The sequence below is a fragment of the Agrobacterium tumefaciens genome (genome assembly GCF_013337285.1).
In the GTDB taxonomy this organism is placed as follows: Bacteria; Pseudomonadota; Alphaproteobacteria; order Rhizobiales; family Rhizobiaceae; genus Agrobacterium; species Agrobacterium burrii.
On sequence record NZ_SUPW01000003.1, the window covers coordinates 1 to 115,343 of the forward strand.

Genomic DNA, 115,343 nt, shown 5'->3' on the forward strand with positions numbered 1-115,343 from the left:
CGGGCGGGGGGGGGCTGGCGCCGCGCCGGAAGGCGATGGATCACTTCGCCTGTTTCAACGCTTCCTCAAGGTCCGTCTTTGCACGGGCCATTGCCTCATCAACGGTGCTTTCACCGACGATGGCCTGCGTAATGCGCTGGACGGAGATGTTGAACATGGCACGATTATTCTTGTAACCCTGGTAGGCATAGGCAATCGGGCTAAGGCTCGGGATCTGGTCGAGCCAGGCGTTCATGGCCTTCTGCGTCGCAGGCGTTGCACCGGTATAGGTCACGCCCTTGTCAGCCACGGACTTGTTGGCCGGAACGTTACGGGTGCGAACGGTGAAGTCGAGATAGTTCTCGTCCTGAGCCATGAAGTTCAGGATATCGGCAACGATCTTCGGGTTTTTGGACTGCTTGAAACCGACGATGCCGGTTCCTCCGGGCATGCCGGTGCAGGCTGCGCCACCGCAGGGCTGCGGCACGACTTCCCAGTCAAACGCATCGCCCACCTGGCTGTCGAAACGCGCGGTCTGCCAGCTGCCGGAGTAATAATAGACCAGCTGGCCGTTGATGAATTCCTGCGCGGCGTCGCGGTAGGTATTGCCGCCCTGACCGGCCCAGACGTCACGCGCCATGGTGCCGTCCTTGTTCCACTCCACGAACTTCTTCACGAACGTCGTGAACCCTTCGTCGACGAGGATCGGCTTGCCGTCAGCATCGAAAATCTTCGCGCCATAGGAAATGGCCGGACCAGCGATGCGGTGGCCGGAACGGTCGATCGCCATCGGGTAAGGCGTACCGGTTGCCTTGGCAACGGCATTTGCCGCCTTCGCCCAGTCATCCATCGTCGCATCCTTGCCGGGAACGGCAACATTTGCCTGGTCGAACAGGGTGCGGTTGATGAAGGCGCCGGTGATGGTGAGCTGCGTGTGCATGCCGTAGATGCCCTTGTCGTCGGGGCCGCTGCGGTACCATTTCAGCACGTTGGAGAAGTTGTCTTCCCAATATTTCGCGTCCACATAGGGCGTCAGATCGAGATAATAGCGGTTGAGGCCACCAAGATCGGTCACCGTTGCGAAATCCGGGCCACTGCCGCCGGCGAGCTGCACGGGCAGGCCTTCCAGCAGTGCCTTGTAGGGCACGACATCGGTGACGATCTTCACATCAGGATGCTGCTTTTCGTAACGCGCGAGAATATCTTTGAGGATTTCGCAGCCGTTACCGTCATAAGCGCAGGTGAAGCGCACTTCCTCGGCTGCCTGAGCGGCACCGGCAAAAGACGCCGCACCCAAGGCGAGCGCCAATGCCATGCTGTATTTTCTGGTCATCTGGTTTCCTCCCGTTAGATGATTATGCGTTGGCAGATGCGCGCGGCGCCCAGCCCTTGATCCATTCGCCTTCAGCGGCGTCGGACAGACGCACCGGCTTTCCTTCCCGAACCGACCGGTAGATGGCCGTCACGAGTTCGATGGACTGCAAGCCGTCATGGACCGTCACTTCCTTGCCGCCGCGTCCTTCCATCGCGTCGGCAATGGCTTCGACAAAACCGGCAAAGCCGTTTTGGCCATCAGCCACCGTTGCCAGAACGGCGTCGATCTGGTCCTGCGTCGTCGGCGCGCGGGCGATGAAACGCCAGGTGTCTTCCGCCGGACGATAGGGCAAGGTACCGCTTTCCGCCGTGAAGCCTTCAAAGCAGAAGCGGAGACGCGACGTGTCTTCCGCAGCACCGAGCGTGACCGAGCTGGTTGCCAGCGCGCCGCTTTTCATGCGGAAGCTGAGTGCGGCGCAATCTTCGGTTTCGATGGTGTTGACGCGCGTATCGGCCATCGCGAAAACTTCATCGACCGGGCCGAGAACGTGGCAGAGAAGATCATGGGCATGGATGGCATGGCCAAGGATCGCTCCGCCGCATTCACCCTTCCAGGTGCCGCGCCAGGGAATGTCATAATAGCTGGCGCCACGATTCCAATGGACTTCCGAGCTTGCGACAAAGGCCTTGCCGGCAAGACCGGCATCGATCAGCGCGCGCATCTGGCGCATTGCCTGCCCGAAACGGTACTGGAAGACCGGAAACACACCGCGACCGGTCTTCTTGACGGAATCGATCAACGCATTGGCCTCCTCGAGAGAGCGGACCAGCGGCTTTTCGCAGACAACATCCTTGCCCGCCGCATGCGCCTTCAGCGTCACCGGAAAATGCAGGTGCGGCGGCAGGCAGACGTCGATGAGCTGGATGCTCCCATCGGCCAGAACCTCATCGAGGTCGGTGGTCAGACGAATGGAGGTATCATCGCCGGCGACAGAACGGGCGCGCTCCAGATCGAGATCGCAGATTGCCTTGACGACGAAGCGCTTGGGCAGCGCCCGATAACCGCTCAGATGCTGGGCGCCGATGCCGGCGCCGATGATGGCAACACCGATCATTTCGAGGCTCCCTCAGCCTTGGCCTGTGCCTGAAGCGAGAGGTCGCAGACCTTGAAGACGTGTTCCTGCGTCATTGCCGTTTCCGTACGGTTGCGGATATCGTCGCAGATGCGGGCGAAATAGGGCAGACCGGCACCGGAAGCATCGATGTATTCGCAGCGGTCGCCGTTGACGAGAACGAGGCGGTCCGTGCCTTCGGTGTTGCCGACATCCACATATTTACGCAGTTCGATGTAACCTTCCGTGCCGAGGATGGTCAGGCGACCGTCACCCCAGGTCGGCAGCGCATCCGGCGTGTACCAGTCGACGCGAATGTAACCGTGGCCCTTGTCGCCGCGCAGCACAACTTCGCCGAAATCCTGCAGGCCGGGATCATGTGGGTTTGCGTAATTGGCAACAGTCGCAGACACGATCTCAACCTCGGTCGAACCGGTGAAGAACATGAACTGGTCGATCTGGTGGCTGGCGATATCGGTGAGGATGCCGCCGTAAGCTTCGCGCTCGAAGAACCATGTCGGACGGATCTGGCGGTTCAGGCGGTGCGGGCCAAGGCCGACGGTCTGGATGACGCGGCCGATGGCGCCCTGCGCAACGAGTTCGGCAGCCTTGGTCACGCTCGGCACTTCAAAACGCTCCGAGAAATCAACGGTCCAGATGCGCTTGGTTTTTGCCACCGTCTGGCGAAGACGATCAAGCTGCTCGAATGTGGTGCAGCCCGGCTTGTCCGACATGACATCCTTGCCGGCTTCCATGGCGGCGATCGCCAGATCGGCACGCTTGGACGGAATGTCGGCGATGACGACGAGATCGATGCTGCCATCAGCCAGCAGTGCCTCTTTCGATGTTGCGCGCGGCACATCCGGGAAGCGCTTTACAAAGCCTTCCACGACATCGGGCTCGCCTTCCGTCCACCAGCCGCCAAATTCTGCGCCGGCGTCCAGCAGATTCTGGGCCATGCCGAAAATATGCCGATGCTCAATTCCGAGAGCGACGAACTTGATTGCTTTAGTCATCCTGCAGTTCCACTTCCTTGCCGGTGTCGGCCGAGTTGATGATCGCGTCGATCAATCTGTGAGACAAAAGAGCCGCTTCGCCGGTGACGACCGGCGGGCGTCCTGAAGAGATGGCGTCTACGAAATCTTCGAAGACGCCCTGATGCCATTCATGCGTGAAAGCCATGGGGTCAGCGCCGCCACCCGTGCCGGAGGCCGCACCACCAAAGGTCTCCTGCCGGCCATCGCGCCTGTCGACATGCAACAGACCCGAGGCGATCCGCAGGCTGGCATTTTCGAAATGCAGGAGGATCGATTCCGCAGCGCCGGGAAAACTCGCGGTGCTTGCGACGAGCGAGCCGACGGCGCCATTCCTAAAGCGCAGACCAGCAGAAACGTAATCTTCGGTTTCCATACGGTGGAAACGCGTCGTTGCAGCCATGGCCTGAACACGGGCGACCGGCCCCGTCAGGCTCAACGCCAGATCGATCGTATGGATTGCCTGGGAGATCAGAACGCCGCCGCCATCGCGCGCCCGCGTACCACGGCCCGGTTCGTCATAATAGGATTGCGCGCGCCACCACGGCACGGAAATTTCGCAAAGACCCAGCGCCCCAAGCGCCCCGCCATCAACAAGCTCACGGGCTTTTTGCGACGCAGCCCGCATGCGGTGCTGGAAGATGATGCCGAGTATAACACCTGCCTCGCGACACAGGGCGACGAGACCGTCGGCCTCCTGCGTATTCCGAGCGACGGGCTTCTCCATCAGGATGTGCTTGCCCGCCTTCGCCAGTTTTCCGACGATATCGATGCGGGCATTGGGCGGCGTTGCGATGATGGCGAAATCGACATCCGCATCGCGCGCCGCTTCCTCGACCGAGGAATAAACGGCGACATCATATCCGGTGTGCTTCGACGCTTCGGCGGCCAGCGCCTTGGCGCGGCCGGAGCCACCATCGACTATGCCTTTCAGGTGAATTTTTTCAGGGCTTGCTGCACAGGCAAGCACATGCGTCTTCGCCACCATTCCGGCACCAACAATGACGCAGGTCTTGATATTTTGCATTTCGGGAGCCTCCTTCCCACGCCCCAACCATTTGCATACCGGTATGCCGGTTGTCAACACACTTGTGTTCCGGTATACCGGTTATGAAAACACTGGAGGGTATATGCCGAAAATTCCCGTAACAGGCGTGCCGACAATGGAACGGCTGGACCTTAACCGCCCGGTCGTAGACCAGATATATTCCGCTCTGAAATCGGCTATCCTTTCCCGGGAGCTTTATCCCGGCCAGGCGGTTTCGGAAAACGAGATCGGGCAATCCTTCAGTTCCAGCCGGACGCCGGTGCGCGAGGCGCTCAGCCGCCTGCGGGATGATGGCCTGATCGTCACGCTGCCAAGCCGCGGAACCTATGTTTCGCGGCTATCGGACAAGAACATTCGCAGCGCGCAGTTCATTCGCGAAGCGCTTGAGGTTGCAGCGGTTTGCCGGCTTTGCCAAATCGGCCTAACGGCGGAAGCCGAACAGGAGATCGAACATGCCCTGAATGGCCAGCGGGCAGCCATGCGCCATGGAGACAGAAAAGCTTTCCGCATCCATGACGACCAGTTCCACAGCGCGCTTGCCGCCGCAACGGGGCTGGAAAGGCTGGAATCACTACTGATCCGCGAAAAAGCTGGACTGGATCGCCTGCGCGCACTCGCCATCACCGACGAGGCGCATATGGCAGGCCTGCTTTCCGAACATGAGGCGGTGTATGACGCGATCAGGGCGGGAGACGAAGCCCGCGCGACGGATAATTTGCGAAAGCATCTGAGACGAGTCCTCGGCATTCTCTCGCAGGTTTTCGAGAACCATCAGGACTATTTCGAATAATTATGCGGCATCCCCTTTCAACGGTTCGAGCATCATGAATACAGCAAACCCCGGACAAGCGCTTGACATCTCGCAGGCGAAACTTCTGTGCGACACGATGAGCACGCTGGCCGAATCCCCTGTGTGGGACGAGCGGCGACAGGTGCTTTTCTGGTGCGATATTCTCGGCAAGACGGTGCGGTCCGCAGCGCTTGAGCCCGGCCTCTATCGCGAATGGTCGTTTCCCCACACGGTCTCAAGCCTCGGGCTTTGCCAGAACGGCGACCTTATCATAGCCTGCGGCATGGATATCATCATCCTCGATCCCGACAGCGGCAAAACGCGTCTCCTCCATTCCATTCCCGCACCCGAAGGCATCCCCTGCCGGCTGAACGACGGGCGGATTGGCCCCGACGGCGCGTTCTGGGTGGGAACCATGCACAATGTGCCGCTTTCGGAGATGGAGCCACGTGGCGAACTCTGGCGGATCACTGAAGCGAACGCCGAGCGTATGCAGGCCGGGCTGACATGCCCGAACGGCCTCGCCTTTTCCTCGGACGGTTCCATCATGTGGCAGAGCGATTCCATCCAGAAATGGATACGCCGGCGAACATTCGACCGCGCCAACGGCAGGTTCGATGAGGGCGTGCTGGTAGCCGAGATGACGCAAGAAACGGGAAGACCAGATGGCGGCTGTCTCGATAGTAGAGGCAACTATTACAGCGCGGGCGTTTCTGCCGGCCTGCTCAACGTTTTCACGCCCGATGGCAAGCTGGCGGATGTGATCACAGCCCCTGTGCCGCATCCCACCATGCCCTGCTTTGGGGGATCTGATTTCAGTATTCTATTCCTGACATCACACCGCCACAACATGTCCGAGGACAGGCTGAACAAAGCACCTCTCTCGGGCGGCGTCTGGGTAATCCCGACGCAGACGAAAGGCTTCCCCGGCTTCCGTTTTGGCGACATCGATTAAAGCCCGGAGGCCCGGCTCGTAGTTCTATTCCTCCCGGAAGGCACGGCTGATCTGATCCGTCAGCGGTTTGGCGATATAGGATAACGCTGTGCGCTCGCTGGTCTGGATAAAAGCCTCTGCCGGCATGCCCGGCACGAGCGGCGCATTGTTCAGCTTTTCCCGCTCTGTGACCGGCACGAAAATCCGCGCCAGATAATAGGAAAGGCCGGTGCGCTGATCGGTGGTGATATCCGCTGCGATGCGACTGATATGGCCTTCCAGCTCAGGCGTGACGCGCTGGTTGAAGGCGGTCATGCGCAGCATGGCCTTTTGCCCCACCTGCAACTGGTCGATATCTTTCGGCACGATCTGCACCTCCAGCGCCAGCTCGTCTCCGTCGGGCACGATCAGCATGATGGGGTCTGCCGGCGTTACCACCCCGCCGACGGTATGCACGGCCATTTCATGCACCATGCCGGATTGCGGCGCGATGATATCGATGCGTTTCAACTCATCTTCGGCGGCGACCTTGCGCTCGACAAATTCGCCCATCTGGGCCTGTATCTCACGCAGCTCTCGCCCGACTTCGGTGCGCAATTCCTGATCGATCTGCAGGATTTGCAACTTCGTTTCGGTGATGCGGCCCGCCGTCTGCGCCTGATAGGCAATTTTTTCGCCGCGCTCGCCGCCGAAGGTCGCGGCCTGCGTCTGCAGGCTGTTCAGCCGCTGCACGGACACGACGCCCTGTTCCCGCAGGGATTTCTGCGAGGTGATTTCAGCCTGTAAAACCGCAAGGCCGTTATCATAGGCGACTTCCTGCGCCTTCAGACCTTCGATTTCATGCTCGAACTGGGTGATCCGTTCGGAAAGCTGCGCTTTTCGGCCCTCACGATAGGACTTGCGGAACTCGAAAAGCTTGGTTTCGCTGCGCATGGAGGAAGCGACATCGGGATCGTCCCTGCGTGCCACCAGAGACTGCGGAAAGACGAGTTCCGGCATATCGTCCCGCTCGGCTTCCAGCCGCGCCATGCGCGCATTCAGCTCATCCAGCCGTTTGGTGACGATGGCGAGATTGGCGCGGGTCTGAGTCGCATCGAGACGCATGACGACATCGCCGGCCTTCACCCTGTCGCCCTCATTCACCAGAATTTCTCCGACGACGCCGCCGCTCGGGTGCTGCACTTTCTTGCTGTAGGAATCCACCACGAGATGACCGGAGGCGACGACGGCACCGGCAAGATTGGTCGTCGCAGCCCAGCCGCCGACACCGGCCAGCAGCGCGACGCTCGCAGCAAGGCCGGCGAGCAGATGTGTGCGGATGGAGCGCGACACATGGCTGCGCTGATCAGTGTTTGACATCCGCATCGCCTTCTTGGTTGTTCTCTTCCCGGGCATTTTCCAACGCAACTGGCTGAGATTGGGTATTGGCCACGACACGCAACGGCGAGACCGTCTGGGCGGATGCGGTGTATCCCTTGGGAGCCTGCCCTTTGGGAGCTTGCCCCTGGGGAACGCGCAGCACCTTGGAGAGCACCTCATCGCGCGGGCCGAAAACCTTCATCCGCCCCTCTTCCATCATCAGAATAAAATCGACGACGCCGATGGCGCTCGGCCGGTGGGCGACAACGACGGCGATGCCCTTGCGCGCCTTGACCGACGCAATCGCCTTGACCACGGCGGCTTCGCCTTCCGCATCGAGATTGGCGTTCGGCTCGTCCAGCACCACGATGAAGGGATCGCCGTAAAGCGCGCGGGCAAGGCCGATGCGCTGGCGCTGACCGGCCGAAAGGGCAGAGCCCGCCTCGCCGATATCGCTGTCATAGCCCTTTTCGAAACGCAGGATCAGTTCATGCGCACCGGCAGCTTTTGCCGCGGCAATGATGACTTCGGGATCGGGATTATCCTCGAAACGGGAGATATTTTCACCGATCGTGCCGTCGAACAGTTCCACACCCTGCGGCAGATAGCCGATGTGGCGGCCGAGTGCGGCGCGATCCCATTGGTCGAAGCTCGCTCCATCCAGCCGCACCTTGCCGGCCGCCGGCATCCAGGCGCCGGTGAGAATACGCGACAGGGTGGATTTGCCGGAGCCGGACGGGCCGATGACGCCAAGCGCGTTTCCGGCGGTGACGACAAAGCCAAGTCCCGTAACGGTCGGCTTTCTCTCGCCCGGCGGAACAACGGTGGCGTTCTCGACCCGCAGTTCTTTTTCAGGTTTCGGCAGCGCCATGGCCGTGGCACTGGCCGGCATCTGCGCGAAGAGTTCCCTCAGCCGCGCCCAGCTCTGCCGGGCGGCCACGAAGGACTTCCAGTTGGAAATGGCAAGATCGACGGGCGCCAATGCCCGGCCCATCATGATCGAACTGGCGATCATCACGCCGCCCGACGCCTCCTGGTTGATGACGAGCCACGCGCCAACCGCGAGAATGGCCGATTGCAGCACGACCCGCAGGGATTTCGCGATATTGCCAAGACCGCCGGCCACATCGCCCGCCTTGCGATTGGCGGCGAGATAGGCCTCGTTGGAGTTTTGCCAGCGTTTACCGAGCCGGCCGGAAAGCCCCATGGCCTGCACGACCTCGGCATTGCGGCGCGACGCCTCCAGCTGCCGATTGCGGGCCATGTTTTCGACCATCGTGTCGCGGATCGGCTTTTGCGAAAAGATATTGGTCAGGATCGTCAGCGATATAAGCAGAATGGCGCCGGCAAGAGCCGTCACGCCGATCCAGAAATGAAACAGAAAACATATGCCAAGATAAAGCGGCATCCACGGCAGATCGAAAAAGGCTGTTGGACCCGTCCCGGAGAGGAAGCCGCGCACATTGTCGAGATCGCGCAGCGGCTGTAACCCGTCGCCCGGCATGCGGTTGACGAGCGGCAGGCGCACGACGGCATCATGCACCCTGCCGGAATGGCGCATGTCGAAATCTTCGCCGATGCGGATCAGAACCCGGGCGCGGATGATATCGAGCAGGCACTGGAAACCGTAAAGGCCAAGCGCCAGAAGCGCCAGCCCGACCAGTGTCGGCAGGCTGCCGCTGGCCAGCACCCGGTCATAGACCTGCAGCATGAAGAGCGGCGAGGTGAGCGCCAGTATATTGACCACGCCGCTGACGAGCGCGACACCGAGAAACGTGCTTTTAAGGGGCGAAACAACCGCCGCAGTGAGGGACTGCGGCGGTGTCTGCTGGTGGTTTTGAAAGCCCACAGCCTGTTTTTCCTTTACGCGGCAAGCGCCGATGCGCTGGCGAAAATGAAGTCCGATGCGTCGAGTACGCTGGAATCTACACCAACGAGTGTGATAGTGTCGCCACCAAAGAGATTTTCAATGACAGCGTGTCCATTTGCATTGTTGCTGATGATGACGTCGTCAATGCTGCCAGCACCCCAGGCGGAGACGTCCAGTTTGTCCGCACCATCCTGATAACCGTAGGTTCCAGTGGGACCTGCCTGCACCACATCATTGCCGCCAGAGAATACGAAAGTATCCGCGCCCGCAAAACCGGTCAGGGTGTTGGAGGATGCTGTGTCCTCAATCACTGTGCCGGTGGCCGCGAAATAATCATAGAAACCGGCCAGCGAGCCGAAGCGGGCGAGCTGGTAAACGGCGAGATCGAGCAGATCGCGCGCGCCGGCAAGCGAGTAGGCGCTATCGGGATCGATCAGCAGTTCCTGCTGGCTGACGGCGATGCCGCTGGTGGACTGGCTGTAGCCGGTGCCGAGAACGATGCTGTCGACCGAACCCGTCAGGTTGCCCTGGGAGTACTGCAGAGCGCCGCTCATGACGATGCCCTTGCCGCCGTTGCTGCCGTCGCCCCATGCCTCATAGGTGGTGTTCGGGTCGATGGTGGTGGTGGCGAGAGAGCTGGTCTGAGCGTCGTAGAACGCACCATAGGTCGAACCGAAACCGCTCGTCCAACCGTTGAGGTAACCGATCAGGTCGGAGGAAGACTGCGTCAGTTGAATTGTGGTAGCCATAGGTGTACTCCTTTACTGGCCAATATAGATACCTTCGTCCTGTGACGAAGGCGTTTCATCTCCGGGACGGGCTGCAACCCAGCCCGGAGAATTGCTTTCGCGCCTCAGAACTTCACGTTCATCGTCGCGATAAAGGTACGGCCAGGCGCGGTGTAAGCGCTTGTTGCCGGAATATATTTGCGGTCCGTCAGGTTGTTGACGGCGAAACGAAGCGTCGCCTTGTCATTGAAAGCGTAGGACCCATAGATATCTACCGTCGTGTAGGGATCGGTCACCTCACGCAGATTGCCCTCCGTATCGAGCGTGCGCGACTGTGTCGGTGTGACGTGGTTCAACCGTGCGCCGAGAGAGAATTTTTCTTCAAAGAAACGCATACCGCCATCGAGCGTGAGCTTAACTTTTGGGGCCACATCGCCGGGCCAGGCAACGATCTCGCCGCTCGTTGTTGTGGTGCCGTTGGAAAAAACCTGCGTTTTGTCGGGCCAGTCTGTTTTCAGCAACGTTGCAGAACCGCCGAGCCAGAAGCTTCGCGCATCATAATTGCCCTCAAATTCAAGCCCGCGCATATAGGTCGTGCCGTCGAGATTGACGAAGCTGGTATAGGTGCGGTCCGCAACCTGATCAGTGACGAGATAACCGAGCGCGATGTAATCTTTCACCTCGCGGCGAAAGGCGGCCATTTTGATGCGCACGGAATCATGGTCCAGCAACACACCATCCAAACTGATATTCGCGCCAATTTCATAGGTCGTTGCCTTTTCCGCCCGCAAGGATTGATTGGGGGCATATTCATAACCCACCGAATCCCCCGGTCGCGCACCGGCGAAGAAGGCTTCGAGAATAGTGGGCGGACGGAAACTCTGTGAATAGCTGAGATAAGGCCGGAACCAGTCGGTCGGCTTGAATTCTACCGTCGCCGAAGGCAGCCAAGCGCTATCTGTGCGGTCTATTTCGACATCGTAAGAGGGGTACTCGGTATCATAGGTCGTACCAAAATAGGTGGTGCCGGCATCGTGCCACCGACCATTGATGATTTCGCCTCTGGTATTGGGCCAGACATTGTTCAAAGTGTTACAGAAATTTGCCTGCTGGGTCGGCGTGAAGACGCGACCGGCATATGCACCTGTGGTGCAGCTCGTATAAATTCGGTCATAGGTCGTCTGTACATATTGCGAAGCGTAGGCGAGATAATTGTCCCCCGTCCCCACTATACGGTTTAACCCCTTTTCAATCACGGTCTGGTTATAATAGGTGGTCGTTCCTTTCAGGCGCGACCAGTCATACCGAACACCCCCGCGTATCGTGACCCAATCGGCAGGCTGGAGTTCTCCGTTGAAGAACAGGCTGGCCACGTCGCGTCGTCCAGCGGGGCTGAACGCCGTATAGCTGCTCTCCCATGTCGGATTGAGCGCGATTTTGGAACTGGTGGCAACTGATGTCGCTATATCCCGGAAGGCTTCAGCCCCGTAAGTAAGGCTCAGCGCGCCAACTTTCGTATCGAAACGACTGGTATTCTCCACGCTGCCGCCGAAACTGCGCAGGCCCATATCAAGGTTCGTTTCAACTGCATATCCGGGACGCGCCGACCGCAGCTCATGCGTCATGTTATCGTTCAGCCACAGCGACGACTTGAAATCGATGAGTTCGCTTTCGGGGTCCCAGTCCAGCTTGGCCACGATGCTGTCGTTTCGCACGCTTTCCCGGTCAACCTGTTCGGCCGCGCCCTGCACGAAATCATTCTGCTGATGCATCCACGACAATGATGTCTGCACATCTCCGAAATCGCCTTCTCCCTTGAAGAAGGTCGACCAGCCATCCCGGCCGAGCAGATCTTTTATTGTCAGTGCGGTGCTTCGGGCCTCGCCTTTCGTCCCGATCTTGTATTCGTCCATGATCGTGCGGCTGTAACCTGCGACGAAAGAAAGCGGGCCATCCGGCTCTCGAACGGCAGCCAGAACCGAGCCCTGAAAATCATAGCCGTTGGTGCCCCGGGAAATATTGACCTCGCCACCCTTGTTCGCACCTTCGGGGATCAGATCGGCGGCGCGAATGGTGCGGAACTCGACCTTGCCACCCAGAGAACCGGCATTACCGGAGGTGGCGTTGGTCATTTTCTCGACCTCAACCGCGCGGATAAAGGCCGTGTCCACATAGGCCTGGCCATTATTGGCGGAATAAATCGAGGCGCCGCCGGTGCTGAAACCACGCTGTGCATTCTGCCGCGCACCATCGATGGAGACGACCACGCGGCCGCTTTCCTGCAAACCGCGCACATTGGGCGAGACCGTCGGGAAACTGCCATTGCCTTCCCCGGCATAAACACCGGACACGCGGTTGAAAACATCGCGGGTGTTGCGCACGCCGGCGGATTGGATCGCCTCACGGCTGACAACGCTGATACTGGCAGGGGTTTCATAAACCCAGTCCGGCGTTCCCTGATAACCGGTGCCGGCAATGGAATTGCGCCCTGTTTTACCAGTGACGGTGATTGCTTCCAGAACAGTCGTGCCTTCGGCCCCGGAAAGATCGGCGGCCGCCTGCCCCGTGCCGATGACAACCGTTCTGCCGTTTCCAGCAATGCGGAAATTGACGCCCGTGCCGGCCAGCAGCCGTGACAGGGCCTCCCGCACCGTGAAACTGCCGGCAACGGCATTGGTGCGCACATTGCCGGCAGATGGCGTGGCAAGCGTGACCTGAAGGCCGGATTGCCGCCCGAAAGCGCCGACGACGGACGATAGCGACTGGGCGGGAATATTGAATGGCCGCGTTGCGCCCTGCTCACCACCGGCGCGCTGGCTGTTTGCGGCATTCGGTCCGGTCTGTGCAAAAACCACCGTCGAGACTGAAACGACAAGCGCCGTTGTCGCCAGCAGCACGGCCCTGCGCGTCTGCCCTCCCGCTTTTTTCCCGTGGCCCGTCATACGTATCTGGAGGCGCATACTAGTTTTGTCTTCCTGTCTTTCACTCCGGACATATCTTGACCGGATTACTCAACAAAAAGACGATTGCCTCGGCAATTTTTTTCAGGCTTTCGGAAGAAATTTTATAAATTACTGAAAATAAACATGATTTTTGTTTCAGAAGATTTCAGAAGCGAGTGATGATGCGGGCGCTGTCGCCAATCGCGTGAACTTTGCCCCTATAGGGCTCCACCAATGCTTCCAGCGCGCGGTCCGGGTCGCGTAGATCATAAAAACCCGTCACCCGCTGCCCGGCAAGCGTCTTGTCGGCCATTGTCAGCCATGCCGGATGGTAACGCTGGATCTGCTCCACCACAGAACCGATCGTCGCATCCACCACGTAAAGCTCGCCGTTGCGCCAACCGCCAATATCCTCGACGGAAACATTTTCTTTCCGGATCGCACCGGAGGCATCGACAATCAGCATCTCGCCCGGCACGAGCCGCGTTGGCGGTGCGTTGCGGAAGGAGGCTTCCACGGAACCATGGGCAAGCGCGACTTGCGTTACGCCATCCGTGAGGTCGACGTCGAAAGCCGTGCCCAGCACCTGAACGGTGACGTTTTTCGCCTCCACGGCGAAGGGGCGCGTGGCGTCCGGCACGACATCGAAGAAAGCTTCGCCCTTCAGCATTTTCACAGTGCGGCGACCATTGGTGAAATCCGTGGAAAGCGCGCTCGCCGCCGCAAGCTGTACCCTGCTGCCATCATCGAGAATTATCGTGCGGCTTTCAGCGGTGCTGGTCTGATAATCGGCCTTGATACGGACGAGAGACGCCGGGACGAACAGCACGGCAAGACAGAGAGCCGCCGCCCCCATCGCCGCACCGGCATAATGCCGCCCAGACCAACGTCGCCTCGATACCGGTTTCGCAGTCTTTTCCGGCAGGCGCGGCGCATCTTCCCAGAGGTTCTTGAATTCCGGCTCTACCAGACCGAGGTTACGCCACGTCTTGCAGGTCCGCTCCCAGGCAAGACGGTTTGCCGGAGACAAAGCCAGCCATCGGTCGAATTCAGCCTTCAGCCGCGGTTCCACTGCGCCTGCCTGGAGGCGGAGCAGCCATTCGGCCGCTTCTTCCGCCTTCCCGTTCGGTAGTTCTATTTTATTATCTGGATCAATGGTCATTGAACCCGGCCAGTTCCTGTGGGCAGGCGGAGGAGCCGCCTCGTCTTCCGCGTTGTTATAAAGACGTTTGAGAGAGAGATTTTTTTCACGGGATGTGGCAAGCAGGACAATTTTACTTCATTTCTTTGGTAATCGCGGCAATGCTGCCTTTGATCAGACGGTGAGCGCTGGCCACGGACACCCCGAGGTGACGCGCGATCTCTTCCATATTGTAACCACCGAATCTGTGCATTTCCAATGCTACGCGTGCCTGAACCGGCAGGGAGGCCAAAATAGTCTGCATCTGCCGGACTTCATCGCAGAACAGCGCATGTTCCTCCGGCGTACCCTGATCCTGCGGCACACCCCAGAATGGCGTGTCATCCGGCCGCTCCCGCAGGTCCTGCCGGCTGCGCCGGCGAGTATCAAGGGCAAGGTTGCGAACAATGCGGAAGAGGTAGGATTTGAGATTGGAGGGGTTGCCGGAGGCTTCCGGAACAAATTTCAGGAAGGCCTCCTGAACAACGTCTTCCGCGTCCGCCCGGGACCCCAGAATGAGGGTGGCGTATTTGATCAGGTCGACCCTATGCGCGACGTAAGCGTTATAACGCTTGTCATCTTCCCGTATGCCCATGTCTCAACCGAGAGAAATTTCAAGGATCAACGAAACTGCAAGCCGCTGATTGGCAGCGCAGATTTCCGATAAAAATCTCTAGCATCCAAACCGTCAGCCGAACAGATATTTCATGACTATTGTCATCAAGAATTTGTGCGGCCCCCGGCAGATGCGGCCTGTTTCTGCAGCCTTTAGATAGCTCCGTCGACGATAACCATCGGCCGACCCTGCGAACAGGGCTCGATGCGGGCATCGATGCGATAGATATCGCGCAGCATATCCGAGGTTATCACCGCTTCGGTACTGCCGCTCACCACCATCTCACCACGCGCGATCACCATCGTATTTTCGCAATAACGCAGCGCATGGTTGAGGTCGTGCAGGGCGATCAGCACGATCATGCCGGTCTTCTGGGCCAGTTCGGTCACGAAGCCCAGAACTTCGATCTGCCGGTGAAGATCGAGCGCCGATGTCGGCTCGTCCATCAGCAAGACTTCCGGCTTGCGCGCCAGCGCCTGCGCCAGTGACACCAGCTGCCGCTGGCCGCCGGACAATTCGCCGAGGCCGCGGAAGGCAAGATCGTGGATTTTCAGCGCCTTGAGAATGGCATCGATCTCAAACAGCTCATCATCCTGAACCCGCCAGCTATGGCCGTCCTGCTTGGCGGAAAGAAGCACGGATTCGTAGACCGTCAGCACGGCATTGGCACCGGTATCCTGCGGCATGTAGCAGATGGCGCGGTTGCCGCGCGCCGTATCGGAGAGTTCCACCAGACCGGGACCGGAGATCAGGCTGGCAATGCGCTTGAACAGCGTGGATTTGCCTGCGGCATTGGGGCCGATCACCGCCGTCACGCTGCCGCTTTCCAGCGTATCGATGCCGACTTTGGACAGAACAGTGGTGCGGCCATAGGCGGCACCGACATCCTTCAGTGCGAGCGCTACCATGCACGCCTCCTGTTACCGAAAATAAGCACGAAAAAGAACGGTACGCCGACCAGCGCCGTGATGACCCCGATCGGCAGAATGGCGCCGGGGATGAGGACCTTGCTGATGACCGAGGTCGTCGACAGAAGCAGCGCGCCGCAGATGACCGAGCCGGGCAGGAAGAAGCGCTGATCTTCACCGACCAGCATGCGGGCGATATGCGGACCGACAAGCCCGACAAAACCGATGGTGCCGACAAAAGAAACCGGAATGGCCGCCAGCAGGCTGACCGTCAGCATGGTTTGCAACCGCAGCCGGCGGACATTGATACCCATGCTGGCCGCCTTGTCATCGCCGAGCCGCAGCGCCGTCAGCGCCCAGGCGTTGCGCATGAACATCGGCACGGTGACGACGAGGATGGCGGCGGTCACATAGACCTTTTCCCATGTTGCCTTCGTCAGGCTGCCCATGGTCCAGAAAACGACGGCGGCGAGCGCCTGTTCGGAGGCCAGATATTCCAGCAGCGACAGGGCCGCATTGAAGGTGAAGACCAGCGCGATGCCGAGAAGCACGATGGTTTCGACCGTCACACCGCGCAGCGTCGAGGCGAAATGGATGAACAGCGCCGCAACCATGGCCATGATGAAGGCATTGATCGGCACCATGTAATGCACGGCAGCCGGAAAGATCGCCACGCCGCCGACAAGTGCCAGCGCCGCGCCAAAACTTGCGGCGGCCGAAATGCCGAGCGTGAAGGGGCTGGCGAGCGGGTTGGACAGAATGGTCTGCATCTGCGCGCCCGCAACCGACAGCGATGCACCGACGGTGACCGCCATCAGCGCAATCGGCATACGGATATCCCAGATCACCACCCGCAGCTGGTTTGCAGCAGCGGCCGGATCGGCAATGGTCGCCAGAACCTGGGAGATGGTATAGCGCGCCGGGCCGAGCGCCATGTCCGCGGCCATGCTGAAACACAGGGCAATGAAAAGCCCGACAAGAATAATGATCCTGCGCGCGGCAAGGGCGCGATATTGATCGCGCCCACTGACGCCAACGGCGCTTTCATTCAGCGAACTCATTGGTTGAAACCTTTTTCGAGCGAGGCGAAATAGCCCGGCTTGTAGGTGACAGGCAGGAATTTCCGATGAAATTCCTCAAAATTCTTTTCCGGATCGAGATCAGCGAAAAGGTCTGGATGGAACCACTTGGCAAATTGCTGGATGGGGAAAAACTCGTAAGGCGCACCGTAGAACTGGTGCCAGACGGCATGGACGCTGCCCTCCTTAACGGCCTTCAGTTCCGGAAACGGCGTGCGCTTCATCAGATTGGTCAGCCGCTCGCGCGAAAGCGCCATGTCGGCACCGCGTCCGACGGGAACGAACTGGTTGATGTCGGATTCCGCCGCCCAGTTGGAGCCGGTGACGATGACGTGCTCCGGATCGGCAACGACCAGCTGTTCGGGATTGAGATCGCCGAAGGTCGTGGTGATGATGCCGTCGGCAATATTACGGCCGCCGGCGAGATCGACCATCGCGCCGAAATTGACCGGACCGAAGGTGCGGCAGCAATTGTTCTCGCCGGAAATGCCGGGCGCACGCTCGATGAAGACATTCGGGCGCTTGAGGTCTTTAACGCTGGCGAGCCGGTCCGTCACACGGGCGATTTCGGCACGGCGATAGGCGATGAATTCCCTGGCGCGCTCTTCAGCGCCGAACATTTTTCCGAGGATTTCGATCGAGGCTTCGCTGTTCTTCTCGGGATCGATGCGGAAATCGAGATAGACGATCTTGATGCCGGCAGCGGCGGCCTTCTCTTCGAAGCCGCTTTCCCTGGCGGATTTTTCCGCTTCCAGATTGAGGGTTATCACGTCTGGCAACAGGGTGATGGCCGTCTCGAGGCTGAAATCGCCCTGCGGCACATAACCGAAGCGCGGCAGTTTTTCGATCTGCGGAAAACGCTCGACATAGGCGGCGTAGCTGTCGGGGTCTTTCTTGAGCAGATCGTCGCGCCAGCCGACAATGGTGTCGAAGGTCTGGTCGCCCTTGAGCGCCGCGATGACATGGACCTGGCGGGCTTCGCCAACGATGACACGCTTGGCCGGCAGGTCCAGCTCGACCTTGCGACCGGTAACATCGGTGATCTCGCCTGCATGGGCTGTCATGGCGAGAAGAGAGAAGGCCAGCACCGCAAGATGCCTCAGAGCATTGAGCCGCATGAGAAGTCCTCATTGAGTTCCAAAAGAAAATGATGAAACCGCATCACTGCGGCCTCATCCATCGAACGGACGGCGCTCCTCTTCACCGTCCCTGTCTTATTTCGCGTCCTTCAGCGACACGAAGTAGCCGGGCTTGTAATCAAGCGGCAGGAAGCGGGCATGCAGTTCCTTGAAGGTCGCCTCGGGATCGAGATCCTTGAAGAGATCAGGATGCAGCCACTTGGCGATTTCCTGAATGGCCACGAACTGGTAGGGATTGTTGTAGAACTGGTGCCAGATGGCATGGACATTGCCGTCCTTCACCGCCTGCACGCCGGTAAAGGCCGGGCGCTTGGTGAGGTTTTCCAGCTTGCGATGCGCTTCCTTGACATCAGCACCATAACCGACGCCGACCCAGTTGCCGCCTGGAACGTAACCATTCCAGTTGCCGCCGGTGATGATGATCTGCTCCGGGTTGGAGGCGATGATCTGTTCCGGATTGACGGTGCCGAAGGTGCCGGGAATGATATCCTTGGCCATGTTGATGCCGCCGGCAAGCTCGACCATCTTGCCGAAATTCTCGTTGCCGAAGGACATGCAGCAATCGTCGGAGTAACCGCCGGCGCGCTCGACGAACACCACCGGCTTCTTCGGATTGGCCTTTTCAAGCGTATCGGTGACCTTGGCGATGGAGTCGGCACGGAGCTTGATGAAGTCCTCGGCGATCTTTTCCTTGCCCGTCAGCTTGCCCATCAGGCGCATGCTCGGCTCGGTGTTTTCCATCGGCTTTTCGCGGAAGTCGACATAAACAAGGGGAATGCCGACCTTGGCGAGCTTTTCGATGTAGCCGGCCTCTTCGGTCGCCGTCTTGGCGTCGATATTCATCAGGATCACGTCCGGCTTCAGCGCAACGGCCTGCTCGACGTCGAAAGTGCCGTCCTTCATACCGCCGAAGGTCGGCAGCTTGGCAATCTCAGGATATTTGGCAAGATAGGCGTCATAGGTTTCCGGATCGGCCTTGGCCAGGTCATCGCGCCAACCGACGACGTGCTGGAAAGGGTTCTCCTTGTCGAGCGCCGCCAGGAAATAAATCTGCCGGCCTTCGCCGAGAATGACGTGCGAAACGGGAACATTGACTTCGACATCCCGACCGGTCACATCCTTGACGGTGACCTTTTCGGCCAATGCCGGCCAGGCGGCGGATACGAGAAGGCCAAGGGCAAGTGCCGCAGATTTGGCTGAGATGCGCATCGGATATTGCTCTCCAGTGTTGACTGGCGCGGCTGTATTATTTTCTGACTATACTAGTCAAGATTTATGTTTTAGAGCCATTCTTAACTAACCGGCACATGAGTTGAACCCGATGATCGACACAATCCAGTATGGCAAGAACGACAGCCTGCGAGATGAAATCAAAGCCTATTGGTCCGGCCGCGCCGCGACCTTCGATCTCTCCCCCGGACACGAGATTTTTTCCGAAGATGAGCGTAAAGCCTGGCATGCGCTGCTTTTGAAGCATCTGGGACAGGGAGAGGGCCGCAAGGCGCTCGATCTCGCCAGCGGAACCGGCGTCATCTCCCATCTGATGGACGATCTCGGTTTTCAGGTCACCGGCATGGACTGGTCGGAAACCATGCTGGCGCTTGCCCGCGAAAAAGCCAAAACCCGCGGCCGCAACATCCGCTTTTTTGTCGGCGATGCCGAAAATACCATGGAGCCGGATGAAAGCGCCGATGTCATCATCACGCGCCATCTCGTCTGGACACTGGTGGACCCACAGGCGAGCTTTGCCGAATGGTTCCGCGTGCTGAAACCGGGTGGACGGCTGCTGATTGTCGACGGCGATTTCGTCAATACCGGCTGGCGCGAAAAACTCGTCAAGAAACTGGCCGCAGGTCTGGAAGGCATCGGCCTCGTGAAACCGGACCAGCCGCACAAGCCGGCGGATCCGGGCAATGCTTTCAACAGCATTCTTTCACGGGTCTATTTTTCCAGCGGCGCGCGGGCCGGTGATGTCGCGGCGCTGTTGCGCGCCACTGGTTTCGAACCCGTTGCGGTCGATCAGGATCTTCAGGCCATCCATCGCGCCCAGTCGAAAAACTTCAGCCTGCTGAAGGGCATTCTGCGTGGCCTGCAGCACCGTTATGCGGTCTGCGCCGTGAAGCCGGATATGTCCGCGAAAGACTGAGGACGGCCAGAGCCGTCTCATTTTTCGGCCTGCTCAAAGAGATCGTCCAGCCGGGGCTTGGCGCGTCCGGGCACGTCGACCGTCCTGTAGCTCTGCGGCAAGGTCGCCTCCCCCACCTTGATCAGCATGACCATACCCATGCCGTAATGCGGCGAGCATTTGATACCGTAAAAGCCCGGCCTGTCGAAAGCAGTCTCGAATTCGTCGTTGATCCGGCTCTTGAAACCCTCGGCACCATCAGGAATCATGCCGTCGATGGTCGCGGCATTGTGGCTCTTATGGGTGGGTACGAAGCGCACGCGGTCGCCGGGGGCAATCTCCAGAAAATCGGGCTCGAACACCATCGGGCCTTTTTCGCCCCGGTTCAGCATTTTCACCTCGAAGGTTTCGGCCATGGCCTGCAAGGGAAGACCCGTGGCCAGCACCAAGATAATTCCAGCCAGAGCGCTACGCGGCTGCAAGCCAAGGCGAAGCTTTTTCGATCTCGTCATCGTACCAGTGCTTTCTTTGTCTGATCGGCCGCTCCATGCGCCGGCAGAAAACGAATATGGGAAAAGCCGCCCTCATCCGTGGTGACGACGGACTGCACCCCGAAAACATCGGCGATCGTCGCCGATGTGAGAACCTCGCGCGGTGGACCGGCCGCGATCATCTGGCCGCAATGCATGATGGCGACGCGGTCGCAAAACATCGCGGCGTGATTGAGATCATGCAACGCCGCCACAACCGTCAGCCCCTGCCGCCGCACCAGATCGAGCAGGCCGATCTGGTGGCCGATATCGAGATGGTTGGTCGGCTCATCCAGCAGCAGGATATGCGGCTGTTGTGCCAAGGCGCGGGCGATATGCAGGCGCTGTCGTTCGCCGCCGGAAAGATGGTGCCAGTATCGTTCCGCCTTGTCCGCCATATCGACATTGTCGAGCGCGGCATCAACGATGGCATCGTCACTGGCCGACCAGGCGGAGAGCGGGCCGAGATAGGGCGTGCGCCCCAGTTCCACGGCTTGTCGGGCGGTGATGCGCTCGGTGGTTTCCGCCTGCTGTTCCACAAAGGCCAGCCGGCGCGCCAGTTCACGCCGCCCGAAGGAGGCAAGCGGCTCCTCACCAAGGGTGACATGGCCTCGGCGCGGCTTGCGGATGCCGGCCAGCATCGAAAGCAGCGTGCTTTTGCCGGAACCGTTCGGGCCGATAATGCCCAGAAACTCCCCGGACCCGACATCGAGCGAAACGCCGCTGACAATATCGACATTGCCGGCGTGGAAATGCAGGTCGTGGGCGGATAATTTCATGAACGCCCCCTTTTCTGCCCGAGGATGAAGGCGAAAGCCGGCGCGCCGACGAGCGCGGTAATCACGCCGATCGGCAGCACCTGACCGGGAATGACGATGCGCGAGAGAATATCGGCGACGATCATGAACACCGCGCCGGTCAGCGCCGTTACCGGCAGCAGCAACCCGTGGCGAACGCCGACGAAAATACGGGCCGCATGGGGAATGACGAGACCGACGAAGCCGATGGAGCCGACCAGCGACACCATGACCGCCGTCATGATCGCCGAAACCGAAATGAGCACCGCATAGGTCCGGCGCACCGGAATGCCAAGCGAGGCGGCAGCCTGACCGCCGAAGGCAAAGGCATCCAGCGCGCGGGAATACCAGAGGCACACCGCAAGACCGGCAATACAGACCGGCAGAGCCAGCCAGACATCCGGCCAGCGCACACCGGAAAGATTGCCCAGAAGCCAGAACATGATACCGCGCGCCTGTTCGGCATTGGCGGATTTGGTGACGATGAACGAGGTCATGGCATTGAATAGCTGTGAACCGGCCACCCCCGCCAGAATGATGGCGCTGTTGCCGTGTCCCGCCCGCACCGCCAGCAGGCTGACCAGCGAGAACGCCACGAAAGCTCCGATCAACGCGCCGGCCGGCATGGTCAGGAACCCTGCGCCAAAACCCAGGAGCGCCACGGCCACCGCGCCGGTGGAAGCGCCTGCGGAAATGCCGAGAATATAGGGATCGGCAAGCGGGTTGCGCAGAAGCGATTGCAGCACTGCACCGGCAAGCGCCAGCGAAGCACCGCAACAGGCGGCGACAACGGCGCGGCTGAGACGGTAACTCCAGACGATGCCTTCATCCAGCGGCTCCAGCGGGTAACCCGCATGGAAGACGCGGTTGGCAATGGTTTTCGCCACCACATCGAACGGAATAGCGGTCTCGCCGATCGCCGCTCCGGCCATCAGCGCGACGAGCAGCAGGGCGATTGCGGCAAAAGCCAGCCCCGCCCTGCCGAGATTGACGGAAAGACCGTTCACTTGGCGAGGCCGGCAGCCGAGATCGCTTCGGCCAGCGTTTCAATGCCTTCGATCGTGCGGATGGTCGGGTTCATCGCCTGCGCATCCATGTCAAAGACATGACCTTGCGTGACGGCGGGCATGATGCTGGCCACGGGATCGGTTGCGAGGAACTTGTGCTTGACCGCCACGTCATCGGCGGGGAAACGACGACGGTCCATCTTGCCGGCGACGATGACAGACGGGTTGGCCTTGGCGATGGTTTCCCAGCCGACGGTCGGCCATTCCTCATCGCTTTCGATGATATTGGTCAGCCCCAGCGCCGACATGATGTAACCAGGCGCGCCATGGCGGCCCGCTACATAGGGGTCGATATCCAGTTCGGCACTGGAGAACCAGAAGACGGCCGAAAGCTTGCCATTCGCCGAGGCTATCTTGGCGCGGGCGGCTTCCTCGCGCTTCTTCAGGTCGGCAACGACCTCTTCACCGCGATCCTGCACGTTGAAGATCTTGGCGAGATCGCGGACTTCCTGATAGATCAGATCCATGGTGAAACCGGTCTTGCGCACGCCGTCACCGCCGCCGGAATTGTCCTTGCCGACGCAATCGGCAGGTGAGGTATAGACGGGAATACCCAGCTCGGCGAATTGCGCCGGCGTACCGACAACACCTTCCGGGCCGATCTGCCACTGGAACTGCGTCGTCACCAGATCCGGCCTCTTGCCGACGACGGCCTCGAAACTCGGATCATTGTCGGCCAGCCGCTCCACCCTGGCATTGGCTTCTTCGTAACCCTTCAGAACCGGGCCGATCCACAGCGCGGTGCCTACCACCCTGTCTGCAACGCCGAGAAGATAGAGCACCTCGGTCGTGCTCTGGCCGACGGATACGGTGCGGGCGGGCGCCTGTTTGAAGGTGATGTCCTGACCGCAGCTGTTGATCGTCAGGGGATAGACCGTTTCGGCAGCATGGGCGGAAGCGACAGGCAAAACCGCAAGCGCAGCGGCCAGAAAGCCGGCATAGGCCGGCAGGCGTCCAGAAATAAACATGTGTTCTCCAGTCGAAATTAAATCGCTTGTTCCAGAGCAGCAGGCGTTAGAACGCGCAGCAACAGCGGAACGTCTTGTACGGAGAACAACGACGGGACGCAAACCAAATGTTATGAAATAACATTACAATTTCCTCCTCCGGGCTTCCCCGCCCGTAACGATGGTTCATATTTTGACGGCAGGTCTCCTGGCTCACGAATTTACGCCGCTCATCTGCCTTCCCGCATTTTAGAGAATGCAGTGGCATGACGCCTTTGAAGCGTCACGAGGATGAACGGCAATCCGCTTACAGTTGCGGGGGCAGCCACGGCATTGGGCGATCATCATCACCCGCACCATGTTCCCTATTAATCCCTTCGCCTTTCGGCTGCAGGAACCGTCGCTTTCTCACATACGGCGCAAGAAGCGGGGCGTCAATTGCGATAGTGCCGCAGCTCAGCACAAAGACGGGCCTGCCAACGCGAAAATTTGTCCCGCACCAAAACCGGCCGGTTGCGGCGCGTTTTTCGACATGGTGGTGAGTGTTTCGATCTCCACCAGCCCGGATTGCGCCAGAAAATCGGTGAGAAGACCGCTGTCGCGCACGGCGTCGAGCCGGACAAGTTGCCCCTCCAGATCGGCAAAATGCCGCCTGACCAGCGCGATCGCATCCGCCTCGTCACCCGCAACGACCGGGCCGACAATATGGCCCCGCCCCGCCGCACGGCGCAGTGCAAAGGCGACAAGACGGTCCGCCTCGAACAGGCCGTAACCGGCATTCTCCCGCAGCAGACGTTGCAGGACGCCCCGGCGCGAAACGCCGAAAGCTGCCTGATCCAGATCCTCCACGGCGGAAATTTGATCTTCCGAAAGCGGCTCGATCCGCTGTTTTCTGCCGAGCTGTGGCGTCTCGGTGGCGCAATGCGCCTTGCCCCGCAGGAGATGCACCTTTTCCGTATCTCCGGCAAAACCCAGCGAGGAAAAAAGTCGCCGCGACACCTCCGTTGCATTCAACCGCAAGGCGGCGGCAGGATACTTTGCCGAAAGCTGTCGCACAAGCCAGGGTGCGACGCCCTGACCCTGCAGACGGGGAGAAACGATGACCATGCCAAGCGTCGCGAAATTCGGATCATAGGGAAAAAGCATGGCGGTTGCGACGACGCGGTCGATCTCGTCCAGTGCGGCAAGGCCGACGCCGCATTGCCTCAGGAAACACCATTCATTGGCGTGATAACGCCATCCGACAGCCATGGACAAGGCATGCAGATGATCGGCCTCCACATCGGCGATATCCACGGTCCGCAATTCGAAACTATCGACTTTGAGCAGCTCCATAGCAAACGGCTCTCATTCCCCCCGGCGCGGAACCTTGGAGTCCCGGCAGCCCAGCCCATGACATCCGAAGATAACCAGCCTCGCCAGCACGAATTTTCTGAAAGCACTGGAAGGACACAACAATCTACCGAAATCATCGGCATTTCAGCAGATAAACGCCGCCGGCCACTCTAAGCTTCTGCGATGAATAATCCGGCCAGCATAAACGGCCGGCCAGTGGGGAAGACCTGTGGGGAAGACCATGAACGCAATCGAAATCCTTGAGCGTCTCGTCGCCTTCCCGTCCATCGTCGGAACCGCCAATGGCGATATTGCCGGATGGATTGCGGATTATCTGGAAAGCCACGGCGCGAAAGTCTCGCTATTGCCGGGACCGGAGGGCGACCGCGCCAATCTCTTCGCCAGTTTTGGTCCAGCCGATCGCGCCGGTTATATCCTCTCCGGCCACATGGATGTCGTGCCGGCCGGTGAACCGGAATGGAGCTCCGATCCGTTTACGCTCAGAACCGAAGGCGACCGGCTATACGGACGCGGCACCACCGACATGAAAGGTTTTCTCGCCACGGTTCTCGCCGCAGCACCGGCATTTTCGCGCATGGCGCTGAAACGACCGATACATATCGCCTTTTCCTATGACGAAGAAGCGGGCTGTCGCGGCGTTCCCCATCTCATCGCCAGATTGCCGGAGTTGTGCGCCCCGCCGGCGGGCGTGATCATCGGCGAGCCAAGCAATATGCGCGCCGTTCGCGCCCACAAGGGCAAGGCCGCGGCGCGCATCACGCTGCGTGGTCGGTCAGGCCACTCGTCGCGTCCAGATCAGGGGGTGAACGCCATTCACCTGATGACCGGCATCATGGTGAAAGCAGTCGAAACCGCTGATGTGCTGACGCGGGGACCGTTCGAAGCGACCTTCGAACCGCCCTACTCCTCCTTGCAGATCGGCACGGTCAAAGGCGGGCAGGCAATCAACATCATCCCCGATCATTGCGCCATCGAACTGGAAGCGCGGGCAATTTCGGGCGTCTCCCCGCTCGCCCTGCTGGAGCCGGTACGAAGCGCCGTCGAAGCGCTCGCCGCAAAGGGCGTCGATATCGAATGGACACCGATGAGCGCTTACCCCGCGCTGTCGCTTCCAGCCGATGCACCGCTCGCCCTGCTTCTGGAGGAACTGACCGGCACCCCCAACCTCGCAGCCGTCAGCTACGGCACGGAGGCCGGGCTTTTTCAGGCGGCGGGCATAGATGCCATCATCTGCGGCCCGGGCGATATCGGCCGCGCTCACAAACCGGACGAGTTCATTACGGCGGCTGAGCTTTCAGCCTGCCAGTCGATGCTGGAAACGCTCGGCCACCGCTGCGCGGTTTAAAACTTCGGGACATATGGATTTCAGATGACCTTTCTCTTCAATTCCGACGCAAAACGCGGTGAAATCTTCCGGCAGGCCCTGGTCACAGAGTTTCCCAATCTGCCGTTTTCGATGGATGTTTCGAGCGTCGATCCCGATGCGGTGCGTTATCTCATCACCTGGACGGTGCCTGACGACATCGCCCGATATCGCAATCTCGAAGTGCTCTTTTCGATCGGCGCGGGTGTCGATCAGTTTCACATCGAGGCCATCCCGGACACGGTAAAGGTCGTGCGCATGGTGGATGAGGGCATTATCCGCATGATGCAGGAATATGTCTGCCTCGGCGTGCTTGCCCTTCATCGCAACCTGCCGGTCTATTTGAAACAGCAGCGCCAGCAATTGTGGAAAGCCCTGCCCCAGCGTCAGGCGGAAGAGTGCCGGGTGGGCATTCTCGGCCTCGGCATGCTGGGTGTTGCAGCACTGGAGCGGCTGAAACCTTTCGGTTTTCCACTGTCCGGCTGGAGCCGCTCGCCGCGCAAGATCGATGGCGTCACCTGTCATCATGGCGATGAGGGATTGGGCACCATCCTCTCCACCAGCGATATTCTGGTCTGCCTGCTGCCGCTGACCGATGAGACGACCGGACTTCTGAATGCCGAGCGTCTGAATTCGCTCCCCGAAGGCGCGGCTCTGGTTCACGCCGGGCGCGGCAGGCAGCTCGACCATGACGCCCTCATCGACACGCTGGATAGCGGCAGGCTTTCAGGCGCCGTGATCGACGTCACCGATCCCGAACCCCTGCCGGAAGGCCACCGTTTCTGGACGCATCCGAAAATTCTGCTGACGCCGCATATTGCCAGCGTCACCCAACCCCATTCCGCCGCCCGCACCGTCGTTGATAACATCAAACGATACGAAACCGGTCTCGAACCGCTCGGCCTCGTCGACCGCAGCCGCGGATATTGATCAGCCACCCATCTCTGAAAGGAAAATCTATGCCGCTTCTCAAGCCCATCGACACCAATCCCGATTTCGAGCCGAAGGCCTCCAAGGCCTTGCCGGAACGCCTCATCGCCGGCGATCCCTCGTTCAAGACCTGGGCGTTGGACGAAGCCCGCGACGGCACCGTAAAAACCGGCATCTGGGAAGCGACCCCGGGCGAAAGCCGCTCGATCAAGGGCGAAACCTTCGAGTTCTGCCATATTCTGGCCGGCGTCATCGAAATCACGCCTGATGGCGGCGAACCGCAGCGTTATACGGCAGGCGACAGCTTCGTCATGAAGCCGGGTTTCGTCGGCGTCTGGAAGACCATCGAGACGGTGCGCAAGATTTACGTCACAGTGAACGGATGAGGTGAAACCCGGCATTTTCGAAATCGGTCGCGGTCGCGGAAACCGCAAAAACACCACAGGCAGCGCATCGCCGAAGATTGCGCTGTCTGCCGGTGACAAAACGGGATTTTCGTTCACCGTCCCCGCCGCAGTCGGTCGATCTCACTTGCCGGCAGGGAGTAGTTTTAAGGGCATATCCACAGAGGATTTCCCATGACGCTCAGCTTCGATCCAGACAGCCTATCCCTGCCGATCGGCCACTTCATCGGCGACCGGCTGATCCCGGCTGCAAACGGCATCGACATGCACCGCCCTTCGGACGGCATGGAATATGCCGGCTGCCCCAAGGCGGATGCGGCGCTGGTGGATGAAGCGGTGCAAACCGCCAAGGCCGCACTGAAAAGCAGCAACTGGGGCGGCGTACGTCCACGTGAACGCACCAAGGTGCTGCAACGCTGGGCCGATCTGATCGAAGCTGAAGCTGAGACGCTGGCGAAAATCGAGGCGCTATCCTCGACGCGTCCCGTGGGCCACCTGATTGCCGGCGATATCGCCGTCACCGCCGAGCAAATCCGCTTCTTTGCCGAGTTTGCGGACAAGGAAGGCGGCGATCTGGTGCCGACCGACGACACAAGTCTCGGCATGATCATGACCGAGCCCTATGGCGTCGTCGGCGCCATCACGCCTTGGAATTATCCGGTGTCCATGGCCGGCTGGAAGCTTGGTCCGGCTCTCGCTGCCGGCAATGCCGTGGTGCTGAAACCGTCCGAAATGACGCCATTCTCCTGCGTTTTCATGGCGCAACTGGCCATCAAGGCCGGATTGCCGGCAGGTCTCATCAACATCGTTTTGGGTGATGGCGCGGTGACGGGCAACGCGATTACCGGACACCCCGACATTTCGAAAGTCAGCTTCACCGGCTCCACCGCCGCAGGCAGCGCCATCATGGCCAATGTCGCCCGCACCGGCATCAAACCGATGACGCTGGAACTTGGCGGCAAAAGCCCGCAGCTGGTTTTTGCCGATGCGGATATCGAAAAGGCGGCGGCAGCGATTGCCGGCAATATTCTCTCCAATGCCGGGCAGGCCTGTGTGGCCGGTTCGCGCATCATCGTCGAGGAAAGTGCGGCCGAGGCACTTTCGGCGGCGATCATCGCCCGCATGAAGGCCGTCAAGCCCGGCCCGACATGGGACGAGGCGACGCAATATTCGCCGATCATTTCCGACGTCCAGCGCAAGCGCATCGACAGCATCGTGCAGGCCGCCGTCGCCCATGGCGGCGAATGCCTGACGGGCGGTGCGAACATGGACGGCCCCGGCTATTTCTACCAGCCGACGCTGATCGCCAATGTCGACCAGACCTCGCCTGCCGTGACAGAAGAAATCTTCGGGCCAGTGCTGACGCTGCAAACCTTCCGCACGGAAGAAGAGGCACTGGCGCTTGCCGATCATCCGACCTACGGTCTGGCGGCGGGTCTTTTCAGCCGGGATATTTCGCGTGTCCTGCGCCTGTCGCGCGCAATTCAGGCCGGAACGATCTGGGTCAACCGTTATGGCCGCTCGCGCGACCACATCTTGCCGACCGGCGGTTACAAACGCTCCGGCATCGGCAAGGATCTCGGGCGGGAGGCCTATCTCGCCAACCGCAAGAGCAAAAGCGTCCTGATTGGACTGTAAACGAGGGAAACGTCTTGAAAACGCATCGTATCGCACTCATTCCCGGAGACGGCATCGGCAAAAGCGTGACCGACGCCGCGTGGCAGGTGCTCAACGCCGCCGCCAAGACCGCCGGTTTTGCGCTCGAAGGCACCGAATTCCCCTGGTCCTGCGCCTTCTACAAGGAAACCGGCGCGATGATGCCCAAGGACGGCATCGAGACCCTGCGCGGTTTCGACGCCATTCTGCTGGGCGCTGTCGGCTGGCCGGCGCAGGTGCCGGATTCGGTGTCGCTGCACGGCCTGCTGCTGCCGATCCGCAAGGCCTTCGTGCAATATGCCAATATCCGCCCGCACCGGCTGCTGCCCGGCGTGCAGGGACCACTGAAAGCCGGTGGCTTCGACATTCTCTGCATCCGTGAAAATACCGAGGGTGAATATTCCGGTGCCGGCGGGCGCGTGCATCAGGGCACGGACGACGAAGTAGCCGTCGAAACCTCGATCTTCACCCGCAAGGGCGTGGAGCGCATTTTGCGCTTCGGTTTCGAGCAGGCACAGAAACGTCGCGGCAAACTCGCCTCCGTCACCAAGTCCAACGCCCAGAAATACTCCATGGTGTTCTGGGACGAGGTGACGCAAAAGCTCGCAGCGGAATATCCTGATGTCGAGGTTTCGAGCTACCATATCGACGCCATGGCGGCACGCATGGTGATGGCCCCGGAAAGCCTCGATGTCGTGGTCGCCTCTAACCTGTTCGGCGATATTCTGACCGATCTGGGTGCCGCCATTCAGGGCGGCCTCGGTTTTGCCGCCTCCGCCAATATCAATCCGGACCGCAGCGCGCCCTCGATGTTCGAGCCGGTGCATGGTTCGGCCCCCGATATCGCCCATCTCGGTATCGCCAACCCGATTGCCGCAATCTGGTCCGGCGCTATGATGCTCGATCATCTCGGCGAACATGACGCAGCCGCGAAGATCATGGCGGCGCTCGAAAAGGCGACCGGCAAAGGCATCGGCACCGTGCCGGGCAAGGACAAGACGGACGCCATTACTGCCGCAGTTCTCGCGGCGCTCGACTGATTTCGGAGACAGATGATGCAGGGTTTGAAGGACAAGGACCTCTTTCGCCAGACAGGCTTGATCGGCGGCGCATGGAAAGCGGCGGCATCGGGCAAGGTGGTCGACGTGATCGACCCGGCGACACAGGCGGTGATCGGCACGGTGCCTGACATGGGCGGCGCGGAAACCCGCGCGGCGATCGAAGCCGCCAACGCCGCTTTCGGGCCGTGGAAGAAAAAGACCCACGCGGAGCGCGCAGCGCTTCTCGAAAAGTGGTTCGCGCTGATGATCGAGCATGTCGACGATCTCGGCCTGATCCTGACCATCGAACAGGGCAAGCCGCTGGACGAGGCGAAGGGCGAAATCCGCTATGGCGCGTCCTTCGTCAAATGGTTTGCCGAAGAGGCCCGACGCATCAGCGGCGGCACCATCCCTTCGCCGACGCCGGATCGCCGCATCGTGGTGCTGAAGGAACCGGTCGGCGTCTGCGGCATCATCACGCCATGGAACTTCCCGAATGCGATGATCACCCGCAAGGTTGCACCTGCCCTTGCCGCCGGCTGCACCGTCGTCATCAAGCCTTCGGAATTCACGCCCTATTCAGCCTTGGCGCTTGGCGTGCTTGCCGAACGGGCCGGCATTCCCACAGGTGTCATCAACATCGTCACCGGCATGCCGACGGAGATCGGCAACGAAATCATGGCCAACGAGACGGTGCGGAAAATTTCCTTCACCGGCTCCACCCGCGTCGGCTCGCTTTTGATGCGTGGTGCGGCCGATAGCGTCAAAAGGCTGTCGCTGGAACTTGGCGGCAACGCGCCTTTCATCGTGTTCGACGATGCCGATCTGGATTTGGCCATTGAAGGCGCGCTGGTTTCGAAATTCCGCAATGGCGGCCAGACCTGCGTCTGCGCCAACCGGATTCTGGTTCAGTCAGGCGTTTACGATGCCTTCGCGAAGAAACTAGCGGATCGCGTCGATGCCATGCGGGTCGGTCCCGGAACGGAGCCGGGCGTTGCCATCGGTCCGATGATCAACGAGCCTGCCATCGCCAAAATCCGCGCCCATATCGACGACGCGATCTCCAAGGGCGCGAAGATCATCACCAAGCCGCATAATCTGCCGGAAGGCCCGCAATATACCGCCCCCGTGGTACTGACAGGCGCTACGACGGCGATGCGGCTGGCAAGCGAAGAGACCTTCGGCCCCGTCGCGCCGCTCTTCCGCTTCGAGACCGAAGAGGAAGCCCTCGCCATCGCCAACGGAACGCCCTTCGGCCTTGCCGCCTATTTCTACACGGAGAGCCTCAAACGCGCCTGGCGTGTGGGCGAAGCGCTGGAATTCGGCATGGTCGGCCTCAACACCGGCGCGATCTCCACCGAAGTCGCCCCCTTCGGCGGTGTCAAGCAATCCGGCCTCGGCCGGGAAGGCGCACAGGCCGGCATCGAGGAATATCTGGAAATAAAGACGTTCCACATCGGCGGGCTTGCCTGAGCCCCACTTCTTTCTCCCCGCCTAAAGGGCCGCTCTGCGGCCCTTCTTTTTGCGCCGGCGCAAGAAAAAAACGGCGCGGTGGCCGCCCTCTCCTCCGTCGTCCTCGGGCTTGACCCGAGGATCCATTCTTCGTGCAGCCGTGGATGCTCGGATCAAGTCCGAGGATAACGTCGAGTGTGGGGGAGATCGCCTCTCGGCACGCGATGATGCGCTCTACTGAAACTTATCCAGCATCTTGTAATAAAGCCCCACCACCGGCAGGAACCACGGCTTGCCGAAATGGCCCGGCACCGCCGGCCAGTCCAGCCCCTTCAGGGGATTATTATCCGGTCGCCCCAGAATGGCATCCGCCATAATCATGCCGAGATGGGTGGAGAGCTGCGCGCCGTGGCCGGAATAGCCCATGGCGTACCATACCCCGTCATGAAAACCGGCGCGTGGATAACGGTCCTTGGTCATGTCGACCAGACCGCCCCAGCAATAATCGATCGGCACATGTGACAGCTGCGGGAAGATGCGGTGCAGACTTTCCGTCAGGATCGCGCCGCTCTTGGCATCCGAGCGCTGATCCGATGTCGCGGAAAAGCGGGCGCGGCCGCCGAAGATCAGCCGGTTATCCGGCGCCAGCCGGAAATAATTGCCGATATTCATGGAGTTGACATAGGTGCGGTTGCCCGGAACCGATGCCTTGACCTCGGCATCCGTGAGCGGCCGCGTGGCGATGATGAAGCTGCCGACCGCGATGATGCGGCGGCGGAAATAGCTGAAGCCGGAGGGTGTGTAGGCCCCGGTCGCCACCAGAACGTTGTCGGCCGTCACTTTGCCGCGTGTCGTTTCCAGCGTGTGGGTCTTGCCGTTCTGAATGTGCTTCGTCACCGCCGCATTTTCGAAAATCACCGCACCATGTCGGCTGGCAGCCTCAGCAAGGCCTGCCACATAGCGGCCCATATGCATCATGGCACTCTTCTTCGACAGCATGCCGCCATAAAAGGGCGAGCCGATTTCCGCCTTGAGATCGGCGGCGGACAGAAGCGCCGTATCGGGATCGACCTCGGCATGCAGCGCCTCGAAATTCTTGGCCAGACCTTCGAAATGCTGCGGCTTGGAGGCAAGTTTCAGTTTGCCCGAACGGCGAAAGTTGCAATCGATGCCTTCCTCGGCAATCAGGGCTTCCAGCGTATCGACTGAATCATCCAGCGCCTTGTAGAGAGCGATGGCGCGCTCCTTGCCCAGTTCCGCCTTGGCGGAAAGATAGGAATGGGCAAGGCCATTGTTGAGATGCCCGCCATTGCGGCCGGAAGCGCCCCAGCCGACGCGTTGCCCTTCCAGAACGACGACGCGCGCACCGGCCTTGGCCAGTTGGCGCGCAGCACCCAGACCCGTGAAGCCGCCACCGATGACGGCCACATCATAGTGGCCCTCGACAGGACCCTGCGCCGCCCCCGCAAACAGGGGCGCGGTATCGTGCCAATAGGAGACGAGCTTCATGATCCAGTCCTTCCTTACAGTCCGACGACGCCCGCGAGACCGGAGATGTCGGCGATCTCGACGTAACCGTAATAGGGGTTGGCCGGCTCGTGGCCTCTGTTAACCCAGACCTTGTTCTTGATGCCGAGATCATGGGCCGACATCAGGTCGTAACGGAACGAGGAAGAAACGTGCAGCATATCTTCCGGGCCGCAGCCGAGCATGTCGAACATATATTCGAAAGCCTGGAAGCGCGGCTTGTAGGCCTGCGCCTGCTCGGCCGTGTAGACCGCATGGAAGGGCGCACCGAGCTTTTCGACATTCGACATGATCTGCGAATTCATGGCGTTGGACAGGATGACCAGCGGAATTTCCTTCGCCACCTTGGCGAGACCCGCCGGCACATCCGCATGCGGACCCCAGGTCGGAACGCGCTCGTAAACGAAGGTCGCGTCCTCATCCTTGAACGCAACGCCGTTGCGCTTGCAGCTGCGCGACAGGGAATTGTGGACGACCTGCGCATAGGGCTTCCAGTCGCCCATGATCTCATCCAGACGGTAGGCCGAAAAATTCTTGATGAACTGCTGCATCTGCGCTTCGTCGAGACGATCACTGTAAAGATCGCGGGCGGCCTCGGCCATCTGGAAATTGATCAGCGTGCCGTAGCAATCGAAGGAAATGTATTTCGGGCGGAAGATGGTCATGTCGTGGTCATCCTTGCTTGGAGATCGGCCGTGCCGGAATGATTGATCATAGAAAGCCTTTGCCCGGTCGGCGCACCGCAATTGCCATCAGTGGAAGCAGATTGTTGCGTATGCAGCCGCCAGTTTGGCAGAGAGTTGCGTTGGCATATCTCCTGACCTCCCGTGCGCCCCTGCCCCGGCATCGAAAGCGAATAACACGCGGCATAAGATGCGGCAGCGGGTAAAAGCAACAGTGAAACATATCGAACCTTGCCATTCGTCGGGACAATGTTCTTTTACCCCCGGTCTATCAATAAATGAGCAGAATAAACGGAGTTGGGCCATGCAAGCCAGCCTGATCAATATCCAGAATTTCGAGCCTCAACATCTCGATGCCGCCGTCGAACTTTCCCGCCAGGCCGGCTGGCCACACCGCCGGGAAGACTGGGCGCTGGTCCTTTCCTTAAGCAAAGGCTTTGTCGCGCTGGAAAACGGTCGCGTCGTCGGCACTGCGATGGCGACGCTTCTTGGCGACACCTGCGCCAGCGTCAATATGGTGATCGTCGACGAGACCATGCGCGGCCGTGGCCTCGGACGCCAGTTGATGAATGCAGCCCTCGACGCCGCTGAAAATCGCGAATGCCGCCTGACCGCCACCGCCGATGGTCTTCCGCTTTACGAGAAGCTGGGATTTGCCGCCTGCGGCGAGGTGCTCCAGCATCAGGGAATTCCGGTTGCGACCGATAAGCCAGCCGGTGTGGCGTGGGCGGAGACCATTGTTCCGGCCGAACTCGCCACCCTTGATGCGCAGGCTTTCGGCGCAGACCGCACGGCACTCTTTACGCAACTTGCCGACAGGGCGCGGTTCGCGGTCGTGAAAGAACAAGGCGTCATCACGGGTTTCGTGGGCCTGCGCGCCTTCGGTCGCGGCGAGGTCATCGGCCCGGTTGTGGCGGAAAATGCTGAAATCGCCCGGGATCTGATCGCTTTCGTGCTTTCCGAGCGCCCCGGCGCATTCCTGCGTGTGGACACCACAGCGGATACCGGTCTCGGCCCCTGGCTTGCCGAACAGGGTCTTGGTCATGTCGGCGGTGGCATCGCCATGCGCCGGGCCAAAGCCGAAATCCCTGCCGACAAAAAACTGAAAACATTCGCATTGACCAGCCAGGCACTGGGCTAAATCTGGAGAGACCTATGTTAAGCAATTCACTGATCGAACTAGACCGAGCCCATCTGGTGCACCCCGTCTCTTCCTTCCGCGGCCATGAAAAGCTCGGTGTGCGCGTGCTGAAATCGGCAAAGGGCGCCACCATCACCGATATGACCGGCCATCAGCTGATCGATGGTTTTGCCGGTCTCTGGTGCGTCAATGCCGGTTACGGGCATGACAGCATCGTCGAGGCGGCGGCAAAGCAGATGCGCGAACTGCCCTATGCCACCGCCTATTTCGACATTGGCAGCGAACCGGCCATCCGGCTCGCCTCCGAGCTTGCCGACCGTGCGCCCGGCGATCTCAACCACGTCTATTTCACGCTTGGCGGTTCGGACGCGGTGGACAGCACCATCCGCTTCATTCGTTATTACTGGCATGCAAAGGGTGAGCCGCAACGTGACCAGTTCATTTCCATTGAACAGGGTTATCACGGCTCCACCACGGCCGGTTCGGGCCTCACCGCCCTGCCCGCTTTTCATGCCGGTTTTGGCGTGCCTTACGACTGGCAGCATAAAATCCCGTCGCATTATGCCTACCGTAACCCGGTCGGCAGCGACCCGGCCGCCATCATCGCTTCCTCCCTGCAAATTCTGAAGGACAAGATCGAGACTATTGGACCGGATCGGGTTGCAGCCTTTTATGCCGAACCCATTCAGGGCTCGGGCGGTGTTCTGGTGCCGCCACCGGGCTGGATCAAGGCAATGCGCGAACTCTGCCGCTCCTATGGCATCCTGTTCGTCGCTGACGAAGTCATCACCGCCTTTGGCCGCACCGGACCGCTGTTTGCCTGTGCCGACGAGGATATCGTGCCGGACTTCATCACTGCCGCAAAGGGTCTGACATCGGGTTATGTTCCAATGGGCGCGGTCTTCATGGCCGATCATGTTTATGATACAATTGCCGACTTCGCAGGCGATGCGGCCGTCGGGCACGGCTATACCTATTCCGCCCACCCCGTCAGCGCCGCCGTCGGGCTGGAAGTGCTGAAACTCTACGAGGGCGGGCTGCTGGAAAATGGTCGCCGCGCCGGGGCGCGATTGATGGCCGGGCTGGAGAGCCTTCGAGCCCACCCGCTGGTTGGCGATGTGCGCGGTCGCGGCATGCTCGCCGCCGTCGAGCTTGTGACCGACAAGGACAAGAAAACCCCGCTGCCGGCAGCGGCGGCCCCTGCACGCAAGGTTTTCGACCGCGCCTGGGAAAACGGGCTTGTCGTGCGCGCCTTCGCAAACGGCATACTGGGCTACGCACCGCCGCTTTGCTGCACCGATAGCGAGATCGACGCCATTGTCGAGCGGACACTGAAAACCCTCGACCAGACGCTCGAAGACCCCGCCGTGCGGGCAGCGATGGCCTGAAGCGGCAACCCGGCTGTGTCACGACACCTTCTCTAAATGTCGCGACGCACCGCATATTCGCAATATTCTGCCGAAGAGCCGATCCATTTCGGCGAATACGGCGTGCGGGAAGTGCCAAACTATCCTTAGAAAAAGCACGAAACGCCATGAAAACCGGCGTTTTCAAAAATGGGAACGGGACAAGGATCCCGTCCGGGAACAAAATAAAATGCCGCAGTCTCCCCCAAGAGGACGAGGCGGCAGAGCGGAGACCGACATTGCCCAAAAACCTGAACGACTTCAAATATATGAGCTTCGACGTGGTGGGAACTCTCATCGATTTCGAAGGCGGCATGAAATCGACCCTGATGCAGATCGGTGCTGAAAACGGCGTCGAGGTCGACGGTGAAAAAGCGCTGGGCCTTTACCGCGCGGCGCGTTACTCCGATGCGACCGACCTGTTTCCGGATGACCTCGTCCGAGTGTATCTCATCATCGCTCCGGAACTGGGCTTGCCGGCCGAACGCGCGCTTGGCGAGCGGCTGCGCGATGCTGCCAAGAACTGGAAGGGTTTCGAAGACAGCCGTGCCGCCATGGCGCAGCTTGCAAAGACCCATCGCCTCATTGCCATGACCAATGCCCAGCGCTGGGCCTTCGAATATTTCGCCAGCGAACTCGGCAACCCATTTCATGCCGCTTTCACCGCCGATGATACCGGCACGGAAAAGCCGGACCCGGCATTTTTCGAGAAGGTTTTCGCCTTCGTCGAGAGTGAAGGGGCATCAAAGGACGACATTCTGCATGTCGCGCAAAGCCAGTACCACGATATCGGCATTTCCCGGAAACTCGGGATGACCAATTGCTGGATCGAGCGGCGTCACGCCCAGCAGGGATATGGCGGCACGATCGAGCCGGAAAACTTTACCCAACCGGACTATCACTTCACCTCCATGGCCGGCCTTGCCGAGGCCGTGAAACAAACCGGCGGCTGAACCGCCTTTGCCAAGGGCGTGGCGCGAACTGGGACGCGACATGCCGGACATTTCTGCAGACGCATTTTAACAAATCATACAAAAGGGGAAGACCATGAGTGACAGGATTACAAACTGGACCCGCTCCGACGATGCCGCCGTTGAACAGGCCATCCGTCGCGGCGCGACGCGGCGAGAACTGCTTCACATGATGCTGGCGGGCGGCGTCGCCCTTTCCGCCGGTTCGGCCATTCTCGGCCGCGCCTCGCAGGCCGTGGCGGCCACCCCCGTTTCAGGCGGTACGCTGAAAGCCGCCGGCTGGTCCTCCTCCACGGCCGATACGCTCGACCCTGCAAAAGCCTCGCTTTCCACGGACTATGTCCGCTGCTGCGCCCTATATAACCGGCTGAGCTTCCTCGATGCTTCCGGCACGCCGCAGATGGAACTGGCCGAATCCATCGAAACGAAGGACGCCAAGACCTGGACCGTGAAGCTGCGTTCCGGCGTCACCTTCCATGACGGCAAGGCGCTGACCGCAGACGATGTGGTTTACTCGCTGAAGCGCCACCTCGATCCGGCCGTTGGCTCCAAGGTCGCCAAGATCGCCGCCCAGATGACCGGCTTCAAGGCTCTCGACAAAAGCACCGTCGAGATCACACTGGCAAATGCGAATGCCGACCTGCCGGCCATTCTGGCCCTGCACCATTTCATGATCGTTGCCGACGGCACCACGGATTTCTCCAAGGGCAACGGCACCGGCGCCTTCAAGCTCGAGACGTTCGAGCCGGGTGTGCGCTCGATCATGGCCAAGAACGCCAATTACTGGAAGTCCGGCGGGCCGCACATCGACAGTTTCGAATTCATGGCGATTTCCGACGACAATGCCCGCGTCAACGCCCTTATTTCCGGCGATATCCAGCTTGCAGCAGCCATCAACCCACGTGCGCTGCGCCTGCTCGACAAGCAGGAAGGCGTCGTGCTGTCCAAGACGACCTCCGGCAACTATACCAACCTCAACATGCGGCTGGATCAGTCGCCGGGCAACAATGCCGATTTCGTCGCCGGCATGAAGTCGATCGTCAATCGTGAGCAGATCGTCAAGGCGGCGCTGCGCGGCCTTGGCGAAGTCGGCAACGACCAGCCGGTGCCGCCGATGAACCCCTATCACAATCCGGACCTGAAGCCGAAAGCCTTCGACCCGGATAAGGCGAAATTCCACTTCGAAAAGGCAGGTCTCATCGGCCAGTCCATTCCGGTCATCGCATCGGATGCGGCAGCCTCTTCTGTCGATATGGCGATGATTATCCAGGCCTCCGCCGCCGAAATCGGCGTCAAGCTGGATGTGCAGCGCGTTCCCTCGGATGGTTACTGGAGCAATTACTGGCTGAAGGCGCCGGTTCACTTCGGCAACATCAATCCGCGCCCGACGCCGGACATCCTGTTCTCGCTGCTTTACGCCTCCGACGCGCCGTGGAACGAAAGCCAGTACAAGTCGCCGAAGTTCGACAAGATGATGCTCGAAGCACGCGGCATGCTCGACCTCGAAAAGCGCAAGCAGATCTACTTCGAACTGGAAACGATGATCGCCGACGAAGCCGGCACCATCATTCCCGCCTATATTTCGAATGTCGATGCCATCTCCTCAAAGCTCAAGGGCCTGGAAGCCAATCCGCTCGGCGGCATGATGGGTTACGCCTTTGCGGAATACGTATGGCTCGAAGCCTGATAGACCATGGGCCGGGCGCGCAAATGCGTCCGGCAACCTTTCCGCCAGCGCGGAAAGCCTCTTTGTCGGTCGCAGGAGCATGTCAATGAACAGCCGGATATTGTCCCTTATCGCCAGGCGGCTGGTCGTCATGCTGACGACCCTGCTTATCGTGTCATTTCTCGTCTTTTCCGCCACCAGCCTGCTGCCCGGTGATACGGCGACGATCCTGCTTGGCCAGGCGGCGACGCCGGAGGCCGTGGCCGGCCTGCGCACCGCCATGCATCTCGACGACCCGGCGCTTTTGCGGTTCGTTCGCTGGCTCTTCGGCCTTCTGCACGGCGAACTCGGCACATCCTATGCCAACAACATGGCGATCGCTGATCTAATCGGCCCGCGTTTCGTCAACTCCATGAAGCTTGCCGGCATCACCACCGTCATCGCCGTGCCGCTGGCGCTGACGCTAGGCATCAGCTCCGCCATGCTGCGCGGAACGCTTTACGACCGCGTCGTCACGGTGCTGACCATCGGCGTCATCTCCGTGCCGGAATTCATGATCGCGACGCTCGCCGTCTTGGTTTTCGCCGTTTATCTGAAGTGGTTGCCAGCCCTGTCGCTGGTTAGCGAGGTTCATACCCTGTTCGATGTGCTGCGCGTTTACGCGATGCCGGTCATCACCCTCACCTTTGTCGTGTCGGCACAGATGATCCGCATGAGCCGCGCCGCAGTGATCGAGACGCTCGATACGCCCTATGTCGAAATGGCGCTGTTAAAGGGCGCGCCGCGCATGCGCATCGTGTTGCGCCACGCGCTTCCCAATGCGCTCGGCCCCATCGTCAATGCCGTGGCCCTGTCGCTCTCCTATCTCGTCGGCGGTGTTATCATCGTTGAAACCATCTTCAACTATCCCGGCATCGCCAAGCTGATGGTCGATGGCGTCGCGACCCGCGACCTGCCGCTGATCCAGAGCTGCGCGATGATTTTCTGCGTGGGTTATCTCCTCCTCATCACCACGGCTGACATCATCGCCATCATGTCCAATCCGAGGCTGCGCTGATGACCGATCATATCAAAACAACGTCGGGGACCTCGCGTTTGGGTTACAAGATCAACGCAGTCGGCGTTTTCGGCTTTCTCGTTATTTTTCTCTGGGCGATGGTGGCGATCTTCGCGCCCTATCTCATTCCCCATCCGGTTGGTGAAATCGTCGACTTCGATTATTTCGGCCCCATGACCTCCGATCTCTGGCTCGGTTCCGATTATCTCGGCCGCGACGTGTTTTCCCGCATTCTCATGGGCGCACGTTTCACCGTCGGCATCTCGCTTGCCGCAGTCACGATCGCCTGCGTGTCCGGTGTCGTTCTCGGCATGTGTGCCGCCGTGGTCGGCGGCTGGTTTGATGCGGCCCTCAGCCGCTTTCTCGATGCGGTAAACTCCATTCCGAGCAAGCTTTTCGGGCTTGTGGTCGTCGCCGCCGTCGGTTCCTCCATCCCCGTACTCATTGCCACCCTGTCGGTCATCTATACGCCGGGGGCCTATCGTTTCGCCCGGGCGCTCGCCGTCAACGTCAACACCATGGATTTCGTCACCGTCGCCCGCGTGCGCGGCGAAAGCCTGTTCTACCTCGTCGGCTCGGAAATCCTGCCGAACATCATCCGCCCCGTACTCGCCGATCTCGGCGTGCGTTTCGTATTCATCGTGTTGCTTCTGTCGGGCCTCTCCTTCCTCGGCCTCGGCTTGCAGCCGCCGAATGCCGACTGGGGTGCGCTGGTGCGTGAAAACATCGGCGGCCTGCCCTTTGCCGCGCCGGCCGTGATCTTCCCGTCGCTGGCGATTGCCAGCCTGACGATCAGCGTCAATCTGCTGATCGACAATCTGCCGCAGAAAATCCGCGACAGGAGCGAATAATGACCAATCTCGTTGAAATCCGCGGACTGAAAGTCGAGGCCACCACCGATTCTGGCCGCCGCATCGACATCATCAAGGGCGTCGATATCGATATCGCCCAGGGCGAAATCGTTGCACTGATCGGCGAAAGCGGCTCCGGCAAGACCACCATCGCGCTAACCCTGATGGGATATGCCCGGCCGGGCTGCCGCATTTCCGGCGGCAGCGTCACCGTGGCAGGCCGCGACATGGTGCAGCTTTCCGAAGCCGAGCGCGCCAAAGTGCGCGGCACGAAAATATCCTATGTGCCGCAGAGTGCGGCCGCCGCATTCAACCCGGCGCAGAAAATCATTGATCAGGTCATCGAAGTCACCCGCATCCACCACCTTATGCCGCCTCAGGAGGCGCGTAAAAAAGCGGTTGAGCTTTTCAAGGCATTGTCACTGCCCAATCCGGAAACCATCGGCGAGCGATACCCGCATCAGGTTTCCGGCGGCCAGCTGCAGCGCCTCTCCGCCGCCATGGCGCTGATCGGCAATCCTCAACTGGTAATCTTCGACGAACCGACGACCGCACTTGACGTGACGACACAGATCGAGGTTCTGCGTGCCTTCAAATCGGCGATGCGCAAGGGCGGCATCGGCGGCGTCTATGTTTCGCACGACCTTGCCGTCGTTGCCCAGATCGCCGACCGGATCGTCGTGCTGAAAGGCGGCGAGGTTCAGGAAACCGGCACGACCAAGGATATTCTGGAGAACGCCCAACATCCCTATACCCGCGAATTGTTGACCGCTTTTAACGACAAGGTGCGCGTCGTGACACCGCTCAGGCAAAGTGAGGCGACACCGCTCCTTAATATTGATCAGCTGATCGCCGGTTATGGCACGAAAGGCGACGACCGGATGCCGCTGGTGCGTGCGGTGGATTCCGTCAGCCTTGCGGTCTATCCCGGCCGCAATCTCGGCATCATCGGCGAATCCGGCTGCGGAAAATCGACGCTGGCGCGCGCCATTGCCGGCATTCTGCCCGCCGCGAGCGGTCACGTCGTCTTCGAGGGGCATGAACTCAACGTCGATGCCCGGCGTCGGACCAGCGACCAGCTGCGCCGCATGCAGATCGTGTTCCAATATGCCGATACCGCGCTCAATCCGGCAAAACCCATCGAAGATATTCTCGGCCGGCCGCTGACCTTTTATCACGGCATGAAAGGCAAGGCCCGCGATGCGCGGATCGACCAGCTGCTCGATATGGTGAAGCTACCGCGCTCGGTCCGCCACCGCCATCCCTCCGGCCTTTCCGGAGGGCAGAAGCAGCGCGTCAATTTCGCCCGCGCGCTTGCGGCCGAACCATCACTCATCATCTGCGATGAAATCACCTCGGCGCTCGATACGGTCGTCGCAGCCGCGATCATAGATCTGCTCGGAGAATTGCAGCGGGAGCTTGGCCTTTCTTACATCTTCATCAGCCACGATCTTTCGGTGGTTGAAACAATCTGCGACGAAATCGTCGTGATGTATGGCGGCCAGAAAGTGGAGCATCTGGAAACCGAAGCAATCAAATCGCCCACCCATCCCTATTCGAAGCTGCTGTTCTCCTCAGTGCCGAAACTTGACCCGACATGGCTCGACAATCTTCAGCAGGATGCGGAGTTGGTACGGGCGTTCTCCAAGAGGTGAGCCATTGCATCGAAGTTCAGGGCGAAGAGTATAAATATTCCTGCGTCATCCTTGGGCTTGTCCCAAGGATCTAAACACGTCAATAAAATCAATTGGTTGCAGATCCTCTGGACAAGCCCGAGGATGATGTCGAGTGTGAGGCGACCTGCCTCAGCACCTTGGCAACCTTGCCAAAAATGTTCCCGTACCTCAAAGCGGAAACAGGCTGGTCAGCGGCATATGCGATTTGGTGATCGGCGATTTCAGCACCACGAAGCTGAAATATTTATCGATGCCGACATCCATATCCGTCAGCCGCTCCATGATCGACTGATATTCAACGATGCCTGACGTGACGAATTTCAGCAGGTAATCGTAACCACCGGAAACGAGGTGGCATTCCACCACCTGATCGATCTTTTCGACAACGCCGAGAAAGCGGGCAAAATCGATCTGACGATGGTTCTTGAGGGTGATTTCGGTGAAGACGGTCAGTGTCTGGCCAAGCTTGTTGATGTTGATTTGCGCCGAATAACCTTCAATATAACCTTCGGACTGGAGCTTCTTCACCCGCATCAGACAGGGGCTTGGCGAAAGATTGACAAGCTCCGCCAGTTCCACATTGGTGATGCGACCGTTTTTCTGCAGTTCGTAGAGAATCTTGATATCGATCCGGTCAAGTTTCATCACGTGCGGAACCCCTTTTTTGTTTTTGAGCGAGCGGCATAAAATTCTGACGCTGCAGTGGAAATCTTATCACATGCGCGAGCCCTGTCGATGTAAGCATGTTTTTTTGATGCAGCATAAAGAGTTGCAGACACAGCCCCGAACAGCAGGAGATTCCGGCAAACTGCTCAGTCTGGCAGCGCTTGCACGCCAGCCAAGGTAAATTAGGATGAATATAAGGAGTTCGCCCCATGCCCGCCCCGCTGCAACAGATCACGACATCGCCGGAGCTGCCGAAAGCCGCGGACGCCGTCATTATCGGCGGTGGCGTCGTTGGGGTGTTCGCAGCCTACTACCTTGCCCGTCGCGGCCTGAAAGTGGCCCTGGTGGAAAAAGGCCTTGTTGGCGCGGAGCAATCCAGCCGCAACTGGGGCTGGTGCCGGCAGCAGAACCGCGATGCGCGCGAATTGCCGATTTCGACCCAGAGCCTTGCTCTCTGGGAACAATTTGCCACGGAAAGCGGCGAAGACACCGGCTTTCGCCGCTGCGGATTGTTTTACCTGAGCGACAACGAGGCGGAACTTTCCGGCTGGGCGCGCTGGCGCGACTTTGCCCTCACCGCCGGCGTGACGACGCATATGCTGAGCGCCGATGAGGCAAGTGAGCGGGGGCGCGCCACGGGCAAACGCTGGAAGGGCGGCGTCTTCTCACCCACCGATGGCACGGCCGATCCGTCCATGGCAGCACCCGCCGTGGCGCGCGCCATCATCAAGCTGGGCGGCACGGTGCATCAGAATTGCGCCGCGCGCGGGCTTGAGACGGAAGGCGGCAGGGTCAGCGCCGTCGTCACCGAAAAAGGCACGATCCGCACCAAAACCGCCATCATGTCCGGCGGGGCCTGGGCGTCTTCCTTTTGCCGTCAGCTGGGCATTCGTTTCCCGCAGGCTTCCGTCCGTTCCTCCATCCTCTCGGTCACGCCGGGTGCGGAAGGCCTGCCGGACGCGTTGCATACGAAGGCCGTTTCCCTGACACGCCGGAACAACGGCGGTTACACCCTCGCCATCAGCGGCCTTGGCCGCGTCGATCCGACGGCGCAGCAGATGCGGTTCGCGCGTGAATTCGTGCCGATGTTCCTCAAGCGCTGGCGCAGCCTGCGGCCGGGTGGGCTGGAAGGCGTTCGCGGCGGCCACGAAACGTTGAAGCGCTGGCGGCTCGATGCGCCGACGCCGATGGAGCGGGTTCGCATTCTCGATCCGAAACCCAATGCCGCGGCCATCCGGGAGACCCACAAAAGGGCGATCGAACTCCTGCCCGCACTTGGTAAAACCCAAATTTCCGCCGCCTGGGCCGGGTTCATCGACAGCACGCCGGATGGTGTGCCGGCGATTGGCGAAACCAGCGAGTTGCCCGGTTTCATTCTCGCCGCAGGTTTCAGCGGTCATGGTTTCGGCATCGGGCCGGGCGCCGGTCATCTGATCGCCGATATCGTCACGGGTTCAAGCCCGATCGTCGATCCCGCCCCTTATCACCCCAGCCGGTTCCTTGGTTCGTCATGGGGCAAGGTTGCGGATTTCTGAAGCCATAACAGCAAAACAATATCCGCAGGCGAACCTGCGGATATTGCCGTCCGCCGCTTTTTTTTGACCAGTCAGCTCTTTGGCAGTCCGGGGGGATTGGTGCGCGATTCCGGCAGGGCTTCTTCCGCAAGCTGCCAGCGATCGAGAATTTTCGCGTAAGCTCCACTTTTGATCAGATCATTGGTGGCAAGCGTCAGTGCATCCGCCAGTCCAGAACCCTTGCGGGTGGTAATGGCGACATCGGAGCGCTCCGGCCAGCCGGCCGAGAGGGTTCCCACCCGCTTGATGGTCTTGTCGCGCGCGGCAATGAAAACCAGCTGCGCATGCGGCTGGACGATCACATCCGCCCGGCCGGCGGAAAGCGCGACAAGCCGCGTCGCCTCGTCATCGTAGTATTGCAATTCAAGCGGCTTCAAACCGGCGGCGACATTCTCGTCGCTCCATTTCAGCAGAATACGCTCCTGATTGGTGCCGGCACCGACGATGATCCTCAGACCGGCGGCATCCTTCGGCTCGGCGATGGAGGTTATGCCGCTGTCGGACTTGACGAAGAAGCCGTGCAGGCCCTGACGGTAGGTGGAGAAATCGAACTTTTCCTTGCGCTGTTCGGTAACGCCGACATTAGAAATGACGGCGTCATATTTGCCTGAGGCAAGGCCGAGCGGCCAGTCGGCCCAGGCCACGGCCACCAGTTCCAGTTCAAGGCCGAGACTATCGGCAACGGCAAGCGCGTATTCCGGGTCTGCGCCCACGACGGTCTTCGCATCGGTCGCATAGGTCGCCAATGGTGGCCCGCCGGGAGAAACGGCAACGGTGAGTTTGCCCGGCGTGACGAATTTGAAATCTTTCGGTACGGCGGCGATGGCACCGGGGTCTTTTTCAGCCCTGATACGGCCGGGCTGATCCGGTGACAGATCGAAGACATCGGTTGCGAAGGCCGGGGCGAAACCGGAGATAGAGAGAAAGACGCCGAGCATGGCTGTGGCGAAACGAGAGGTGAAACTCATCATGATTTCCCGAGAAAGGATTGCGGGACGGAGGTAGCGCGGGCGGGAGGATGCCCGCGCCACCGGCTGAGTGATGTCCCACCTTCGACTCAGCTTTTAGGAACTCAGTTTTTCACGCTCAGCTCTTGGGCAGGCCGGGCGGATTGGTGCGGGATTCGGTGATGGCTTCCGAGCCGAGATTCCAGCGAGCGAGAACCTTGCCGTAATTGCCGTTCTTGATCTGGGCATTCAGCGCAGCGGTGACGGCCTCGGCAATGCCGGCATCCTTTTTGGAAGCGAAGGCAATTTCCGCCGCTTCCGGCCAGCCGCCCGAGAAGGTGCCGACGAGCTTGGTCTTTTTCTGGCTTGCCGCCTGAAAGGCCGAGGTGGCATTGGGGCCGAGATAGGCATCCGCACGACCGGATTGCAGGGCGACGTCAAGCACGGCCTGATCGTCGTAATATTGCACTTCGGTGTCGGCCAGTCCCTTCGCCTTGTTATCCTTGATCCATTTCAACAGAATCTGTTCCTGATTGGTGGCTGCGCCGACGATCACCTTCAGCCCGGCGACATCTTCAGGCTTGCCGATTGATGTGACCTTGCTGTTGCTGCCCACATAAAAGCCGAGCAGATCGTTGCGATAGCTGGAGAAATCGAATTTTTCCTTGCGCGCTTCCGTCACCGTGATGTTGGATGCGACGGCATCGTATTTGCCGGAAGCAAGGCCGAGCGGCCAGTCGGCCCAGGCAATCGGAACAAGCTGCAGTTCAAGTCCAAGGCTGTCGGCAATCAGCTGGGCGATATCCGGCTCCACGCCAATCGGCGTTTTCGTGTCGCTCGCATAATCGACCAGTGGCAGGCGGAAGGGCACGGTCGCAACCGTCAGCTTCCCGTCGGCAATGAATTTATGACCCGCCGGCAGGAGCTTGATTGCCTCCTCAACCTTTTCGGCGCGCACCCGGCCCTTCTGTTCGGGTGACAGGTCGACCTCCTGCGCATGCGCGGCCGGAATGAGCGCGGTGGTGGCGGTGAAAAGACCACCGGCGAGCAGGGACAATAATTTCGATGAAAAAGCCATGTGAGTGTTGCCTTTGTTGTGATTAGAGGACTTTTGCGAGGAATTCGGCCGTGCGCGGATGTTCGGGTTTGTTGAACACCTTTTCCGGTGTGCCCGTTTCCACGATGCGGCCCTGTTCCATGAAGACGACCCTGTCGGAGACTTCGCGGGCAAAACCGATTTCATGGGTGACGATGATGAGTGTGACGCCGGAGCGGGAGAGCTCCTTGATGACGTCAAGCACTTCGTTGACCAGTTCAGGGTCGAGCGCCGATGTCGGCTCATCGAACAGCAACACCTTGGGCCGCAGGGCGAGTGCCCGGGCAATCGCCACACGTTGCTGCTGGCCGCCGGAAAGCTGGCGCGGGTAGGCATTGGCCTTTTCGGCAAGGCCGACACGGGCCAGAAGATCGCGCGCCTCGGCCTGCGCCTGCTCTTTCGAGATGCCGCGAACCGCGACCGGCGCTTCGATGATGTTTTCAAGCGCGGTGAGATGCGGAAACAGGTTGAAGCTCTGGAACACCATGCCCACTTCGACGCGGCGCTTGAGGATTTCCCGCTCCTTCAGCTCATAAAGCGTATCGCCGTGCTGGCGATAACCGACCAGCTCGCCGTCTATGGCGATAAAGCCGTCATCGACGCGCTCCAGATGGTTGATGGAGCGCAGCAGGGTGGATTTGCCCGAGCCGGATTGGCCAAGAATGGTGGTGACGCTGCCTGCCGGAATGGAAAGGGAGACATCATCCAGCACCTTGAGTGTGCCGAAAGACTTGGAAACCCCGTGGATATTCACCGAACCTCCACGATTTCCGATGCGGAAACCTCCTGCACGCGCAGATACCGAAGCTTCTCGCTTTGCAGGCACTGTCACCACGGCCGCCGGCTCCGCCGCTGCCCGGCGTGGCAGGAAGGTGCGGTAGACGGTAGCGAAAAGCGAAGGGGGCGGATTGCGGAGCGCACCACGGGAAAAATGCCGTTCGATATGATGCTGAGCGATCGATAGCGCCGTCAGGATCACCAGATACCAGACGGTTGCGACCATGAGCAGCGGGATCACTTCCAGATTGCGGCGATAGATGATCTGAATGGTGTAGAACAATTCCGGCAGCGCCAGAATATAGACCTGCGACGTTCCCTTTGCGAGGCCGATGATGTCGTTGAAGGCCGTTGGCAGGATAGAGCGCATGGCCTGCGGCAGAACGATACGGGAGGCCTGCCGCCGGCGTGGAAGGCCGAGCGCGGCGGCGGCTTCCAGCTGCCCCTGATCGACCGAGAGAATGCCGCCACGGACGATTTCCGATGCAAAGGCCGCCTGATTGAGAGTGAGGCCCAGCACAGCGGCCGCAAATGGCGTCATCAGCTGCGTCGTATTCCAGCTGAAAAAGTTGATGCCGGTATAGGGCACGCCGATCGTCACCGTTTCATAGAGATAACCGAGATTGTTGAGGATCAGCAGAAGCACGATCAGCGGGATCGACCGGAAAATCCAGATATAGGTCCAGGAAACGGCAACCAGCAGCGGCGAGCGCGACACACGGGCAAGTGCCAGCAGCGTTCCGAGAACAAAACCAAACAGCGCGCCCAGCGCCGTCAACAGCAATGTCCGGCCAAGGCCAACGAGCACCGGCTCGGCGAAGAACCATTCGGCAAAGACGTCCCAACCCCAGCGCGGATTGCCGAAAACGGAATGCAGCACGGCGGCGATGATGAGAACGGAGAAAACCGTGCCCACCGTTCGCAAGGGATAACGGGCCGGAACGATGCGAAAATGCGAATAACCGCCCTTCACCGCTTCACCCTTCTGCTCGCTGACCGCAACATGCGGAAAATCAGAGGCTATCGTCATAGGAAAAAGCCTTTCACAGATGGGCTGAGGAGGGTTGAGGGCTGGTGTGCGCTATCGCCGCGCGTTCCCCGGCCGGAGGGAGAACGGCGTTGGAGAGCCATTTTTCGAATGGCAGCGACCGGATCGTCTCCGGATCGGCCGCCGTGTCGAAGAGGGCGCGATAACCGTTGGTGAGGTAAAGACCGACGGCTTCCGGCTGGCGGAACCCCGTCGTCAGATAGACGCGGGTATAACCCTGCCGGATCGCCTGCTGCTCCAGCTCCCGAAGCACGATTTTTGCAAGCCCCTGCCGACGATGGGTCGAATGGGTCCAGACCCGCTTGAACTCGGCGGTCTCCTCGTCGTAGCGCATGAAGGCGCCACCGGCGATTGCCTTGCCGTCGCGCAGCAGCAGCAGGAAATTGCCCAAAGGGGGGCTGAAGGCTTCCGGCGGATATTTGTTCAGTTCCGCTCTGGCCCCTTCCGCATTGAAAAAAGTGCCGTAACGGCTGTCATATTCAAACAGCAACTCCTCCAGAAGCGGCGTTGCCAGCGGATCATTGACGGATGTGTAGAGAAAACTATCGCTCATGTCGTTGTTCCTCAGGTTACGGGCAATCAGGAGAGGTATGCTTCAGCCAGGCGCACCCAGAAGCGTGCCGCAGGCGCGATGATCGCATCGTTGAAATCATAGTGAGGGCTGTGCAGCGGCGCGCTGTCGCCATTGCCGACGAACAGGTAAGAGCCGGGCCGCTCCAGCAGCATGAAGGCGAAATCCTCGCTCGCCGTGCGTGGCTGAAAGCCTTCCGCTACCTGTCCGGCGGGAAAATGCTGTCTGGCGACATCGCGGGCAAAAATCGTCTGCGCGGCATGATTGATGACAGGCGGAAAACCGCGGGAATAGGCGACTTCCGCCTTGGCGCCAAAACTTTCCGCCTGCGCTTTGGCGAGCGCCGGAAGCCGTTCCTCGAGCCTGTCGCGCACGGCGGGTGAAAAAGCCCGGGCGGTGATCTGCAATTCCACACTCTCGGGAATGACGTTGGAGGCGGTTCCGCCATGGATGGAACCGACGGTCAGCACCGCCATTTCGCGCGGATCGACGTTGCGGGAAACGATGCTCTGCAGGGCGGTGATGAAGCTTGCCGAAGCCAGAACCGGATCGACCGTCTCATGCGGCGCCGCCCCGTGGCCGCCCTTGCCGACGATCCGCACCTGCGCCTTGTCGACGGAGGCCATGGCAGGGCCTTCGACGAAACCGAACTGTCCGGTTTCCACACCCGGCCAATTGTGCAGGCCGAAGACCGCATCGACGGGAAACCGCTCGAACAGCCGGTCCTTTATCATCGCCCTCGCACCCGCGCCGATTTCCTCGGCGGGCTGGAAAATCAGCGTCAGGGTACCGGAAAAATTTGAGGTTTCAGCAAGATAACGGGCGGCAGCAAGCAGGATCGTTGTGTGACCATCATGACCGCAGGCATGCATGACGCCCGGCGCTTCGCTGGCATAGGCAAGGCCGGTCTCTTCATGAATTGGCAGCGCATCAATATCGGCGCGGATGCCGAGACGTTTTTCACCATGACCCCGTTTCAGGGTGGCAACGACACCGTGACCGCCGACACCCTCCGTTACCTCATATCCGAACGACAGCAGATAACGGGCGATGAGCGCCGCCGTGCGGTTTTCCTTGAGCGACAGCTCCGGATGTCGGTGGAGATCATGCCGGATGGCGATGCTCTCCTCGATGAAGGCAAGGATTCCCCGTTCGGCGTCGTCCTGCGGACGCGCGCCGTCAATGCGGATATTCATGGTTCTGTCTCCTGCACGGCTTTTTGCCCGCCGTGTCTTGTAATCTGCGCGGGCGGCGGCCCTGCCGCCCGGCCGCAGCCTTATGCGATGGCCTTGTCCGAGCCGCTTTCGCCGCTGGAATAGACGCTTTCCCGGAAAGGCAGGCCGAGATGATGGCGAAGCGTTGCCCCTTCCAGATGCGGATCGAAATAACCGCGCCGCTGCAGCACCGGAATGACAAGGCGGATGAAATCATCCAGCCCTTCGGCAATTACGGGGAAGCCCAGAATGAAGCCGTCGGCCGCATCATTTTCCACCCAGCGGATGATTTCATCCGCCACCTTGTCCGGTGTACCGATGAAGCCTTCGCGTGGGGTTGCAGCCTCCAGGGCCGCTTCCCGCAGCGTCTGGTTCTTTTCCTTTGCCCGCCGCTTGATACGGTCGGTCGTTGAACGGAAGCTGTTCTTGCCGATATCACCGAGTTCGGGGAATGGTTCATCCAGCGGATAGGCGCTGAAATCATGGTGGTCGAAAAAGCGGCCGAGATAGGCAAGCGCGTCCTCGATGGTGATGAGGTTGCGGATGACGTCATATTTCGCCTCCGCCTCCTCCTGCGTCTCGCCGACGATCGGGCCGATACCGGGGAAAATCTTCACGTCGCTGGCGGATCTGCCCTGTGCAACGGCGCTCTGCTTTACACGTTTGAGGAAGGTCTGGTTTTCTTCCAGCGAAGCGGAATTGGTGAAGACGGCATCGGCATGTTTGCCCGCAAGGCCGATGCCCGCATCGGAGGAGCCGGCCTGAAACACCACCGGCTGCCCCTGTGGCGAACGCTGGATGTTCAGCGGGCCTTCCACCTGGAAGAACCGTCCCTTGTGACCTAGCGTATGGAGTTTGTCGCGCTCGAAGAACTGTCCGCTCTCCCGGTCGCGCACAAAGGCGTCATCGTCCCAGCTATCCCACAGGCCCTTGATGACTTCGAGATATTCATCGGCGATTTCGTAGCGCAACGCATGTTCCGGATGATTGCGGCTGTAATTCCTGGCCGTGCCTTCAAGCGGCGTCGTCACGGCATTCCATCCCGCACGGCCGCCGCTCAACAGATCGAGCGAGGCGAACTGGCGGGCGATCGTGAAAGGGTCGCTATAAGACGTCGAAACAGTACCCGCGAGACCGATCTTCGAGGTGACGGAGGCAAGCGCCGAAAGAATGGTCAACGGCTCGAAACGGTTGAGGAAATGCGGGATCGACTTGTCGTTGATGTAAAGCCCATCCGCCACGAAGGCGAAGGCGATACCGGCGGCTTCCGCCTTCAGCGCCGTCTTCCTGAAGAAGTCGAAATTGACGCTGGCATCGACCGGGCTTTTGGGATGCCGCCAGGCATTCATATGCCCACCCGGACCCTGAAGCATGATGCCGAAACGGATTTTCTTTCTCGTCATGTCATTTCTCCTGAGGACAAGATCACGCCGCCCGGGAAAGGCGATGCGTGGCCAAGAGTTCAATCGAGGCAAGCCGCTGATCGGCCCCCACATGCGGCGGTTCGATGATGAATTCCTCAATGCCGTGCTCTTCGGAAAGAACACGCAACGCCCGGTGAATATCTTCCGGCGCGCCATGGAGGACGTTGGGCTTGCGCTCTTCGATGCGATAATTGCTGTCACCGGACTGGCGAGCGAACTCTTCCGCCTGCTCGCGCCGGCCGAGATTGAACGCCCTGCCATCGCTCAGAAATACCCGGTAGATGCGCTGTCCCTCCACCTGCCTTGCGGCATGGTCGGGGTCGCTAGCGGCAAAAGCCGACAGGGCAAGGACCGGAGCTTTGCCGCCGCTTTCCTCGCGGAATGCTGAAAGGCTGCGGCGAAGAACCTCCGGATCACCATTGAGGTGGCCGGCAAAGACGAAGTTCCAACCCTTTGAGGCCGCCAGCATTGCGCTTTCCGGGCTGGCGCCGAGCAGAAACCTCTCCGCGGCGACCGGCGGCGCCGGCGTTGCCTGCAATCCGGCCTGCGCGTGGTCCTGCGGAGCGACACCGGACAAGAATGTGGTGAGTTCTCCGAATGCCGTTTCGAAATCCGGCTTTCGCGCCGGGTCATAAGCCTGTTGCAGGGCTGAGGTGGCCAGCGGCAACCCACCCGGCGTCTTGCCAACACCAAGATCGACCCGGCCAGGCGCAAGCGCCGATAGCACGTTGAAGACTTCGGCAACCTTATAGGGGCTGTAATGCTGCAGCATGACGCCGCCTGAACCGACGCGGATGCGGGATGTCTTCGCCAGAATCCACGCCACCAGCGCCTCGGGCGCGGAACCGGCAAGCTCCGGCGAATTGTGATGCTCGGCCACCCAGAACCGGCGGTAACCCAGATCTTCGGCGCGTCTGGCGAGATTGATCGTGTCGCGGAATGCGCCTGCCGCATCCTCACCCGCAGAAACGGGACTCTTATCCAGCAAACTGAGAGTATACATCATCACCTCGCACGTCTTTTGATGCATACTTTGTCTACTGATTTTATATTCTAATAAAGAACGTTCGTTCCACGTTGCGACGCGATCAGAGAAAATATTATTTTCCGTCACGATTCTGGAAGCCGGACTTGGCAAAAATATCCGCAGCACCGGAGATGCGGCGTCTAAAAGGCGGAAAGCAGGCGGTTTTCAAGGCCATATCCGGAGGAAACGGCTTGCGCAGGAATTCGCTAAAAACTACTTAGTAAGTTAGGAATAATATGGCCGGCGTTGCGGAATGTGCCGGCCCTCTTTGCGGATCAGGCGATGTTGACCAAAAAAGGCAAATACGGATTAAAGGCTCTGGTCGATCTGGCGCGATTGCCCCAGGGAGAGACCGCCTTCGTGACCGAGATTGCCACGCGCAACAATATTCCGAAGAAATTTCTGGACACCATTCTTCTGGAGCTGCGCAACAGCGGTATCCTGCGCTCAAAGAAGGGACCGAATGGCGGTTATTCGCTGTCGAAAATGCCATCCGAAATCATGATCGGCCAGGTTATCCGCACGCTGGACGGGCCTTTGGCCCCCATCCGCTGTGCCAGCCGCACCGCCTTTGAAGCCTGCGACGACTGTGACGATCCCGAGACCTGTCAGGTCAGGGTTTCGATGACGGACGTGCGCGACGCCATCGCAACCATTCTGGACAATATGACGCTCGCACAATTCGTCGCGAAGGACGGACAGGACGCGCTTTCCATTCCTGCCGGCAAATAGGCTTCGCTTATTGCCGGCGCAGATCATCCTCCAGAGATGCAATCAGCCCGGGCTCACTTAGGCCATCGATAAGGCCGAGACGCGCCATCAGGATTTCAAGCGTGATGGCGTTGTTCCTGACCGAACGAAAGGTAACGTTTTCCGAGCCCACCTGCGCCGCATCGATATTTGCCGCCAGGCTGGAGATTTGTGCTTTCAAGAGTTCAGTGGCGAGAAAAACCTCGCCGATGACGGGACGCGCCGCGCCCTCGTCTGCCAATCGGTCAATCAGCAGCGTCGAAAGTTCGCGCTGTTTTTCACCCAGCGCCACCGCGGCTTTCAACAGGGTGGCGACGGAGGCGGCGAGATTTCCTGCGCCCTGCGCAAGAAATGTAACCTGATCGGCGCGCAACAGGCCATCCCATGATGTGTCAGGCCGATTGCGCAAAACCACGAGCAGGCTTTTTCCCGCCGCATTAACAGCCGGAACGACAATCCAGTCCGCATCGGTCGAGACAGAGCGCACCACATCATCGGGAAGCCGCAGGGCGAAATCGTCGTCATTCGTTAAGACCGCGTGCTCCGCACTGGCATCGGTGGAAGCAAGAGCGAAGGTTTCACCAAGATCGAGACGGGCAAAGAGGGCCTTGCGTTGCTCTTCGCCGCCGGCATTCCGGATGAATTCAAGCGCAGTGAAATGTTCGACCAGATCACGCGCCGCCTCCGCATCCGCGGCAGCAATAATCGAAAGCGCCTGCGCGAGAATATCGTTGGTTATGTCCGCTCCACCCAGTTCGTTCGGAACGGAGAGGGCAAGAAGGCCGGAGCGGGCGATCCGCGCGTGAATCTGCCCGCTATTTTCGAAGGGACATTTCCCGGCAATTGCCCGGGCGACGGTCAGCACATCGCCATCCGCGCCGAGACGTGGAGGAACGAAACGAATTCTTTCGCCGAGCGGCGTGACAGATCCCATGCTCAACTCCCTCAAAAAATAACCCGTTGAATGCGTTCACTCAGTCCAGCGAATGATAACGCCCGTTCTGATAGACCAGCGAATGTCCGGAGCCGATGCGGATCGCCTCCACCTTGCCGATGATGATGACGTGGCTGTGCCGCTCGATTGCCTCTTCAATGGTGCAATCGATAGCGGCAACGGCGTCCTCAAGGATGGGTGCGCCGCTTGCAAGCCGGGTCCATTCCGCACCGCGATAACGGTCCGCACCCTTCAGGCCGCCAATGCCGGCAAACTGGTTGGCGATGAACTGGTGGTTCGCGCCGATGATATTGACGGCGAGGTGACCGAAACGCTGCACCACCGGCCATGTGGACGACGACCGGTTGAGCGCCACCAGAATTCTCGGCGGATCAACCGACAGGGCGGTGGCCGAGGTGACGGTCGCACCGGTGCGTGCCTCGCCTTCTCCGGCGGTGATGACGCTGACGCCGCCGCCGAGCGTTCTCAGCGCCGCCTTGAGGCTATCAGCATCCGCAGCCTTACCCGAGACCGGATCGCGAAGATTGATGAATTGTTGATCCTTGGCCGCATATTGCAGTGTCATCGATCGCTCCTGAAAACAGCTGAATTGTCCAATAGCTAGCAGCGGCGGCAGGGGATTAAATAGACATCGTTTTCCATAATATTTATATTCTATGGAAATAATGTTCTATCTGTCCGACCCTTTCTTACTCAATCCGGCTGGCAAGAAACCGGACAAAAAAGAGGGTAGCCAATTCCCCCGGCTATATAAGAAATTTCGTTCCAATTTTTCCGAAGAGGAGAGTGTTTGTCTCCCTCCGCGAGACTTGCCACACCGGCAGCCTGTAACCTCAAAAAACCGGGTACAGGCTGAGCATGGCGAAGTTCATTTCGCAGATTTCTTCCCGTTCAAGCTCGAGATCGCTTTTTCCCTGCCTGATACGCCCGGAATGATCCAGCGGATGAAGAGTAACCTGCTCATCTGCCTGAGGCCGACGCCGGGTCAGACCGAAAAGATCGAAAGTAAACGCATGAAATCCCTGCGGCATGTGCGCCTCCTTTGCTCAACATCCACTATCCTCCGGCGACGATCCAAAATCGTCAATATTTTCCATCAAATTACTATTCTATAATTACCCGGCGGCCTGCAAAGGCGGACTACGGTTGCCCGAATGCGGAAAATTCCATTTCGCAGGCCAGAATCGGCAGGATTTCAGCGCATGAGCGTCACGGCCAGGCAAACCGGCGTTTAAGGATGAGACCTGCAAAAGCGCCAAGACAACAAAAAAGGAAGAATACCCAACCCGACACCGCACCCGCATGAATGCCCGACAGCAGCACGCCGATGGTGCAGCCAAGCGCTGTCATGCCACCCCAGCCCATCAGCACACCTCCGGCAAACCGGGTCATCAGCCCACCAGTAGACGGCCAGGATGGCTGGAATTTTCCCGCCGAAAGCGCGGCTGCGAAGCTCGCAAAGATCAGCCCCAGCACAAAGACGCCGTTAGGCGACAGGATCGTGGTTTTTACCGCGCTGATGCAGCCCCGTACCGTATCGAGGCCCGCAAGCGTTTCCGGCACCCATGCCGCGGATGCACCAGCCGTTCTGACGATGCTGCCGAGTTCGGCGGTTACCCCAAGCGGCGCAACGCGGAAATAGGAAAAGGCGCTGATAGCTGCAACCAGAACCCCGGTGACGACGGGCGGCCAGCGTTCAACAAAAACGCTTCGCAGGGCCTGATGCAGCCGGTTTTCCGATGCACACAATGAAACAGGCGCTTCCCTGTCGAAAAAGAGAACAATGAAGATCAGCCCGGCCAGAACAAAGCCGGCAAGCAGCAGCGCCAGGCCATATCCAAGATGGTGCGGCAGCCAGATCGGCGGGTCGCTGAAAACGCTGAGCGTATAAAGGAAATTCCAGCTGAGGAGCGCCAGCAGAAAACCGAGCGCTGCACCGACAATGGCAAGAACGGAACCAAAGGCTCCCTCCCCCAGCCGGTAAAAGTGTCCCGACAGGCAGGAGCCGGAAAGCGCAGCGCCAACACCGAAAACCGTCGACGCCAACGCCAGGACCCAGCCGACCGGGCCGATATGCGCGTTGGGCGGCAGGCGGCCGGGCTGCGGAACCGGCATCCACGCGATGGTGATGATCTGATAAAATACCACGCCCGCAAGAAGTGCGACAAGGATTGCAAGAACGCCATCCGAGCGCCTGTTGTCGACGAAATCGCGAAAATTGCAGAGAAAACAGAACCGTCCGCGCTGCATCACAATGCCGAAAGCAACGCCGGCCAGAAGTGAAAATGCAAGCTGCCTGCCATTTTCAAGCGCCCCCAGCTGATGAGCCGCAACAGCCAACGTGCATAAAATGGCAAAGGCCGTGAGGCGGCGAAGGGTGAAACGCATGTGGGACCGGACATGTCAGGAGAAACGCCAGTACACCGCTGGCGCACTGGCTTCAAAGAGGAGGGAGCGGCGGCTTATTTGCCTGTCCAGACCGTGCCGGTTGGATTGCTGATGGGAACGCCGACCGCATTTCCATATTCGGTCCAGGAGCCGTCATAGTTGCGGACGTCGTAACCGAGTATCTTCTTCAATGCGAACCAGGTGTGGCTGGAGCGCTCGCCGATACGGCAATAGGTGATGACCGGGGCGGAGCCGTCGATGCCCTTTTCGGCATAGATCGCCTTGATCTCATCTGCGGATTTGAAGGTCCCGTCCTTGTTGACGATGGTGCCCCACGGCACGTTGACAGCGCCGGGAATATGGCCCGCGCGAACCGAAAGCTCCTTGACGCCATCAGGCGCGAAAATTTTGCCCGAATATTCATCCGCCGAGCGGATATCGACGAGCTTGATATTGTGTTTGCCTTCGGCCACCGCAACGACATCCACGAACCGCGCCCGCACCGACGTATCCGGCTCGCCGAGCTTCAGCTTCGTTTCAGCCGTTGCCGGTGCCGATGTATCGAAAGGCAGGCCCTGCGCTTCCCAGAGCTTACGGCCGCCATCCAGCAGCTTCACCCGGTCGCCGAGACCATAGGTTTCGAAAATCCATGCGCCCCAGGCGGCGAACCAGTTGTTGTTGTCGCCATATAAAACGATTGTCGTATCGTCGTCCACACCGGCCTTCTGCAGCAGGGACTGGAAATTCTCACGCGCGGCGATGTCGCGCTTTTCCTTGTCAACGAGATCGGTGTGCCAGTTGAGGTTCACTGCACCGGGAATATGCCCGCGCTCATAAACACCGGTATCGACGCTGACCTCAAACACCCGGACATTCGGATTATCGAGATTTTCCTTCAGCCAGTCGGCCGTTACCAGCGCTTCCGAAGCCCCCGCCGCAGACAGCGATACCGCCGACAACAACAATCCGCCGAGAGCCGACGTTACAAGCTTTATTCTGGACATTTCCTTACCCCTTCCTGATTTGATGACCGATGAAAGGTGACAACAAAACCATTCGGAGCGAAGAAACACTTTTCCATATTTTCTGTAGAAAATAAATACAGCCTCTCAAAAACAATCAAAAGGTGAAATTCAAAATTTAATGCGGATAATTCGGCATTAAAGCTCCCAAAGGTTGTAGTATGCCGCAAATGGGGACCGACCGCCGGAGGCGAATACATTGACGAATGAAAACGCTACAAACCGCCGGCATCACCCTGAACCAGCGCACCGTGCAAGGCCGACAATCCGCGCTTCCTCGATCGAGTAGCCGTCCCTTCAGAACCGGCTGCCGACTTCAAGCGTGCGAAAAGAGCATATCCTTCCGGCCAACGTCCGAACCCGGCGGCGATGTTGATATGCCCGACGGAACCGAGATTGACGAGATCGCTTCCCCAATCGGCGGCAGTGCGGGCCAGTTCTTCCGGGTTCATATAGGGGTCGTTCGTGCTGCCCACGACGAGGCTGGGGAAAGCAAGTGGCGCCTGCGGAAAAGCGCCGAAGCGAACGATGCAGGGATGCATCGCCTCGACTTTGTCGAGATGGGCGGGCGCCACCAGAAGCGCGCCCTTGATTTTGGCAGCCACTGGTCGCGACGCCATATTCGCCACCAGCAGGCAACCAAGGCTGTGGGCGACGATATAGGCGCTTTCCGTTGAAGCGAGCGACGCTTCCAGACGATCGAGCCAATCTTCAAGAACCGGGCAATCCCAATTTTCCTGATCGACCAGTTGCGCCTGCGGATCATCGAACAGCCAATGCCGCTGCCAATGCCCCTCATCCGAACCGTTGAGACCGGAGACAATCAAGGTGGTACACATGCCTACTCCATTTTTTGCGGGCGGTGTGTGCCAAGCATGCTGAATTTTCCGATTTTAATCGACTATTGCCTTGCTCACCTTCGCTTGCCTCGAGAAAAATTGATCTAGGCAGTGCTGAAAGAGCAGAAAATGCTTTTATAACGGGGGTTCTGGAACCAATCCTATAGAAACATTGTCTAAAATTTTTTCGATAGAAAATATGTGCAATATGAGGGATCGATGCGGAAAGCTTTTCCTCTGCCACACCCCAAAAGAAACGCCGCTGCTTGGCCGGGCCGCCGCCGGTTTGCCATTCTCGCAGGATCGGAGGCTTTCGCCTCCTGAACCTAAAAATGGTAAGGCCGCACCTCGGCCAGCCCATTTCACCGCGACATAAACGAAAATTCAGGCGGATAATGTGAGCAGCAAGAGCGAATTTCTCTGGTACATCCCCAATGACGTCAAAGCCGGCCACCGGGGCGATGTCGTCAGCGACAAGCATAACAGCCTCGATACATTGACCAGCCACGCGAAGGCGCTGGAAAACCATGGCTGGAAAGGCGCACTGCTCGGCACCGGCTGGGGCCGGCCGGATACGTTTACGGTGGCGGCCGCACTTGCGGCGCGCACCAGCACGTTCGAGCCGCTGATCGCCATCCGCCCCGGCTACTGGAAGCCGGCCAATCTCGCCTCGGCCGCCGCCACGCTCGATCAGCTTTCCGGCGGCCGGGTGCGGATCAACGTCGTCTCCGGTCGCGACGAGCTTGCAGCCTATGGCGACGAAGAAGGCGATCAGGCGCACCGTTATGCGCGCACGAAAGAATTCATGCGGCTGGTGCGGCGGCTCTGGACCGAAGAAAACGTCACTTTCGACGGCGAGCATTTCCGGGTGAAGAATTCCACCGTTTCGCCGCGCATCACCGAGCGCGCTGCCCGGCCACATCCGAGGCTCTATTTCGGCGGTGCCTCCGAGGCCGCCGAACAGGTGGCCGCAACCGAGGCCGATGTGCAGCTGTTCTGGGGCGAACCGCTTGCCGGCGTGCGCGAACGGATCGAACGGCTGAGGCACTTGAGTGATAAGCTTGGCCGCGATCTGCCGCCGCTGCAATTCGGCCTGCGGATCACCACGCTGGTGCGCGAAACGACAGCCGAGGCTTGGCGCGATGCGGAAGCGAAGGTTGCCGAGATGGCCGCCAACAATGGCGTGCGCTGGAACGACCACCTGCAAGGGGTGGCAGTCGGCCAGCGCCGCCTGCTGGATTTGCATCAGCGGGGTGATGTGCTTGATGATAATCTCTACACCGCACCCGGCAAATTCGGCGGCGGCGGGGCCGCAACCACATGGCTGGTGGGTTCGGCGGAAGATGTGGCCGCGTCGTTGCGCAAATACCGCGCGCTCGGCATCACCCATTTCGTGCTGTCCGACACGCCCTATCTTCAGGAGATCGAACGGCAGGGCGACATGCTGTTGCCGCTATTCCGGGACTGACAAAATGGGCGGCCTCGTCCGGCAAGGCCGCCCATCTCCTCGCCGTTCAACCGCTCACGGACTTGATGATCTGTCGGCCGAGAATCGTGCGGATCATATGGCTTTGCGGCGCATGCGCTCTGGCCGTGATGGCATCGCGGTGATGACGCTCGAGATTATAGTCCCGGCGCAGACCGCGATTGCCGCCGAGTTCCAGCGCTAGATCCGTCACCGCCACTGCATTGTCGATCACCACATGCCGAACGGCCAGCGCATCCGTTCCCACCTTTTCACCCGCATCGATATCGCGCGCGACGGAAAGAAGCAGACGCCTGTTTGCCGCCAGCAGAACTTCGATCTGACCGAGACCTTCCTGAATGCGGGGAATGGAGGACAACGGCGCGCCGAGGCTGGCGGGAACATGGCCCGTCAGATGGCGCAACAGTGCGTCACGCGCCGAAAGCGCAACACCATGATAGACGGACGCCAGAAGCACGAAGAAATTATAACCATCCACCTCGTCGCGCCGTAGCGGCTCGTTCGCCGGCTGTTCGGCGACGAGATCGGCAAGCGGCACCTTCACCTCCTCCAGCACCAGATCGTGGCTTGCGGTGGCATACATGCCGGTCGCTTCCCATGCCTTTTCCTGGGCGATGCCGGGCGCATCGATGGGAACCAGAAGCTGGATCAGGCGCGGCACCTCCTCTGTCGTCACGGCCAGCACGATTGCCCATTTAAGGCCCGGCAAGCCAGTGACGAAGCTCTTGCGGCCGTTCACCACCCAGAACTCGCCCTCGATCCGCGCCGTCGTTTCCGGCAGGCCGCCATGTGCCGGCGAACCGATACCCGGCTCGGCCTGCGCATTGTTCAAGAGCGCCAGCTCCCTGCTATTGGCGGCCAGCACCTTCGCGGCCAGAGCCGCCGGCCACTTGCCACGCCGGACTGCGGCATGAACGCTGTAATGCATGGCGAGAATGAGGGCGGTGGAGGGATCACCCTTGGCAATGGCCGCGATCACGGCATGCGCTGTTTCCATGCCCTCCCCCCAGCCGCCGTCTTTTTCAGCGGTGACGAGGCCGAGCAGGCCCGATTTGAACAGCGCCTCGAAATTTCCGGCGGCGAATTCGCCGCTTTTGTCGTGATCCGCTGCGGTCCGGCTGAAATCTTCGGCCAGCGCGGTTGCGATGGCGACGGGACTGGAAGGCTGCACCGGCGGAACGGCGGAGAGTGCGACGCTCATGCAACCGCCCTTTCACTTGCCGTGACGAAACGGTCGTCAATCCACCCGCCGAGATCGAAGTCGTTTTCAAGGAAACCCCATTGGTGCAGGAAATCCTTGTAATGGCCGACAGCACCAACAAGGTCCGCATCGAGACCGAGGCCAAGATGGCGGTGAACATCAGGCCCGTTGGCGGCAAGAACCTGTTCTTCCGTCGCGCCCGCCTCACGCGCGATGAACCGGCGGGTTTCTTCCGGATGCTGCTCCGCCCAGAGCGAGGCTCTGGCAATGGCACCAACCAGCCGCTCCACCAGATCGGGGCGCTCATCGGCAAGCCGTCCGTCAACCGTCAGCACACGGGGTGAACCGGAATTGATGCGTATCTTCGGATCGGGGTGAAAACCGAACTCCGCCACCTGCACCGCACCCACAAGATTCGCAGCGGCGATGCCGGCGGTTCCCTTGACGAAAATCGCATCGACCTCGCCACGCAACAGCGCGATGATCTCCTCGCCGAAGGATTGCCGACGCTTCAGGCCGAAAAGCGATGGCCCCTCCTGCGAGGCCAGCACCGAATCCTTGATGACGATATCCGTCAGCTGGATATCCTCGACCTTCAGCCCTTCCAGCGAAAGCGCCGAGGTGATGCCCTTCAGCGCCGTTGCCCGCATGAAATCGACGATGCCTTCCGGCCGGCGCGGCACGCCGAAACGGCGGCCGACGAGATCGGCAAGCAAGCGGATACCGGTTTCCGGCAGGGTGATGATCGCCTGAAACTCATCCGTCCAGGTAATGCCGATAAGACGCGTATTACGCCCTTCGGAACGGGCGCGGATGGGCGGCACATTGCCGCCGTGGCGGAAGGACCATTCCAGCGTGTGGTTGAAATGGCTTTGCCGCACGGAACGATCCGGCGAATCGATGATGGATTTCAGCGCGATGCCGACCTCCTCGAAGGTCTGCCCGAGATAACCGAGCTGCGCCGCCAGCCCGACTGGCGTGGGCACCGGGCAGCGTGTGTACCAGATTTCAGAAAGTGTCGTGCTCATGGCTTTGGCCTCGATGAAAGGGAAAAGTCCCGGCCCCCTGCAAAGCGGGCCGGGGCTGGCGAGACGATCAGGATGCGGCGATATGCGCGAAGGCGAGGCTTCCCGCCACCCCTTCGGCACCGATGGTGTGATCGGCGATGCGCTTGTTGTAGATGGTGATTTCAGGGGCGGCGACGATGTCGATGGCAGGCACATCCTCGACGAGGATCTGCTGGATTTCCTTCCATTGCGCGACGCGCTTGTCGGGATCGATCTCGATGGCGGCGGCTTCGAGAAGCGCATCGACCTTGGGGTTGCTGTAGGCCGCACCATTGGAGAATGGCACGCCCTTCTTGAAGTTCTTCGACCAATAAAGCCGCTGCACGCCGACGGTCGGGTCGAAGAGATTGCTCATGCCCTCATAGGCAAAATCGAAATCGCGATCCGTGTAGATGCGCTTGGTATAGGTGGCGAAATCCTGGGTGCGCACCGTCACGTCAACACCGACCTTGGCCAGCGCCTGACGAATATAGTCAGCACCGCGCGGATAGGCCTCGGTACTCGGCACATAATCGAGATTGAGCTTGAAACGGATGCCATCCGCACCGCGCTTGTATCCGGCCTCATCCAGCAGCGCTTCCGCCGTCTTCAGGTCGATCGGATATGTCTTCAGATCGTTGACATACCATTTCGCAAGCTTCGGATTGATCGGCCCTGTTATCGTCGCGCCATAACCGAAATTGACCGTGTTGAAGATGATATTGCGGTCAATCACATGCGCGAAGGCGCGGCGCACCCGCACGTCCTTGAAGACGTCCTTTTCAAGGTTGAATTCCACGCGGCTGATGGAGTTGGTATATTGATAACCGTTCGTCTCGAAGCCGAGGCTCGGCAGCTCCTTCAGGCGGTCGAGATCGCTATAGGCGACCGGCGTGCTGGGGGCGAGATCGATCTCTCCGGTTTCGATGGCAATCGCCCGGGCAGAAGCATCCGGAATGAAGCGAACAATCAGCTTGTCGAGATAGGGGCGCGGCGCATCCCAATAATCGGCATTGCGCTCAAAAACGATATGGCTGCCGCGCACCCACTCTTTGAACTTGAACGGGCCGGTGCCGATGGGGGCGAGATTGACCGGGTTTTCGGTGACTTTCGTACCCTCGTAGAGATGTTTGGGCACGATGGGCGTTTCAGCTGCGGCAAGCGCCGTTATCAGGTAAGGTGCAGGCTTGGAAAGAACCAGAACCGCCGTCAACTCATCCGGCGTCTCGACGCTGGTGAGGTTCAGGAAGGTATTGCGGCCGCGCGGATGCACTTCCTTGATGGTGGAGATGGAAAACGCCACATCGGCGGATGTGAACGGCTTGCCGTCATGCCACGTCACACCGGGCCGCAGATTGAAGGTGTACCGCAGGCCATCTGAGCTCACATCCCAGGATTTGGCCAGAAGCGGCTTGGGATTGAGGTCGAAATCATAGGTCAGCAGCCCTTCGGTGACCTTGGGCGATATATAGACGGAATTATAGGCCGTGTGCGCAATGGTCGTCAGCACCGGCGGTTCCGACGCGATCAGCAGGGTGGCCGTGCCGCCGCTTGTCGGCTCCGCCGCGAAAAGCTTCAGCCCCGGCAATGACACGACGCCGAGCGCCACGGACGCCAGCAGAAACCCACGCCGCGTCGTCTGGTTGAAAACAGTCATGCGATACCCTCTCCTTGATATTGCCGGCAAAAACCGGTGAAACTGAATGGCCACGTTTTGAAAGAAGTTTGTTTCATGACTAAGAGCGATATTGGCATGAAACACCAACAACGCTTTTAATTAGGAATTTTCTTTTTTATAACGTGTTATTTTCCGTTAATTTCAGAAAATAATTCTATTACTCTTTGACAAATTCCATAAAATTAGTCAACTAATACTCATGCCTTAGAGAGGCTGATTTATGTTTTGCAAGATTGTGGACTGGAGCCGATGTCGAATTCGAAGAGGATTTTATCCCAGGCAAAGCGGGTAGCCATTCAGGCCATTCCGACGGTGCTGGGCATCGTCATCCTGAACTTCTTCCTGCTGCAACTGGCGCCGGGTGATGCGGCGGATGTGCTGGCGGCGGAAGCGGGTTCGGCAACCGTCGAGACCATGGCCGAAATGCGCTCGCGCTTCGGACTGGACCTGCCGATCGTGCATCAGCTCATGAACTATCTCGGCAATCTGGCCCAGTTCAGCCTCGGATTTTCGCCGCGTTATGGCATGCCGGTCGCCGATCTCATCGGCCAGCGCCTGCCCGGCACGCTGGCCCTGATGGGAGCAGCACTTGCCATTGCGATTTTCGTCGGCGTGTTCCTGGGCTCGATCATGGCGCTTTTTTCCGGCAAGCTGCCGGACCGGATCATTTCCATCGGCTCGCTGATCTTTTATTCCGTGCCGGGTTTCTGGATCGGCCTGATGCTCATCCTCACCTTTTCGGTCAAGCTCGGCTGGCTGCCCTCAGGCGGTGACAGCACCATCGGCAGCAGCCTCACCGGTTTCGCCGCCTTTCTCGACAGGCTGCGCTATATCGTTCTGCCCGCCCTTTCGCTGGCGCTTTATTTTCTGGCGATCTATGCCCGCCTTACCCGTGCGGCGATGCTGGAGGTAAAATCCCAGGACTATGTGCGCACGGCGCGCGCCAAGGGCGTTTCGCCGCTCCGGCTCACCACACGCCATATTCTGCGCAATGCGCTCATCCCCATCACGACAATGGCCGGCATGCATATTGGCGGCCTGCTGGGCGGCGCGGTCGTGGTCGAGACCGTGTTCAGCTGGCCCGGCCTTGGCCGCCTCGCTTTCGAGGCCGTTATGGCGCGTGATTTCAGTGTGCTGCTCGGCATCCTGCTTCTTTCTTCCCTCGTCGTCATCATCGTCAATGCAGCCGTGGACCTGTTGCAGGCATGGCTCGATCCCCGCATCGGAGAAAGCCGATGAATTCCTCCCCCATCACTGCGGTTCTCGACACGGCCGAACTCGACGCTGAAGAGACCAATCCAAAACCGAAAAAGCCCGAGGAAAAGCTCTGGCCCTATATTCATGCGCCGGATGCGCTTTCCGCCCGCTCTGTCTCCGTGCCCCGGCGTGGCCTACGGCGGGAACTGAAAATCTTCCTGACCAACCCCAACGCCATCGTCGGGCTGCTGTTTCTCGCCACCGTCCTCATCGCCGCTCTCACAGCCCCGCTGATCTATCCCGGCGACCCGCTTGAAATGGTCGCCCGTCCCTTCCTCTGGCCCGGCCAGAACCCGGCCTATCCGCTCGGCACCGATAGCATGGGCCGGGATGTTCTGGCTGGCATCGTGCACGGCGCACGTATCTCGCTGACTGTCGGTGTCGTGGCGACGCTGATCGGCCTGACCATCGGCATCTCGGTCGGCGCTTTTGCCGGTTATTTCGGCGGCATCATCGATGATATCCTCGTCAAGCTGATCGAAATCTTCCAGACCTTGCCGAATTTCGTGCTGCTGGTCGTGCTCGTCGCCATCGCCCAGCCCTCGGTCACCACGGTCACATCGGCCATCGGCATCATCACCTGGCCGCTCGTCGCCCGCCTCACCCGCGCCGAATTCCGCGCCATCCGCGAGAAGGACTATGTGCTGGCGGCTCGAAGCCTCGGTTATGGCCATGCGCGGATCGTCTTTCAGGAAATTCTGCCCAATGCGCTGCCGCCGATCATCGTCACCTCCTCCGTCATGGTGGCAGGCGCGATCCTCATGGAAGCAGCACTGTCCTTCATGGGGTTGGGCGACCCCAACCGTGTTTCCTGGGGGTCGATGATCGGTTCGGGCCGCGATGTCATCCGCACCGCCTGGTATCTGACCGCCCTTCCCGGCCTTGCCATCGTCTTCACCGTCATTTCGCTGAACCTCATCAGCGATGGCCTCAACGATGCGCTCAACCCGCGTTTTTCGGAGGAACGCCGATGAGCAAACTGATCGAAGTCCACGATCTCTCCGTCAGCTTCGGCGCGGCCCAGCCGGTCAAGGGCGTCAGCTTTGACGTACAATCCGGTGAAATGCTGGCCATCGTCGGCGAAAGCGGTTCGGGAAAATCGCTGACCGCACTCGGCCTTATCGGCCTGCTTCCCTCCCACGCCAAGATCGGCGGCCGGGTTCTGCTTGAAGGGCGCGATCTCCTGCCGCTGTCCGAACGGCAATGGCGCGGCATTCGCGGCCGGGATATCGGCATGATCTTTCAGGAACCGATGACCTCGCTGAACCCCGTCCTGACCATTGGCGAACAGATCATCGAAGTGCTGCGCATCCATGAAAAAATCGACCGGCGTCAGGCCCGCAAACGCGCCATCGAGCTTTTGGACCTCGTCAATATTCCCGATGCCGGCCGCCGTGTGGATGACTATCCGCACCAGCTTTCCGGCGGCATGCGCCAGCGCGTCATGATCGCTATCGGCGTCGCCTGCAATCCGAAACTCCTGATCGCCGACGAAGCGACGACCGCGCTCGACGTGACGATACAGGCGCAGATCCTGCAACTGCTCGACAATCTGCGCCGCGATCTCAACATGGCCGTCATTCTCATCACCCACGATCTCGGCATCGTGGCGCAATGGGCGGACCGGGTGATGGTCATGTATGCTGGCCGCAAGGTGGAAGAGGGTCTGCCGGAACCGGTCTTCTCCAACCCGTACCACCCCTATACGCGCGGCCTGCTCGCCGCCTCCCCGCGCGCCGAAGACGGCCAGCATTATCGTGACGGGCCGCTCATCGAAATACCCGGATCCATCGTTTCCGCCACTGGGGAACGTGGCTGCGCCTTCCGGCCGCGCTGTCCGAGCGCCCGTGGTTTCTGCGGGCAATTCGTGCCGCCGCTGCGGCCGATTTCGGAAGGCCGCTACGCCGCCTGCCCCTTCGTATTCCCGACATCACAGGAGGTATCCGATGACGCTCTTGTCAGTGCATAGCCTCTCCACCCATTACACGGGCGGACGCGGCACCGTGCGCGCCGTCGATGACGTGTCGCTCGACATCGAGGCCGGCGAGACGGTGGCGCTGGTGGGTGAATCCGGCTGCGGCAAATCCTCGCTCGGCAAGTCGCTGATGCGGCTGGTCGAGCCGTCGTCCGGCAGGATCACCTTCAAAGGCGCGGATGTGACGGCAATGTCGTCATCACAGTTGCGCGGCATCCGCCGCCGCATCCAGATGATCTTTCAGGATCCCTTCGCCTCGCTCAATCCGCGTCACACGGTTCGCACCATCCTCACCGCGCCGCTGAAAGTGCATGGCATCGGCGACAGGGCGCAGCAGCGCGAGATCGTCGAGGCCATCATCGCACAGGTGGGTCTGCCGCCTGACGCACTCGACCGTTATCCGCATGAATTTTCCGGCGGCCAGCGCCAGCGCATCGGCATTGCCCGCGCACTGGTTCTGGAGCCGGAACTGGTAGTCTGCGACGAGCCAGTCTCGGCGCTCGATCTTTCCATACAGGCGCAAATCCTCAACCTTCTGGTGGAGATGAAGAAGCGGCTGTCGCTCTCCTATCTGTTCGTGTCCCATGACCTCTCGGTCGTGCGCTATTTTTCCGACCGGGTGCTGGTCATGTATCTCGGCAAGATCGTGGAAAGCGCGCCGACCGCGGAACTCTGGGCCTCGCCAAAACATCCCTATACCCGTGCGCTGCTCGCCGCCGTTCCGGACCCCGCCCGCCGCAAGCAGGCCGCACCCATTTCCGGTGACCTGCCAAGCCCGCACGATCCGCCATCCGGCTGCCGGTTTCACACCCGCTGCCCGCTCGCCACCGATCTCTGTCGCGAAAAAGCGCCGGATTACACCCTTTTCGGCAAGAACCACGCCGTGGCCTGCCACCATGCCCAATAAACTTAAAGGAGCAACCATAATGGTCGACTATCGCTATCTCGGACGCAGCGCGCTGAAAGTTTCACCGCTGAGCCTCGGCACCATGATGTTCGGAGGCCCGACACCGGATGACGTGGCCTTCCGCATCATCGACAAGGCGCGCGAACAGGGCATCAACTTCATCGATACCGCCGACGTCTATCACGACGGTAAGTCGGAAGAAGTCGTCGGTCGCGGCATCAAGGCCACGCGCGATCATTGGGTTCTGGCGACGAAATTCGTCAATTCCCATACCAAGGGTCCCAATCTCGGCGGGCATTCGCGCAAATGGGTGATCGAGACCGTCGAGAATTCGCTGCGCCGTCTCAACACCGATTATATCGATATCCTCTATTTCCACCGCGCCGTCTTCGATGCGCCGCTGGAAGAGCCGTTGCGCGCCATTGCCGATCTCATCCGTGCCGGCAAGCTGCGTTATTTCGGCGTTTCGAACTTCCGTGGCTGGCGCATTGCCGAAATTGCGCATCTGGCCGACCAGCTCGGCATCGACCGACCGGTTGCCAGCCAGCCGCTCTACAACATCGTCAACCGCACGGCGGAAGCCGAGCAGCTGCCGGCGGCCAATCACTATGGCCTTGGCGTCGTATCCTACTCCCCGCTGGCGCGCGGTGTGCTGACCGGCAAATACCAGCCGGGCGAACAGCCGGGCGCCGACACGCGCGTCGGGCGTGGCGACAAGCGCGTTCTGGAAACAGAATGGCGTCCGGAATCTATTGAAATTGCCCAGAAGGTTGCGGCGCACGCCGCATCGAAGGGCGTTTCGGCAGCAGATTTCGCGCTCGCCTGGGTGCTGAACAACAAGTTCGTCACCGCCGCCATCACCGGCCCGCGCACTGAAGAGCACTGGAACGGCTATATCCGCGCCCTCGATGTGAAAATCGATGCCGAAGATGAAGCACTGGTCGACAGCCTTGTGACGACAGGCCATCCCTCGACACCCGGCTTCAACGATCCGAGCCATCCCGTCGAAGGCCGCGTGCCGCGTAATCTCGAGGCCGCACACCGCCCGGCGCTTAAGCCCCGCGCGGTCGCCTGATCGTCCAGACGAATATGCTTGCGGCGCAATTGTGTCGCAGGCCCTCACATCCGCTCACGGGAAAACCGCAATGTCCAATCTGAAACCACAGACAACCACCACCGACAATTCCGGCGTGCCGAGCCGTGACGAGATTCTGGCCCGGGCTAAGGACATTGCGGCTATCGCGGCCAGGGATGCCGCCCGCCGCGAGCGCCAGCGTGACCTGCCCTTCGACATCTTCGCCCTTGTTAAAGAGGCGAAGATCGGCACGCTGCGTGTCCCCGAAGCCAAGGGCGGACCGGGCGGCTCGATTGCCGATTATATTGAAGTGCTGATGATCCTCGGGGAAGCCGACAGCAATATTCCGCACGCACTTCGCAGCCATTTCAACTTCACCGAAAATCTCGCGCTGGCACCCATCGAGCTGGAGGACCGGCGGCATCTCGAACAGGTCCTCGCCGGCAAACTTTTCGCGGGCGCCAGCACCGAACAAGGCACCAAACGCCCCGGCGAAATCACCACGCGGCTGAGTGCGGATGGCGACCGCTACCGGCTGAACGGCCGCAAATGGTATGCGACCGGCACCGCCTTTGCCGATTTCGGCACCTTCAGCGCCATTGGCGATGACGAGCAGCCGATCGGCGTGCTCATTCCGCTTGATCGTGCCGGCATCACCATTCTCGATGACTGGGACAGCATGGGCCAGCGGATGACCGCAAGCGGCGGCGTGCTGCTTGAGAATGTCGAGGTGCTGCCGCATGAGCTGACGACCCGCAAGCTCGGCACCCAGATCGGCCGCCACAGCTCGGCCATGCGGCAACTGCATCTCGCCGCATCTGCCGCCGGCGCGGTTCAGGGGGCGCTCAACGACGGTGTGGAGTATGTTCTGCGCCAAGCGCGCACCACGCTTCACAGCGCTGCGGAAACCGCCAATCAAGACCCCTTCGTGCAGAAGACGCTCGGCGAAATCAGCGCCGGCGCTTTCGCCGTCAAGACACTCATCCGCGAAGCGGCCAGAACGCTGGACCGAACGGCTGTCGCCTTTGCGAATGGTGATGAAGAGGCGATAGAAGCGGCCTTGCTGGAAGGTTCGCTCGCCACCGCCCGCACCCAGATCATTGCCTCGCAGCTTTCTTTGACGGTCGCCACCAATCTCTACGAACTTGGCGGCGGCTCGGCGACATCGAGCGATCGGAATTTCGACCGCCACTGGCGCAACATCCGCACCGTCTACAATCACAATCCGCTGGCCCATAAGGCGCGGGTGATCGGCGACTATTACCTCAACGGCACCACGACCCACCTCAGGGAAGGCCGGGTGTTCTGACCATGCGGAAGATGGCAGGCGGCACAGGAGGAGCAGTAATGAGAACGGAGTTTATCGCTCCCGCCGGGAGCCGGGCGGCTTTTCGCCTGCCGACACTTTCCCGGCTGCCGCCGCTGACGGCGCTGCGCGCCTTCGTTGTTGCCGCCCGCCATGCCAGCTTTTCGCGGGCAGCGGAGGAACTGCATGTCTCGACCGCCGCCATCGGCCAGCAGGTCCGAATTCTCGAAACCCATCTCGGTCAGCCGCTTTTCAGCCGCCAGCGCGGCGAATTGCTGCTGACCGATGCCGGCAGCGCGCTTTATCCCGGCCTTGCCGATGCTTTCGAGACGATGATCGGCAGTCTTTCCGACCTGATGGTTTCGAACGCCCGGCCGCAGCTGAAGATTCTGGCGGAAGGTTGTTTTGCCGCCCGCTGGCTGGCGCCACGGCTGGGCAACATCGCATCTGCGCTTGCTGATATGGACCTTTCGATCTTATCCCTTGAGGGCGACACCATCGACCTCACTCATTTCGACGCCGATTGCGCCATTATCGCCACCCATGCGCACATCCCCGGTTTCATTCACGAGCCGCTTTTCAGCGACACCGTCAGCGCCGTCTGTACGCCTGATTTCGCCAGCCGCCACCGGCTTTGCGGCGAGCCTGACCGGCTGCGCGATCTCTCCTTTGCGATGTTGCGCGGCAATGGCGCGGACGCCGCTTTCGAATGGGCAAACTGGCTTCGCGCCTGCCGCATTCCGTTCAGGCTTTCAGCCACCGGCCCCCGTTTTTCACGCCAGACCGCGCTGATCGAAGCGATCTTATCTGGCCACGGCATCGGCCTTGCGCGCCACTCCCTGATTTCGGAAGAGCTGAAAAGCGGCCGCGTGATTGCACCTTTCGGCGCACCGCAGCCGACGGCCAGCCGTTATCACCTGCTGACCAGCCCCGACAGGCGGCGGCTGCCGGAGGTCGCATCTCTACTCGCTTTGTTGCGCGAGGATATACTCTCCCTAGAGACCGCCGCCTGAACACGCCCGTCCCACCTCAGGCGCGTTCCCTTTGCAACTCTTTGGCCGCGTATATATTTTCGGGCCGTGGCAGACCATAATGGTCGCGCAGCGTATCGCCCTCATAATCCTCGCGGAACAGGCCTCGCTGTTTCAAGATCGGCACCACCTCATCCACGAAAATATCGAACCCGCCAGTCAGCCATGGCGGCATGATGTTGAAGCCGTCGGCAGCACCCTGCCGGAACCAGGTCTCGATCCAGTCCGCCACCTGTTGCGGCGTTCCGGAAATCACCTTGTGGCCGCGCCCGCCGGCAAGCCGGTGCAGCAATTGCCGGATCGTAGGGTTTTCCCGGTCGATGACATCGAGAACCAGTTGATGACGGCTGCTATCCGCCTGCGCCCGCGTGGCTTCCACAGCCTCCTGCGGCAAGGGCTGATCGAGATCGGCCGATGAGAGGTCTATGCCGGTGATGCGCTGCAATTGCCCGAGCGAAAAGGCAGGCTGGATGAGATCGTTAAAGGAGGCCTCGAGTTTTCGTGCCTCCTCTTCGGTGGAGGCGATGAAGGGGCTGATACCCGGCAGGATTTTCACATGGGCGGGATTGCGCCCCGTGGCCGCCACGCGACGCTTGATATCGGAATAAAAAGACCGCGCACTCTCCAGAGTCTGATGCGCGGTAAAGATCGCCTCGGCATATTGGGCAGCAAAACCACGCCCCTCCTCCGAGGAGCCGGCCTGCACATAGACAGGCCTGCCCTGCGGTGAGCGCGGCAGGTTGAGAGCGCCCCGCACCCGGTAAAACTCACCTTCGTGATTGGCAGGATGAATGTGGTCGGTATCGGCGAAAAGCCCGCTCTCCTTGTCGGCGACGATGGCGTCGTCTTCCCAGCTGTCCCAGAGCTTCGTCACCACATCGACGAACTCGATGGCCTGCCGGTAACGGTCGGCATGGGGCGGATGCTGTTGCAGATTGAAGTTGCCGGCCGCCGCATCGGCCGAGGTCGTGACGATGTTCCAGCCCACCCGGCCACCGCTGATATGATCGACCGAGGCGAACAGCCGGGCGAGATTGTAAGGCTCGTAATAGGTGGTAGAGGCCGTGGCGATGAAGCCGATCTTTTCGGTGACGGCGGCAAGGGCCGCCAGCATGGTGATCGGCTCCAGCCGATGGCGGGCGGCATAGCGGATATTGGCATCCAGCACCGGCGCATCGGCAAAGAAGATCGCATCCAGCTTCGCCGCCTCGGCCTTGCGGGCAATATCCTGATAGAGCCTTATATCGGTGACGCGGTGCGGCTCCGACTCTGGATGCCGCCAGGCCGCCTCATGATGTCCGCCCGGATAGATGAAGGCATTGAGGACCAGCTTCTCGGATTTTCTGCTCATGGCGATGAACCCTTTTTAACTCTGACTCGGCTTCGAAAAAGGTGAGGAAACCTCACGCTTCCTTCGTCACCCATGCTTTGGCGAGATTGCCGCTGAGACCTTCCGCCCCCGTCGCATAATCCTTGATGCGCACGCTGCCGACGACCGGCTGGATGGGCGAGACGAGATTGATGACGGGGAGATCCCTGGCGACGACGGCCTGAAACTCCCTGAAGAACGCCGCGCGCTTTTCGATGTCAGGTTCCACCGCCGCCGCTTCCAGCAGCCGGTCCACGTCCGGGTTGGAATAGTGGCTGGCATTGGAGAACGGCAGACCGATCTTGAAGTTCTTGCTCCAGTAGACGCGCTGCACGCCGGCCGTCGGATCGAAGGTGTTGGAGAGGGATTCGACCGAAAGATCCCAAGCACGGTCGGTATAGACTACCTTCACATAGGTGCCGAAATCGAACTTCTGGATATCCGCCTCGATACCGATTTTCGACAGCGCCTGCGCGATGAAATCCGAATAGGTCTGTGGATTGAACGGGTTGGTGGTAACCCTGAGCTTGAAGCGCTTGCCGCCGTCCTTGCGCGGGAAGCCCGCCTCATCCAGCAGCTTTTCCGAAAGCGCTATATCGAACTTGGCAAAACCAATGTCGGGATTGTGGAATTTCGCAAGGCCGGGGCTGATCGGCGTGGGCGACGGCACGGCATAACCGTAAAGCACGGTATCGATCAGCGCCGGAACATCGATGGCGTGGGCGATGGCCTGCCTGACCTTCAAGTCCTTGAGATAGTCGTTCTCCAGGTTGATCACCAGCTGGTTCTGCTGGCCGGCATAGGCATAGATGCGGTCATCCACCTTCAGCGTCGGGATGGATTTCAGCCGTTCCAGATCGGCAAGCGCCACCGGGTTGGGGCCGATATCGCCTTCCCCGGTTTCCAGTGCGGCCGCACGGGCGCCCGCATCGTTGATAAGGCGGATGATGACGCGGTCGAGATGGGCGCGCGGCGCATCCCAATAATCCGCATTTTTCTCCAGCAGGACGTGGCTGCCCGGCACCCATTCCTTCAGCACGAAGGGACCGCTGCCGATGATCTGGGCGGTTTTCGGATTTTCGGTCGGCTTGAAGGTTTCGAAAATATGCTTCGGCACGATTGGCGATTCCGACGAGGCGAGCGCGGTGATCAGGCCCGGTGCCGGTTTGGACAGCTTCACCTTTGCGACCAGCGGATCGGAGGTATCGACGCTTTCGACATGCGAGAACGTCGCCCGGCCGCGCGGATGGGCTTCCTTCAGCCGCAGGATCGAAAATTCCACATCCGCCGATGTCACCGGTTTGCCGTCATGGAATTTCGCTTTCGGCTGCAGATGGAAGACATATTCCAGCCCGTCGGCCGAAACGCTCCATTCCTTCGCAAGGCTGGGCTGCGGCGAAAGCTCATAATCATAGGTCAAAAGCCCGTCGTAAATCTTCGAGCCGATGAACTGCGGGCCACCCGCGCTGGTGTTGATGGCCACCAACTGGGTCGGCTCAGGGAAATATACGATCTTCAGCGTGCCGCCTGAAACGGGCTCTTCGGCGGCGGCAAAAGAACCGCCCGGCAGCGCCACGAAAGCGCCGGCGGCGAGGGCTATTTTATGAAACTGGCGTCTGGAAAAGGTCATGTCTGTCTCCGAAAAAATCCGATGTGCGGGTGCGGCAACTCAATGCAGCTGCGGGAACCCATGGCGCTCGGCAAGAATTTGCAAAATGCGTTTGGTGTCCTGAATGAAATGCGTGTCGCCCTTGGCCGTCGCGTCGCTGGGCACATCGCCGGCAAAGACGAACAGCGGCAGTGACTGGTTTTCTTCACCCACGACAGCAATGACCGCCTCACGCGGACGCTGAAAACCGACCCGGCGGATATCGATCTGCGCCGCAAGCTCTGGAAAGGCGGCAAGCAGGCCTTCGATCTGGTTACAATGCGGGCAGACGAACCGGACACCGGGGAGTTTCGGGTCCTCAAATCCGGGGGCGATCAGAAAAAGTGTGTCCTTGGCCATGGCATCCATCATTTGCAGGTGAGATTTCCTGCTCACAGTGCAGGTGGCCAAAGCGTGGGTCCAGAAAGCAATTCTTGCTTTAAAACGAAGAATTACTTTGCGCTAAATTACTGATGAAACTGATTTTTTCGAAATTTCCGTTAGTAACATCGCTGTTTCGGCCGACATGTTTCATGCGCAAAGTTTTTCTCGAAAACGGGCGCGCGGCGCGAAGGTGCAAAAAGAATGGAGGGCAGATTTCGGCAATAAAAAACCCGGCAGAATTGCCGGGTTCTGGTGAGAGGTCGTTGGCGCAAAACCTCTCCTTGGTCACGCTCGGGCCTATCCCGGGCATCTGCAATCTACAAGGCCAGGATGACTTGGCACATCCTCGGTACAAGACCGAGGACGACGTCGAATGTGGAGGAAGGTTCGTCATTACTCTCGCTCCACAGGATCGCCGGACTTGCCCTCAATCGCTCTTCCAGGCCGTCGCCAGATCGCCATAGGCAATGTCGATGGTCGTCACGAGAGACTTCAGGCTGGTGTTGCGCAGAATGACGGTCGGTAAAGCGACGATCGAGAAATTCGGCAGGTCGTCACCGGTGATTTTCTGAATGTCGTGGAATTGCGCCGCCCGTTTTGTCTCATCCACCTCGGTTGCGGCAGCGCGGAAACGATCGTCCACCTTGGGATTGTTATAGTGGGCGGCGTTGACATAAGGCGCCGGGTTCTTGATGCCGTCCGACCAGTAGAGACGCTGCACGCCCGCCGTCGGGTCAAAAAGCCGGCTGATGCCGTTCACCGTCAGGTCGAAACCGCGCTCGGTATAAACGCGCTTGATGAAGGTGGCGAGATCGCCTTCAACGATGTCCACCTTCACACCGAGCTTGCCGAAGGAGGAACGCAGATATTCAGCTGTTTTGCGGAAGACGTCGGATGGCAGGAAGGCCAGCCGCAACGAAAAACGGGTGCCATCCGCGCCTTTCGGGTAACCGGCCTTGTCCAGCAACTCGTTTGCCCTGGCGAGATCGAAGGGATAGGTGAAGGGCTTTTCATCATTATAGGCGGTGAAGACGGCCGGAATGTTTGAACCAGCTGGTTTGGCTGTTCCGAAGAAGATTGCATCGTTGATGAAATCGCGGTCGATGGCATGGGCCAGCGCCTGCCGGACCTCTTTTTTCGCAAGGATCGGGTTCTCCAGATTGAACTCGAAGATGGCGGCATTGTTGAGATAGGCGTCGGTATAGACCTCCACCGCAAGTTTCGGATTCTGCCGCAGGCGCTCCAGATCGCTGTAGGAAACATCGGCTGTGTAATCCGCCTCGCCGGTTTCCACCGAAATGGTGGTGGAGGCCGCATCGGCAACAAAGCGCGCCACGAAACCGTCGAGATAGGGCAGATCGGCCTGCCAGTAATTCGGGTTCTTCTTGAGCTTCACATAGCTGCCGCGTTTCCATTCCTCGAAAACGAAGGGGCCGGTGCCGATGGGCGCATTGCCGTTCGGGCTTTCATTGTAGTTTTCCGAAGCATAGGCATGGGCCGGCAGGATGGGCGTTTCGCCGCCCGTCAGCGCCCGCAGAAGGTAGGGTGCGGGTTTGGAAAGCACCACCACAGCCGTCAGCGGATCGGGTGTTTCGATATCGGCAATATTGGCAAAGGTGATGCGCCCGCGCGGGCCGACCTTCTTGAAGGCCAGCAGCGAGAATTTCACATCCTGCGACGTGAAATCCTTGCCGTCATGCCATTTGACGCCCTTGCGCAGCCTGAAAGTGTGGCGCAGTCCGTCGGCCGATGTTTCCCAGTTTTCGGCCAGAACCGGATGCGGTTTGAACTCGCCGTCGAACCGCACCAACCCTTCGAGGATTTTCGTGGAAATGGCGCGGGTGCGCGTGTTGGAATCGGAAAGCGGCACCAGCGTCGTCGGCTCGCCAAGACCCGCAAGAGTGACGATCCCGCCCTTTTTCGGCGCCTCCGCCGCCACTGCCGGCAATGATGGCAACAGGACAGCCCCGCTCAGCGCAGCGGCCAGAAGCAATGTCTTACGTCTTGTAATATCCATGGATGTTTCCTCTTGCAGACTCGTTTTCAAATTTTCAGACAGCCTTCAGCCGGGTTTCCACCAGCCGGGCAAACAGGGTGGCCCCAACCGGAAGAATGGCGTCGTCAACGATGAAACCGGGATTGTGGGCCGGCAGGGTGCCGGAATGGCCAAGGGTGAAAAACGCGCCGGGCGCGTGTTTCAGGAGATCGGCGAAATCCTCGCTGCCCATGAAGCGGCCCGGTTCGGTGGAAACGCGCTCATCCCCGAGCACCTCGCGCGCCACGCCGGCAACGATGTCCACCGAAGCGTTGTCATTGGTCAAAACCGAGAATATGTCGCGAATATCCACCTCGGCAGTCAGGCCGTAAGCCGCGGCGATGTGATCCGAGATGGTGCGGATGCGGCCCCGAATGGTTTCGCGCACGCTGTCGGAGAAGGCCCGCACGGTTCCGGCAATCGAGGCCGTTTCGGGAATGACGTTATAGGCCGATCCCGCCTCGATGCGGGTGATCGACAGCACGGCGGGATCGGTGGGCGGTATGTTGCGGCTGACGATGGTCTGCAAGGCCTGAATGAGTTCCCCCGTGGCCGGCACCGGATCGCGCGCGACATCCGGATGGGCCGCATGCGCGCCCCTGCCCTTCAGCCGGATATCGAAGAAATCCGCACCCGCCAGAATGGTGCCGGGCGAAACCTTGAGATGATTGGGGGCTGCATGGGAGGAATTGTGCAGCCCGTAAATCTCGTCAACGGGAAAATCTCTAAACAGCCCATCGGCGATCATGGCGCGCGCGCCGCCGAGACCCTCCTCGGCCGGCTGGAAAATGAAGACGACCGTGCCGGCGAAATCACGGGTTTCCGCCAGATAACGGGCGGTGCCGAGCAGGATGGTGGTGTGCACATCATGCCCGCAGCCGTGGAATTTGCCGGGATAGATTGACGCGTAAGGCAGGCCGGTTTCCTCCGGCATCGGCAGGGCGTCCATATCGGCCCTGAGCCCGATGGAGCGATTGCCCGCGTGGCGGCCGCGCAGCACACCGACCACGCCGGTCTTGCCACAACCACGATGCACCTCGATGCCCCAGGAAGCGAGCTTTTCAGCGACGATGCCTGATGTGCGCACCTCCTCGAAACCGATTTCCGGGTGCTGGTGCAGATCGTGGCGGATGGAGACGAGTTCGGGAACATAGGTCCCGATCCGCTCCAGAATTTTCGGTGCTGATGTTTTGACGGGATCGGCGGCAATATTCACGGTATCTCCTCAGGGCAAAAAATATCGTTGTCGCAATCTCGGCGATTGCGAGGTGCAAGCTTGGGAACTGGAAAATCGGGGCGGAAGAGGCGTCAGAGCCTCAGACCCGCCTCCTTCATCAACGGCAGAATGCGCTCGCCGAAATAATCAAGGTCTTCGCGGAAATCGTAGAAATTCAGCTGCACGCCATCGATGCCGGCCTTTTTCAGGCCGACAAGCTGCTCGACCACCTGTTCCGGCGAACCGATGATTTCGATATTGCCGCCGAGATTGCGCCCCTGTTTATGGCGCGCATCGCCGCGACCACGCCAGGCATGGGCGTCGCTGTCGTAATTATTGGTGGCGAAGGCGCGGGTGCCGGACTGCGGTTTTCCCGCCTCGATGGCATCGGCATAGGCAAAGGCCTCCCTCTCCGTGTCGCGGCTGACGATGATCGGATTGATGAGCGTCTTCGCCTGCCGGCCATAGGCCTTGGCGCGATTCTTGATGGTGGCGACATGATCGGGAAGCGTTTCCAGCGCGCTGTCTATATGCGATCCACCGGGTGAGGTGACGAAGACCAGATCGGAATGGCGGGCGGCGAAATCGATGCCTGCCGGCGACCCCGTCGCGGTGACCAACGGCGGGCGGCCAAAGGCGGGTTTCGGCGTTATCCAGCCATTATTGATCGCCCACGGATTGAGCTTACCCTCATAGGAGAAGTTTTCGGTTTCGCCCCACAGCCGGTGAAGCACATCGAACAATTCGCCCGCCATGTCGTAGCGCTTGTCGTGGTCGATGCGCTGCCAGCCGAACATTTCATGTTCAATGGCGCGGTGGCCGGTGACGATGTTGATGCCCCAGCGTCCTTTGGCGATATGATCCAGCGTCGCACCATATTTGGCGAGATGCAGCGGATGGAGAGGCCCGTAAAGCACATGGATGGTGGAGATCAGCAGAATGCTCTTGGTCACCGCTGCCATGGCGCCAAGCGCGATGAAACTGTCGAGCGAGGATTCGCCGTCATAACCGCCCTTGGGCAGCCATTGCGTGCGGCTGAAGGCGATCTCGAAACCAAGCTCTTCCGCCCGCTTCACCAGTTCGACATTGTAATCGAACGTCCAGCTGTTGCTGGTCGGCAGGCTGGAGAAATTGATGTCCTGCAGATTGAGGAACAAGCCCAGCATCAGCGGCTGTTTTACCGCCCGGCTGAGCGGGCTGTCTTCGAAATCGGCCGGACCTTTCAGTTCGTGGCCATCTTGCAATGGGGCAGTCAGCGCCATGTCTTTTCTCCCTCGGAATGATCGCCCTGCGGGGTGGGCGCAGCCAGCCGTGCGCGCAGATAACCTTCCACCCCACGGGGCAAGCGACCGGTAATCTGGTGAATATTATCGTTGACGGAAGCGGCGAGACCTTCGCGGATGAGCTGGCCGAATTCGCCTATCGCTTTCTGTTCGAACGCGCCGATATGGGGCGGAAAGGCCGGGACGTTGTGCGATACTCCGACCGGACGATGCAGGATACGAGCAGCGATGCGGGCAATTTCCAGCGCCGTCAGCGCTTCGCCACCGGTGATCACCAGGGGGCCGGCAAGCGGTGCGCTGGCGGTCAGCGCATCAACAGCCACATCGGCAATATCATCGGCATCGATGAAGGAGACAGCCGCATTGCCGAAACGGGCGGGCACATCCTCTCCCCTGCGCAGCGCGACAACAACGGGCTCCAGCGCCACCTGCATCCAGGCATTTGGCCGCAACACCGTGTGCGCGATGCCGCTCCCGGCCAGATGCGCTTCCACCTGCGCATGGGCCGCACCCGAGATGGAGCGCGCGGCGTGCTTAACGGTCCAGTCGGAGCCGGATATTTTCACGATCCGCGACACGCCGGCAAAGAGAGCCGCATCGATGACTGCATTCTGGTCTGTCGCCAGCGTTTCACCGATGGGCGAAAGCAGGAAGACCGTTTCTATGCCACGCAAGGCATTGTTCAGGCTGGCCGGATCAGAGAAGTTTCCTTCTGCAATATCCACCCTGTCGCCCCAGAGCTGGAGCGCTTCCTCACGCCGGCGGGTCAGCGCCCGTGCCTTCACCTGCTTTTGCAAAAGACGGCTGACGACACGTTGGCCCAGCTTGCCGGTTGCGCCGGTGACAAGAATGGTGGCTGTCATGGCACCCTCACTTTCCCGCACGGCGTTGCGCAGCACCTTGCAATAAAGAGAGGGCGCGTGGATCGGCCCACTCCCGCACATCGAAATCGTCAGGGATGAATTTCCATTCCAGCAAGAAATCCTTGAAGTGGCTCAGCGCATCCAGCTCGGCCGGGTCAAGATCGAGCTGGAGATTGCGATACACATCCGCACCATTGGCGGCCAGAACCGCCTCCTCGCTGACGCCGATCTCGCGGGCGATGAAACGCACGGCTTCCGCCGGATTTTCATTCGCCCATTGGGCAACCCGCTGCACGGTGGCCACCAGTTCCGCCACCAGATCGGGCCGCTCGTCGGCAAAGGTGGCATCCACGGTCAAAGGGCGCGGCGTGCCATTGTTGATGCGGATTTTCGGATCAGGATGAAACCCCGTCGATACGACGACCTGCGCGCCGATGAGATTGGCGACGGTGACGCCTTCCGCACCCTTCACGAAAAACGCATCGATATGGCCGCGGTGCAGTGCTGCGATTTCCTCGCCATAGGGAAGCCGTCGGCGCAGACCGTGGAACCTCTCATCCGTCGGCCCAAGCAGCACCGGTTCCCTTGCCGTCAGATCGATCAGCTCGACATCCGCAACAGAGAGGCCGGAAACGGTCAATGCCGAGACGATGCCCTTCAGGGACGTCGCGCGCTGAAAATCGATGGTTTCGTTCGGTCGTTTCGGCAGGCCGACGCGCCGCCCCTTCAAATCTCCGCCCTTGCTAATTCCACTTGCCGGCAAGGCGATGACGGCCTGAAATTCGTCGGTTCTCGTCAGCCCTACCAGCCGCGTTTTCCGGCCACCGGATTTCGCCCAGATGGGGGGAATATTGCCGCCCTGACGGAAAGACCAGTCAAGCCGGTGATCGAAATGGCTCTGGCGGATGGCCGGATCAGCCGCATCGCGAATGGAGGAAACAGAGATGCCATGGCCGGCGAAACGTTCCTCGATCCAGCCAAGCTGCACCGCGATGGAAAGCGGCGTTGGCGCCGGGCAGCGTGTGTACCACAACGTCACGGGTTGGGTTGCTTGGCGAAGGGCGGCATCAGCCATGGCGTTCGTCCTCGAAATTGCGATCTGGACAGCACGCTACACGCCGCAGGATATTTTCTATAGATAAAGTGTACTATTTAGGGGGGCGTTAAGGAAATTCGTTTCCATATCGCGACCGTTCCGGAGGGAAGACAGAATATCCTTTCGATAACAGGAGCATTTTCGGTGAAATAATCGTCCGCGCCTCGACCACCTCCCCCTTCAACTGCGGGCCGGATACGACGGCCCGCGAAAGTTTTTCTTCTCCGAGCGGCAAGGATTTTTAACTCGCGACCGCAACCCCGGCTGTTACGCTTCCCGGCAATTGCACCGGCCGCAGGCCGGAAATCCAACACGGGCTGAAAAGAAAAAGTAAAAACATGAGCAAGACCAAACGCCGGCTCAATCTCAATGTCGGCATCAACACGACAGGATATCTTCCCAATGCCTGGAAATATCGCAGCGGCGACCGGCACGATATCAATGATATCGGCTATTATCGGCGGCTGACGGAGCTGGCGCATAAAGGCCGGTTCGATGCCGTTTTCCTGTCCGATCATCCGGCATTGCTGACCGACCCGGCCAGCCGCCCGTTTCATACCATCGATCCGCTCATTCTCTCCACATCGCTTGCCGCGCAGGTGCCGGATATAGGTTTCGTGGCGACGGTTTCCTCCACCTATAATTCTCCCTATAATTTTGCGAGACGAACGCAATCCATCGACGTCGTCACCGGCGGTCGGTTGATCGTCAACATCGTCTCTAACTTCAACCCCAGTGTCGCCGCCAATTTCGGTAACGACCCGCTGCCGCCGCGCAGCGAACGTTATGCCAAGGCCACCGAATTTCTCGATGTCGCGAAGAAACTCTGGTCAAGCTGGGACCCCCGCCGCGAAGGCGAGGTACCGGAAGACCGCTTCTGGGATGCGACGACCGCCGAGACGATCGATCATGAGGGGGCGTTCTTCCATGTCAAAGGCCCGCTCAACGTGCCGCGCGGGCCACAGGGACATCCCGTCATCGCCCAGGCTGGCGCTTCCGAAGGCGGCATCGATCTGGCGGCGCGCCACGGCGAGATCATTTATTGCAATATCCTGTCCCGACCGGCAGGTCAGGCCTTCGGTAAAAAGGTCCGCGACCGCGCCGTCTCTTTCGGCCGCGATCCCTCCGGCATCCGCATCGTGCCCGGCCTCGTCGTCATTCTCGGCGAGACCCGTGACGAGGCGCTTCGCAAACACGAACTTTACAGCGGAACCGGCTCGGAAGACGGTCTTCTGGCACGCTTCGCAAGGGAAAACGGCATTGATCCGCGCGATTTCGATCCCGACGTAAAACTCGATGGCGAGCGCTTTATTCCCGACCAGAACCGGCAATGGGCAGTTGGTATGGGGCTTGGCCTTTCCGAGTTATTGACCCATGAAAAGCTCACCGCCCGTGAGGCCGTAAGGCGCTCGGAAGGACACCACCGGCTGCTGCTCGGCACGCCGGAAGAGGTGGCGGACGGCATTATCGACCTGTGGCAGGATGGCACGGTGGATGGCTACACCTTGCAGCCGCCGCGCGCACCGGACGATATTGCCGAATTCGTGGAAAAGGTCGTGCCGGTTCTGCAGGATCGCGGCGTTTACCCGCGCGAATACGAAGGTGCGACGATCCGCGACCGCTATGGTCTGCCCTATCCCGATTGAACGGCAGATGCGGCGCTGTTGAAGCGCCGCAGGTCCATCTCCAGCCGTCTCCCGCTGCAAGCGGGAGTGGCTGATGTCAGGGACATATTATTGCCCCGCCGCCACTTTCAAAACGGCCTGCCCGCCGAAAAACTGCGGTACGACGGACGCGAAATCCGTGACGATCTGGCGATAATCTTCCGGCTGGAACTCATAGGGCAATTCCAGACGGAATTCCGTGACATGCGGCAGCACGGGGTCGTGCGACAGCTTTTCCAGAATCTCCTCAGTCGTGCCAACGATATCGGGCAGGAAAAGTGTGCGGCGCGCACCATGCGGTGTGGTCGTGCGCTTGTCGCGCTCGGCAACAAATTCCGCATAACGGCGGCGTGTCGCGGGGCTTGCGCTATCGGTCGGCAGGATCACCCGTCCTAGCGCGACACGCGGCTGGCGCTCATGCGCCCATTCCTGCCGGAAGCGGGCAACGAGAGCCGCCTGCGCGGTCAGAAAATCATCGGTATTTTCACCGCTGACGATGTTGCCGGTCAGAAGATTGAAGCCTGCCTTGCCAGCCCAGCGTGCGGAATTCTGCGATCCGCCGCCATACCACAACCTGTCGGTCAAACCCCTGGCCAAGGGCCGAAGGCGCGGCACCTGCGCACCGGCGGCATTCCCAGCCTCCGTCTCGCTGGACAAAGGCTCCGATCTCAAGGCTCTGGCCAGCTTCTCGGCGCGGGCATGGCTGTAATCCGCATCAGGAGCCGCATCGACGTAGTCCGAAATCAGATGGGCAAAGGGCGGCGCGCCCACGGAAACGCCGACATTCAGCCGCCCGCGTGACAGGATATCCACCGTGGCGAGATCTTCGGCCAGCCGGAACGGGTTTTCATAACCCAGTTGGATAACGGCGGTGCCAAGGCCGATCCGCTTGGTGCGCTGTGACGCCGCCGCGAGAAAGGTGGCCGCCGAGGATACGCCGCGTTCCAGATGGCGCTGACGCACCCAGGCGCTGTGATACCCCAGCGCCTCCCCGCCTTCTAAAAGCTGCAGCGTTTCCTCCAACCCCTGTGCGGGATCATCATCGTTATAATTGCCGGGAACCAGAAAGGCGAAATGGGAAATATGGGAAAGGGGCATAGTGTGCGTCCGGGAATAGTTGCTGAAGAAGATGGGCTCGGGCGGCATTGCTGCGGCCGTTCTTGCCCGCCGCGTATATTCAGCAGAATGCCCGATAACGGGCGCGGCTGGCACGGCATGGTCTTTTATAGTCCCGGTCATTATTGAAAGATCGTTGCGCGATTCAATAATCTACTAAAATTATAGATTTATTCACAACAACCCTGCCGCGCCCGGCTCTCCACGTCCGCTTTTTCTTTCGCAGCTCCTGTCAGCCACAAAGCCGGTCTGCCCATCACTCCAGATGCCAGCTTTCCGACAAAAAACTTGATTTCCCATCCAAACATGTAATACAGATTATCATACATGTTGACAAATAACGCAGACATGTATGACATTGCAGTAACCACGAACGCTGCGATACCTGCATGAGGGAGGAATTATGATCATCACCGACGTCGAGGTCCGTGTTTTTCGCACGACGACCCGTCGCCACTCGGACAGTGCCGGTCACGCACATCCGGGTCCGGCGCATCAGGTGGAACAGGCCATGCTGACCGTCCGCACGGAAGATGGGCAGGAAGGCCACTCCTTCACCGCACCGGAGATCGTTCGCCCGCATCTCATCGAAAAATTCGTCAAGAAAGTCCTGATCGGTGAAGACCATCGCGACCGCGAACGGCTGTGGCAGGATCTTGCCCACTGGCAGCGCGGTTCGGCCGCACAGCTGACGGACCGCACACTGGCGGTCGTGGACTGCGCATTGTGGGATCTTGCCGGCCGCTCGCTCAACCAACCTGTATACAAGTTGATCGGCGGTTATCGCGACAAGGTGCTGGCCTATGGCTCCATCATGTGCGGTGACGAGCTGGAAGGCGGGCTGGCGACGCCGGAAGATTACGGCCGTTTTGCCGAAACGCTGGTGAAGCGCGGTTACAAGGGCATCAAGCTGCACACCTGGATGCCGCCTGTCAGCTGGGCGCCGGATGTGAAGATGGACCTCAAGGCCTGCGCCGCCGTGCGCGAGGCAGTCGGACCCGATATTCACCTGATGATCGACGCCTTCCACTGGTATTCCCGCACCGATGCGCTGGCACTGGGTCGGGGCCTGGAAAAGCTTGACTTCGACTGGATCGAAGAGCCGATGGATGAGCAGTCGCTGTCTTCCTACAAATGGCTCTCCGACAATCTCGATATCCCCGTCGTCGGCCCGGAAAGTGCGGCCGGCAAGCACTGGCACCGCGCCGAGTGGATCAAGGCCGGCGCCTGCGATATCCTGCGCACCGGCGTCAACGATGTCGGCGGCATCACCCCGGCGCTGAAGACCATGCATCTGGCCGAGGCTTTCGGCATGGAATGCGAAGTGCATGGCAACACGGCCATGAACCTGCATGTGGTGGCCGCCACCAAGAATTGCCGCTGGTATGAGCGCGGCCTGTTGCACCCCTTCCTCGAATATGATGATGGCCACGACTATCTGAAGTCGCTGTCGGACCCGATGGACCGTGACGGCTTCGTCCGCGTTCCCGACCGCCCGGGCCTTGGCGAGGACATTGATTTTACCTTCATCGATAACAACCGGGTGAGGTAACGGGCGATGAAAACGGTGCTCGCCTTTGGAGACAGCCTCACCTGGGGCGCGGACCCGGCAACGGGTCTTCGCCACCCGGTCGAACATCGCTGGCCGGAGGTTCTGGAAACCGAGCTTGCCGGAAGGGTAAAGGTTCATCCGGAAGGTCTTGGCGGGCGTACCACCTGTTATGACGACCATGCTGGCCCCGCCTGCCGCAACGGCGCGCGGGCGCTTGAGGTCGCGCTTTCGTGCCACATGCCGCTTGATCTCGTCATCGTCATGCTCGGCACCAACGACATCAAGCCGGTGCATGGCGGGCGGGCGGAAGCCGCCGTTTCCGGCATGCGACGGCTGGCGCAGATCGTCGAGACCTTCATCTACAAGCCACGAGAGGCCGTGCCGAAACTTCTGATCGTCGCACCGCCGCCCTGCGTGGAAGGCCCCGGCGGAGAACCTGCCGGCGGGCGCGATATCGAACAATCGCTGCGTCTTGCCCCGCTTTACCGCAAACTTGCGACCGAACTCGGACACGCCTTCTTCGATGCCGGATCGGTCGCCAGCGCCTCGCCGGTGGATGGCGTGCATCTGGAAGCGCTGGCAACGGCGGCAATCGGCCGGGCGCTTGTTGCACCCGTCAGAGACATTCTTGGCTGATCACGCAAAGCCTTTGGAGGAACCAGGCGCGCGTGGATCGAAACTTGGAAGGCCGTATGAACCGGCCGCATTGGGAGGAAAGATGAAACATTTTCTTGCAACCGCAGCGCTTGGCGCCTTGTTGATCGGCGCCATGCCGCTCAGTGTTTTCGCCGAAACGCCGAAAGACCAGCTTATCGTCGCCACGACCATGAGCAATATCCTGACCCTCGATCCCGCCGCCATCACCGGCCGTGAGACCGTGCAGGTTTTGAACAACGTCTATGACACACTGGTCGTGCTTTCGCCTGAAGATCGCAGTGTTCAGCCTCGCCTTGCCGAACGCTGGGAAATTGCCGAGGACCGGAAATCGATCCGTTTCCATCTGCGCGCCGATGCCAAATTCGCTTCCGGTAATGCGGTGACGGCGAAGGACGTGGCTTGGAGCCTGAAGCGCCTGCTCGCCCGCAATCTGGCGCAATCATCCTTCCTGAAAACCCGTGGCTTCAAGCTGGAGGAGGCCGACAAGCTCTTCGTTGCCGAGAACGACCAGACCTTCGTGCTGAATATTCCGAAAGCGGACGACCCCAACCTGCTCTTGATGATCCTTGGACAAAATGGTCCCGGCTCGATCATCGACAGCAAGACGGCGCTTGAGAATGAAAAAGACGGCGATCTGGGCGGCGCATGGCTGACGCTGAATTCCGCCGGCTCCGGCCCTTTCAAGCTGACCCAGTGGAAATCCAACGAATATATCATCCTCACCCGCAATGACGATTATTGGGGTGAAAAAGCCAAGATGAAACGCATCCTGATGCGCCATCTGCCGGAATCCCAGTCGCAGCGCCTGATGCTGGAAAAGGGCGATATCGACGTCGCCTACTCCTTGCAGGCCCCGGACCTGAAGTCGCTTGAGGCCGACAAGACAATCACCATCGAATCCACGCCCGGCTCCGGTTTTTATTACCTCAGCGTTTCGATGAAGGATGAGAAATTCGCGAACAAGAAGGTGCGCGAAGCACTGCGTTACCTGATCGATTACGAAGGCCTCGACAAGGCGGTGATGCCCTATTACGGCAAGCTGCATCAGCGCTCCCTCAGCACCGGCGTGATGGGTGCGCTGCCCGACGAGGGCTACAAGCTCGATATCGCAAAGGCCAAGACGCTTCTGGCTGAGGCCGGTTATCCAAATGGTTTCAAGACGACGCTGCGCGTGCTTTCGGAAGACCCGTTCATGAAGGCGGCAACGGCGATCCAGAACACGCTGGCGCAGGCCGGCATTCAGGCCGAACTGATCAGCGGCTCGGGCGACCAGATTTACGGCGCGATGCGCGAGCGTAACTTCGAACTGCTGCTCGGTCGCGGCGGCGGCGGCCAGCAGCCGCACCCGGACAACAACCTGCGCTCCATCGCCTATAATCCCAACAATGCCGACGACGCCAAGCTCACCAACTACCAGAGCTGGCGGACGAGCTTCTTCGATGAAAAGCTGAACAAGATGATCGAGACGGCGCTTGTCGAGCGCGACCCCACCAAACAGGCGAAACTCTATGAGGACCTGCAGGGCTATATGGACGAAATCGTCATGTCCATTCAGCCCTTCTCGGAAGTCATCGACACTGCCGCCTTCCGGAGCGACGTCAAGGGCATGATCGTCAGCCCCTGGCTCTCGCGGTTTGAAAGCGTCAGCAAGGAGCGGTAGTCGGTCGACATATCGACGCATGAAAAAGGCGCGGCTCACCCCGCGCCTTTTTGCTGTTAACGAGGCCTCGCAAGCCCGAAGCGTTTGACGAAAGCGGAGCATCCCCCACGCCGTCACCACTGTCCGGTTTAAAATTCTGGACACTTTATATGGCATAGAGGTTATTGGCGAACGTAGTGCGTTTTTCTCGACGTCATCCTTGGGCTTGTCCCAAAGATCTAAACACGCCAACAAAATCAAGCCGTTGCAGATCCTCGGGACAGGCCCGAGGATGACGTCGGCGTGTTTGGCGAGGTTTGCCGACCATCGGATGACACCGCTACTTCATTCGTGCCCGAAAGCTCGTCACGATCCTCAACGCCATCGCAAGAACGGACCACATATTCGTGTGATCGTCCACACAAGTCCGGCATGACGGAAGAGAGGTTTTCGCTTTGCCAGCAGCCCGAGCCCAAGGCACAATCACTACCCAGTCTCTTCTATTTTCGGCCTGCCCCATCCAAAAAAATACCCGGCACAAAGGCCGGGCAGGTAGGGAGGATGTTATTATGCGTGACGCCCCGGAGGAGGACGGTCACGGTTTTGGAGCCGTCATGCGCCTTCATATTCCAGTGAGGCGCCGATCAGTTCACGCGCATAGGGATGCGTCGCCCTATTGCCGGCGATAGCGTCGCGCGGCAGGATTTCGGTGATGTCGCCACGCAGCATCACGGCGAAACGGTCGCACATGTGATCGACGACGGCGAGATCGTGGGTCACCATGATATAGGTGAAGCCGCGTTCTTCGCGCAGGCGCTGCAACAGGTTGAGGATTTCCGCCTGCACCGAGACATCAAGCGCCGATGTCGGTTCATCGAGCAAAAGAAGCGACGGCTCGAGGATCAGCGCACGGGCAATCGCCACACGCTGCCGCTGGCCGCCGGAAAGCTGGTGCGGGAAACGATCGAGGAATGACACGGGCAGGCCGACATCGGTGATGACCTTGCGCATGCGCCCTTCACGGTCGCCGAGCTTGTGGATCGATAGCGATTCCGAAAGCACGGTGCGCACCGATTGCCGGGGATGCAGCGAGCCATAGGGATCCTGAAACACCATCTGCAACGTGCGGCAGCGCTCGATCAGCGGCATGTCGCGAACCGACTTGCCATTGATCAAGATTTCGCCGCTCCAGAAATCGTTCAGCATGGAGACGCAGCGCAGCACGGTGGATTTGCCCGAGCCGCTTTCGCCGACCAGCCCGAAGCACTCGCCGGGTTCGACGCGGAAGGACACCGAAGGCAGCACTTTCAGCGCGGTATGACCGCTGCCGAAGCTGATGGAAAGATCGCGGGTTTCGACGGAAACGGCCATTATACGTTCTCCTCCAGCCATTCGGGACGGCGATCCAGCACCGCGAGCGGCGAGCGCGAGCCGCCGATGCGCGGCTGCGCCGCCAACAGGCCACGCGTATAGGGGTGCTGCGCCTGATCGAGATCGCGCGCGGCAAGCGTTTCCACCACACGGCCGGCATACATGATGAGAACCCGGTCGCAGAAATTGCGCACGAGATTGAGGTCATGGCTGATCATGATGAGGCCGATGCCGCGATCCCGCACCAGACCGTCGAGAATATTCAACACCTGCAACCGCACCGTCACATCCAGCGCCGAGGTCGGCTCGTCGGCAATGACCAGATCAGGATCGGCAAGCAGCATCATGGCGATCATGACGCGCTGGCCCATGCCGCCGGAAATCTCGTGCGGATATTGCTCGTAGACGCGCGCGGCGTCGCGGATTTTTACCGCGTCGAGCATGGCGAGCGCCTTTTCCCGCGCTTCCGACCTCGACGCCTTGAAGTGCCGTAGATAGGTCTCCGTCACCTGCTCACCGACCCGACGAATGGGATTGAGCGAAAATTTCGGATCCTGAAGGATCATCGACATGCGTCGTCCGCGAACCTTCAGCATCTCTTTTTCACTGAGCGCGAGAAGATCGAGACCTTCGAAATCCAGCTTGTCGGCAGTGATCGTCGCTGATGGCAGGAGGCGCAGCAAGGCCCGGCCCACGGTAGATTTGCCCGAGCCGCTTTCGCCGACGATGCCCAGCCGTTCCCGGCCAAGCGTGAAGGAGATGCCGCGCACCGCCTCGGTCGGTGAACCACCGTAACGGATGCGGAGATTTTCGACGTCAAGGATTGGTTTTTCCATGGTCTTATCTCCGATTCATCTGTTTCGGATCGAGCGCATCCCGCAGGCCATCGCCTAAAAGGTTGAAGGCGAGGCTGACGGAGAGGATTGAAATGCCGGGGAAAGTCACCAGCCACCAGCTGTCAAGCATGTAGCGCCGGCCGGTGGCGATCATCGCCCCCCATTCCGGCAGCGGCGGCTGCGCGCCAAGACCGAGAAAGCCGAGGCCGGCAGCAGTCAGAATAACAGTCGCCATATTCAGCGTCAGGCGGATAAGAACTGAGGGCAGACACATGGGCATGATCGACTTGACGATAATGCGCAGTGGCGAGGCGCCCTGAAGCCGTGCGGCGGCGATATAATCCGCTTTCCGAAACGTCATGGCCTCGGCGCGCGCAAGACGCGCGATCGGCGGCCACGAGGTGAGCGCAATCGCGATGATCGCATTATTGAGGCTCGGCCCCAGCGCCGCCACGAAGGCGAGCGACAGGATGAGGCTCGGAAACGACAGGAAGATATCCGTGATGCGCATCATCACCGTATCGAACTTGCCGCCGAGATAACCGGAGGCCGTACCGACCAGAAGGCCGACCGGACCGACGATGATCGACACCAGCGAAATGATGGTGAGCGTGATGCGTGCTCCCCACAGCAGGCGGCTGTAGATATCGCGTCCCAGTTCGTCCGTGCCGAAGAAATGGCCGTTGCCCGGCGGTTGCAGGGTCTTGGTCAGATCCTGCACGTAAGGATCGTGCGTCGCGAGCCACGGCGCGAAAACGGCCGAAACGACGAGAAGCAGCAATATCAGCAGACCGAAGGCTGATGTCGGGCTTTTCAGCAGGAAGATGACAATGTTCTTCAGCGCGTTCAACGGCACCGGAAGACGAGAGGATGTTTCTGCACGAGCCGTCATCAGCGGGTCCTCGGATCGAAAAAGCGATAAAGAATGTCGGACAGGAGATTGAGCCCGATGAAGATGACGCCGACGATAAGCACGCAGGTCATCACGGCATTCATATCGCCGATGATAAGATTGCTAGTGAGATATTGCCCGAAACCCGGCCAGGCGAACACGGTCTCGATGAGCACCGCGCCTTCCAGCAGCGAGCCGTAAGCAAGGGCGATGATGGTGACCAGCTGCACGCGGATATTGCCGAAGGCATGCAGCCACACCGTCTGCCGCTGCGACAGGCCTTTGACGCGCGCGGTCGTCACATATTCCTGGCCCAGCTGATCCAGCATGAAGCTGCGCGTCATGCGGGTGATATAGGCCGAGGAGGAATAACCGAGCAAAGCGGCGGGCAGGATGAGGTGGTTGATCGCCGACCAGAACACTTCCATGTCTCCCGCCAGCAGGCTGTCGATCAGCAGAAAGCCCGTCCGTTCTTCCACGAGACCAATATAGAACTGGTCCATGCGACCACCGCCGCCGACAAGACCGAGATGGGCGTAAAAAACGATCAGCGCGATCATGCCCGTCCAGAAAATCGGCATGGAATGGCCAAACAGGCTGAGAACGCGCACGAGATGGTCCTGCCAGCGGTCTTTCTTGACGGCGGCATAGACGCCCATGGGGATGCCGAGGCCCGCGCCGATCAGGATCGCGAAGGTCGCAAGCTCCATCGTCGCCGGCATGACCCGGATGATATCCTCGATGACCGGGCGGCCCGTGCGGATCGAGGTTCCGAAATTGCCGGTGAACACGTCGCCGAGATAATAGATGAACTGCTGCCACAGCGGCCGGTCGAAGCCGAGCGCATGAAAAACCTGTTCATAGGTTTCGCGCGTCGCATCCTCGCCGACGATGGCCCGCACGGGATCGGCAGGCATCAGGCGGCCAATGAAAAAGGTCAGCAGCAACAATCCGAGCAGCGTGACCGCAATACTTCCGATCTGGCCGGACAGGCCATACAGCGAAAGACGTCTTTTTGACATGGTTCCTCCCTTGCCAGAAGTCGACCGGCGCGAAGAACAAAGGCACGATCCTGTCTGACAACTATCGATAAGTTGTCACAGGTGTTGAAAGCTGTCAAGCAAGCAAGCTGTGAAATCTGTGCTGGGACTTATTTCGAAATAGGGAAAGGCCGTCAGGGGCGAAGCGACCCTGCTGGGTTGCTACCGGGTTGGCAGGCGGAGGATTCTTTGAAAGCACTTCCATTGGAGGTCATTCCACCCGAAACAAGCCGGGATCGAATCCAAATGGGATTTTAGGTGGGCATAAAAGCGCGCTCACAGCGCGGATGTACCACAACGTCAAACCCGTCCGTAACCACAGCAATGAAATAAGCTCACTCACTCCGCTGCTGTGCGCGAGCGCAGAAGCACCTTGTAGCGTTCAAGACTGCCGCGCAGATGCGCCGCCATATATTGGCGCGCGGCATCGGCATCACCTTCGATGATGGCGTCGACAATCCTCGCATGCTCCTCCTGGAGATGCAGATTATAGTCCTTCGGACGCGCGCCGGGTGCAGCACCCTGCAATTCCCCGCGAGGAATGATGCCGGAGCGGATCAGCTGAAGAAATTCCGGGAAACGCCGGTTCTGCGTCGCCTGAGCAATCGCCAGATGGAATTCGAAATCGGCATCGCGTGTTGGCAGCCCCGCGGCGAGACAATCACCAATCTGCCGATGCGCATCGACAATCGCCTCCACCTGCACGGCGGAACGGCGCGATGCCGCAAGCCCGGCGGATTCAACCTCGAAAACCGTGCGCAATTCCAGCAATTCGATCACCGAGGAAATCCGCCCGACAGCCAGATCGTTGAAAGGCAGTTCCTTGGCCGGTTTCGTTTCCACCGCAAAAACGCCCGCGCCCTTGCGGGCTTCAACGAGACCATCGGCGCGCAGAATGGCGATGGCTTCGCGCACCACGGTGCGGCTGACGGAATATTCACGCGTGAGCGCGCTCTCGCTCGGAAGACGGTCACCGGGGAGGAACACGCCTTCCGACAAATCCCGTCTCAGTGCAGAACTGATTTTCGCCGCGAGCGATACCCCCTGCTTCGTGCTCTCAACGTCCATTCCAGCCCACCTGTTTTTAACCTGTCTGGCATGTTAGCAAACACCCGCAACATTGCAAGGGCCGGGGCGCCTTGACGACTGGCTGCCTTGCCTGCTCCTCGCGGTCATCCATCTTGGGCGAAGCCTTGCGCCAGCCAGAATACCCTGTCACGAACGATATCAAATCAACCCAGACGCTCGATAAGAAATTTCCAACTCTTGCAAGAAAACGATATACATTATACAATAACATATATTAATTTAGAACAACAGGAGATGCTGATGAGCGCCGTCAAGATCAACGAGCGTCTAACCGTAGCCGGCCAGCCGGAGATCGCCGATTTCCCTTCACTCTCCGCTCAAGGCTATAGAGGCATCATCAACGCTCGACCGGATGGAGAAGACGCCGGCCAGCCGGGCAACATGCGGGAAAAAAGCGCCGCCGGTACGGCAGGTCTGACTTACAGCTTCATTCCGGTGACCGGACCGACCATGACCGAGGCCGATATTCGGGCCTTCCAGCAGGCGATGGCCGCGGCCGACGGCCCTGTTTTTGCCCATTGCAAAGGCGGTACCCGCGCGTTGACACTCTACGTGCTCGGCGAAGCGCTTGACGCGCGTATACAGCAAAGCGAAATCGAGGCTTTCGGCAGGACGCATGGTTTTGACCTGTCCGGCGCGGTTCGCTGGCTGGAACGGCGGACTTTGGCGACGCCGCACGTCAAGGCATTCTTCGATCCACGTACATCCAGCCTGCAATACGTCGTCTCGGACCCAGCGACCGGACGCTGCGCCATTATCGACCCCGTCTATGATTTTGATGAGAAATCCGGCGCGACGGGCACGATGAATGCCGATGCCATTCTGGCCTATGTCGAAAGCGAGGGCCTTTCGGTAGAATGGATACTCGATACCCATCCGCATGCCGACCATTTTTCTGCCTCCCATTATCTGAAACAGAAAACCGGCGCGCAGACCGCCATCGGCGCAAAAGTTACCGGCGTGCAAAAGCTCTGGCAGGCGAAATACAATTGGCTCGACCTTGAGACCGATGGCTCGCAATGGGACCGGCTGTTTGAAGCAGGTGACAGGTTCAACATCGGTTCGCTGGAAGCCCGCGTGCTGTTTTCCCCCGGCCACACGCTGGCTTCCGTCACCTATGTGGTGGGCGACGCCGCCTTTGTGCATGATACGGTTTTCATGCCGGATTCCGGCACCGCGCGCGCCGATTTTCCAGGCGGCAGCGCCAGGGAGCTTTGGACTTCCATTCAGGATATCCTTGCCCTTCCTGACGAAACACGGCTTTTTACCGGTCATGACTACCAACCCGGCGGTCGCGCGCCGAAATGGGAAAGCACGGTCGGAGAACAGAAACGCAACAATCCGCATCTGGCCGACATGACGGAAGAAGGCTTCATCCGTCTGCGCGAAGCTCGGGATCGCACCTTGCCGATGCCCAAGCTCATTCTGCACGCATTGCAGGTCAATATCCGAGGCGGCCGTCTGCCGGAACCGGAGGCCAACGGCAAACGCTACCTCAAATTCCCGCTCGATGGGCTGGAGGGCAGCACATGGTGAAGGACAATATATGGCAACAGGCTCCGCGCATCACCGAAATCCCCCTGCCCGCCATGGAAGAACGCGCCGTCGAAGTTGCGCTGCTTTTAAAGACACTCGCCCATCCCGCCCGGCTGATGCTGGCCTGCACACTGGCGCAGGCAGAATTTTCCGTCGGCGAACTGGAGGCGAAGCTTGATATTCACCAGCCCACGCTTTCCCAGCAGCTTGGCGTGCTGCGGGAAGCGGGTGTTGTCGAAACCCGGCGCGAAGCCAAGCAGATTTTCTACCGGATGAGCGAGACGAAAGCGGCCCAGCTTATCGAAGCTCTCTACGCCATATTCTGTGCGCCGGAGGCGGCCGCGTGAGCCCCTATTGGCCCTCGCTTTTCGGCGGCATGCTTCTCGGTCTTGCATGCATCCTTCTGTTTCTGTTCAACGGCCGCATCGCCGGCATCAGCGGTATCATGGGCAGGATGCTCGGCCGGGAGCGGCGTCTCGCCGATCTGGCGTTCGTGGCCGGCCTGCTGGCCGGGCCTTATCTTTACGCCGCCGCATTTGGCCGACTTCCCGCAGTAACCATAGTCGCACCGTGGCCACTGATCATCATTGCCGGCCTGCTGGTGGGTTTCGGCACGCGCATGGGCTCCGGCTGCACCTCCGGCCACGGCATCATGGGGCTGGCGCGATTTTCCCGGCGCTCCATCGCCGCAACCGCAACCTTCCTGATGAGCGGCATTCTTGCTGCAACAATAACGGGAGCCCTGTCATGAAAAATCAAGCCATGGCGCGTGTGGCGCTTGCATTGGTCGCAGGAGCACTGTTCGGTTTCGGCCTGTCGCTCTCCGGCATGGTCGATCCGGCCCGTGTTTCAGGTTTTCTCGACATGGCGAGCGACCATTGGGACCCCAGCCTGATGTTTGTTCTTGGCGGCGCAGTCTCGGTCGCCGTGCCGGGTGTTCTGCTCAGCCGTTTTATTGCCAGGCCGGTTCTTGCTGAAGACTTCAGCCTTCCGGCAAAAACCCGCATCGACCGGCCCCTCATCCTTGGTTCAGCCATTTTCGGCATCGGTTGGGGGCTTGCCGGTTTCTGCCCCGGCCCGGCATTGTCGGCTTTCGCTCTCGGGCTTTTGCCGGTCATTCTTTTCGTCTGCGCCATGATTGCAGGCATGTTGGCGCATGATCGCCTCCTGGCAAAAGAGCCGTAGCTCAACCGGTCAACGTTCATACGACAAGCATGATAAAGATGGCCTGCGCGGGTGGCAAAGCACCCGCGCGAAGACCTTCGACTACAGGTCGATCAGGCTCTTGCCCGTCATTTCCGGGGGCAGCTGCACGTTCATCAGTTGCAGCAAGGTGGGCGCAACATCGGCAAGAATGCCGTCATGCAGCTTTGCACCCTGCGGGCCGCCAAACAGGATCACCGGCACCGGATTGGTGGTATGCGCCGTGTGCGGGCCGCCGGTCACAGGGTCAACCATGGTTTCGCAATTACCATGGTCGGCAATCACCAGCATCGCGCCGCCGACTTTTTCCAGAGCAGCAACGACCGCGGCAAGTCCGCGATCCACAGCTTCGCAGGCCTTGATCGCCGCTTGCAGATCACCTGTATGGCCGACCATGTCCGGATTGGCGAAATTGGTGACGATCAGATCATAACCCTTGCCGATCGCCTCGACGAATTTCTCCGTCACTTCAGGCGCACTCATTTCCGGCTGCAGATCATAAGTCGCGACCTTCGGAGACTTCGGCATGAAGCGGTCTTCGCCCACCTCCGGCTCTTCCTTGCCGCCATTCAGGAAGAAGGTAACATGCGGATATTTTTCGGTTTCGGCGAGACGGAACTGCGTCAGCCCTTGTTTTGCAACCCATGCGCCCAGCGTATTGGCGATATCGCGCTTCGGATAGGCCGTCGTCATGAAAGCAGCGTGCCGGGTGGAATATTCCACCATGCCAAGCAATGCCGAAAGCACCGGCTTTTCACGGGCAAAACCATCAAAATCATCCGCACCGATGGCAAGCAGGATTTCACGGGCGCGGTCGGCGCGGAAATTCAGGCAGAACAACCCGTCGCCGGCCTTGAAACCCTCATAACCATCGATCACCGTCGGCAGGATGAATTCATCTGTCACATTGTTCTTGTAGCTCTGCGCGACCGCGCTCACCGCATCCGACGCATGTTCGCCCTTGCCGAGAACCATGGCGTCATAGGCCTTTTCAACGCGCTCCCAGCGGTTGTCGCGATCCATCGCATAATAACGGCCAATCACGGTGCCGATGCTGGCGCCTTGCGGCAGGCTCGCCACGAGCGCTGCCACAAAATCTTCTGCCGATTGCGGCGCAACATCGCGGCCATCGGTGATGGCATGCACGACGACCTTCACACCGTGGCTGATCATCAGCTTCACCGCCGCCTGGCCGTGGAGAATATGGCCATGGACGCCGCCATCGGAAACGACGCACATCAGATGCGCTACGCCGCCCGCGGTCTTTACCTTGGCGGCGAAATCAAGCATCGCCGCATTGCGGAAAAAGCTGCCATCTTCGATCGCCAGATCGATCTGGCCGAGATCCATGGCAACGATGCGGCCGGCACCGATATTGGTATGGCCGACTTCGGAATTGCCCATCTGCCCGGTGGGCAGGCCGACATTCGGGCCGAAAGTGGTCAGCGTCGCATTCGGACAGGTGGCGAAAAGCCGGTCCATGGTGGGCGTGTTCGCCAGAACAGGCGCATTGCTGGATTTGTCCTCGCTTAAGCCCCAGCCATCGAGAATAGTCAGGACAACGGGTTTGGGAGTGCGCATGGGAGGACCTTCTTCTTCATTCGGTTGCCGGCGGACAGCGAAGCGTTGGGCACCGGAGCGCCCCCGTCCGCCACTATGATCATGATGAGAAAACACGGCTTCTCGTTCTTTCTCTTCTATACCCGAAGATCGCGAACGCAAGCCTATACCGACACCGAAACAGTTCCGTGAAGCCGGAGTGCTTCACGGAAAAAAAGCTTTCAGCCGTCGATGAAGATCAGAGCCGGCTTTTCCAACAGCGCTTTGATGGCCTGGATGAAGACGGCGGCATCCCAGCCGTCGACAACCCGGTGATCGAAGCTGGACGACAGGTTCATCATCTTGCGCGGCACGAAGCGCGTTCCATCCCAGACTGGCCGCATCATGATCTTGTTGACGCCGATGATCGCCACTTCAGGATGGTTGATGATGGGTGTCGAAACCACGCCGCCCAATGCCCCGAGCGAACTGATGGTGATGGTGGAGCCCATCAGTTCTTCCCGATGCGCCGTGCCGGTACGGGCAGCTTCGGCAACGCGTGCGACTTCGTCTGCACATTGCCAAAGGCCGAGCGTTTCGCTGTGGCGCACAACCGGAACGGTGAGGCCGGACGGTGTCTGCGTGGCGATGCCGATATGGACGGCTTCGTAATGACGGACGACACCGTTCTCATCATCGAAAGTGGCATTCATGCCGGGATGATCGGCCACTGCTTTCACCAGAGCGCACATCAGAAACGGGAGGATCGTCAGTTTCGGCTGTCCGGAACGACGATTGCCGTTCATGGTCGCGCGCAAATCCTCCAGATCGGTCACGTCGACTTCCTCGACATAGGTGATGTGCGGAATACGGGAGGCGGAGAGCACCATCTTCTCGGCGATCTTGCGCCGCAGCCCCGTGACCTTCACTTCCTCGACGGCGCTGTCGTGGGGCGCTACGTGTTCGGGGCGTTCCGGCCGTCCCCGCACGGTTAAGAACCCATCGAGATCGGCATGGGTGATATGCCCGTCCGGCCCAGTTCCCTTGACCTTTGTGAGATCAATATCGAGATCGTCGGCACGCTGACGAACAGCGGGAGACGCCAGCGGTTTATGATGCGGTTCGGCTGGAAGTGGCGGCGGCGAATCCTCGGCGGGACGCGCAGCCGGCTGGGTTTCAACTGGTGGCGGTGCTTCCGTCATATCCGCCGGCGCTTCCGCTTCCGGCGCGTTGCCCTCGGGAGCGGCAGCAGAGACATCGGTTTCGATGCGGACGAGTGGTGCTTTCACCGGCACGGTGTTTCCGACCGTCACGGCCAGCCAGGTGACGATGCCCGCCACCGGCGACGGAATTTCGACCGTCGCCTTGTCAGTCATCACGGCGGCCAGCACCATGTCCTCATGCACCGGATCGCCCGGTTTGACGTTCCATTCCACCAGTTCGGCTTCAGCAACGCCTTCGCCGACATCGGGCATTGTAATGGTATATTCCGCCATAATCAGGCCTCCATGACTTCGACAAGTGCGCGCCCGACGCGGGCGGGTCCGGGAAAATAGTCCCATTCCTGCGCATGCGGGTAAGGCGTATCCCAACCGGCGACACGAACGACGGGAGCCTCCAGATGATAGAAACAATGTTCCTGCACCAGTGACACCACCTCTGCCCCGAAGCCGGAGGTCAGCGTCGCCTCATGCACCATGACGCAGCGGCCGGTCTTGGAGACGGATTTGACGATACTATCGAGATCAAGCGGCAGCAGGCTCCGCAGATCGATGATCTCGGCATCCACACCGGTTTCTTCCGCTGCCGCCAGCGCCACATGCACCATGGTGCCATAAGCGATGACGGTGACAGCGTTTCCGGGGCGGCGGATTTCGGCCTTGCCGATGGGGATGGTGTAGTGCCCTTCCGGCACCTCGCTCATCTCGTGCTTGGACCACGGTGTTACCGGCCGGTCGTGATGACCGTCGAAGGGACCGTTATAGAGTCGCTTCGGCTCCAGAAACATCACGGGATCGGGGTCTTCGATCGAGGCGATCAACAGCCCCTTGGCATCATAAGGGTTGGAGGGAACAACCACCTTCAGCCCGCAGACATGGGTGAAAAGCGCTTCCGGGCTCTGGCTATGCGTCTGCCCGCCGAAAATACCGCCGCCAGTCGGCATTCTGAGCACGATCGGGCAGGTGAAATCGCCATTGGAGCGATAACGAATGCGCGCCGCCTCCTGGGTGATCTGATCATAGGCGGGATACATGTAATCGGCGAACTGGATTTCGACACAGGGCCGCAAGCCATAAGCGGCCATGCCGATGGCCGTGCCGACAATGCCGGATTCGCTGATTGGTGCGTCGAAACAGCGGGTTTTTCCGTATTTCCCCTGCAGTCCCTGCGTGGCGCGGAAGACGCCGCCGAAATAACCCACATCTTCGCCGAACACCACGACATCGTCGCTGCGCTCCATGGACACATCCATGGCGCTGCGGACGGCTTCAATCATCGTCATTCTTGCCATGTCTTACCATCCTGCCTTCTGGCGCTGGCGGGCGAGATGCGGCGGCATCTCCTCGTAAACGCCTTCGAAAATATCCTTTTTCGGCGGTTTTTTGCCTTCATGCAGCGTGCCGTGGCTTTCCGCCTCGCGCTGCGCTTCAAGCACTTCGTCGGCGATTTCCGCCTCCGCCTGCCGGTGCCGCTCTTCCGACCAAACACCGCGCAGGGTGAGATGTTTCTTGAGCCGAAGAACCGGGTCGCCCAGCGGCCAGGCTTCGGATTCGGTCTTGGGGCGATAGGCGCTTGGATCATCCGAGGTGGAATGGGCACCGACGCGATAGGTCACATATTCGATCAGCGTCGGGCCGAGATTGCGGCGCGCCCGCTCCACGGCCCAGCGCGCCACGGCATAAACGGCGAGATAATCATTGCCATCGACCCGGAGTGCGGGAATGCCGAAGCCCAGCCCGCGCGCCGCAAATGTGCCGGAACCACCGCGCGCGATGCCCTGAAAGGTGGAAATGGCCCATTGATTGTTGACGATATTGAGGATGACCGGGGCCTTGTAGGTGGAGGCGAAGACCAGCGCGGAATGAAAATCCGACTCTGCCGTCGAACCGTCGCCAATCCAGGCGGCCGCAATCTTCGTATCGCCCTTGATGGCCGAGGCCATCGCCCAGCCGACCGCCTGGACATATTGTGTGGCAAGATTGCCGGAGACGGTGAAGAAGCCATGCTCCTTCGAAGAATAGAGAACCGGCAATTGCCGCCCGTGCAGCGGGTCAAGCTCGTTGGAATAGATCTGGTTCATCATTGTGACGAGCGGATAGTCGTCGGCGATCAACAGCCCCGCCTGCCGGTAGGTCGGGAAATTCATGTCGCCCTTGGAAAGCGCCTTGCGGAAGGCGCAACTGACCGCCTCCTCCCCCAGATGCTGCATGTAAAACGAGGTTTTGCCCTGCCGCTGCGCCATCAGCATGCGGGCATCGAAAGCTCGAAGCCGCATCATGTTTTTGAGGCCGACCAGCAATTCCTCGTCCGAAAGCAGCCCTGCCCACGGCCCGACAGCCTCGCCCTGATGGTTGAGAACGCGGATGATCGAATAAGCGAGATCGCGCATGCTTTCCGGCGCTGCATCCACATCCGGGCGCGGCACGGAGCCGGCCTTGGGTATCTTCACATTGGAGAAATCCGGCTCCCCGCCGGGCCGCACCGCAGGCTCTGGAACATGCAGGCTGAGATGTGGCGTTTCGGTTATATCCATTCTACTCCTCCCATCACGGTCTCCTCCAGACCGCGAAACAATCCTCACAGGTTCCGAGCGATCACCATGCGCTGGACATCGCTTGTCCCCTCGTAAATCTGGCAAATGCGCACATCGCGATAAATCCGCTCCACCGGATAATCCGCCATGTAACCGTAGCCGCCGTGAATCTGGATGGCGTCCGAGCAGACGCGTTCGGCCATTTCGGACGCGAAGAGCTTGGCCATCGAGGCCTCCGAAAGACAGGGCTCACCCGCTTCCTTCAACGCCGCCGCATGCAGCACCAGCTGCCGCGCCGCCGTAATGCGCGTCGCCATATCCGCGAGGCGAAACGCCACCGCCTGATGTTCGATGATCGCCTGTCCGAAAGCCTTGCGCTCGCGGGCATAATCCCGCGCCGCCTCGAAGGCGGCCTGCGCCATGCCGACCGCCTGCGCAGCGATACCGATGCGGCCGCCTTCCAGATTGGCAAGCGCGATCCGATATCCCTGCCCTTCTTCGCCCAGCCGCAACTCGGCCGGAACCACCATGTCGGTAAAGGCAATCTGGCAGGTATCCGAAGAATGAAGGCCGAGCTTCTCCTCGACCCTGATCACCTCGTAACCCGGCGTATCGGTCGGCACGATGAAGGCGCTGATGCCCTTTTTGCCCGCCGCCACATCTGTGACGGCAAAAACGATGACGACATCGCCATTCTTGCCTGACGTGATGAACTGCTTCGCGCCGTCGAGAATATAGCGGTCGCCGTCTCGCCGCGCCCGGGTCTTCAGATTGGAGGCATCGGAGCCTGCCTGCGGTTCGGTGAGCGCAAAACCGCCGATCCATTCGCCGGAAGCCAGTTTCGGCAGGAAACGCTGTTTCTGGTCTTCCGTGCCGAATTTCAGGATCGGCACGCAGCCGACCGAATTATGGACGCTCATGATGGTGGAACAGGCGCCATCACCGGCGGCGATCTCCTCCAGCGCCAGCGCATAGGCCACGGCACCGGTTTCCGACCCACCATAGTCTTCTGAGACCAGCATTCCAAGGAAACCGAGGTCTCCCATCTCTTTCAGCTCGTCTTTCGGGAACCGGCTTTCCCGGTCACGCGCGGCGGCGCCAGGGGCGAGCCGCTCGCGGGCGAAATCGCGGGCCATGTCCCTGATCTGCTGCTGGGCGTCATTCAGGATCATCGCCGCCTCCCTTAATGCCGCTCAATGCCGAGCGCAGTTGCTTCACCGCCGCCGATACAGACTGCGGCCACGCCGCGCTTCAACCCGTGACGCTGCAGGGCGGCCAGCAGGGTGACAACGATCCTCGCGCCGGAAGCGCCGATCGGATGGCCGAGCGCGCAGGCCCCTCCATGCACATTCACCTTCTCATGCGGCAGATCGAGATCGCGCATCGCCGCCATCGCCACCACGGCAAAGGCCTCGTTGATTTCGAACAGATCGACATCCTTCGCCGTCCAGCCGGTTTTATCGAACAGCGTTTTCATCGCGCCGATGGGAGCTGTTGGATATCCGGCAGGGGCATCCGCATGGGAGGCCTGACCGATAATGGTCGCCAGCGGCGAAAGGCCCCGCCTTTCCGCTTCGGAGCGACGCATGAGAACGAGAGCGGCCGCACCATCGGAAATAGAACTGGAATTGGCCGCCGTCACCGTTCCGCCATCGCGAAAGGCGGGCTTCAGCTGCGGAATTTTTTCCGGCCTTGCCTTGCCCGGTTGCTCGTCAACAATAACATCACCGACAGGCGCTATTTCCGCCTCGAACGCTCCCTCCGCGATGGCACGACGCGCCCGTTCCAGCGAGGCGAGCGCATAATCATCCTGCATGGCGCGGGTAAATTGGTAAGCTTCAGCGCAATCTTCCGCAAAAGTGCCCATCAGCCGACCCTTGTCATAGGCGTCTTCGAGACCGTCGAGAAACATATGGTCGATGACCTTGCCGTGGCCGAGACGATAACCATTTCGGGCACGATCCAGCAGATAGGGCGCATTGCTCATGCTTTCCATGCCGCCCGCAAGCACGATGGAAGAGCTTCCCGCCGCGATCTGGTCATGGCCCAGCATGATCGCCTTCATGCCCGAGCCGCACATCTTGTTGATGGTCGTTGCGCCAATCGAATTGGGAATGCCGGCGGCAATGGCTGCCTGTCTGGCGGGCGCCTGCCCCTGCCCGGCCGTAAGCACACAGCCCATCAATACATCGTCAATATCAGAAACCGAAACAGCAGCCCGTTCGACGGCCGCACGGATCGCCGCGGCCCCAAGATCGGGTGCCGCCACCGATTTGAATTCGCCCTGGAACCCACCCATAGCAGTACGGGCGGCCCCGACGATCACGACAGGGTCATGCACAGCCAAATTCACCTCCCTTGGGCATTCTCTCGCTTGAGAAAACGACCGTCATCGCGATCTCCTCCAGACCTCGACAAAAGCATCGGACCGAAAAGTGTGCCGCGGTTTTCGGATAATCCGATACCAAGCAAAAACCTAGAGCGGTCCATCGCTCTAGGTGAACGCTATCACCAACTCGAATTCATTTCAAAGCTATTTTGATTGACAGTTTTTTGATTGACGATATCTTTGATCCAACAATTAGTCATATCATAGAGCAAATGATCCATGATTGAGCTCGACAGTTTCGACCGCAAGATTCTGCATGTGCTCGGCGATGACGGGCGGGTGAGCTGGCGCGATCTGGCAGCCCGCATCGGCCTCTCCTTCACGCCAACGCTGCGCCGCGTGCGCAAGCTGGAAGAGGAAGGCATCATTCGTGGCTATACCGCCGTGTTCGATGAGAACCGGCTGCTCGGTAATATGGGCGTCTTCATCTCCGTCACGCTGGAACGGCAGATCAAGGAAGCGCTGACGACCTTCGAACACCATGTCGCCTCCATTCCCGAGGTCGTGGGCGGTTACCAGACCAGCGGCAGTTCCGATTATCTGATCCACGCTATGGTGCGGGACCTGCCGCATTATCAGGAGCTACTGGATTTCCTGACCACGGTTCCCGGCGTGTCGCGCATCCAGTCCAATTTCGCCATCAAGACATTCGTGCGCCGTTCCGCCGCCTTCACCGGAGGTGACGCGCAGTAAAAATGAGGGTTGCCGGCGCGGAGGAGGTGCCGGCAACTGACAAAAGGGACGGCAAACACCGTCCGGAGGAGGAGACGCGATGAGTTTGAACCTCGCCGCCATTTTCGATGCCGATCTCGGCCCGGAAATCGCAGCATTGCGTGACAGCGCAAGTGCATTCGCAGACGATAAAATCGCCCCGCTGGCGGCAGAAATAGACCGCGACGACCGTTTTCCACGCAAGCTCTGGCCAGAGATGGGTGAGCTCGGTCTGCACGGCATCACCGTTTCGGAAGAATTCGGCGGTGCCGACATGGGTTATCTCGCCCATTGCGTGGCGATGGAGGAAATAAGCCGGGCTTCGGCTTCCATCGGCCTTTCCTATGGCGCTCATTCCAACCTCTGCATCAACCAGATCCACCGCTGGGGAACGCAAGAGCAAAAGCACAGATATCTGCCGAAGCTGGTCTCGGGCGAACATGTCGGTTCACTCGCCATGAGCGAGACGGAAGCCGGCTCGGATGTCGTGTCGATGCGGCTGAAGGCGGAACGCAGAGACGATCGCTATGTGCTGAACGGCGCAAAAATGTGGATTACCAATGGTCACGAGGCCGATACGCTGGTGGTTTACGCCAAGACGGATATGTCCGCCGGCCCGCGCGGCATCACGGCCTTCCTGATCGAAAAGGGATTCAAGGGGTTTCGCCCGGCCCAGAAACTCGACAAACTCGGCATGCGCGGCTCACCCACATCAGAACTGGTGTTCGAGGATTGCGAGGTGCCGGAAGAAAACATTCTCGGCCGCCTCAATGACGGCGTGACGGTGCTGATGAGCGGGCTGGATTACGAGCGGGCCGTGCTGGCCGCCGGTCCGGTCGGCATCATGCAGGCGGCCATCGACCTAGTGCTGCCCTATGCCCGCGAGCGCAAACAATTCGGCAAACCCATCGGCGAATTCCAGCTGGTGCAGGGCAAGATCGCCGATATCTACTCGTCCATGAATGCGTCGCGTGCCTATGTCTACGCCGTGGCCCGTGCCTGCGACAATGGCCGCATCACAAGGCAGGACGCGGCCGGCGCTATCCTCTTTGCCGCCGAGCGGGCGACACAGGTGGCGCTGGATGCGATCCAGCTTCTCGGCGGTTCCGGCTATGTCAATGAAAGTCCGGCCGGACGGCTGCTGCGCGACGCCAAGCTTTACGAGATCGGTGCCGGCACCAGCGAAATCCGCCGGATGCTGATCGGCCGCGAACTGGTTAAGGGCAACGGGTGAGAACGCGATGAAGCTTACTTCCAACCTGAACCGCGATCCCGCCTTTGCCGCCAATGTAGAGTTCATGTCGGGTCTCGTAGGCGACCTGCGACAGCACGTCGAAAAAATCTCGAAAGGCGCCGGCGAAAAGGCCCGCGAACGGCATCTTTCCCGCGGCAAATTGCTGGCGCGAGACCGCATCGAAGCGCTTCTCGATCCCGGCAGTCCATTCCTCGAATTTTCGCAATTTGCAGCTTACGAGGTCTATGACGAACCCGTTCCCGCCGCCGGCATCATCACCGGTATCGGCCGGGTCTCAGGTCGCGAATGTGTGATCGTCGCCAATGACGCGACGGTAAAAGGCGGCACCTATTATCCGCTGACAGTGAAAAAACATCTGCGCGCGCAGGAAATCGCCACGGAGAACCGCCTGCCCTGCATTTACCTCGTGGATTCCGGCGGCGCGAACCTGCCCAATCAGGACGAGGTGTTTCCCGACCGCGACCATTTCGGCCGTATCTTCTACAATCAGGCCAATATGTCGGCGCAGGGCATTGCCCAGATTGCCGTGGTGATGGGCAGCTGCACGGCGGGTGGGGCCTATGTGCCAGCCATGAGCGACCAGTCCGTGATCGTCAAAAATCAGGGTACGATCTTTCTCGGCGGCCCGCCGCTGGTGAAGGCGGCAACCGGCGAGGTGGTGAGCGCGGAGGACCTCGGCGGCGCGGATGTGCATTCCCGGCAATCCGGCGTTACCGATCATTACGCCCATGACGATCGCCATGCGCTGGCGCTCACCCGGCGGATCGTCTCCACCCTCAATCGCCGCAAACAGGTAGAATTGGACATGCGCGAACCGGCGGAGCCGCTTTATCCAACCGAAGAACTTTACGGCATCGTTCCCGCCGATACGCGAAAACCCTTTGAGGTGCGCGAGATCATCGCCCGTCTGGTGGATGGTTCTGAATTCGATGAGTTCAAGGCGCTTTACGGCACGACGCTGGTGTGCGGTTTCGCCCATATCCATGGCTATCCCGTCGGCATCATCGCTAATAACGGCATATTGTTTTCGGAATCTGCGCTGAAGGGCGCGCATTTCATCGAACTCTGCTGCCAGCGTGGCATCCCGCTGGTTTTCCTGCAGAACATCACCGGCTTCATGGTCGGCAAGGCCTATGAGGCGGGCGGTATCGCCAAGGATGGTGCCAAGCTCGTGACAGCCGTCGCCTCCGCCAAGGTGCCAAAATTCACCGTCATCATCGGCGGATCCTTCGGGGCCGGCAATTATGGCATGTGCGGGCGGGCCTATTCACCACGCTTTCTGTGGATGTGGCCGAATGCGCGTATTTCGGTGATGGGCGGCGAACAGGCGGCTTCCGTGCTGGCGCAAATCCGGCGCGACGGCATCGAGGCCGATGGCCGCCACTGGTCGAAGGAAGGCGAAGAGGCGTTCAAGCAGCCGATCCGGGAAAAATACGAACGGGAAGGCCATCCCTATTATGCCAGTGCAAGGCTGTGGGACGACGGCATCATCGATCCGAAGGATACCCGCCTCGTACTTGGCCTCGGACTGTCGGCCGCGCTTAACGCACCGATAGAACCCACCCGTTTTGGCATATTCAGGATGTGAGGCGACGATGTTCTCGAAAATACTGATCGCCAACAGGGGCGAAATCGCCTGCCGCATCATCCGCACCGCCGCCAGGATGGGCATCCGCACCGTCGCGGTCTATTCGGATGCCGACCGAAACGCCATGCATGTGGCGCTTGCCGACGAAGCCGTCGCCATCGGCCCCGCACCGGCGCGCGCCTCCTATCTCGATGCGGAAAAAATCATCGCAGCCGCAAAAGCAACCGGTGCGGAAGCGATCCATCCGGGTTACGGCTTTCTGTCCGAAAATGCCGCCTTCGCCGAAGCCTGCGCCGCCGCTGACCTCATTTTCATCGGCCCGCCGCCGCAAGCAATCCGCGCCATGGGCGGCAAGAGCGAAGCGAAGGCGCTGATGGCGAAAGCCGGCGTTCCCATTGTTCCCGGCTATCACGGCGATGAGCAGGCCGAGAAACGGCTGGCGAGCGAGGCGGATAAGATCGGTTATCCGGTGTTGCTCAAGGCCTCTGCCGGCGGCGGCGGCAAGGGCATGCGCGTGGTTAGGCAAAAGCTCGACTTCGCAGCCGAGCTTGCCGGTGCCAAACGCGAAGCGCTGGCCGCCTTCGGCAATGACCGCATGCTGATCGAAAAATACCTGGAGCGTCCACGCCATGTGGAAGTGCAGGTCTTCGCCGATGGCCATGGCAATTGTGTTTCGCTTTTCGAGCGCGATTGCTCGATCCAACGTCGGCACCAGAAGGTCATAGAGGAAGCCCCTGCCCCCGGCCTGCCCGACGAGCTGCGCCAACGCATGTATGATGCGGCAACCGCTGCCGCCCGCGCCATAGACTATCGCGGTGCGGGAACCGTGGAGTTTTTGCTCGACCCTTCCGGCGAGTTCTATTTCATGGAAATGAACACCAGGCTTCAGGTCGAACATCCGGTCACGGAGTATATTACCGGCCTCGATCTGGTCGAATGGCAGATCCGCGTCGCGAACGGCGAGGCCCTGCCGGAAGGCTGGGCCGATCTCCGTATCAACGGCCATGCCATCGAGGCGCGGATTTATGCCGAAGACCCGGCAAATGATTTCCTGCCGTCGATCGGCACGGTCAGCCGTCTGATCTTTCCTGATGACGGCCCGCACCTCCGGATCGACAGCGGCATCCGCGCCGGCGATGCCATCACCGTGCATTATGATCCGATGATCGCCAAACTGATCGTCTGGGATCACGACCGAGCCGCCGCCGTGCGGCGGCTGCGGCTAGCGCTGGAAAAACTGGCGATCTGCGGCGTCACCAGCAATGTTGCGTTTCTGGCGCGGCTTGCAGGGCTCGAGGCTTTTGCCACCGCCGATCTCGATACCGGCTTCATCCCCCGCAACGAGGCAGCGCTTTTCGCCCCCGCAGTCACCGGCGAGAGCGAAATCGCCATAGCTGCGCTCGGCCTCCTTCTGTCACGACAGAAAGCGGCCGGGACCAGTTCCCCATCATCGGCCGATCCCCATAGCCCATGGAACAACACCAACGCTTTCCGCCTGAATGCACCGACGCGGGAAACCCTGAATTTCACTCTCGACCACCAGCCGCTCGCGGTTGCTGTTACGCATGAGGACGGGTTTTCGCTGGAAATCGGCGGAGGGATGATCCGTGTCAGTGGTAATCTCGCAGAGAATGGCAAGCTGCGTGCGGTCATGGATGGAAGGCAGAGGCAGGGCTATTTCTTCGCCGAGGACAGCAGCCATACGCTTTTTCTGGACGGCGAGCATTATCGCATCAGCCAGCCAGACCCCGTCGATATCGCGGATGCCACCACCCATACCGGCGGTCTGGAAGCACCCATGCCGGGCGTTATCCGCGCCGTACTCAGCCAGAAAGGTACGCTCGTTGAAGCCGGCGAGGCGCTGGTGGTGATGGAGGCGATGAAAATGGAACACACGATCCGTGCCCCGACAAAAGGCACCGTTACCGCTATCAATTGCGCAGAAGGCGATATGGTGGCGGCCGGTGCGGTGCTGGTGGATTTCGAGCCGGAGGGCACCTGACATGGGTTTTCCGCAAGCGGCAAAGATTGTCGAAGTCGGCGCGCGTGACGGTCTTCAAAATGAAAGTGCGGAGGTTTCCACCGCCATCAAGATCGAACTCATCGAGCGGCTGGCCGCAGCCGGGTTGGCAGCCATCGAGGCGGGAGCCTTCGTTTCACCCAAAAAAGTGCCGCAAATGGCAGGTTCGAAAGAGGTGTTTCAGGGCCTTAGACGGCGACCCGGCACGGCCTATCCGGCGCTTGTTCCCAATATGAAAGGTTTCGAGGCGGCCATCGAAGCCGGTGTGACGGAAATCGCCGTTTTCGTTTCCGCATCAGAAGGCTTCAGCCAGCACAATATCGGCTGCTCGCGCGCTGAAAGCCTTAAGCGGCTGCACGATGTCGCGCAGGCGGCCGCCGACCGAAATATCCACATGCGAGGTTACGTCTCCTGCATTGCCGGCTGCCCCTATGACGGAGCGGTTGCGCCCGATGAGGTCGCCGCGATGGCCGAGGCGCTTGTCGCGCTTGGCTGCCATGAGATTTCGCTCGGCGATACGATCGGCATCGGCACGGCCAACCGGATTCGCAATGTCATCGAGCGGGTGTCGACCCGTATCCCGCGCGAAAAAATCGCCATGCATTTCCATGACACCTATGGGCAGGGCGTCGCCAATGTGCTGGCCTCGCTGGAGGAAAGCATAGCCGTTTTCGACAGTTCCGTTGCCGGGCTGGGCGGCTGCCCCTTTGCGCCGGGGGCGAGCGGCAATGTCGCCACCGAAGATGTCGTTTATCTGCTGCAGGGGCTTGGCATCGAAACCGGTATCGACCTGATGGCCGTGGCGAAGATCGGAGACCGGATCAGCCGGTATCTCGGCAGGCCGAACGCGGCACGTGCCGGAAAAGCGCTGCTTGCCGCAAAACAGGAGGGTGACCTGCATGGCGGATGAGTTGTTGCGTGAGAGACGCACGGATGTTCTGTGGCTGACGCTTAACAGGCCCGAGGTGCACAATGCCCTCAACGCCGCCATGACGGATGCGCTTGCCGATGCCATCCGCGCGGCATCCGGTGACCGTGGTCTGCGCGCCGTGGTCATAACGGCAGCGGGAGACCGCAGTTTCTGTTCGGGGGCCGATCTCAAGGAGAGCGCCGGCGGCATGTTCCTCTCACGGGATGGAACAAACCCCATTGCCGATGTGATGCGCGCCATTGAAACCTGCGACAAGATCGTCATCGCCCGCATCAACGGCCGGGTCTTGGCCGGTGGGCTCGGCCTCATTGCTGCCTGCGATCTTGCCTATGCCGCCGATCACGCCGAATTTGGTCTGCCGGAAGTGCGGGTCGGGCTTTTCCCGGCCATGGTGGCGGCGAAGCTTCTGGCGAAAATACCCTTGGGCGGGCTTCAGGAAATGGCTTATCTCGGCCAGCCAGTCAGCGCCCCGGAGGCAACAGGTCTCGGCCTTGTCAATCGCACCGCGCCTGCGGCCGAACTCGATGGCTTGATCGAGGATGTTCTTGCGAAGCTGCGACAGAATGCGCCGGGCGCCATCGCAGCCGGAAAGGCAGCCTTGCTGGCGATGCGCGACATGTCACCCGATGAGCGGCTTGCCTTTGCCGAAGGCGCCATCGCCGCCATCAGCAGCAGCGATGAAGCGCGCGAAGGGCGGCAGGCTTTTGCAGAAAAGCGGCCTCCTATATGGACCGGCAGGTCCTGAACCGCAGCACTTTCACCGCAGTCGTCGTCTCTTGAGGCGCTAATCGATATAATGCCCGCAGCCGCGTTGACCCCGTTCGGCAAATCGCGTTTTATCCAGCACCTTTCGCCGGACGGTGATCGGGCAGCCGGAGGAGACCCCATGCGCCTTGTAAAAACCGTCGCCGAATTGCGGGATGCGATTTCCGCCTTTCGCCGCGAAGGCAAGAGTGTCGGCTTCGTGCCGACCATGGGTTTTCTCCATATCGGCCACCTCACACTCGTTGCCCAAGCCAAGGCAGAAAACGACGTGACGGTGGTTTCCATCTTCGTCAATCCGCTGCAATTCGGCGCGAATGAGGATCTGGCGCGTTACCCGCGTGACCTCGCCCGCGACAGCGCGCTGCTGGAAGAGGCCAGCGTCGATATTCTTTTCGCACCCGAGGTAACGGAGATGTATCCGCGCCCGATGTCGACCATCGTGGATGTGCTGGAACTGGGCAGCCAGCTGGAAGGTGCGGTGCGGCCGGGGCATTTTGCCGGCGTGACCACCGTCGTGACCAAGCTTTTTAATCTCGTCCAGCCGGATGCCGCCTATTTCGGCGAGAAAGACTATCAGCAGGTGACGCTGATCCGCCGCATGGTGGAAGACCTTGCCCAGCCGGTGCGGGTCGTTCCCGTCGCTACGGTGCGCGAGGCAGATGGGCTGGCCTGTTCTTCGCGCAACGTCTATCTAAGCCCTGAGCAACGCGCCGCCGCCGTGATCGTGCCGCGAGCGCTTGAGGAAGCCAACCGGCTTTATGACCAAGGCCTCGACGATCCGGCCACCTTCGAAGCGGCAATAGAAAAGTTCATCGCCTCTGAGCCGCTGGCTTCGCCGGAGGTCGTTGCGGTGCGCGATCCCGATACGCTGGCGCCGGTTGCCTCCGTGCAGGCAGGCCCCGTGCTGGTGGCGCTGTTCGTTCGCTTCGGCAGCACGCGGCTCCTCGATAACCGCGTCATCGGCCGCGACAGAACTGAAAAAAGAGAGGCTGCCCAATGAGCACCCATGGAAAACTGAAGCGGCTGACGACAGCCTCCATCCGGCAGATGAAAGGTGAGGCGCGCATCGTCTGTCTCACCGCCTATACGACGCCGATCGCCCGCCTGCTCGATCCGCATTGCGATCTGCTGCTGGTAGGAGATTCCCTCGGCATGGTGCTTTACGGCATGGACACGACGGTTGGCGTCACACTGGATATGATGATCGCCCATGGCAGCGCCGTCATGCGCGGCGTCGAGCATGCCTGCGTCATCGTCGATCTTCCCTTCGGCACCTATCAGGAATCCAAGGAACAGGCCTTTCGCAACGCGGTGCGGGTGATGCAGGAAACCGGCTGCGACGGCGTGAAGCTGGAAGGCGGCGAAGAAATGGCCGAAACCATCGCCTTTCTGGTAGCGCGCGGCATTCCCGTGTTCGGCCATGTCGGGCTGATGCCGCAACTGGTCCACACCGCCGGCGGCTTCCGCTCGCTCGGACATTCGGAGGCGGAAACGCAGAAAATCTGGCGCGATGCAATTGCGGTCGATCAGGCCGGCGCCTTCGCCATCGTCGTGGAGGGCACCGTCGAGCCGCTTGCCCGCGAGCTGACCGAGAAACTTTCCGTCCCCACCATCGGCATCGGCGCATCGCCGGCCTGCGACGGGCAGGTCTTGGTGTCCGACGACATGCTCGGCCTCTTCACCGACTTCAAACCGAAATTCGTCAAGCGATTTGCCGATCTTGGTTCGACGGTTTCGGGTGCGGCAAGGGACTATGCCGATGAGGTGCGTTCCGGCGCGTTTCCTGGGCCGGAGCACACGTTTCAGGTGCGCAAGCAACCGCCTTCGGGGGAGTGACGGGCCAAGGTATAGAGCGGGCGAGGTCCGTGACCAACGCCTTCGCCTCCGTCATGCTCGGGCCAAGCCCACTCCTGTCCGGTTTAAGTTTTTGGACAGGCTGCCGCCCCTTGCAGTGAAGGGTGCATTCTCTCGACGTCATCCTCGGTCCTGTGCCGAGGATCTAATCATGTTGAATAAAACCAATATGTTGCAGATCCTCGGGACAGGCCCGAGGATGACGTCGTGTTTGAGGCAAGCTTGTCGATAACGCTTGGAACCAGCGCTTATCCCTGCAACATCAACCCTACACAATACCGCCGCTACCGCCAACCGAAGCCGGCCGTTCCGCCGCAACGAGGCTGCGATAACCACTCGCACGGTAGGTCGCGATTGGATCGATCGCACCGCCAGCCAATTGCCGGGCCTGCGCAAGGATCGGTTCTACATCCGTGCGATAAGCCCGTTTCAGCATATCGGAAGCCATCAGCGCATCATTATCCTGCTGGTAGCCGTCGAGAGCGGCGCGATCCACCAGCAGAGCCTGCGCATAGGCGCGGCGGATTTCATTGGCGCTGGAGATCAGGCTTTCGATCGGGTCCGTCACATTATGCGACTGGTCGATCATGTGGGCCGGATGGAAACCCTTTACGCCGCGATATTCCGCATCCACCAGCTCGTTAAAAACGAGGAACAGGCGGTATGGCTCTATCGAACCGGCATCCAGATCGTCATCGCCATATTTGCTGTCGTTGAAGTGGAAACCGCCGAGCTTGCCGAACTGGATAAGCCGGGCGACGATCATCTCGATATTGGTATTGGGCGCATGGTGGCCGAGATCGACGAGGCAGAAGGCCTTTTCGCCGAGCGTATTGGCGATGAGGTAATTGGTGCCCCAATCCTGCACGACGGTCGAATAAAACGCCGGCTCATACATCTTGTGTTCGGAAAAGATGCGCCAGTCATCCGGCAGCGCCTTGTAGATATCGGCCATGCCGGCAAGATAACGCTCGAAACTTCTGGTGAAATTGCTCTGGCCGGGGAAGTTCGAACCATCGCCCACCCACACCGTCAGCGCCTTGGAGCCGATGGCCTTGCCGATTTCGATGCATTCGATGTTGTGCTCAACAGCCTGCCGGCGCGTGGCGGCGTCGGTGTGGCTGAGCGAACCATATTTGTAGGAATGGCTCTGGCCCGGCGCATCCGAAAACGTGTTGGAATTCATGGCGTCGAAGCCGAGACCCAGCGCATCGGCATGGGCCTTCAACCGCTTCGGATCTTCCTTGTCCCACGGGATATGCAGGGAGACATTCGGTGTGGCGCGCGTCAGCTGGTTGATGACGGCGCAATCATCGAGCTTGTCGAAAATGCCGCGTGGCTCTCCCGTGCCGGGAAAACGGGCAAAACGGGTACCGCCGGTGCCCACGCCCCAGGAAGGCACGGCGACGAAAAATTCCGCAACTTTCGCGGTGACAGCATCGATATCGATGTTGCGACGCGCAAGCTGGTTGCCGAGCGCGTCGTAGTCTTCCTTATGCGCGGCTGCGCGCTTGCCATTTTCAACCGCGATCAAATCGGCGGTGATTTTCGTCTCGGTCATTTTTTCCTCCCCGGAAATCAATCCGTACATGCTAGTTGATCACGCTCAATCCGTCATACCGGCCCTGAGCCGGTATCCAGCCAGCCCAAATCCTTGGGCTGAAAAGACCCTTCTCGCCGCGCAAACGCGCGTCGGCTGTATTCCGGCTCAAGGCCGGAATGACGAAAGTAAGAACGCGCCAAACGCCTTATCGCGTAAAACTCTGCGCATTACCGGCATCGACATTGATGATGTTGCCGGTCGACTTGGCCGAAACATCGGATGCCAGGAAGTAGATCGCCTCTGCAATATCTTCCGGCAACACGTTGAGCTTCAGCAGCGAGCGCTTGCGATAATGTTCCTCCAGATCGGTTACTTCGATCTTGGAAGAAGCAGCACGCTGCTCGCGCCACTCGCCGTTCCAGATCTTCGAACCGCGCAGTACCGCATCGGGATTGACGGTATTGACTCGAATGCCGGCTTCAGCGCCTTCGAGAGCAAGGCAACGGGCCAGATGGATTTCCGCTGCTTTGGCCGTGCAATAGGCCGAAGCGTTAGGCGAGGATGCGAG

Annotated in this window: 102 protein-coding genes and 1 riboswitch (1 of these 103 running past the window's edge); of the genes, 42 read left to right on the plus strand and 60 right to left on the minus strand. The window is 60.0% G+C overall.

Annotation, left to right across the window (positions count from 1 at the left end; genetic code table 11):
* Positions 1-40 precede the first annotated feature (40 nt).
* From FCH38_RS10140 to FCH38_RS10155, 4 genes are read right to left on the minus strand one after another with little or no spacing between them, the layout of a single operon-like run.
* Positions 41-1,312, minus strand: a complete 1,272-nt coding sequence (locus tag FCH38_RS10140) for an ABC transporter substrate-binding protein (RefSeq protein ID WP_174373663.1) — start codon at positions 1,310-1,312, stop codon at positions 41-43.
* Positions 1,313-1,334: 22 nt separating this feature from the next.
* The gene (locus FCH38_RS10145; RefSeq protein ID WP_174373664.1) at positions 1,335-2,408 is read right to left on the minus strand and encodes a Gfo/Idh/MocA family protein; all 1,074 of its coding nucleotides are present in this window, start codon (positions 2,406-2,408) and stop codon (positions 1,335-1,337) included.
* Positions 2,405-3,421 (minus strand): Gfo/Idh/MocA family protein, encoded by a 1,017-nt coding sequence (locus FCH38_RS10150; protein WP_174373665.1) that lies wholly within the window; start codon positions 3,419-3,421, stop codon positions 2,405-2,407. Before FCH38_RS10150 ends, FCH38_RS10145 begins: the two co-directional genes overlap by 4 nt.
* The gene (locus tag FCH38_RS10155) at positions 3,414-4,466 is read right to left on the minus strand and encodes a Gfo/Idh/MocA family protein (RefSeq protein ID WP_174373666.1); all 1,053 of its coding nucleotides are present in this window, start codon (positions 4,464-4,466) and stop codon (positions 3,414-3,416) included. The genes FCH38_RS10150 and FCH38_RS10155 overlap by 8 nt, the downstream gene beginning before the upstream one ends.
* A 103-nt stretch (positions 4,467-4,569) precedes the next feature.
* Between FCH38_RS10155 and FCH38_RS10160 the strand changes: the two genes are divergently transcribed.
* Complete coding sequence (locus FCH38_RS10160; RefSeq protein ID WP_174373667.1) at positions 4,570-5,277, plus strand: GntR family transcriptional regulator; 708 nt, start codon at positions 4,570-4,572, stop codon at positions 5,275-5,277.
* 34 nt (positions 5,278-5,311) lie between these two features.
* Complete coding sequence (locus FCH38_RS10165) at positions 5,312-6,232, plus strand: SMP-30/gluconolactonase/LRE family protein (protein WP_174373668.1); 921 nt, start codon at positions 5,312-5,314, stop codon at positions 6,230-6,232.
* Between the two features lie 24 nt (positions 6,233-6,256).
* On the opposite strand, the gene FCH38_RS10170 is transcribed toward FCH38_RS10165, so the two are convergent.
* From FCH38_RS10170 to FCH38_RS10215, 10 genes are all read right to left on the minus strand, one after another.
* On the minus strand, positions 6,257-7,570 hold the full coding sequence (locus FCH38_RS10170; protein ID WP_174373669.1) for an HlyD family type I secretion periplasmic adaptor subunit: 1,314 nt from the start codon (positions 7,568-7,570) through the stop codon (positions 6,257-6,259).
* Positions 7,557-9,419 carry a type I secretion system permease/ATPase gene (locus tag FCH38_RS10175; RefSeq protein WP_174373670.1) on the minus strand — a complete coding sequence of 621 codons (1,863 nt, stop codon included), beginning with the start codon at positions 9,417-9,419 and terminating at the stop codon, positions 7,557-7,559. Before FCH38_RS10175 ends, FCH38_RS10170 begins: the two co-directional genes overlap by 14 nt.
* Positions 9,420-9,433: 14 nt before the next feature.
* Complete coding sequence (locus FCH38_RS10180; RefSeq protein ID WP_153514709.1) at positions 9,434-10,189, minus strand: hypothetical protein; 756 nt, start codon at positions 10,187-10,189, stop codon at positions 9,434-9,436.
* Positions 10,190-10,293: 104 nt separating this feature from the next.
* Positions 10,294-13,128 (minus strand): TonB-dependent receptor, encoded by a 2,835-nt coding sequence (locus FCH38_RS10185; protein WP_174373671.1) that lies wholly within the window; start codon positions 13,126-13,128, stop codon positions 10,294-10,296.
* Between the two features lie 148 nt (positions 13,129-13,276).
* Positions 13,277-14,272 carry a FecR family protein gene (locus FCH38_RS10190; RefSeq protein ID WP_174373672.1) on the minus strand — a complete coding sequence of 332 codons (996 nt, stop codon included), beginning with the start codon at positions 14,270-14,272 and terminating at the stop codon, positions 13,277-13,279.
* A 112-nt stretch (positions 14,273-14,384) separates the two neighbouring features.
* The gene (locus FCH38_RS10195; protein ID WP_174373673.1) at positions 14,385-14,885 is read right to left on the minus strand and encodes an RNA polymerase sigma factor; all 501 of its coding nucleotides are present in this window, start codon (positions 14,883-14,885) and stop codon (positions 14,385-14,387) included.
* Between the two features lie 173 nt (positions 14,886-15,058).
* On the minus strand, positions 15,059-15,814 hold the full coding sequence (locus tag FCH38_RS10200) for an ABC transporter ATP-binding protein (protein WP_174373674.1): 756 nt from the start codon (positions 15,812-15,814) through the stop codon (positions 15,059-15,061).
* Positions 15,808-16,875, minus strand: coding sequence for a FecCD family ABC transporter permease (locus tag FCH38_RS10205; RefSeq protein WP_174373675.1), 1,068 nt, complete (start codon positions 16,873-16,875; stop codon positions 15,808-15,810). Before FCH38_RS10205 ends, FCH38_RS10200 begins: the two co-directional genes overlap by 7 nt.
* Complete coding sequence (locus FCH38_RS10210) at positions 16,872-18,011, minus strand: ABC transporter substrate-binding protein (protein WP_174373676.1); 1,140 nt, start codon at positions 18,009-18,011, stop codon at positions 16,872-16,874. Before FCH38_RS10210 ends, FCH38_RS10205 begins: the two co-directional genes overlap by 4 nt.
* 96 nt (positions 18,012-18,107) lie before the next feature.
* Complete coding sequence (locus FCH38_RS10215; protein WP_174373677.1) at positions 18,108-19,241, minus strand: ABC transporter substrate-binding protein; 1,134 nt, start codon at positions 19,239-19,241, stop codon at positions 18,108-18,110.
* 112 nt (positions 19,242-19,353) lie between these two features.
* Here FCH38_RS10215 and FCH38_RS10220 point away from each other — a divergent pair, with 112 nt between their 5' ends.
* Positions 19,354-20,178, plus strand: a complete 825-nt coding sequence (locus FCH38_RS10220) for a class I SAM-dependent methyltransferase (protein WP_174373678.1) — start codon at positions 19,354-19,356, stop codon at positions 20,176-20,178.
* 17 nt (positions 20,179-20,195) lie between these two features.
* Here the strand turns inward: FCH38_RS10220 and FCH38_RS10225 are convergent, their stop codons facing one another.
* The 5 genes from FCH38_RS10225 to FCH38_RS10245 all read right to left on the minus strand — a co-directional run bounded on the left by FCH38_RS10225 (position 20,196) and on the right by FCH38_RS10245 (position 24,833).
* Positions 20,196-20,573 (minus strand): pseudoazurin, encoded by a 378-nt coding sequence (locus tag FCH38_RS10225; RefSeq protein ID WP_404944546.1) that lies wholly within the window; start codon positions 20,571-20,573, stop codon positions 20,196-20,198.
* Between the two features lie 92 nt (positions 20,574-20,665).
* Complete coding sequence (locus tag FCH38_RS10230) at positions 20,666-21,466, minus strand: ABC transporter ATP-binding protein (protein WP_174373680.1); 801 nt, start codon at positions 21,464-21,466, stop codon at positions 20,666-20,668.
* On the minus strand, positions 21,463-22,491 hold the full coding sequence (locus tag FCH38_RS10235) for an iron chelate uptake ABC transporter family permease subunit (protein ID WP_174373681.1): 1,029 nt from the start codon (positions 22,489-22,491) through the stop codon (positions 21,463-21,465). Before FCH38_RS10235 ends, FCH38_RS10230 begins: the two co-directional genes overlap by 4 nt.
* Complete coding sequence (locus FCH38_RS10240) at positions 22,488-23,519, minus strand: ABC transporter substrate-binding protein (protein ID WP_174373682.1); 1,032 nt, start codon at positions 23,517-23,519, stop codon at positions 22,488-22,490. The genes FCH38_RS10235 and FCH38_RS10240 overlap by 4 nt, the downstream gene beginning before the upstream one ends.
* A 160-nt stretch (positions 23,520-23,679) precedes the next feature.
* Positions 23,680-23,915: riboswitch (cobalamin riboswitch) on the minus strand.
* Positions 23,916-23,954: 39 nt separating this feature from the next.
* Positions 23,955-24,833 carry a GNAT family N-acetyltransferase gene (locus FCH38_RS10245; RefSeq protein ID WP_153514691.1) on the minus strand — a complete coding sequence of 293 codons (879 nt, stop codon included), beginning with the start codon at positions 24,831-24,833 and terminating at the stop codon, positions 23,955-23,957.
* A gap of 241 nt (positions 24,834-25,074) precedes the next feature.
* Between FCH38_RS10245 and argE the strand changes: the two genes are divergently transcribed.
* The 6 genes from argE (at position 25,075) to FCH38_RS10275 (ending at position 31,720) form a co-directional block, all read left to right on the plus strand.
* Entirely contained in the window at positions 25,075-26,199 is a 1,125-nt protein-coding gene (gene argE / locus FCH38_RS10250) for an acetylornithine deacetylase (RefSeq protein WP_174373683.1), read from the plus strand.
* A 24-nt stretch (positions 26,200-26,223) separates the two neighbouring features.
* The gene (locus FCH38_RS10255) at positions 26,224-27,147 is read left to right on the plus strand and encodes a 2-hydroxyacid dehydrogenase (RefSeq protein ID WP_174373684.1); all 924 of its coding nucleotides are present in this window, start codon (positions 26,224-26,226) and stop codon (positions 27,145-27,147) included.
* Between the two features lie 29 nt (positions 27,148-27,176).
* The gene (locus FCH38_RS10260) at positions 27,177-27,533 is read left to right on the plus strand and encodes a cupin domain-containing protein (protein WP_004438300.1); all 357 of its coding nucleotides are present in this window, start codon (positions 27,177-27,179) and stop codon (positions 27,531-27,533) included.
* Positions 27,534-27,725: 192 nt separating this feature from the next.
* The gene (locus FCH38_RS10265; protein WP_174373685.1) at positions 27,726-29,189 is read left to right on the plus strand and encodes an aldehyde dehydrogenase family protein; all 1,464 of its coding nucleotides are present in this window, start codon (positions 27,726-27,728) and stop codon (positions 29,187-29,189) included.
* Between the two features lie 14 nt (positions 29,190-29,203).
* A complete protein-coding gene (locus FCH38_RS10270) occupies positions 29,204-30,247 on the plus strand; it encodes a tartrate dehydrogenase (RefSeq protein ID WP_174373686.1) in 1,044 nt (347 codons plus the stop codon).
* Between the two features lie 15 nt (positions 30,248-30,262).
* Positions 30,263-31,720, plus strand: coding sequence for an NAD-dependent succinate-semialdehyde dehydrogenase (locus FCH38_RS10275; RefSeq protein WP_174374010.1), 1,458 nt, complete (start codon positions 30,263-30,265; stop codon positions 31,718-31,720).
* 213 nt (positions 31,721-31,933) lie between these two features.
* Here the strand turns inward: FCH38_RS10275 and FCH38_RS10280 are convergent, their stop codons facing one another.
* Together FCH38_RS10280 and FCH38_RS10285 are read right to left on the minus strand one after the other, a co-directional pair.
* Positions 31,934-33,208 (minus strand): NAD(P)/FAD-dependent oxidoreductase, encoded by a 1,275-nt coding sequence (locus FCH38_RS10280; RefSeq protein WP_174373687.1) that lies wholly within the window; start codon positions 33,206-33,208, stop codon positions 31,934-31,936.
* Between the two features lie 14 nt (positions 33,209-33,222).
* Positions 33,223-33,891, minus strand: coding sequence for a haloacid dehalogenase type II (locus FCH38_RS10285; protein ID WP_174373688.1), 669 nt, complete (start codon positions 33,889-33,891; stop codon positions 33,223-33,225).
* Between the two features lie 322 nt (positions 33,892-34,213).
* On the opposite strand from FCH38_RS10285, the gene FCH38_RS10290 reads away from it, so the two are divergent.
* The 7 genes from FCH38_RS10290 to FCH38_RS10320 all read left to right on the plus strand — a co-directional run bounded on the left by FCH38_RS10290 (position 34,214) and on the right by FCH38_RS10320 (position 42,656).
* Positions 34,214-35,050 carry a GNAT family N-acetyltransferase gene (locus tag FCH38_RS10290; protein ID WP_174373689.1) on the plus strand — a complete coding sequence of 279 codons (837 nt, stop codon included), beginning with the start codon at positions 34,214-34,216 and terminating at the stop codon, positions 35,048-35,050.
* A gap of 14 nt (positions 35,051-35,064) precedes the next feature.
* The gene (locus FCH38_RS10295; protein WP_153514678.1) at positions 35,065-36,438 is read left to right on the plus strand and encodes an aspartate aminotransferase family protein; all 1,374 of its coding nucleotides are present in this window, start codon (positions 35,065-35,067) and stop codon (positions 36,436-36,438) included.
* 257 nt (positions 36,439-36,695) lie between these two features.
* Entirely contained in the window at positions 36,696-37,409 is a 714-nt protein-coding gene (locus tag FCH38_RS10300) for an HAD-IA family hydrolase (protein ID WP_174373690.1), read from the plus strand.
* 94 nt (positions 37,410-37,503) lie between these two features.
* Positions 37,504-39,114: an ABC transporter substrate-binding protein gene (locus FCH38_RS10305; RefSeq protein ID WP_153514674.1), complete on the plus strand. Its 1,611-nt coding sequence runs from the start codon at positions 37,504-37,506 to the stop codon at positions 39,112-39,114.
* Positions 39,115-39,199: 85 nt separating this feature from the next.
* Complete coding sequence (locus FCH38_RS10310; RefSeq protein WP_153514672.1) at positions 39,200-40,150, plus strand: ABC transporter permease; 951 nt, start codon at positions 39,200-39,202, stop codon at positions 40,148-40,150.
* A complete protein-coding gene (locus FCH38_RS10315) occupies positions 40,150-41,001 on the plus strand; it encodes an ABC transporter permease (protein WP_153514670.1) in 852 nt (283 codons plus the stop codon). Before FCH38_RS10310 ends, FCH38_RS10315 begins: the two co-directional genes overlap by 1 nt.
* Positions 41,001-42,656 (plus strand): ABC transporter ATP-binding protein, encoded by a 1,656-nt coding sequence (locus FCH38_RS10320; protein WP_153514668.1) that lies wholly within the window; start codon positions 41,001-41,003, stop codon positions 42,654-42,656. Before FCH38_RS10315 ends, FCH38_RS10320 begins: the two co-directional genes overlap by 1 nt.
* 189 nt (positions 42,657-42,845) lie before the next feature.
* On the opposite strand, the gene FCH38_RS10325 is transcribed toward FCH38_RS10320, so the two are convergent.
* Positions 42,846-43,322 (minus strand): Lrp/AsnC family transcriptional regulator, encoded by a 477-nt coding sequence (locus FCH38_RS10325; protein WP_046801438.1) that lies wholly within the window; start codon positions 43,320-43,322, stop codon positions 42,846-42,848.
* 230 nt (positions 43,323-43,552) lie between these two features.
* Here FCH38_RS10325 and FCH38_RS10330 point away from each other — a divergent pair, with 230 nt between their 5' ends.
* Positions 43,553-44,878, plus strand: coding sequence for an NAD(P)/FAD-dependent oxidoreductase (locus FCH38_RS10330; protein ID WP_153514666.1), 1,326 nt, complete (start codon positions 43,553-43,555; stop codon positions 44,876-44,878).
* A 71-nt stretch (positions 44,879-44,949) separates the two neighbouring features.
* On the opposite strand, the gene FCH38_RS10335 is transcribed toward FCH38_RS10330, so the two are convergent.
* From FCH38_RS10335 to FCH38_RS10365, 7 genes are all read right to left on the minus strand, one after another.
* A complete protein-coding gene (locus FCH38_RS10335; protein WP_153514664.1) occupies positions 44,950-45,885 on the minus strand; it encodes an ABC transporter substrate-binding protein in 936 nt (311 codons plus the stop codon).
* A gap of 118 nt (positions 45,886-46,003) precedes the next feature.
* Complete coding sequence (locus FCH38_RS10340) at positions 46,004-46,942, minus strand: ABC transporter substrate-binding protein (protein ID WP_153514662.1); 939 nt, start codon at positions 46,940-46,942, stop codon at positions 46,004-46,006.
* Between the two features lie 22 nt (positions 46,943-46,964).
* Entirely contained in the window at positions 46,965-48,767 is a 1,803-nt protein-coding gene (locus FCH38_RS23560) for an amino acid ABC transporter permease/ATP-binding protein (RefSeq protein WP_174373691.1), read from the minus strand.
* Positions 48,768-48,780: 13 nt separating this feature from the next.
* Positions 48,781-49,338 (minus strand): GNAT family N-acetyltransferase, encoded by a 558-nt coding sequence (locus FCH38_RS10350; RefSeq protein ID WP_174373692.1) that lies wholly within the window; start codon positions 49,336-49,338, stop codon positions 48,781-48,783.
* Between the two features lie 26 nt (positions 49,339-49,364).
* Positions 49,365-50,552 carry a M20 aminoacylase family protein gene (locus FCH38_RS10355; RefSeq protein WP_153514657.1) on the minus strand — a complete coding sequence of 396 codons (1,188 nt, stop codon included), beginning with the start codon at positions 50,550-50,552 and terminating at the stop codon, positions 49,365-49,367.
* 80 nt (positions 50,553-50,632) lie between these two features.
* Positions 50,633-51,973, minus strand: a complete 1,341-nt coding sequence (locus tag FCH38_RS10360) for an LLM class flavin-dependent oxidoreductase (RefSeq protein ID WP_149899290.1) — start codon at positions 51,971-51,973, stop codon at positions 50,633-50,635.
* 22 nt (positions 51,974-51,995) lie between these two features.
* Complete coding sequence (locus tag FCH38_RS10365) at positions 51,996-53,000, minus strand: LLM class flavin-dependent oxidoreductase (RefSeq protein WP_174373693.1); 1,005 nt, start codon at positions 52,998-53,000, stop codon at positions 51,996-51,998.
* Between the two features lie 303 nt (positions 53,001-53,303).
* On the opposite strand from FCH38_RS10365, the gene FCH38_RS10370 reads away from it, so the two are divergent.
* A complete protein-coding gene (locus FCH38_RS10370) occupies positions 53,304-53,753 on the plus strand; it encodes an RrF2 family transcriptional regulator (protein ID WP_046801485.1) in 450 nt (149 codons plus the stop codon).
* 7 nt (positions 53,754-53,760) lie between these two features.
* Here FCH38_RS10370 and FCH38_RS10375 read toward each other — a convergent pair whose 3' ends face one another.
* From FCH38_RS10375 to FCH38_RS10400, 6 genes are all read right to left on the minus strand, one after another.
* Positions 53,761-54,705: an acyl-CoA dehydrogenase family protein gene (locus FCH38_RS10375; RefSeq protein WP_174373694.1), complete on the minus strand. Its 945-nt coding sequence runs from the start codon at positions 54,703-54,705 to the stop codon at positions 53,761-53,763.
* Between the two features lie 40 nt (positions 54,706-54,745).
* Positions 54,746-55,291, minus strand: a complete 546-nt coding sequence (locus FCH38_RS10380; protein ID WP_142843630.1) for a flavin reductase family protein — start codon at positions 55,289-55,291, stop codon at positions 54,746-54,748.
* 268 nt (positions 55,292-55,559) lie between these two features.
* Positions 55,560-55,757 (minus strand): hypothetical protein, encoded by a 198-nt coding sequence (locus tag FCH38_RS10385; protein ID WP_174373695.1) that lies wholly within the window; start codon positions 55,755-55,757, stop codon positions 55,560-55,562.
* Between the two features lie 178 nt (positions 55,758-55,935).
* Positions 55,936-57,114, minus strand: a complete 1,179-nt coding sequence (locus FCH38_RS10390; protein WP_174373696.1) for a YeeE/YedE family protein — start codon at positions 57,112-57,114, stop codon at positions 55,936-55,938.
* 74 nt (positions 57,115-57,188) lie between these two features.
* Positions 57,189-58,118 (minus strand): sulfurtransferase, encoded by a 930-nt coding sequence (locus FCH38_RS10395; protein WP_174373697.1) that lies wholly within the window; start codon positions 58,116-58,118, stop codon positions 57,189-57,191.
* Between the two features lie 233 nt (positions 58,119-58,351).
* The gene (locus FCH38_RS10400; protein ID WP_174373698.1) at positions 58,352-58,975 is read right to left on the minus strand and encodes an alpha/beta hydrolase; all 624 of its coding nucleotides are present in this window, start codon (positions 58,973-58,975) and stop codon (positions 58,352-58,354) included.
* Between the two features lie 397 nt (positions 58,976-59,372).
* On the opposite strand from FCH38_RS10400, the gene FCH38_RS10405 reads away from it, so the two are divergent.
* Entirely contained in the window at positions 59,373-60,443 is a 1,071-nt protein-coding gene (locus FCH38_RS10405; RefSeq protein WP_174373699.1) for an LLM class flavin-dependent oxidoreductase, read from the plus strand.
* Between the two features lie 46 nt (positions 60,444-60,489).
* Here the strand turns inward: FCH38_RS10405 and FCH38_RS10410 are convergent, their stop codons facing one another.
* The 3 genes from FCH38_RS10410 to FCH38_RS10420 form a co-directional block, all read right to left on the minus strand.
* Complete coding sequence (locus tag FCH38_RS10410) at positions 60,490-61,662, minus strand: acyl-CoA dehydrogenase family protein (RefSeq protein WP_174373700.1); 1,173 nt, start codon at positions 61,660-61,662, stop codon at positions 60,490-60,492.
* On the minus strand, positions 61,659-62,690 hold the full coding sequence (locus FCH38_RS10415; protein ID WP_174373701.1) for an ABC transporter substrate-binding protein: 1,032 nt from the start codon (positions 62,688-62,690) through the stop codon (positions 61,659-61,661). The genes FCH38_RS10410 and FCH38_RS10415 overlap by 4 nt, the downstream gene beginning before the upstream one ends.
* A 67-nt stretch (positions 62,691-62,757) precedes the next feature.
* Complete coding sequence (locus FCH38_RS10420; RefSeq protein ID WP_174373702.1) at positions 62,758-64,365, minus strand: ABC transporter substrate-binding protein; 1,608 nt, start codon at positions 64,363-64,365, stop codon at positions 62,758-62,760.
* Positions 64,366-64,635: 270 nt separating this feature from the next.
* Between FCH38_RS10420 and FCH38_RS10425 the strand changes: the two genes are divergently transcribed.
* From FCH38_RS10425 to FCH38_RS10455, 7 genes are all read left to right on the plus strand, one after another.
* Positions 64,636-65,625 carry an ABC transporter permease gene (locus tag FCH38_RS10425; RefSeq protein WP_174373703.1) on the plus strand — a complete coding sequence of 330 codons (990 nt, stop codon included), beginning with the start codon at positions 64,636-64,638 and terminating at the stop codon, positions 65,623-65,625.
* Entirely contained in the window at positions 65,622-66,617 is a 996-nt protein-coding gene (locus FCH38_RS10430; protein ID WP_174373704.1) for an ABC transporter permease, read from the plus strand. The genes FCH38_RS10425 and FCH38_RS10430 overlap by 4 nt, the downstream gene beginning before the upstream one ends.
* Positions 66,614-67,612: an ABC transporter ATP-binding protein gene (locus FCH38_RS10435; RefSeq protein ID WP_149899304.1), complete on the plus strand. Its 999-nt coding sequence runs from the start codon at positions 66,614-66,616 to the stop codon at positions 67,610-67,612. Before FCH38_RS10430 ends, FCH38_RS10435 begins: the two co-directional genes overlap by 4 nt.
* Positions 67,590-68,525 (plus strand): ABC transporter ATP-binding protein, encoded by a 936-nt coding sequence (locus FCH38_RS10440; protein WP_174373705.1) that lies wholly within the window; start codon positions 67,590-67,592, stop codon positions 68,523-68,525. Before FCH38_RS10435 ends, FCH38_RS10440 begins: the two co-directional genes overlap by 23 nt.
* A gap of 19 nt (positions 68,526-68,544) precedes the next feature.
* Positions 68,545-69,600 carry an aldo/keto reductase gene (locus tag FCH38_RS10445; RefSeq protein ID WP_174373706.1) on the plus strand — a complete coding sequence of 352 codons (1,056 nt, stop codon included), beginning with the start codon at positions 68,545-68,547 and terminating at the stop codon, positions 69,598-69,600.
* A 70-nt stretch (positions 69,601-69,670) separates the two neighbouring features.
* A complete protein-coding gene (locus FCH38_RS10450) occupies positions 69,671-70,909 on the plus strand; it encodes an acyl-CoA dehydrogenase family protein (RefSeq protein ID WP_174373707.1) in 1,239 nt (412 codons plus the stop codon).
* Positions 70,910-70,947: 38 nt separating this feature from the next.
* Positions 70,948-71,919 carry a LysR substrate-binding domain-containing protein gene (locus FCH38_RS10455; RefSeq protein ID WP_174373708.1) on the plus strand — a complete coding sequence of 324 codons (972 nt, stop codon included), beginning with the start codon at positions 70,948-70,950 and terminating at the stop codon, positions 71,917-71,919.
* Between the two features lie 16 nt (positions 71,920-71,935).
* On the opposite strand, the gene FCH38_RS10460 is transcribed toward FCH38_RS10455, so the two are convergent.
* The 8 genes from FCH38_RS10460 to FCH38_RS10495 all read right to left on the minus strand — a co-directional run bounded on the left by FCH38_RS10460 (position 71,936) and on the right by FCH38_RS10495 (position 81,810).
* Complete coding sequence (locus tag FCH38_RS10460) at positions 71,936-73,288, minus strand: LLM class flavin-dependent oxidoreductase (RefSeq protein ID WP_174373709.1); 1,353 nt, start codon at positions 73,286-73,288, stop codon at positions 71,936-71,938.
* 52 nt (positions 73,289-73,340) lie between these two features.
* Positions 73,341-74,936, minus strand: coding sequence for an ABC transporter substrate-binding protein (locus FCH38_RS10465; RefSeq protein ID WP_174373710.1), 1,596 nt, complete (start codon positions 74,934-74,936; stop codon positions 73,341-73,343).
* A 39-nt stretch (positions 74,937-74,975) separates the two neighbouring features.
* Positions 74,976-75,326, minus strand: a complete 351-nt coding sequence (locus tag FCH38_RS10470; protein WP_149899311.1) for a DUF3088 domain-containing protein — start codon at positions 75,324-75,326, stop codon at positions 74,976-74,978.
* A 439-nt stretch (positions 75,327-75,765) separates the two neighbouring features.
* Positions 75,766-77,355: an ABC transporter substrate-binding protein gene (locus tag FCH38_RS10475; protein WP_174373711.1), complete on the minus strand. Its 1,590-nt coding sequence runs from the start codon at positions 77,353-77,355 to the stop codon at positions 75,766-75,768.
* Between the two features lie 34 nt (positions 77,356-77,389).
* Positions 77,390-78,589 carry an amidohydrolase gene (locus FCH38_RS10480; protein WP_174373712.1) on the minus strand — a complete coding sequence of 400 codons (1,200 nt, stop codon included), beginning with the start codon at positions 78,587-78,589 and terminating at the stop codon, positions 77,390-77,392.
* A 92-nt stretch (positions 78,590-78,681) separates the two neighbouring features.
* A complete protein-coding gene (locus FCH38_RS10485) occupies positions 78,682-79,851 on the minus strand; it encodes an LLM class flavin-dependent oxidoreductase (protein WP_174373713.1) in 1,170 nt (389 codons plus the stop codon).
* Positions 79,842-80,735 (minus strand): NmrA family NAD(P)-binding protein, encoded by an 894-nt coding sequence (locus FCH38_RS10490; protein WP_174373714.1) that lies wholly within the window; start codon positions 80,733-80,735, stop codon positions 79,842-79,844. Before FCH38_RS10490 ends, FCH38_RS10485 begins: the two co-directional genes overlap by 10 nt.
* A 7-nt stretch (positions 80,736-80,742) precedes the next feature.
* Complete coding sequence (locus FCH38_RS10495) at positions 80,743-81,810, minus strand: ABC transporter substrate-binding protein (RefSeq protein ID WP_174373715.1); 1,068 nt, start codon at positions 81,808-81,810, stop codon at positions 80,743-80,745.
* A 359-nt stretch (positions 81,811-82,169) separates the two neighbouring features.
* Between FCH38_RS10495 and FCH38_RS10500 the strand changes: the two genes are divergently transcribed.
* Positions 82,170-83,477 (plus strand): NtaA/DmoA family FMN-dependent monooxygenase, encoded by a 1,308-nt coding sequence (locus tag FCH38_RS10500; RefSeq protein WP_174373716.1) that lies wholly within the window; start codon positions 82,170-82,172, stop codon positions 83,475-83,477.
* Between the two features lie 87 nt (positions 83,478-83,564).
* On the opposite strand, the gene FCH38_RS10505 is transcribed toward FCH38_RS10500, so the two are convergent.
* Positions 83,565-84,593 carry an LLM class flavin-dependent oxidoreductase gene (locus tag FCH38_RS10505; protein WP_174373717.1) on the minus strand — a complete coding sequence of 343 codons (1,029 nt, stop codon included), beginning with the start codon at positions 84,591-84,593 and terminating at the stop codon, positions 83,565-83,567.
* 421 nt (positions 84,594-85,014) lie between these two features.
* Between FCH38_RS10505 and FCH38_RS10510 the strand changes: the two genes are divergently transcribed.
* The 3 genes from FCH38_RS10510 (at position 85,015) to FCH38_RS10520 (ending at position 88,480) form a co-directional block, all read left to right on the plus strand.
* Complete coding sequence (locus FCH38_RS10510) at positions 85,015-86,163, plus strand: mandelate racemase family protein (RefSeq protein ID WP_174373718.1); 1,149 nt, start codon at positions 85,015-85,017, stop codon at positions 86,161-86,163.
* A 6-nt stretch (positions 86,164-86,169) separates the two neighbouring features.
* A complete protein-coding gene (locus FCH38_RS10515) occupies positions 86,170-86,799 on the plus strand; it encodes an SGNH/GDSL hydrolase family protein (RefSeq protein ID WP_174373719.1) in 630 nt (209 codons plus the stop codon).
* Between the two features lie 82 nt (positions 86,800-86,881).
* Positions 86,882-88,480 carry an ABC transporter substrate-binding protein gene (locus FCH38_RS10520; protein ID WP_174373720.1) on the plus strand — a complete coding sequence of 533 codons (1,599 nt, stop codon included), beginning with the start codon at positions 86,882-86,884 and terminating at the stop codon, positions 88,478-88,480.
* Positions 88,481-89,071: 591 nt separating this feature from the next.
* Here the strand turns inward: FCH38_RS10520 and FCH38_RS10525 are convergent.
* The 5 genes from FCH38_RS10525 to FCH38_RS10545 form a co-directional block, all read right to left on the minus strand.
* Positions 89,072-89,830, minus strand: a complete 759-nt coding sequence (locus FCH38_RS10525; protein WP_174373721.1) for an ABC transporter ATP-binding protein — start codon at positions 89,828-89,830, stop codon at positions 89,072-89,074.
* On the minus strand, positions 89,830-90,666 hold the full coding sequence (locus tag FCH38_RS10530) for an ABC transporter ATP-binding protein (protein WP_174373722.1): 837 nt from the start codon (positions 90,664-90,666) through the stop codon (positions 89,830-89,832). Before FCH38_RS10530 ends, FCH38_RS10525 begins: the two co-directional genes overlap by 1 nt.
* Positions 90,667-90,670: 4 nt before the next feature.
* Positions 90,671-91,558, minus strand: a complete 888-nt coding sequence (locus FCH38_RS10535; protein WP_174373723.1) for an ABC transporter permease — start codon at positions 91,556-91,558, stop codon at positions 90,671-90,673.
* Positions 91,558-92,580 (minus strand): ABC transporter permease, encoded by a 1,023-nt coding sequence (locus FCH38_RS10540; protein ID WP_149899325.1) that lies wholly within the window; start codon positions 92,578-92,580, stop codon positions 91,558-91,560. The genes FCH38_RS10535 and FCH38_RS10540 overlap by 1 nt, the downstream gene beginning before the upstream one ends.
* Positions 92,581-92,937: 357 nt before the next feature.
* Positions 92,938-93,666, minus strand: a complete 729-nt coding sequence (locus FCH38_RS10545) for a FadR/GntR family transcriptional regulator (protein ID WP_174373724.1) — start codon at positions 93,664-93,666, stop codon at positions 92,938-92,940.
* A gap of 261 nt (positions 93,667-93,927) precedes the next feature.
* On the opposite strand from FCH38_RS10545, the gene blh reads away from it, so the two are divergent.
* Genes blh through FCH38_RS10565 form a run of 4 tightly spaced genes read left to right on the plus strand, consistent with a single transcriptional unit; the run spans position 93,928 to position 96,408 of the window.
* Complete coding sequence (gene blh / locus FCH38_RS10550; RefSeq protein ID WP_174373725.1) at positions 93,928-95,223, plus strand: bifunctional sulfur transferase/dioxygenase Blh; 1,296 nt, start codon at positions 93,928-93,930, stop codon at positions 95,221-95,223.
* Positions 95,217-95,570, plus strand: coding sequence for a sulfite-sensing transcriptional repressor BigR (gene bigR, locus FCH38_RS10555; RefSeq protein ID WP_153514597.1), 354 nt, complete (start codon positions 95,217-95,219; stop codon positions 95,568-95,570). Before blh ends, bigR begins: the two co-directional genes overlap by 7 nt.
* Positions 95,567-95,974 (plus strand): YeeE/YedE thiosulfate transporter family protein, encoded by a 408-nt coding sequence (locus FCH38_RS10560; protein ID WP_174373726.1) that lies wholly within the window; start codon positions 95,567-95,569, stop codon positions 95,972-95,974. Before bigR ends, FCH38_RS10560 begins: the two co-directional genes overlap by 4 nt.
* Positions 95,971-96,408 carry a DUF6691 family protein gene (locus FCH38_RS10565; protein WP_174373727.1) on the plus strand — a complete coding sequence of 146 codons (438 nt, stop codon included), beginning with the start codon at positions 95,971-95,973 and terminating at the stop codon, positions 96,406-96,408. Before FCH38_RS10560 ends, FCH38_RS10565 begins: the two co-directional genes overlap by 4 nt.
* An 81-nt stretch (positions 96,409-96,489) precedes the next feature.
* On the opposite strand, the gene gpmI is transcribed toward FCH38_RS10565, so the two are convergent.
* From gpmI to FCH38_RS10595, 6 genes are all read right to left on the minus strand, one after another.
* Positions 96,490-98,007, minus strand: a complete 1,518-nt coding sequence (gene gpmI, locus FCH38_RS10570; RefSeq protein ID WP_174373728.1) for a 2,3-bisphosphoglycerate-independent phosphoglycerate mutase — start codon at positions 98,005-98,007, stop codon at positions 96,490-96,492.
* Positions 98,008-98,207: 200 nt separating this feature from the next.
* The gene (locus FCH38_RS10575) at positions 98,208-99,461 is read right to left on the minus strand and encodes a dihydrolipoamide acetyltransferase family protein (RefSeq protein WP_174373729.1); all 1,254 of its coding nucleotides are present in this window, start codon (positions 99,459-99,461) and stop codon (positions 98,208-98,210) included.
* A 2-nt stretch (positions 99,462-99,463) separates the two neighbouring features.
* Positions 99,464-100,477, minus strand: a complete 1,014-nt coding sequence (locus FCH38_RS10580) for an alpha-ketoacid dehydrogenase subunit beta (RefSeq protein ID WP_174373730.1) — start codon at positions 100,475-100,477, stop codon at positions 99,464-99,466.
* A 3-nt stretch (positions 100,478-100,480) separates the two neighbouring features.
* Positions 100,481-101,719, minus strand: a complete 1,239-nt coding sequence (locus tag FCH38_RS10585; RefSeq protein WP_149899334.1) for a 3-methyl-2-oxobutanoate dehydrogenase (2-methylpropanoyl-transferring) subunit alpha — start codon at positions 101,717-101,719, stop codon at positions 100,481-100,483.
* Positions 101,720-101,763: 44 nt separating this feature from the next.
* Positions 101,764-102,891, minus strand: a complete 1,128-nt coding sequence (locus tag FCH38_RS10590) for an acyl-CoA dehydrogenase family protein (protein ID WP_153514588.1) — start codon at positions 102,889-102,891, stop codon at positions 101,764-101,766.
* Positions 102,892-102,902: 11 nt separating this feature from the next.
* Positions 102,903-104,066, minus strand: coding sequence for an acetyl-CoA C-acyltransferase (locus tag FCH38_RS10595; RefSeq protein ID WP_153514587.1), 1,164 nt, complete (start codon positions 104,064-104,066; stop codon positions 102,903-102,905).
* Positions 104,067-104,327: 261 nt separating this feature from the next.
* On the opposite strand from FCH38_RS10595, the gene FCH38_RS10600 reads away from it, so the two are divergent.
* From FCH38_RS10600 to panB, 8 genes are all read left to right on the plus strand, one after another.
* A complete protein-coding gene (locus FCH38_RS10600) occupies positions 104,328-104,801 on the plus strand; it encodes an Lrp/AsnC family transcriptional regulator (protein ID WP_153514585.1) in 474 nt (157 codons plus the stop codon).
* Positions 104,802-104,880: 79 nt separating this feature from the next.
* Complete coding sequence (locus FCH38_RS10605; protein ID WP_153514583.1) at positions 104,881-106,053, plus strand: isovaleryl-CoA dehydrogenase; 1,173 nt, start codon at positions 104,881-104,883, stop codon at positions 106,051-106,053.
* Positions 106,054-106,060: 7 nt separating this feature from the next.
* A complete protein-coding gene (locus FCH38_RS10610) occupies positions 106,061-107,662 on the plus strand; it encodes a carboxyl transferase domain-containing protein (RefSeq protein WP_153514581.1) in 1,602 nt (533 codons plus the stop codon).
* A 7-nt stretch (positions 107,663-107,669) separates the two neighbouring features.
* Positions 107,670-109,664 (plus strand): acetyl/propionyl/methylcrotonyl-CoA carboxylase subunit alpha, encoded by a 1,995-nt coding sequence (locus FCH38_RS10615; protein WP_153514580.1) that lies wholly within the window; start codon positions 107,670-107,672, stop codon positions 109,662-109,664.
* A gap of 1 nt (position 109,665) precedes the next feature.
* Entirely contained in the window at positions 109,666-110,592 is a 927-nt protein-coding gene (locus FCH38_RS10620; protein ID WP_174373731.1) for a hydroxymethylglutaryl-CoA lyase, read from the plus strand.
* Entirely contained in the window at positions 110,582-111,358 is a 777-nt protein-coding gene (locus FCH38_RS10625; protein WP_174373732.1) for an enoyl-CoA hydratase-related protein, read from the plus strand. Before FCH38_RS10620 ends, FCH38_RS10625 begins: the two co-directional genes overlap by 11 nt.
* A gap of 141 nt (positions 111,359-111,499) precedes the next feature.
* Entirely contained in the window at positions 111,500-112,378 is an 879-nt protein-coding gene (gene panC / locus FCH38_RS10630; protein ID WP_174373733.1) for a pantoate--beta-alanine ligase, read from the plus strand.
* Complete coding sequence (panB, locus tag FCH38_RS10635) at positions 112,375-113,214, plus strand: 3-methyl-2-oxobutanoate hydroxymethyltransferase (protein WP_174373734.1); 840 nt, start codon at positions 112,375-112,377, stop codon at positions 113,212-113,214. The genes panC and panB overlap by 4 nt, the downstream gene beginning before the upstream one ends.
* 286 nt (positions 113,215-113,500) lie before the next feature.
* Here panB and rhaI read toward each other — a convergent pair whose 3' ends face one another.
* A complete protein-coding gene (rhaI, locus tag FCH38_RS10640) occupies positions 113,501-114,793 on the minus strand; it encodes an L-rhamnose catabolism isomerase (protein ID WP_174373735.1) in 1,293 nt (430 codons plus the stop codon).
* Positions 114,794-114,980: 187 nt separating this feature from the next.
* A protein-coding gene (locus FCH38_RS10645) for a bifunctional rhamnulose-1-phosphate aldolase/short-chain dehydrogenase (protein WP_174373736.1) crosses the window boundary here: on the minus strand, positions 114,981-115,343 show its 3' portion. Its footprint extends 1,734 nt past the window's final position; only the last 363 of its 2,097 coding nucleotides appear in the window; the start codon falls outside the window, past its right edge; its stop codon occupies positions 114,981-114,983.

Coding starts and splice junctions, on each gene's coding strand:
- FCH38_RS10280 (WP_174373687.1), bottom strand. CDS start 33,208: ATGAAGCTCGTCTCCTATTGGCACGATACCGCGCCCCTGTTTGCGGGG.
- FCH38_RS10380 (WP_142843630.1), bottom strand. CDS start 55,291: ATGACACTGCAATATGCGGCCAAGGATCAACAATTCATCAATCTTCGC.
- FCH38_RS10245 (WP_153514691.1), bottom strand. CDS start 24,833: ATGGAGCTGCTCAAAGTCGATAGTTTCGAATTGCGGACCGTGGATATC.
- FCH38_RS10615 (WP_153514580.1), top strand. CDS start 107,670: ATGTTCTCGAAAATACTGATCGCCAACAGGGGCGAAATCGCCTGCCGC.
- FCH38_RS10450 (WP_174373707.1), top strand. CDS start 69,671: ATGTCCAATCTGAAACCACAGACAACCACCACCGACAATTCCGGCGTG.
- FCH38_RS10295 (WP_153514678.1), top strand. CDS start 35,065: ATGTTAAGCAATTCACTGATCGAACTAGACCGAGCCCATCTGGTGCAC.
- FCH38_RS23560 (WP_174373691.1), bottom strand. CDS start 48,767: ATGACGATAGCCTCTGATTTTCCGCATGTTGCGGTCAGCGAGCAGAAG.
- FCH38_RS10335 (WP_153514664.1), bottom strand. CDS start 45,885: ATGAGTTTCACCTCTCGTTTCGCCACAGCCATGCTCGGCGTCTTTCTC.
- FCH38_RS10465 (WP_174373710.1), bottom strand. CDS start 74,936: ATGACCTTTTCCAGACGCCAGTTTCATAAAATAGCCCTCGCCGCCGGC.
- FCH38_RS10445 (WP_174373706.1), top strand. CDS start 68,545: ATGGTCGACTATCGCTATCTCGGACGCAGCGCGCTGAAAGTTTCACCG.
- FCH38_RS10500 (WP_174373716.1), top strand. CDS start 82,170: ATGAGCAAGACCAAACGCCGGCTCAATCTCAATGTCGGCATCAACACG.
- FCH38_RS10520 (WP_174373720.1), top strand. CDS start 86,882: ATGAAACATTTTCTTGCAACCGCAGCGCTTGGCGCCTTGTTGATCGGC.
- FCH38_RS10540 (WP_149899325.1), bottom strand. CDS start 92,580: ATGTCAAAAAGACGTCTTTCGCTGTATGGCCTGTCCGGCCAGATCGGA.
- FCH38_RS10310 (WP_153514672.1), top strand. CDS start 39,200: ATGAACAGCCGGATATTGTCCCTTATCGCCAGGCGGCTGGTCGTCATG.
- FCH38_RS10150 (WP_174373665.1), bottom strand. CDS start 3,421: ATGACTAAAGCAATCAAGTTCGTCGCTCTCGGAATTGAGCATCGGCAT.
- FCH38_RS10590 (WP_153514588.1), bottom strand. CDS start 102,891: ATGATCCTGAATGACGCCCAGCAGCAGATCAGGGACATGGCCCGCGAT.
- FCH38_RS10240 (WP_174373682.1), bottom strand. CDS start 23,519: ATGTTTATTTCTGGACGCCTGCCGGCCTATGCCGGCTTTCTGGCCGCT.
- FCH38_RS10390 (WP_174373696.1), bottom strand. CDS start 57,114: ATGCGTTTCACCCTTCGCCGCCTCACGGCCTTTGCCATTTTATGCACG.
- FCH38_RS10265 (WP_174373685.1), top strand. CDS start 27,726: ATGACGCTCAGCTTCGATCCAGACAGCCTATCCCTGCCGATCGGCCAC.
- FCH38_RS10290 (WP_174373689.1), top strand. CDS start 34,214: ATGCAAGCCAGCCTGATCAATATCCAGAATTTCGAGCCTCAACATCTC.
- FCH38_RS10215 (WP_174373677.1), bottom strand. CDS start 19,241: ATGCGCATCTCAGCCAAATCTGCGGCACTTGCCCTTGGCCTTCTCGTA.
- FCH38_RS10605 (WP_153514583.1), top strand. CDS start 104,881: ATGAGTTTGAACCTCGCCGCCATTTTCGATGCCGATCTCGGCCCGGAA.
- FCH38_RS10395 (WP_174373697.1), bottom strand. CDS start 58,118: ATGTCCAGAATAAAGCTTGTAACGTCGGCTCTCGGCGGATTGTTGTTG.
- bigR (WP_153514597.1), top strand. CDS start 95,217: ATGGTGAAGGACAATATATGGCAACAGGCTCCGCGCATCACCGAAATC.
- FCH38_RS10545 (WP_174373724.1), bottom strand. CDS start 93,666: ATGGACGTTGAGAGCACGAAGCAGGGGGTATCGCTCGCGGCGAAAATC.
- panC (WP_174373733.1), top strand. CDS start 111,500: ATGCGCCTTGTAAAAACCGTCGCCGAATTGCGGGATGCGATTTCCGCC.
- FCH38_RS10315 (WP_153514670.1), top strand. CDS start 40,150: ATGACCGATCATATCAAAACAACGTCGGGGACCTCGCGTTTGGGTTAC.
- FCH38_RS10400 (WP_174373698.1), bottom strand. CDS start 58,975: ATGTGTACCACCTTGATTGTCTCCGGTCTCAACGGTTCGGATGAGGGG.
- FCH38_RS10440 (WP_174373705.1), top strand. CDS start 67,590: ATGACGCTCTTGTCAGTGCATAGCCTCTCCACCCATTACACGGGCGGA.
- FCH38_RS10585 (WP_149899334.1), bottom strand. CDS start 101,719: ATGGATATAACCGAAACGCCACATCTCAGCCTGCATGTTCCAGAGCCT.
- FCH38_RS10375 (WP_174373694.1), bottom strand. CDS start 54,705: ATGGGATCTGTCACGCCGCTCGGCGAAAGAATTCGTTTCGTTCCTCCA.
- FCH38_RS10530 (WP_174373722.1), bottom strand. CDS start 90,666: ATGGAAAAACCAATCCTTGACGTCGAAAATCTCCGCATCCGTTACGGT.
- FCH38_RS10495 (WP_174373715.1), bottom strand. CDS start 81,810: ATGGCTGATGCCGCCCTTCGCCAAGCAACCCAACCCGTGACGTTGTGG.
- FCH38_RS10355 (WP_153514657.1), bottom strand. CDS start 50,552: ATGAATATCCGCATTGACGGCGCGCGTCCGCAGGACGACGCCGAACGG.
- FCH38_RS10485 (WP_174373713.1), bottom strand. CDS start 79,851: ATGGCGCTGACTGCCCCATTGCAAGATGGCCACGAACTGAAAGGTCCG.
- FCH38_RS10225 (WP_404944546.1), bottom strand. CDS start 20,573: ATGGCCGAAACCTTCGAGGTGAAAATGCTGAACCGGGGCGAAAAAGGC.
- FCH38_RS10565 (WP_174373727.1), top strand. CDS start 95,971: ATGAAAAATCAAGCCATGGCGCGTGTGGCGCTTGCATTGGTCGCAGGA.
- FCH38_RS10625 (WP_174373732.1), top strand. CDS start 110,582: ATGGCGGATGAGTTGTTGCGTGAGAGACGCACGGATGTTCTGTGGCTG.
- FCH38_RS10470 (WP_149899311.1), bottom strand. CDS start 75,326: ATGATGGATGCCATGGCCAAGGACACACTTTTTCTGATCGCCCCCGGA.
- FCH38_RS10510 (WP_174373718.1), top strand. CDS start 85,015: ATGATCATCACCGACGTCGAGGTCCGTGTTTTTCGCACGACGACCCGT.
- FCH38_RS10610 (WP_153514581.1), top strand. CDS start 106,061: ATGAAGCTTACTTCCAACCTGAACCGCGATCCCGCCTTTGCCGCCAAT.
- FCH38_RS10475 (WP_174373711.1), bottom strand. CDS start 77,355: ATGGATATTACAAGACGTAAGACATTGCTTCTGGCCGCTGCGCTGAGC.
- FCH38_RS10370 (WP_046801485.1), top strand. CDS start 53,304: ATGTTGACCAAAAAAGGCAAATACGGATTAAAGGCTCTGGTCGATCTG.
- FCH38_RS10525 (WP_174373721.1), bottom strand. CDS start 89,830: ATGGCCGTTTCCGTCGAAACCCGCGATCTTTCCATCAGCTTCGGCAGC.
- FCH38_RS10255 (WP_174373684.1), top strand. CDS start 26,224: ATGACCTTTCTCTTCAATTCCGACGCAAAACGCGGTGAAATCTTCCGG.
- FCH38_RS10200 (WP_174373674.1), bottom strand. CDS start 15,814: ATGGTAGCGCTCGCACTGAAGGATGTCGGTGCCGCCTATGGCCGCACC.
- FCH38_RS10360 (WP_149899290.1), bottom strand. CDS start 51,973: ATGACGAGAAAGAAAATCCGTTTCGGCATCATGCTTCAGGGTCCGGGT.
- FCH38_RS10505 (WP_174373717.1), bottom strand. CDS start 84,593: ATGCCCCTTTCCCATATTTCCCATTTCGCCTTTCTGGTTCCCGGCAAT.
- FCH38_RS10385 (WP_174373695.1), bottom strand. CDS start 55,757: ATGCCGCAGGGATTTCATGCGTTTACTTTCGATCTTTTCGGTCTGACC.
- FCH38_RS10600 (WP_153514585.1), top strand. CDS start 104,328: ATGATTGAGCTCGACAGTTTCGACCGCAAGATTCTGCATGTGCTCGGC.
- FCH38_RS10435 (WP_149899304.1), top strand. CDS start 66,614: ATGAGCAAACTGATCGAAGTCCACGATCTCTCCGTCAGCTTCGGCGCG.
- FCH38_RS10140 (WP_174373663.1), bottom strand. CDS start 1,312: ATGACCAGAAAATACAGCATGGCATTGGCGCTCGCCTTGGGTGCGGCG.
- FCH38_RS10195 (WP_174373673.1), bottom strand. CDS start 14,885: ATGGGCATACGGGAAGATGACAAGCGTTATAACGCTTACGTCGCGCAT.
- FCH38_RS10620 (WP_174373731.1), top strand. CDS start 109,666: ATGGGTTTTCCGCAAGCGGCAAAGATTGTCGAAGTCGGCGCGCGTGAC.
- rhaI (WP_174373735.1), bottom strand. CDS start 114,793: ATGACCGAGACGAAAATCACCGCCGATTTGATCGCGGTTGAAAATGGC.
- FCH38_RS10575 (WP_174373729.1), bottom strand. CDS start 99,461: ATGGCGGAATATACCATTACAATGCCCGATGTCGGCGAAGGCGTTGCT.
- gpmI (WP_174373728.1), bottom strand. CDS start 98,007: ATGCGCACTCCCAAACCCGTTGTCCTGACTATTCTCGATGGCTGGGGC.
- argE (WP_174373683.1), top strand. CDS start 25,075: ATGAACGCAATCGAAATCCTTGAGCGTCTCGTCGCCTTCCCGTCCATC.
- FCH38_RS10460 (WP_174373709.1), bottom strand. CDS start 73,288: ATGAGCAGAAAATCCGAGAAGCTGGTCCTCAATGCCTTCATCTATCCG.
- FCH38_RS10455 (WP_174373708.1), top strand. CDS start 70,948: ATGAGAACGGAGTTTATCGCTCCCGCCGGGAGCCGGGCGGCTTTTCGC.
- FCH38_RS10580 (WP_174373730.1), bottom strand. CDS start 100,477: ATGGCAAGAATGACGATGATTGAAGCCGTCCGCAGCGCCATGGATGTG.
- FCH38_RS10220 (WP_174373678.1), top strand. CDS start 19,354: ATGATCGACACAATCCAGTATGGCAAGAACGACAGCCTGCGAGATGAA.
- panB (WP_174373734.1), top strand. CDS start 112,375: ATGAGCACCCATGGAAAACTGAAGCGGCTGACGACAGCCTCCATCCGG.
- FCH38_RS10340 (WP_153514662.1), bottom strand. CDS start 46,942: ATGGCTTTTTCATCGAAATTATTGTCCCTGCTCGCCGGTGGTCTTTTC.
- FCH38_RS10165 (WP_174373668.1), top strand. CDS start 5,312: ATGAATACAGCAAACCCCGGACAAGCGCTTGACATCTCGCAGGCGAAA.
- FCH38_RS10155 (WP_174373666.1), bottom strand. CDS start 4,466: ATGCAAAATATCAAGACCTGCGTCATTGTTGGTGCCGGAATGGTGGCG.
- FCH38_RS10305 (WP_153514674.1), top strand. CDS start 37,504: ATGAGTGACAGGATTACAAACTGGACCCGCTCCGACGATGCCGCCGTT.
- FCH38_RS10425 (WP_174373703.1), top strand. CDS start 64,636: ATGTCGAATTCGAAGAGGATTTTATCCCAGGCAAAGCGGGTAGCCATT.
- FCH38_RS10230 (WP_174373680.1), bottom strand. CDS start 21,466: ATGAAATTATCCGCCCACGACCTGCATTTCCACGCCGGCAATGTCGAT.
- FCH38_RS10490 (WP_174373714.1), bottom strand. CDS start 80,735: ATGACAGCCACCATTCTTGTCACCGGCGCAACCGGCAAGCTGGGCCAA.
- FCH38_RS10420 (WP_174373702.1), bottom strand. CDS start 64,365: ATGACTGTTTTCAACCAGACGACGCGGCGTGGGTTTCTGCTGGCGTCC.
- FCH38_RS10145 (WP_174373664.1), bottom strand. CDS start 2,408: ATGATCGGTGTTGCCATCATCGGCGCCGGCATCGGCGCCCAGCATCTG.
- FCH38_RS10415 (WP_174373701.1), bottom strand. CDS start 62,690: ATGAGCACGACACTTTCTGAAATCTGGTACACACGCTGCCCGGTGCCC.
- FCH38_RS10210 (WP_174373676.1), bottom strand. CDS start 18,011: ATGCGGCTCAATGCTCTGAGGCATCTTGCGGTGCTGGCCTTCTCTCTT.
- FCH38_RS10535 (WP_174373723.1), bottom strand. CDS start 91,558: ATGACGGCTCGTGCAGAAACATCCTCTCGTCTTCCGGTGCCGTTGAAC.
- FCH38_RS10275 (WP_174374010.1), top strand. CDS start 30,263: ATGCAGGGTTTGAAGGACAAGGACCTCTTTCGCCAGACAGGCTTGATC.
- FCH38_RS10330 (WP_153514666.1), top strand. CDS start 43,553: ATGCCCGCCCCGCTGCAACAGATCACGACATCGCCGGAGCTGCCGAAA.
- FCH38_RS10350 (WP_174373692.1), bottom strand. CDS start 49,338: ATGAGCGATAGTTTTCTCTACACATCCGTCAATGATCCGCTGGCAACG.
- FCH38_RS10285 (WP_174373688.1), bottom strand. CDS start 33,891: ATGACCATCTTCCGCCCGAAATACATTTCCTTCGATTGCTACGGCACG.
- FCH38_RS10365 (WP_174373693.1), bottom strand. CDS start 53,000: ATGATGTATACTCTCAGTTTGCTGGATAAGAGTCCCGTTTCTGCGGGT.
- FCH38_RS10430 (WP_174373704.1), top strand. CDS start 65,622: ATGAATTCCTCCCCCATCACTGCGGTTCTCGACACGGCCGAACTCGAC.
- FCH38_RS10160 (WP_174373667.1), top strand. CDS start 4,570: ATGCCGAAAATTCCCGTAACAGGCGTGCCGACAATGGAACGGCTGGAC.
- FCH38_RS10190 (WP_174373672.1), bottom strand. CDS start 14,272: ATGACCATTGATCCAGATAATAAAATAGAACTACCGAACGGGAAGGCG.
- FCH38_RS10515 (WP_174373719.1), top strand. CDS start 86,170: ATGAAAACGGTGCTCGCCTTTGGAGACAGCCTCACCTGGGGCGCGGAC.
- FCH38_RS10325 (WP_046801438.1), bottom strand. CDS start 43,322: ATGAAACTTGACCGGATCGATATCAAGATTCTCTACGAACTGCAGAAA.
- FCH38_RS10180 (WP_153514709.1), bottom strand. CDS start 10,189: ATGGCTACCACAATTCAACTGACGCAGTCTTCCTCCGACCTGATCGGT.
- FCH38_RS10320 (WP_153514668.1), top strand. CDS start 41,001: ATGACCAATCTCGTTGAAATCCGCGGACTGAAAGTCGAGGCCACCACC.
- FCH38_RS10205 (WP_174373675.1), bottom strand. CDS start 16,875: ATGAGTTCGCTGAATGAAAGCGCCGTTGGCGTCAGTGGGCGCGATCAA.
- FCH38_RS10410 (WP_174373700.1), bottom strand. CDS start 61,662: ATGAGCGTCGCACTCTCCGCCGTTCCGCCGGTGCAGCCTTCCAGTCCC.
- FCH38_RS10260 (WP_004438300.1), top strand. CDS start 27,177: ATGCCGCTTCTCAAGCCCATCGACACCAATCCCGATTTCGAGCCGAAG.
- FCH38_RS10185 (WP_174373671.1), bottom strand. CDS start 13,128: ATGCGCCTCCAGATACGTATGACGGGCCACGGGAAAAAAGCGGGAGGG.
- FCH38_RS10170 (WP_174373669.1), bottom strand. CDS start 7,570: ATGTCAAACACTGATCAGCGCAGCCATGTGTCGCGCTCCATCCGCACA.
- blh (WP_174373725.1), top strand. CDS start 93,928: ATGAGCGCCGTCAAGATCAACGAGCGTCTAACCGTAGCCGGCCAGCCG.